This is a genomic window from Pseudomonas sp. SDO5271_S396 (assembly GCF_054071795.1).
On sequence record NZ_JBSVWB010000014.1, the window covers coordinates 1 to 113,567 of the forward strand.

Here is a 113,567-nt window from a genome sequence, read left to right on the forward strand (position 1 = left end):
CAGTCAGCACATTCAGTGGCTGACACTCCGCATTCGCGGGCAAGCCCGCTCCCACATTTGTTTTGTGGTGTCTGGAGAGAGGGCTTATAGCTGCGCCCCAGCGCGGGGCAATCCCGCTCACCACACAGGCCCGCTCACTGGACTGTGCTCCTGCTTTTAAAGCTGCGGGTTGTCTTCCGGGGGCTTGGTCTTGTCCACACCCGGTACATGCAAGTTGCCCTCGACCACCTGGTTGCCCTCCAGTTGCGGCTGGGTCACCCAGGTCAGGATGTCGTAGTAGCGCCGGATGTTCGCCACGAAGTGCACCGGCTCGCCGCCCCGGGCGTAGCCGTAGCGGGTCTTGCTGTACCACTGCTTCTGCGACAGGCGCGGGAGCATCTTCTTCACGTCGAGCCACTTGTTCGGGTTCAGGCCCTCGCGCTTGGCCAGGGTGCGCGCGTCATCCAGGTGGCCGGTGCCGACGTTGTAGGCGGCGAGGGCGAACCAGGTGCGATCCGGTTCGGCGATGCTGTCGTCCAGTTCATCCTTGATCTTGGCCAGGTACTTGGCGCCGCCCATGATGCTTTGCCTGGCGTCCAGTCGGTTGGACACGCCCATGGCCTGGGCGGTGTTCTGGGTCAGCATCATCAGGCCGCGCACGCCGGTCTTGGAGGTGACCGCCGGTTGCCACAGGGATTCCTGGTAACCGATGGCGGCCAGCAGACGCCAGTCGACCTTTTCTTCCTTGGCATAGGCCCGAAAGTGTTTCTCGTATTTGGGCAAACGCTGCTGCAGGTGCTGGGCGAAGGTGTAGGCGCCCACATAGCCTAGGACATCGACGTGTCCGTAATAACGGTCCTTCAGACGCTGCAGGGTGCCATTCTTCTCGACCTTGTCCAGGTAGCTGTTGATCTCGTTGAGCAGGCTGTTGTCTTCGCCGGCGGCCACGGCCCAACTCTGGTTGCTGGCGTTGCCCAGGTCGAACGCCACGCGCACGTTGGCGAAGTACACCTGGTTCATCGCCACTTCGTTGGAGTCCACCAGGGTCAGGTCGATCTGGCCTTCGTCGACCATGCGCAGCAGGTCGACCACCTCAACGGCGTCGGATTCTTCGTATTCGATCGCAGGATTCTGCTTTTTAAGCGCCGCCAGTTGCTCGGCGTGGGTGCTGCCTTTGAGCACCATGATCTTCTTGCCCACCAGGTCCGCCGCGTTCGTCGGACGGGACTGACCGTTGCGATAGATGATCTGCGGTGTCACTTCCAGGTATGGATGGGAGAAGCGTACCTGCTGCTGGCGCTGCTCACTGCTGACCAGGCCGGCGGCGGCGAGGACCGGGCCGTTGGGCTTGCCCAGCTGGCCGAACAGGTCGTCGAGGTTGTCGGCTGTCTCGATTTCCAGCTTGACGCCCAGGTCGTCGGCAAACCGTTTGACCAGTTCGTACTCGAAGCCGGTTTCACCGTTGCGGTCCTGGAAATACGTGGCCGGACTGTTCCGGGTAATCACCCGCAACACGCCATCCTCCTTGATTCGCTCGAGCGTGCTGGGTTTATCAACACAGGCGCTGAGCATCAGGAAGAGTCCGGTAGCGATGAGCCATTTGGCGCACCGCGGGCGCAAAGCAGTTGGGGAGAACATCTGCGCAGTATACGCAAACGGCCCACGGCGCCATATCTCGACAGCGTGGGACTTGTCTGCTAGCGCCGCCAAAACTGTGCTGCAGCCCGCAGAAACGGGGCTTGGCGAGCGATTGTGGCGGTTAAAATAACTGCCCGGAATACCCCGGATGGCCCTCCGCGAGCGGTGTAATCCGGCCAACTGACGTCCGGCGACGGCCAGCGGTGCCGTTTCGGGTGCCGTTGGCGGCGGTTTACGCTAGAATGCACGGCCTCAAAGCACACCCCCTTCCCGAGGCTGTCCCGAAGATGTTGATCCTGCGCGGCGCTCCTGCCCTTTCTGCCTTTCGCCACAGCAAACTCCTTGAGCAACTGAGCCAGAAGGTTCCAGCTGTTACAGGCCTGTACGCTGAATTTGCTCACTTCGCCGACGTTACCGGCGCATTGACCGCTGATGAGCAGCAAGTGCTGGCACGCCTTCTGAAGTACGGTCCCAGCGTTCCTGTTCAAGAGCCGACTGGCCGGCTGTTTCTGGTTCTGCCACGGTTCGGCACCATCTCGCCCTGGTCGAGCAAGGCCAGCGACATCGCCCGTAACTGCGGCCTGGAAAAAATCCAGCGTCTGGAGCGCGGTATCGCCTTCTATGTCGCTGGCCAGTTCAGCGATGCCGAGGCCGAACTGATCGCCAGCAGCCTGCATGACCGCATGACCCAGATCATCGTCGGCCAGCTGGAACAGGCTGCCGGCCTGTTCAGCCACGCCGAACCCAAGCCGCTCACCGCCATCGACGTGCTGGGCGGTGGCCGCGCCGCCCTCGATAAGGCCAACACCGAACTGGGCCTGGCCCTGGCCGAAGACGAGATCGACTACCTGGTCAACGCTTTCAACGGCCTCAAGCGCAACCCGCACGACATCGAACTGATGATGTTCGCCCAGGCCAACTCCGAGCACTGCCGTCACAAGATCTTCAACGCCAGCTGGGACATCGACGGCGAAAGCCAGGAAAAAAGCCTGTTCGGCATGATCAAGAACACCTACGTGATGCACAGCGAAGGTGTTCTGTCGGCTTATAAAGACAACGCCTCGGTGATCGTCGGCAACGTCGCCGGCCGTTTCTTCCCGGACCCCGAAACCCGCCAGTACGGCGCGGTGCAGGAGCCGGTGCACATCCTGATGAAGGTCGAGACCCACAACCACCCGACCGCGATTGCTCCGTTCCCGGGTGCCGCCACCGGTTCCGGCGGCGAAATCCGTGACGAAGGTGCCACCGGCCGTGGCGCCAAGCCAAAGGCGGGCCTCACCGGTTTCACCGTGTCCAACCTGCAGATCCCGGGCTTCGAACAGCCTTGGGAAGTGCCGTACGGCAAGCCTGAGCGCATCGTGACTGCGCTGGACATCATGATCGAAGGCCCGCTGGGCGGCGCCGCGTTCAACAACGAATTCGGGCGTCCGGCCCTCACCGGCTATTTCCGTACTTTCGAACAGTCCATCACCACCCCCCGTGGCGATGAAGTGCGCGGCTACCACAAGCCGATCATGCTGGCCGGCGGCATGGGCAACATCCGTGAAGAACACGTCAAGAAAGGCGAGATCCTGGTCGGTTCCAAGCTGATCGTGCTCGGCGGCCCGGCGATGTTGATCGGTCTGGGCGGCGGTGCGGCTTCCTCCATGGCCACCGGCACCAGCTCGGCGGACCTGGACTTCGCTTCCGTACAGCGCGAAAACCCGGAAATGGAGCGTCGCTGCCAGGAAGTCATCGACCGTTGCTGGCAACTGGGTGACAAGAACCCGATCAGCTTTATCCACGACGTCGGCGCTGGTGGCCTGTCCAACGCCTTCCCGGAACTGGTCAACGATGGCGACCGCGGTGGCCGTTTCGAACTGCGCAACATTCCAAACGACGAGCCGGGCATGGCCCCGCACGAAATCTGGAGCAACGAATCCCAGGAACGCTACGTTCTGGCCGTGGGCCCTGAAGACTTCGCACGTTTCCAGGCCATCTGCGAACGCGAGCGCTGCCCGTTCGCCGTGGTCGGCGAAGCCACTGCCGAGCCGCAACTGACGGTCACGGACAGCCACTTCGGCAACAGCCCGGTGGACATGCCGCTGGAAGTGCTGCTGGGCAAGGCACCGCGCATGCACCGTTCGGCCAAGCGTGAAGCCGAGCTGGGTGATGATTTCGACCCAAGCCAGCTGGAACTGGCCGACAGCATCGAGCGCGTGCTGCACCACCCGGCCGTGGCGAGCAAAAGCTTCCTGATCACCATCGGCGACCGCACCATCACCGGCCTGGTGGCCCGTGACCAAATGGTGGGGCCATGGCAAGTACCGGTGGCCGACGTTGCCGTCACCGCCACCAGCTTCGATGTGTACACCGGTGAAGCCATGGCCATGGGCGAGCGTACGCCGCTGGCTCTGCTGGACGCTCCGGCGTCGGGCCGCATGGCCATCGGTGAAACCCTCACCAACCTGGCCGCATCGCGCATTGGCAAACTGTCCGACATCAAACTGTCGGCCAACTGGATGTCCGCCGCCGGTCACCCGGGTGAAGACGCCCGTCTGTACGACACCGTGAAAGCGGTCGGCATGGAACTGTGCCCTGAGCTGGGCCTGACCATCCCCGTGGGCAAGGACTCCATGTCCATGGCCACCCGCTGGAAAGAAGACGGTTCGGACAAGAACGTCACCTCGCCGCTGTCGCTGATCGTCACCGGTTTCGCACCGGTCACCGACATCCGCCAGACCCTCACCCCGCAACTGCGCATGGACAAGGGCACCACCGATCTGATCCTGATCGACCTGGGCCGTGGCCAGAACCGCATGGGCGCGTCCATCCTGGCGCAAACCCATGGCAAGCTCGGCAAGCAAGCGCCGGACGTCGATGACGCCGAAGACCTGAAAGCCTTCTTCGCCGTGATCCAGGGCCTCAATGCCGACGGCCATTTGCTGGCTTACCACGACCGTTCCGACGGTGGTCTGCTGACTAGCGTGGTCGAAATGGCCTTCGCCGGTCACTGCGGCCTGAACATCGTGCTCGACAGCGTTGCCGAGGATGCTGCCGAGATCAACGGCATCCTGTTCAACGAAGAACTGGGCGCGGTGATTCAGGTTCGCCAGGACGCCACCCCGGATGTGCTGGCACAATTCAGCGCCGCTGGCCTGGGTGACTGCGTAGCGGTGATCGGCCAGCCGATCAACAACGGTGAAATCAACATCGTGTTCAACGGCGACACCGTGTTCGAAGGCCAGCGCCGTCTGCTGCAACGCCAGTGGGCCGAGACCAGCTACCAGATCCAGCGCCTGCGTGACAACGCCGACTGCGCCGAGCAGGAGTTCGACGTGATCCTGGAGGAAGACAACCCGGGCCTGAGCACCAAGCTCAGCTTCGACGTCAACCAGGACATCGCCGCGCCCTACATCAAGAAAGGCATTCGCCCACAGGTTGCCGTGCTGCGTGAGCAGGGCGTCAACGGCCAGGTGGAAATGGCGGCGGCGTTCGACCGTGCCGGTTTTAATGCGATTGACGTGCACATGAGCGACATCCTCGCCGGTCGCGTTGACCTCAACGAATTCAAAGGCCTGGTGGCCTGTGGTGGTTTCTCCTACGGCGACGTGCTGGGTGCCGGTGAAGGCTGGGCCAAATCGGCCCTGTTCAACAGCCGTGCCCGCGACGCGTTCCAGGGCTTCTTCGAGCGCAACGACAGCTTCACCCTGGGGGTGTGCAACGGTTGCCAGATGATGTCCAACCTTCACGAGCTGATCCCGGGCAGCGAGTTCTGGCCGCACTTCGTGCGCAACCGGTCCGAGCAGTTCGAAGCCCGAGTCGCCATGGTGCAGGTGCAGGAGTCCAACTCGATCTTCCTGCAAGGCATGGCCGGTTCGCGCATGCCGATCGCCATCGCCCATGGTGAAGGCCATGCCGAGTTCGAAAGCGAAGAAGCGTTGCTGGAAGCCGACCTGTCCGGCTGCGTGGCCATGCGTTTCGTCGACAACCACGGCAAGGTCACCGAGACCTACCCGGCCAACCCGAACGGCTCGCCGCGCGGGATCACTGGCCTCACCAGCCGCGACGGTCGCGTCACCATCATGATGCCGCACCCGGAGCGCGTATTTCGCGCCGTGCAGAACTCGTGGCGTCCGGAAGAGTGGAACGAAGACGGCGCCTGGATGCGCATGTTCCGCAACGCCCGCGTGTGGGTGAACTAAGACGGTGTACAAGCTCGCCTTCTTCGTACCCGACAGCCATGTGGAGGCGGTGAAAACCGCCGTCTTCGCTGCTGGCGGCGGCCGCATCGGCAATTACGACAGCTGCGCCTGGCAAGTGCTGGGCCAGGGCCAATTCCGCGCGATGGACGGCAGCCAGCCGTTTCTCGGGCAGGTGGGCCAGGTTGAAGTGGTTGAAGAGTGGAAGGTGGAGTTGGTGGTGGCGGATGAGTTGATCGTGGCTGTTGTGGCTGCGCTCAAACTCAGTCACCCGTACGAGACACCGGCGTATGAGGTGTGGCAGTTGGCGGATTTTTGATTCGACGGCTGTGAAAACAGGAAACCCGCTGGGCCAGTTTGGTCAGCGGGTTTTTTGTTGCCTGCGAGGGCCTCATCGCAGGCAAGCCAGCTCCCACATTTTGAATGCATTCACAGGTCAAAAATGTCGGAGCCGGGCTTGCCCGCGATGGCGTCAGCCCAGGCACCTCAGATCTTTCCCACATGCCTTTCAGGTTGTCCCTCGGAACTTGCCTCACTAACCTTCGCCAGTCGCTGCCAATTCAGCGACCGGGACTGCAAGCCTGCCGAAATCATGTTGGGAGCTAAGAAGCGCCGCTATAATCGTGGCGTTTTTCATGGTCATCATTTTGTGGTGGCTGTGCGTGGGAGACCTTCGGGTCTGCCGAGCTGCTCCTGACTCGGTCTTGCAGACCCGCGCACAGCTGCCTCCCATCATCTGCAAGTGATGTAGACAGCTCCTATTTTTTTCAGGAGTTTTACCATGATCAAAGACAGCCCAGATCCCCCATTCAACTCTCTTCCCACCGACCAACTCTTCAGCGTACGACTCAGCCTCGACAGCGAAACCCTGCTCGCTAATGCCGCCCAGGATATTGCGTCAGTACAGGCGCTGACGGGCCATTTGGCCTTTGAGGTCGACGGTGCCCAGCGAGATATCGCGCTGGCAGTTCACCGGATGCTCGAAGGTATCCAATTGATGGTGGATCGGGTGTTGAACTTGAATGAGAGTCCTGGTCTCAACACTCCAGTCGCCATTTAAGGCCGGCTCCTGCAGTTTGGCTGCCTCCCTCCTGATCAGCTTTGACTGTTCATCCAAGGACTGCCCGCACCTGTTAAATCTGACAGTTACGCGAAAGGCTTGCGCGGTTTCTACTGACAGCTCATTCATCGCAACGGAGAGCAATCATGGCACTTACTATCGATAGAGTGGTTGGTGGGGGGGTAGAGATCTCGAATCCTGGTGACACAACAGCGGACCGGGTCTTTGTCTATGGAAAAGCGCTGTTTCCCGACCAGCCTTTGATTTTTCATAGTGATCGTGCGTCCCAGGAACATATAACAGCAGATGACCAGGGCTCATGGAGTTATGTTGTAGCTCTATCGGAACCGCAATCCTATACGTTCCATGTGACTACGCGAGATGGGCAGAACTCGTCCAACAGGTGGCAAGTCAATAAAGTTTGACGGCCTTTAATGATCGTTCCCACTCTGTGGCGAGGGAGCAAGCTCCCTCGCCACAGAGGTCAGGCGTTGATCGGGCGAGCGACTAACCGTTCCAGCGCCTCACCCAACCCCGACGCCTTGTCACCAATCAGCAAGTGCCAAACACCGCTGTCCAGTTGGCTCACACCTTGGCAACCCAGTGCAGTCAGATCTGCTTCGGACAATACCGAATCATCCCCCAGTTCTACCCGCAACCGAGTCATCGCCACGGCTTCCAGCCGGCGTACATTTTCCCGGCCACCCAAGGCATCCAGCCATTTCTCGGCTTCCTGTGCGTTCACCGCGACCGGTTTATCCACAGGCGCGAACGCTGCGGGCGTATCAGCAACAAACGAAGGCATTGCCAAGCGAATCTCATCGGCAATGCTATCGGCCATCGGCCCGACCACCACCTGCAAGCTCCCGCCATTCCCGGGCCGCACGACCGCCATGGCGCCCAGCGCTTTCAGTTCGGCATCCACGGCTTTGTTGCGATCCACCATGTCCAACCGCAGGCGCGTGGTGCAGGCACCGACGCTCAGCAAGTTCGCCGCACCACCCAGGGCCTGGATGTAGGCCGTGGCGCGCTGGTTATCCGACATCACCTCAGCCTGCACCACCTGTATGTCTTCACGGCCTGGCGTCTTCAAGTTGAAGCGCCGAATGCAATAGTTGAACACGCTGTAGTAGACCACCGCATACGCCAAGCCCACCGGGAACACCAGCCAGCCGTTGGTGGACTTGCCCCAACCCAGCACCATGTCGATAAAACCGCCGGAGAAGGTAAAGCCCAGGTGGATATTCAGCAGGTTGGTCACGGCCATCGAAAAGCCGGTCAACACCGCGTGGATCAGGTACAGGAACGGCGCGAGGAACATGAACGCGAACTCGATCGGCTCGGTCACCCCGGTCAGGAACGAAGTCAGCGCCATGGACAGGAAAATCCCGCCCATCACCTTGCGGCGTTCCGGCAGTGCGTTGCGGTACATCGCCAGGCACGCTGCGGGCAGGCCGAACAGCATCACCGGGAACATGCCGGTCATGAACTGGCCGCCTTGCGGATCACCGGCGAAGTAGCGGGTCAGGTCGCCGGTCACGACCGCGCCGGTCACCGGGTCGGTAAAGCTGCCAAACACGAACCACGCCATGTTGTTGAGGATGTGGTGCAAGCCGGTGACGATCAGCAAGCGGTTGAACACGCCGAACACGAACGCGCCCAGGCTGCCGCTTTCCATCAGCAGCACGCCGAAGCTGTTGATGCCATGCTGGATCGGCGGCCAGATCAGGCCGAAGATCACGCCCAGGGCGACCGCCGAAAAACCGGTGACAATCGGCACAAAGCGTCGCCCGCCGAAGAACGCCAGGTATTCCGGCAGCTTGATGTCCTTGAAGCGGTTGTACAGTGCGCCGGCCATCAAACCGCTGGCGATCCCGGCGAGCATGCCCATGTTGATGGTCGAGTCCATCACCTTGAGGGTGGAGATCATCACCAGGTAACCAATCGCCCCGGCCAGGCCGGCGGTGCCGTTATTGTCGCGGGCGAATCCCACGGCAATGCCGATGGCGAAGATCAGCGCCAGGTTGGCGAAGATCGCTTGCCCGGCGTCGTGCATCACGGCGATGTTCAAAAGATCCGTATCACCCAGGCGCAGCAGAAGGCCGGCGATCGGCAGGATCGCGATCGGCAGCATCAGTGCACGGCCCAGGCGTTGCAGGCCTTCGATGAAATGTTGGTACATGGCGAGTCTCCCTTTTCTTGTTGTTGTCAGCTCAGCGGCCAGTGGTGTTGACAGGCTTGGCGAACGGCCTTGGCGCTGCTCAGGTCGAGCAAGCCTTGGCTGATTTGCCGGCATTGCGCCGCGTCCAGGTGGCGGACGCGGTCCTTGATTTCTCCGATCTGCGGCGGACTCACCGACAGCTCGCTGACCCCCAGGCCCACCAATACCGGCGTGGCCAGCGGGTCGGAGGCGAGGGCGCCGCACACGCCAACCCAGCGTCCGTGTTTAGCCGCGCCGGCACAGGTCTGGGCGATCAGCCGCAACAACGCCGGGTGCAGTGCATCGACGCGGGCGGCGAGGCCGGCGTGGTCGCGGTCCATGGCCAGGGTGTACTGGGACAGGTCGTTGGTGCCGATGGACAAAAAGTCCGCATGCCTGGCCAACTGCTCGGCCATCAGCGCGGCGGCGGGTACCTCGATCATCACCCCCAGTTCGGGACGCTGGGTCAGTTCCAGCTCGGCGCACAGTTCATCCAGGCGTTGGCGGATCTGCAGCAGTTCATCCACTTCGCTGACCATGGGCAGCAGGATGCGGCAGCGTTCCAGCGGGCTCACTTGCAGCAGCGCGCGTAGTTGCTGGTCGAGCAGTTCCGGGCGCACGTGCGCCATGCGAATGCCGCGCAGGCCCAACACCGGGTTGGCCTCGACCGGCAGTGGCAGATAGTCGAGCTGTTTGTCGCCGCCCACATCGATGGTGCGAATGATCACCGACTTGTCGCCCATGGCATCCAGCACGGCCTGGTAGGCCTGGCGCTGTTCCTGTTCATCCGGCGCGGTACGGCGGTCGACGAAGAGGAATTCGGTGCGTAGCAGGCCGACGCCATCGGCGCCGTTTTCAAACGCCACTTGGGCTTCGGCGCTGGAAGCGACGTTGGCGGCGACTTCGACGAGCAATCCGTCTGTCGTCTGCGCCGGTTGCCGGGCCTGGACCTGTTGCTGCCGGCGTCGCTGTTTCTGCGCGTCGCGAATCTGGTGCACTTCGGCGTGACGCGCTGCGCTGGGGGCCAGTTCCAGACGGCCATTGGCGGCGTCGAGCACCACGCGCTGGCCTTGGGGCACCTCCAGCACTTCGCTACCCAATGCGACCACACAGGGCAAGCCTTTGCCCCGTGCCAGGATCGCCACGTGGGAGGTCGCGCCGCCTTCGGCCATGCAGATGCCGGCAGCCTGTTGCGCGCTCAGTTGCAGCAGGTCGGAAGGGGTCAGTTCGTGGGCGCTGACGATGGCGCCAGCGGGCAGTTCGAAGTGCCAGGCCTCGCCCAGCAAGGCACGCAGCACACGTTGTTGCAGGTCGCGCAGGTCATTGGAACGCTCGGCGAACAGCGGTTTGCCGAGGGCTTGCAACACGGCGCACTGTGCCTGGATGGCGTCGCGCCAGGCGTGCGTGGCGGCGCTGCCGTGTTCGATGGCACCGGTCGCGGCGTCCAGCAGGGCGGGGTCGTCCAGCAGGGCGAGGTGGGCGGCGAAGATATCTTCTTCTTCCACAGCCTTGCGTTGCTGTGCCTGTTTCAAGGTGCTGCGGATTTCACCACGTACCTGTTCCAGGGCAGCGTCCAGGCGTTGCAGTTGCTCATCGGCGGCGTGGTTGCCGGTGTCTTCCGGCAGCTCGATGCCGGTAAGGCGCAGCAGCGGCCCGCAGACCAGCCCCGGTGCGGCGCAGACGCCTTGCAGCACGTTGGCTTCGGTGTTGACCCGGCGTGGGGCAACGGCCACGGGGGCGTGGTGTTCTTCCTTGATCGTGGCTGACAAGGCGGCAACCACGGCCGGTAACGCCGCTTCGGCGTCTTTGCCGCGACAGGTCACTCTGACCTCGTCGCCTTCGCCAATGCCCAGGCCCATCAGGCCGATCAAGCTGTCGCAGGTTGCCGATTTACCGTCGAAGTGCAGCGTGGTCTGGCTGCTGAAACCCTGCGCCGCGTTGCGGACCAGGGCAGCAGGCCGCGCATGCAAACCGCCGCGATGGGTGATCTGTACAACGGCGCTGGCCTCGGTGACCGCGTTATCCACCGCGGTCTGAACCGTGGCTGCCGAGCGCGGCATCACCTGCAGCAACGGCTCACCCACCTTCACCGCAGGCCCGGCCACCGGACGCAGATCAAAACGTTCGCCATTGGTGAGAATGATCAGGCTGACCAGGCTTTTGCACTGGCGCGCAATGCGGTCCAGGTCAAATTGCACCAGCGCCTGGCCCTTGCTGACCCGTGCGCCGTCCTTGACCAGCAGCGCGAAGCCTTCGCCATTGAGCTCCACGGTGTCGATGCCCACGTGCATCAGCAGTTCGGCGCCGTTGTCGGCCCGAATCGTCAAGGCATGACCGGTGCGGGCGACGTGGATGATCACGCCGTCGCAGGGCGCATGCAGGCAATCGTTCAGCGGGTCGATGGCAATGCCGTCGCCCATGGCGTGACTGGCGAACACTTCGTCGGGAACGTCGCCCAGGGCCAGCACCGGTCCGCTTAAGGGGGCGCTGAGGGTCACTGCATTATTGTTGTTGGACATGGGCACGGTACTCATCAGGAAAACGTGGTCATCGACTCAGTGAGTGCGAGTGACTTTGCTCAGGTGGCGTGGCTGGTCGGGGTTCATGCCCCGGGCAACCGCCAGGCCAGCGGCCATCACATAGAAACTCTGGATGGCCAGGATCGGGTCCAGGGTCGGGTGTTCGGCGCGGTTCAGGGTCAGGTCGCGTTCGGCGATATCGTCCGGCGCCGCCAGCAACACACGGGCGCCGCGTTGGCGCATGTCGCCGGCCAGGCTCAGCAGGCCGGCCTGCTCGGCGCCGCGTGGGGCGAACACCAGCAAGGGGTAGTCGTGGTCGATCAAGGCCATCGGCCCGTGGCGCACTTCGGCGCTGCTGAAGGCTTCGGCCTGGATCGCCGAGGTTTCCTTGAGTTTGAGCGCGGCTTCCTGAGCGATGGCAAAGCCGGCGCCACGGCCGATCACCATCAAACGCTGGCAGTCGCGCAGTGCGTCGATGGCTGGGCTCCAATCCTGCCGCGCAGCTTCGCGCAGGTCATCGGGGAGGGCGTGGCAGGCGTGCAGCAACTCGGCTTCCTGGTTCCAGTGGCCGATCAGCTGCGCGCTGGCGCTGAGGGTGGCGATAAAGCTCTTGGTGGCCGCGACGCTTTGTTCCGGCCCCGCGCACAGTGGCACATGGAATTCGCAGGCGGCCTCCAGCGGCGAGTCTTCGGCGTTGACCATCGAAATGCTCAAGGCCCCGCGTTTGCGCAGCAGGCGCAGGCTGTTGACCAGGTCCGGGCTTTGCCCCGATTGCGAGAAACCGAAGGCAACCTGACCGCTGACTTTCAATGGCGCTTGCAGCAGCGTCACCACGGACATCGGCAACGACGCCACCGGAATGCCCACGTGTTGCATGGCCACATAGGCAAAGTAGCTGGCGGCGTGGTCCGAACTGCCCCGGGCGATGGTCATCGCCACTTGCGGCGGTTGGCGGCGCAGGCGGCCGGCGATTTCTTCCAGCAGCGGGTCCAGGCGTTGCAGTTGTGCCGCGACGGCGTCGCCGGAGGCCAGGGCCTCTTCAAGCATTTTTGAAGTCAATGGTTTCTCCTTCGACCATTACGTCGGTGAGTGTCAGGGAGCGGTCCAGGCGCACGCAGTCGGCATAGCTGCCGGGTTGCAGGCGGCCGCGTTCTTCCAGGCCCAGGTAATCCGCCGGGAATTGCGACAGGCGTTGCGAGGCTTCGCTGAGGGGCAGGCCGATTTTCACCAGGTTGCGCAGCGCCTGGTCCATGGTCAGCGTGCTGCCGGCCAGGGTGCCGTCGGCCAGGCGCACACCGCCCAGGCATTTGGTGACGGTGTGGCTGCCCAGCTTGTATTCGCCGTCGGGCATGCCGGCGGCGGCGGTGGAATCGGTGACGCAATACAGGCATGGGATCGAGCGCAAGGCCACGCGCATGGCGCCGGGGTGCACGTGCAGCAAGTCCGGGATCAGCTCCGCGAATTGGGCATGGGCCAGGGCCGCGCCGACGATGCCGGGTTCGCGGTGATGCAGCGGGCTCATGGCGTTGTAGAGGTGGGTGAAACTGGTGGCGCCGGCGGCGAGTGCGGCGACGCCTTCTTCGTAGCTGCCCAGGGTGTGGCCGATCTGCATGCGCACGCCGCGTTGGCTCAGGGCGCGGATCAGGCCCTCGTGCCCGGCGATTTCCGGGGCAATGGTGATCACCCGGATCGGAGCCAGGCGCAGGTAGGCTTCCACCTCGGCCATCAGCGCGGTGTGGGCGAAGTTGGGTTGGGCGCCGAGCTTGCCGGGGTTGATGTAGGGGCCTTCCAGGTGCACGCCGAGTACGCGGGCGCTGCCGGCGGGGCGCTGTTCGCAGAAGCGGCCGAGCTGGCCCAGCACGCTGGAGATTTCTTCCACCGGCGCGGTCATGGTGGTGGCCAGCAACGAGGTGGTGCCGAAGCGCACATGGGTGCGGGTGATGGTCTCGAAGGCTTCGCTGCCTTCCATGATGTCCTTGCCGCCACCGCCGTGCACATGCAGGTCGATAAAGCCGGGCAGTACATAGGGCAGGTCATTGTCGGCCGGGTCGCACGGTGTGCCTTCGATGGCGATCACCTTGCCGTGCTCATGCACCAGGCGGCCGCGAATCCAGCCGTGGGGCGTGAGGATGTTGTCTTCGGACATGGGCAGTTCTCTAAATTCGCAGTTCAGCGGAGTAGTCATAGCGGCGCAGCTCTGCGACGAAGTCGTAGTAGTCGTTGCGGCAGTAGGTGTCGGTGATTTCGATGGGCGTGTTGTCGGCGGTGTAGCCGACCCGGGACATCAGCAGCATGGCGGTACCGGGCGCGATGCCCACCAGCGCGGCGAACTCGTCCGACGCATTGATCGCCTGCACATGCTGCAAGGCGCGGACGATGGGCTTGCCGATGCTCTCCAGGTATTCGTACAGCGAATTACCCAATGCCTGGGGCTGGGGGAGGATCGAGGCCGGGATGGTGGTGGTTTCAATCGCCATCACCGTGTCATCGGCTTTGCGCAAACGCTTGAGGCGCGCGACTTTGTCGGTGGGCGACAGAGCCAGGCGGATCAGTTCTTCGTGGGTCGGCGGGGTCAGGTCGCGTTCCAGCCACTGCGAACTGGGCACAAAGCCCTTGAGGCGCAGCATCTCGCTGAAGCCCGACAGGCGTGACAGCGGTTGTTCCAAACGGGGCGTGATGAAGGTGCCGGAACCTTGGCTGCGGCGGATCAGGCCTTGGGCGAACAAGACCTCCAGGGCCTTGCGCGCGGTGACTCGAGAGATGTTCAACTGCTCGCTGAGTACACGTTCCGAGGGCAGGGCCTGCTCGGATTTCCACTCGCCGGCATGGATGGCCGCTTCCAGGTTACGGGCCAGTTGCAGGTAGAGCGGCGTGGACTGTTTGTCGTCGGGGCGCAGGGCCAGGATAGGGTTCATCGTGATGGTTTCCGATGCGGTTATTGGAGTGTTGTCGCCCGGTAGTGGCCGGAAATTAATACCACTTAAATACCATGTCAATGCAACCAAAACCGTGCAAATGCGGGTTTCAGGGCCCTGGAGTGGCAAGTGGTATCAAGTGGTATTAGAGAGGTCTTTTCTTGCGCGCAGCACGACGCAGCCCGCGCAGTGAACTGGTATTCACCGGCAGGCGCTGCGCAGGGCAGGAAATATTTTTGAATTAATTTACCAACGGTCGGTGATCAGGGACGAATCTCGATCATGGTGCCGTCCTTGACCAGGTTCCAGACTTCACGCATGTCCACGTTGCGCATGCCGATGCAGCCGTCGGTCCAGTCCAGGGTATGGAACCACTGCTCCGGGTAGTCTTCGCTGTCCGGCGTGCCGTGGATCATGATCATGCTGCCGGGCTTTACGCCTTCGCGGCGGGCACGGGCAGCGTCGCTGATATTGGGATAGGAAATGTGCATGGCCAGGTTGAAACGGTCGCTGGTCTTGCGCCAGTCGATCCAGTAGAAGCCTTCGGGCGTGCGGCGGTCGCCTTCGATCAGTTTGGTGCCCTTGGGGTTTTTGCCCAGGGAAATGCGGTAGGTCTTGAACGGTTTGCCGTCGTGGATCAGTTGCAACTGATGGGCGGCCTTGAGCACCAGGATTTTCTCGACGGGCCTGCCGCCGATGGTTTCCACCGTGGAGGCGCAAGACAGGGCAGCGAACGACAAACAGATAAGAGCAAGCAACCAACGCATTAAAACGGTATCCCTGTGTGCCGGGTTCTTATTGGGTGGGCTTGCCCATGGGCGCAACGGCTTCGCTGCGTACGGGGTACGCCTGCTGCCGACGGTCGGCGAAAAAGTATTCTAGGGTACGTCCGACCGTACGGAAAGCCAGCTCGGACCAAGGGATGTCCGCCTCGTCGAACAGCTTCACCTCAAGGCTTTCGGGGCCGGCGGCGAAATCCAGGTCCACCAGTTCGGCGCGGTAGAAGATATGCACCTGGTTGATGTGCGGTACATCGATCAGGGTGTAGATATTCAGGTTGCGCACGCGGGCGCAGGCTTCTTCCAGGGTTTCTCGGGCGGCCGCCTGTTCCACGGTCTCACCGTTCTCCATGAAGCCGGCGGGCAGGGTCCAGTAGCCCAGGCGCGGCTCGATGGCGCGGCGGCACAGCAGCACCTTGTCGCCCCATAACGGCAAGGTGCCGGCAACGATGTTGGGGTTCTGGTAGTGAATGGTCTGACAATGGTCACAGACAAAACGCAGGCGACCGTCGCCTTCGGGAATGCGTTGGGTGACCGGTTTACCGCACTGGCTGCAGAAATTCATGCTGGGGTTCCTGGGGACTGCGCCTATCTTGGCGTGGCGGCTGCCGTGCCCGCAAGTTGTGTTTGGGGTTGGGCGCCCGCACGCTTTGGTGCATGATGCGGGGTAGCCAACAGATCGAGATGCCTCATGCTGGACGAGCTACTTCGCCGGGTACGCAATCATACGCCACGCACGCTGGAAACCGACGATCGTTTCCCGGAAGCGGCGGTGTTGGTGCCGATCACCCGCAGTGACGAACCCGAGCTGATCCTGACCCTGCGTGCCAGCGGCCTGTCGACCCATGGCGGCGAAGTGGCCTTTCCCGGTGGGCGCCGCGACCCCGAAGACCCGGACCTGGTGTTCACGGCGTTGCGCGAGGCCGAAGAAGAAGTCGGCTTGCCCCCCGGCCTGGTGGAGGTCATCGGCCCGTTGAGTCCGCTGATCTCCAAGCACGGCATTCGTGTCACGCCTTATGTCGGCGTTATCCCCGACTATGTGGAATACCTGGCCAACGATGCGGAAATCGCCGCCGTTTTCAGCGTCCCCCTGGAGTTCTTCCGCCAGGATCCGCGCGAGCATACCCACCGTATCGACTACCAGGGCCGCAGTTGGTACGTGCCCAGTTATCGCTTTGGCGAATACAAGATCTGGGGGCTGACGGCGATCATGATCGTCGAGCTGATCAACCTGCTCTATGACGATTCCAACATCAGCCTGCACCAGCCGCCCAAGAGCTTCATCAATATCTAAGCCATCACCTAAATGGCCTGCCGTGAGGAAACACCATGAAATATCGCCTGGGCGATGCCCGCGTCGAGACGCATCCGAACAGCTGGGTGGCGCCGAATGCCACGCTGGTGGGCAAGGTCAAGCTGGAGGAGGGCGCCAACGTCTGGTTCAACGCGGTGTTGCGTGGCGACAATGAATTGATCCTGATCGGCAAGAACAGCAACGTGCAGGACGGCAGCGTGATGCACACCGACATGGGCTATCCGCTGACCCTGGGCACCGGCGTGACCATCGGCCACAACGCCATGCTGCACGGCTGCACCGTCGACGATTACAGCTTGATTGGCATCAACGCGGTGATCCTCAACGGCGCGAAGATCGGCAAGCACTGCATCATCGGCGCCAATTCGCTGATCGGCGAAGGCAAGGAAATCCCTGACGGTTCGCTGGTGATGGGCTCGCCGGGCAAAGTGGTGCGTGAGCTGACGGATGCGCAAAAACGCATGCTGGAAGCGAGCGCCGCGCACTATGTGCATAACGCGCAGCGGTATGCGCGCGACTTGGTTGAGCAGCAAGGATGAACCCGACTGAACGCCCCGTCGCCTCGCCGTGCGTGAGCATTTGCGCCTTGGATGACGACGACATTTGCACCGGCTGCCAGCGCACCGTGGATGAGATCACGCGCTGGAGCCGCATGGACAACGCCGAGCGCCGGGTGGTGTTGGGGTTGTGTCATGAGCGGGCGAAGGCGAGTGGGTTGGTGTGGATGATTTCGGGGAAATCGGGCGCCTGATAGATCGCTTTCGCGGGCAAGCCCGCTCCCACAATTTGACCGCATTCCTACAGGATAAACGCGGTCGAATGTGGGAGCTGGCTTGTCGGGCCGCCGCATCGCTGCGATGAGGCCCGCCCGGACGACATATTTCCAAATGTGAAGTACCCTGTGTGGCATTACCCACAGGTCCATCCCTTCATGCTCTTCCTGATCGCCTACATCAGCAGTGTCGTGCTGATCAACTTCGCTTTCTCCACCGCCCCACACCTGGATGTCATCTGGTCCGCCTGGGGCGGCCTGGTTTTTATCCTGCGCGACATGGTGCAGACCCGCTTCGGCCACGGCGCGATCATCGCGATGCTGGCGGCGCTGGTGCTGTCGTATGTCACGTCCGATCCGGCCATTGCGCTGGCCAGCGCCACGGCGTTCGCGGTGTCCGAATGCATCGACTGGCTGGTGTTCAGCATCACCAAGCGCCCGCTCCACGACCGCCTGTGGATAAGTTCGGCACTGAGCATTCCCCTCGACACCTTTATCTTCTTCGGCCTGATTGGCGCGCTGACACCCGCCGTGGCGGGCACGGCGCTGGTCTCCAAGTTCGCCGGGGTGACGGTGGTGTGGCTGATCATGGCCTGGCGCCTGCGCAAACGGGCTGTCGCCAACTGAGGCCAATTCTTGCGGTTCATGTAAAATGCCGGCCTTTCTCCCTATGATCCGCTCCCCTGAGGACCTGAGATGACCCGAATCGGAACTCCATTGTCGCCAACCGCGACCCGCGTTTTGCTGTGTGGCTGCGGTGAGCTGGGCAAGGAAGTGGTAATCGAACTGCAGCGCCTGGGCGTTGAAGTGATTGCCGTGGATCGCTACGCGAACGCACCGGCCATGCAGGTTGCCCATCGCAGCCATGTCATCAACATGCTCGACGGCGCCGCCCTGCGTGCGGTGATCGAGGCCGAGAAGCCGCATTTCATCGTGCCGGAAATCGAAGCCATCGCCACTGCCACCCTGGTGGAACTGGAGGCCGAAGGCTTCACCGTGATCCCGACCGCGCGCGCCACCTCGCTGACCATGAACCGTGAAGGCATCCGTCGCCTGGCCGCCGAAGAGCTGGACCTGCCGACCTCGCCGTACCACTTCGCCGACACCTTCGAAGACTACAGCCAGGCTGTCCAGGACCTGGGCTTCCCGTGCGTGGTCAAGCCGGTGATGAGCTCGTCGGGCAAGGGCCAGAGCCTGCTGCGCAGCGCGGATGACGTGCAGAAAGCCTGGGACTACGCCCAGGAAGGCGGGCGTGCCGGCAAGGGCCGTGTGATCATTGAAGGCTTCATCGACTTCGACTACGAAATCACCCTGCTGACCGTGCGTCACGTGGGGGGCACCACGTTCTGTGCTCCCGTCGGTCACCGTCAGGAGAAGGGCGACTACCAAGAGTCCTGGCAGCCGCAGACCATGAGCCCGGTCGCGTTGGCCGAGTCCGAGCGCGTGGCCAAGGCCGTGACCGAAGCCCTGGGTGGGCGTGGTCTGTTTGGCGTGGAGTTGTTCATCAAGGGTGACCAGGTGTGGTTCAGCGAAGTGTCGCCGCGTCCCCATGACACCGGCTTGGTGACCCTGATTTCCCAGGACCTGTCGCAGTTTGCCTTGCACGCGCGTGCGATTCTCGGCCTGCCGATCCCTCTGATCCGTCAGTTCGGGCCTTCGGCGTCGGCGGTGATTCTGGTGGAAGGGCAGTCGACCCAGACCGCGTTTGCCAACCTGGGCGCGGCCTTGAGCGAGCCTGACACGGCGTTGCGCCTGTTTGGCAAGCCGGAAGTGAATGGCCAGCGTCGGATGGGTGTGGCGCTGGCGCGCGACGAGTCGATCGAAGCGGCCCGGGCCAAGGCCACGCGGGCTTCCAAGGCTGTTGTGGTAGAGCTGTAACCCCGTAAAGCTCGTTCCCACGCTCCGCGTGGGAGCGCAGCCCAGGACGCTCTGCGTCCCAAAGCGTGACGCAGAGCGTCACAAGAGGCATTCCCACGCAGAGCGTGGGAACGATCATCTATCAGGCGACGCGATTCAAATCATTGTCCCGCGTCTCTTTCAGGCACAGCACAGCGATCAGGCTGAGCACCGCTGCCGCCGACACATACCCGCCGACATAACTCAGGCCGCCCATCGCCACCAGCTTGGTCGCGAAGAACGGTGCCGCCGAGGCGCCCACGATCCCGCCCAGGTTATACGCCGCCGAAGCACCGGTATAACGCACACGGGTCGGGAACAGTTCCGGCAGCATGGCGCCCATCGGTGCGAACGTCACGCCCATCAGGAACAGCTCCAGCGCCAGGAACAGTGCCACCGTCCAGGTCGAACCATGGGTCAGCAACGGCTCCATGGTAAAGCCCGACAGAATGGTGAGGATCGCGCCGACGATCAGCACCGGTTTGCGTCCGAAACGGTCGCTGGCCCAGGCGGCTATTGGCGTGGCCAGGCCCATGAACAGCACAGCGAAACACAGCAGACCGAGGAAGGTTTCCCGGCTGTAGCCCAGTGTCGAGACGCCGTAGCTCAGGGAAAACGCAGTGGTGATGTAGAACAAGGCGTAGCACACCACCATTGAGGCGGCGCCCAGCAATACCGGCACCCAGTGCTGGCTGAACAGCTCTACCAGCGGCACTTTCACCGGGGCTTGTTTGGCCACGGCATTGGCGAACACCGGCGTTTCGTGCAGTTTCAAGCGTGCATACAGGCCGACCATCACCAGCGCAGCGCTGAGGATGAACGGAATGCGCCAACCCCAACTGCGAAATTGCTCGTCACTCAGGCCCATGGCCAGGATCAGGAACAAACCGTTCGCCGCAAGGAACCCGATGGAAGGGCCCAGCTGGGGGAACATGCCGAACCAGGCGCGCTTGCCCTTGGGTGCATTCTCGGTGGCCAACAAGGCGGCTCCACCCCATTCCCCGCCAAGGCCCAGGCCCTGGCCGAAACGCAGTACGCACAACAGGATCGGCGCCCAGGCGCCAATGCTGTCATAGCCCGGCAGCAGGCCGATCAAGGTGGTGCACACGCCCATCAGCAGCAGCGAGGCCACTAGGGTCGACTTGCGACCGATACGGTCCCCAAAGTGCCCGAACAGCGCCGAACCCAGCGGTCGGGCGATAAAGGCGATCCCGAAAGTCAGGAACGACGCCAGCATCTGCGCGGTGCCCGAGGTCTGCGGGAAGAACACCGGCCCGATCACCAGAGCGGCGGCGGTGGCGTAGATATAGAAGTCGTAGAACTCGATGGCGGTGCCGATGATGCTCGCGGTGGCAACCCGACTTGTCGAGTTGCTCGGCGGCGCGGCGGCGGCCTCGGTGTAGGTGGTGCTCATGGAGAAATCCCTGACGGTCGTTGCGCGTGTGAACGCGAAATGGTTGTGGGGCCGAACACCCATGGGTCATGGGCAATGCACGGGGAGGGCTCGGGGATAAGAGCGCACGCCGGTCAGGCAGGGTAAAGCAGTGCCGGGACTCGTGGAGTGCGGGTAGCACGCGGTCGGGCGAAGCTTGGGTAAGCCGCAGGGATTATAGGAAGGGAGCTAAGTATTCAACAAGAGGGGAAAACGGCGAATTTTAGCGAGAAATGGGATCCATCTTGCGGGCTGCGGCCTTTGTTGGGCTTCGCGTTGCGCAAATGCAACCCTGGAGCGGTAATTTATGTCGCGGCAGGTATGTGGCTGGTGTGCCAGAGCAGCACCTTGCTTACGCGGTTGTCCTCGGTCTCGAGAATCTCCAGGCGATAGCGACCGATCTTCAGGCATACCGCGCAATCGGGGATGGTTTCCAGCGCTTCGGTCACCAGGCCGTTGAGGGTCTTCGGGCCGTCGCTGGGCAGGTGCCAACCCAGGCTTTTGTTCAGTTCGCGCAGGGAGGCGGCGCCGTCGATGATGTAACGGCCATCCGGCTGCGCTTCGACATGCGGGTTGTCCGCATTCTGTTCGCTTTCGAACTCACCGACGATTTCTTCGAGGATATCTTCCAGGGTCACGATGCCCAGCACTTCGCCGTATTCGTCCACCACCATGCCCAGCCGGCGCTGCTGTTTATGGAAGTTCAGCAATTGCAGTTGCAGGGGTGTGCTTTCCGGGACGAAGTAGGGCTCGTGGCAGGCCGCGAGCAAAGCCTCCTTGGTAAGGCTGGCATCGGGCAGCAGGTGTTGGATCTGCCGAGTGTTGAGCACGGCTTCGACCTGATTGATATCGCTGTGAAACACCGGCAAGCGGGTGCGCTGGGACGTGCGCAACTGTTCGATGATGTCTTCGACCGAGTCATCCAGGTTGATCCCGTCCACCTCGCTGCGAGGGACCAGGATGTCGTTGACCGTGATGTTGTCCAGGGCGTGGATGCCGGGCATGCCCGGGGTACGGCCTTCGTCGGCTTCAGGCTCGGATTCATCGCCCTGTTCCGGCAAGGGTTCGTCGCTGTTTTTCACGACCCCGGCCTTGCGCGCGAACGGGCGCAGTAACAACAGGCTGGCGCCATTGAGCAGCCAGGCGAAGGGGTACAGGATTTTCAGGGGGACGCCCAGCAGCGCGTTGCCAAAACCCAACACCGCCTGTGGGTAGCGAGTGGCCAGGGTGCGGGGCAGGTAATCGGCCAGGACCAGCAGGATCGTGGAGGAAATCAGCCAGCCCAGCCAGGGGCCGTTTTGCGCCCAGGCATAGATCGCCAGCAGGGTGCAGAGAATCACCACCACCCCGCGGCACAGGGTGTTGCACAGAATCAGGCTGTTACGCGGAAAGTTCAGGCGGGCGGCAGCCTTGTCACCCTGACGTGTGCCGGGGCGCAGGGCCAGCAGGTGCTGCTGGGCCGCTTCGATGGCGGTGAACAGCGCCGCCCACAACACCAGCAGGGCAATTACCGCGAGCATCGGCCCCAGGGGCAGGTTGTCCATGTTCGCCGCCCGTCAGATATGCAGGATGTATTCGCGGACCAGCTTGCTGCCGAAATAGGCCAGCATCAGCAGGCAGAAACCGGCCAGGGTCCAGCGGATCGCCTTGTGCCCGCGCCAGCCCAGGCGGTTGCGGCCCCACAGCAGCACGCTGAACACCACCCAGGCCAGGCACGCCAGCAAGGTTTTGTGTACCAGGTGCTGGGCGAAGAGGTTCTCGACGAACAGCCAGCCGGAAATCAGCGACAGCGACAGCAACGTCCAGCCGGCCCAGAGGAAACCGAACAACAGGCTTTCCATGGTTTGCAGGGGCGGGAAGTTCTTGATCAGCCCGGACGGGTGCTTGTGCTTGAGCTGGTGGTCCTGCAGCAGCAGGAGCAAGGCCTGAAACACTGCGATGGTGAACATGCCGTAGGCGAGGATCGACAGCAGGATGTGGGCAAGGATGCCTGGCTCTTCATCGATGACCTGCACGGTGCCCGTGGGGGCGAACTGTGCCAGCAGCACTGTCAGCATGCCCAGCGGGAACAGCAGCACCAGCAGGTTCTCGACAGGAATCCGGTAGCAGGCCAGCAACGTGAGGGCGATGACCGCCGCCGCGATCAGGCTGGCGGCGCTGAAAAAGTCCAGGCCCAGGCCGACCGGTGTCAGCAGGTGGGTGAACAGGCTGGCTGCATGGGCCAGCAGGGCCAGCACGCCAAGGCCCACGAGCAGGCGTTTGTCCGCCTTGGCGCCTTTGGCCAGACGAGTGCCCTGATAGAGGGTCGCAGCGGCATACAAAATGGCGGCGGCGAGGCTGGGTAGCAAACTGGGTGACAAGGGGACCATAAATCCTGATAGACAAGCCCGAAAGGCGCTGAGTTTGGCATACCCCCGCGTTCCACGAAAGACTCCCGGGCCAGACAGCGGGTGTGCACGGCGGCAGTCTTCGCTATAATCCGCGACCTGCCCATGCCGCAGGCTCGCCGAGCGCTGTTTTTAACAGCGATTGATTACAGCCTGGGCCGCCATTACCTCGGTCTACCAATGCACTTCGCTGATTAGGGCCTGAAAGGATCGCGCATGTTTGAAAACTTGACTGACCGTCTCTCGCAGACGCTGCGCCACGTTACCGGCAAGGCCAAGCTGACCGAGGACAATATCAAAGACACCCTGCGCGAAGTGCGCATGGCGCTGCTGGAAGCCGACGTCGCCTTGCCGGTGGTGAAGGACTTCGTCAATTCGGTCAAAGAGCGTGCGGTGGGCACCGAGGTGTCCCGCAGCCTGACGCCGGGCCAAGCCTTTGTGAAGATCGTCCAGGCCGAGCTCGAAAGCCTGATGGGCGCGGCCAACGAAGACCTGAACCTCAGCGCCGTACCGCCGGCCGTCGTATTGATGGCGGGTTTGCAGGGTGCGGGTAAAACCACCACCGCCGGCAAGCTGGCGCGCCTGCTGAAAGAACGCAAGAAGAAGTCGGTGATGGTTGTATCCGCCGACGTCTATCGCCCGGCGGCGATCAAGCAGCTCGAAACACTGGCCAACGACATCGGCGTGACGTTCTTCCCGTCCGACCTCAGCCAGAAGCCGGTGGACATCGCCACCGCTGCTATTAAGGAAGCCAGGCTCAAGTTCATCGATGTGGTGATCGTCGACACCGCTGGTCGCCTGCACATCGATGACGAGATGATGCACGAGATCAAGGCGCTGCACGCCGCGATCAACCCGGTCGAAACCCTGTTCGTGGTCGACGCCATGACCGGCCAGGACGCCGCCAACACCGCCAAGGCGTTTGGCGATGCCTTGCCGCTGACCGGCGTGATCCTGACCAAGGTCGACGGCGACGCCCGTGGCGGTGCTGCATTGTCGGTGCGCGCCATTACCGGCAAGCCGATCAAGTTCATCGGTATGGGCGAGAAGAGCGAAGCGCTCGAACCGTTCCATCCTGAACGGATCGCCTCGCGCATCCTCGGCATGGGTGACGTGCTCAGCTTGATCGAGCAGGCCGAAGCCACGCTCGACAAGGACAAGGCCGACAAACTGGCCAAAAAGCTGAAGAAGGGCAAGGGCTTCGACCTCGAAGACTTCCGCGACCAACTGCAACAAATGAAGAACATGGGGGGGCTGGGCGGCCTGATGGACAAGCTGCCGAATATCGGCGGTGTGAACCTGGCGCAAATGGGCAACGCCCAGGGTGCGGCAGAGAAGCAGTTCAAGCAGATGGAAGCCATCATCAACTCCATGACCCCGGCCGAGCGTCGTGACCCGGAGCTGATCAGCGGTTCGCGCAAGCGCCGTATCGCCTTGGGTTCCGGTACCCAGGTGCAGGACATCGGTCGCTTGATCAAGCAGCACAAGCAGATGCAGAAGATGATGAAGAAGTTTTCCGCCAAGGGCGGCATGGCCAAGATGATGCGCGGCATGGGCGGTATGTTGCCCGGCGGCGGCATGCCCAAAATATAGTGACCTGTTTCGAGGATAGCTGCTCAATTATGGCGGCGTCTGTTGTCCTCATGCTGCGTTGCCGCTCCTCCCCATAGCCAGCTATGAGTCGTCGCGGCGCCTTGCCTGAGAACAACAGCCACTCGCCAAAATCGAGCGCTATCCACGAAACAGGCCACAAGAATTCGAGCGCAAGCCCGCTTGTGCTCCGACCCACAGGGATGTGGGATCTCCAGCAAACCCGCCATTGGCGGGCGCTGACTCGCCGTTTTAACCGACGGCTCTATAGCAGATCTGAATGGCACGCCGATAGGCGCCAGAAAAAGGCATTTGCAAAAGTCCGGATATTCCTTAGAATATGCGGCCTTTCGGGCACCCATGCCCGCTGTGCATTTAGATTTGCAGCACCGACTACAGGAACGATGTTCACATGCTAACAATCCGTCTTGCCCTTGGCGGCTCCAAAAAGCGCCCGTTTTACCACTTGACCGTAACTGACAGCCGCAACCCACGTGACGGCTCTCACAAGGAACAAGTTGGCTTCTTCAACCCGATCGCTCGTGGTCAAGAAGTTCGTCTGTCCGTGAACCAAGAGCGCGTAGCCTACTGGCTGAGCGTTGGTGCACAACCATCTGAGCGTGTTGCTCAGCTGTTGAAGGACGCTTCTAAGGCTGCGGCCTGAGCGATATGAACGCGACGCCAGCTGTTGCTGATGATTTGATCGTTATCGGCAAGATTTACTCTGTTCATGGCGTTCGCGGCGAAGTGAAGGTGTATTCCTTTACGGATCCGACTGAAAACCTGTTGCAGTACAAAACCTGGACGCTCAAGCGCGAAGGTAGTGTGAAACAGGTCGAGCTGGTCAGTGGACGCGGGAGCGACAAGTTCCTGGTCGCAAAGCTCAAGGGTCTCGATGATCGTGATGAAGCTCGTCTTCTGGCCGGTTATGAGATCTGCGTGCCGCGCAACCTGTTCCCTGAATTGACCGACGGCGAGTACTACTGGTACCAGCTGGAAGGTCTGAAGGTTGTTGATCAACTCGGGCAATTGCTCGGGAAAATCGATCATCTTCTGGAAACCGGCGCCAATGATGTAATGGTGGTCAAGCCTTGCGCTGGCAGCCTGGATGATCGCGAACGCCTGTTGCCCTATACGGAGCAATGCGTGTTGGCCGTTGACCTGGCAGCGGGCGAGATGAAGGTGGAATGGGACGCGGACTTCTAAGCGTGGCTAATTTGCGCATTGAAGTGATCAGTTTGTTTCCCGAGATGTTCTCCGCCATCAGCGAATACGGCATCACCAGTCGGGCGGTGAAACAGGGGCTGTTGCAGCTCACCTGTTGGAACCCGCGAGACTACACGACGGATCGACATCACACTGTGGATGATCGCCCATTTGGCGGTGGTCCGGGCATGGTGATGAAGATCAAGCCCCTGGAAGACGCGTTGGTTCAGGCCAAGGCAGTCGCCGGGGAGAAGGCGAAGGTTATTTACCTGTCCCCTCAAGGCCGTCAGCTGAAACAGGCGGCGGTACGCGAACTGGCGAATGAGGAAGCATTGATCCTGATTGCCGGTCGCTATGAAGGCATTGACGAGCGTTTTATTGATGCTCATGTCGATGAAGAGTGGTCGATTGGGGACTATGTCCTGTCTGGCGGTGAGCTGCCGGCGATGGTCCTGATAGATGCGGTTACACGGCTGCTGCCTGGAGCTTTAGGGCATGCGGACTCCGCGGAGGAAGATTCCTTCACGGATGGTTTGCTGGATTGCCCGCACTACACCCGTCCGGAGGTGTATGCGGATCAGCGTGTTCCCGACGTATTGCTAAGTGGCAATCACGCACACATCCGGCGTTGGCGTTTACAGCAGTCCCTTGGTCGGACCTATGAACGACGCGCCGATCTTCTGGAAAGCCGCTCGCTTTCTGGAGAAGAGAAGAAGCTGCTCGAGGAATACATCCTCGCGCGGGACGATAGTTAACAACGTATCGATGGTAGGTCCATTGACTTACCTTAGGAGCACAGCATGACTAACAAAATCATCCTTGCACTCGAAGCAGAGCAGATGACCAAAGAGATCCCTACCTTTGCCCCGGGCGACACCATCGTCGTTCAGGTGAAAGTGAAGGAAGGCGACCGTTCGCGTCTGCAAGCGTTCGAAGGCGTGGTAATTGCCAAGCGTAACCGTGGTGTGAACAGTGCTTTCACTGTTCGTAAAATCTCCAACGGTGTTGGCGTAGAGCGTACTTTCCAGACCTACAGCCCGCAAATCGACAGCATGGCCGTCAAGCGTCGCGGTGACGTACGTAAAGCCAAGCTGTACTACCTGCGTGACCTGTCCGGTAAAGCAGCTCGCATCAAGGAAAAGCTGGCTTAAGTCCAGCGTTCCGATGCAGAAAAAAGCAGCCTACGGGCTGCTTTTTTGTGCCTGTGATTTAAGGTCCGGGATAGGATCTGCCCGATGCCACCTTTTTTGCCTGAGTGCCTATGCCCGCCATCGACCATCCCCTGATTGACCGCTTCCTCGACGCCCTGTGGCTGGAGAAAGGCTTGTCGGACAACACGCGACAGGCCTATCGCAGCGACCTGGCGTTGTTCAATGGCTGGTTGCAAGAGAAAAACCTCGAACTGGTCAACGCAGGCCGCGAGTTGATCCTCGATCACCTGGCCTGGCGTCTGGAGCAGAATTACAAGCCACGCTCCACGGCGCGATTTCTCTCAGGTGTGCGGGGTTTTTACCGCTACTTGCTGCGGGAAAAGCTGATCGCTCTCGATCCGACTTTGCAAGTCGACATGCCACAACTTGGCAGGCCGCTGCCCAAATCCCTGTCGGAAGCCGATGTTGAGGCGTTGCTTGCGGCTCCCGACCTGAGTGAGCCCATCGGCCAGCGTGATCGCGCGATGCTGGAAGTGTTGTATGCCTGCGGCCTGCGGGTGACCGAGTTGATCAGTCTGACCCTGGAGCAGGTCAACCTGCGTCAGGGCGTGTTGCGTGTGATGGGCAAGGGTAGCAAGGAGCGTCTGGTGCCGATGGGGGAGGAGGCGATCGTGTGGGTCGAGCGCTATATGCGTGATGCCCGCAGCGAATTGCTCGGTGGGCGACCCAGTGATGTGCTGTTTCCCAGTCTGCGCGGCGAGCAGATGACGCGCCAGACTTTCTGGCACCGAATCAAGCATCAGGCCAAGGTGGCCGGGATCGGCAAAGCGCTCTCGCCACACACGTTGCGTCATGCGTTTGCCACGCATTTGCTCAATCACGGGGCAGATTTGCGTGTCGTCCAGATGCTGCTGGGCCACAGTGATTTATCCACCACCCAGATCTATACCCACGTAGCACGCGCACGTTTGCAGGACATGCACGCCAAACATCACCCGCGCGGCTGAAAATATACCCTTCAACACGGCCAATTTGCCCGCCACGGGCTGCCCTTGCGCCCAACTGTGGTAGGCTTTGCCGGTTAGCAAAGGGGACGGCCCATGCCCGGGTTTCCGCATCGGTGCGACTGCTTCCGTCCCTGCATCTGCCTTCAGGAGTTCCCATGCGCTTGACCCAGATTATTGCCGCCGCAGCCATTGCGTTGGTTTCCACCTTTGTCTTTGCCGATGACGCGGCTGAGCAGACCATCCGCAAGAGCCTGGCCAACCTGCAACTGGACACGCCGATCGAAAGCATCAGCGCGAGCCCCATGGCCGGTCTGTACGAGGTCAAGCTCAAGGGCAGTCGCGTGCTGTACGCCAGTGCGGACGGCCAGTACATCGTCCAGGGCTACCTGTTCCAATTGAAGGACGGCAAGCCGGTCAACCTGACCGAGAAAGCCGAGCGGCTGGGTGTTTCCAAGCTGATCAATGGCATCCCGGTCGCTGAAACCGTGGTTTATCCGGCTATTGGCGAGACCAAGACCCACATCACCGTGTTTACCGACACCACCTGCCCGTACTGCCATAAGCTGCATGCCGAAGTGCCGGCGCTGAACAAACTGGGTGTGGAAGTACGCTACGTCGCGTTCCCGCGCCAGGGCCTGGGTTCGCCAGGTGACGAGCAACTGCAAGCCGTGTGGTGCTCCGCCGACAAGAAAGCGGCCATGGACAAGATGGTCGATGGCAAGGAAATCAAGGCGGCCAAATGTGCCAACCCGGTTTCCAAGCAATTTGCCTTGGGGCAGTCCATTGGCGTCAACGGTACCCCGGCCATCGTTTTGGCTGACGGCCAGGTAATTCCGGGCTACCAGCCGGCCCCGCAAGTTGCCAAACTGGCGCTGAGTGCCAAGTAAACCCGTATCGAATCAAAGCCTGTCGACCCGTCGACGGGTGGTTAATTGAAAGCCGCAGTCGTGCGGCTGTTTTCCACGGCCGACCTAGTGTCGGCCGTTTCATGGGGAGTTCTGCAGTGAAACCGGTCAAAGTAGGCATCTGTGGTTTAGGGACCGTCGGTGGCGGCACCTTCAACGTACTTCAGCGTAACGCAGAGGAAATTTCCCGCCGCGCAGGCCGTGGGATTGAAGTGGCGCAAATTGCCACGCGTTCGCCAAAACCCCAGTTCCAGACGACCGGTATTGCGATTACCAACGATGTCTTCGCCGTAGCGACCAACCCTGAAATCGATATCGTGATCGAGCTGGTCGGCGGCTACACCGTGGCCCGCGAGCTGGTGCTCAAGGCCATCGAGAATGGCAAGCACGTGGTCACGGCCAACAAGGCACTGATCGCCGTGCACGGCAACGAGATCTTCGCCAAGGCTCGCGAGAAGGGCGTGATCGTGGCGTTCGAAGCCGCCGTCGCTGGTGGTATCCCGGTGATCAAGGCCATCCGCGAAGGTCTGTCCGCCAACCGCATCAACTGGGTGGCCGGCATCATCAACGGCACCGGCAACTTCATCCTTACCGAAATGCGCGAGAAGGGCCGTACCTTCGAAGACGTGCTGGCCGAAGCCCAGGCTCTGGGTTACGCCGAAGCCGACCCGACGTTCGACGTGGAAGGCATCGACGCCGCCCACAAGCTGACCATCCTGGCATCCATCGCCTTTGGTATCCCGCTGCAGTTCGACAAGGCCTACACCGAAGGCATCACCCAGCTGACCACCGCTGACGTGAACTACGCCGAAGCCCTGGGCTACCGCATCAAACACCTGGGCGTGGCGCGCAGCACTCCGACCGGTATCGAGTTGCGCGTGCACCCGACGCTGATCCCGGCGGATCGTCTGATCGCCAACGTCAATGGCGTGATGAACGCAGTGATGGTCAACGGTGATGCCGCCGGTTCGACGTTGTTCTACGGCGCCGGGGCCGGCATGGAGCCAACTGCCTCGTCGGTGATCGCCGACCTGGTGGACGTGGTTCGCGCCATGACCAGCGACCCGGAAAACCGCGTGCCGCACCTGGCCTTTCAGCCGGACTCGCTGTCGGCCCACCCGATCCTGCCGATCGAAGCCTGCGAAAGCGCCTACTACCTGCGGATCCAGGCCAAGGATCATCCGGGCGTCCTGGCCCAGGTGGCCAGCATCCTGTCGGAGCGCGGCATCAACATCGAATCGATCATGCAGAAGGAAGTCGAGGAGCAAAACGGCCAGGTGCCGATGATCCTGCTGACCCACCGCGTGCTCGAGCAGCACATCAACGATGCTATCCGGGCCCTGGAAGCGCTTCAGGGCGTCGTTGGGCCGGTAGTCCGTATTCGCGTCGAACATTTGAATTAATTCAGCTGCAAGCGCCAAGCTGCAAGCTTCAAGCAGAAGCAGATCCGCTTTAACTTGAAGCTTGTCACTTGAAGCTTGAGCCCAAACCGAAGGTTTGCCCCCATGCGTTATATCAGCACCCGCGGCCAGGCACCGGCCCTGAATTTCGAAGACGTCCTGCTGGCGGGCCTCGCCACTGACGGCGGCCTGTACGTGCCGGAAAACCTGCCCCGCTTCACCCAGGAAGAAATCGCCTCATGGGCCGGCCTGCCGTACCACGAGCTGGCGTTCCGGGTGATGCGCCCGTTCGTCACCGGGAGCATTCCGGATGCGGACTTCAAGAAGATCCTGGAAGAGACGTACGGCGTGTTTTCCCACAACGCCATTGCTCCATTGCGTCAGTTGAACAGCAATGAATGGGTACTGGAGCTGTTTCACGGCCCGACCCTGGCATTCAAGGACTTCGCCCTGCAACTGCTCGGCCGGCTGTTGGACTACGTGCTGGAGAAGCGCGGCGAGCGCGTGGTGATCATCGGTGCGACTTCCGGGGATACCGGCTCGGCGGCCATCGAAGGCTGCAAGCACTGCGAAAACGTCGACATCTTCATCCTGCACCCGCACAACCGCGTATCGGAAGTGCAGCGACGCCAGATGACCACCATTTTCGGTGAGAACATCCACAACATCGCCATCGAAGGCAACTTCGATGACTGCCAGGAAATGGTCAAGGCCAGCTTTGCCGACCAAAGCTTCCTGAAGGGCACGCGGCTGGTGGCGGTGAACTCGATCAACTGGGCGCGGATCATGGCCCAGATCGTCTATTACTTCCATGCGTCCCTGCAGTTGGGCGGCCCGGCGCGTTCGGTCTCGTTCTCGGTGCCGACCGGCAACTTCGGCGACATCTTCGCCGGTTACCTGGCGCGCAACATGGGGTTGCCGATCAACCAGTTGATCGTCGCCACCAACCGCAATGACATCCTGCACCGCTTCATGAGCGGCAACCAGTACGTCAAGGAAACCCTGCACGCTACCTTGTCGCCATCGATGGACATCATGGTCTCGTCGAACTTCGAGCGTTTGCTGTTCGACATGCATGGTCGCAACGGCGCGGCGATTGCCGGCTTGATGGACACCTTCAAGCGTGGCGGCGGCTTCAGCGTGGATGAAGAGCGATGGACCGAAACCCGCAAGCTGTTCGACTCCCTGGCCGTGGACGACGCGCAGACCTGCGAAACCATCGCTGAAGTCTACGCCCAGACCGGCGAGCTGCTGGACCCGCACACCGCCATCGGCGTGAAAGCCGCTCGGGAATGCCGTCGCAGCCTGGATACGCCGATGGTGATCCTCGGGACTGCGCATCCGGTGAAATTCCCGGAGGCGGTGGTAAAGGCAGGCATTGGCAAGGCGCTGGAACTGCCGGTGCATTTGGTCGATTTGTTGGAGCGCGAAGAGCGTTGCACCGTGTTGGCCAATGACCTGAAGGCGGTGCAGGGGTTTGTGAGCCAGCATGGCAACCGGGGCAAGCCGTTGTAAGGCAAGCCGCGTAGACAAGAACGCCGCTGTCCCTTCCTTGGGGCAGCGGCGTTTTTTGTTTCAGGCAGGCCCGGCTTGGCGTGAGCGGCTACGTTAGAAGTTTCTGCACGATTGCCAATACGGTGCTGAACGCCGTAAACATGGCCATTACCACCCCCAGGGGGTACCAGAAATTTTCACGGGTTATCTTGTGTGTTTCAGCAGTGAGTTTGCGTTGCTCCGCATAGATGCGTGATATGTCGGCGTGAATCTTCTCTAACGCCGCTTGCTCTTTGTCGTGTTCCAGCATTGTCTTCATCCTTCGCAATAAGGGCCTTTTGACATGCGCTTTTATCTGCCTGGCAGCACTGCCCGCGCTCACCGAGTATAGGATTCACCTTCTGCCGCATCCGCCGGCAACCCCCAAAACACCCATCCATTGCGTAAGCAGTTATGTGCGCCCGTTTTTTGCCTGTCATGTTGCAAGCGCATGCTGGATCAAGTCACTCCCTGACGCCCCCATAGCGACGATAAAGCGAACTTTCCTACGTCACAAACAGTCACTTAGGATAGAAGCTGCCCCCGTTGAAACGATTGTTCCCGAACTATTGAGTGGTGATCGAGATGGAAAGTATCAGCCTATTGCTCGAAGAAGCGCTGAGCCCTTATCAGGTTACGTTGACCACCTGCGGTGTGCAGGGCGAGCGCCTGGTAACCGTGAAAAGTCCTGCCGGTGCCATCGTGGTCGAGCGTGAAGTCGACCAGGCGCAATTGCTCGACAAGCGTGCGTTGGTGGATGTAGTGGACTGCCTGCTGCGCGATCTGAAAATCGCCGAGGGGCGTCTGGAGCCTTCCGTGATTGCCGCGTTGCGCAATGCCGCCCAGACCCGCGGCGCCGCATTGGCATGAAGAATTATTTTTCTTCGGAACCTTCCTACGTGGTGGTCGGTCAGATTTCGTAACAGCAAGAGCAAACATTGTGCTCCGGTGTTTGTGGCTTGTTGTACTGGTCTTTGTGGACCACGTTTAACCCCGAGTTGTCTCCCCACTGCTCGGGGTTTCTTTTTGCCCGCGATTTGTCAGGGTTGCGGGTCCTGGAAAAAGCTTGGGTTATCCCGCAGATACTCTTCCCGCATAGTCGGATCCAGCCACGACGCGTAGGATTGTTGTACCTGTTCCTGTGGAATTTCCCGGATCACCTGGTCGATCCGTTGAATTGCCTCGCGTCCCTGAAGGGTGTCCGAACATCCGATGTGCGTGCGCTGGTAGGGCGCCGAGCCCTTGATGGGGTAGAAACTCAGGTCATCCGTCGCGATCCCCTGCTGCATCGCGTGATAGCGGATTTCCGGCCAGTAGCCCAGCACGGCTTCCAGTCTTCCCAGACGTTGCATCTGCAGCAGGCTGCCCAAGGCATCATTCCCGTAATGAAGCGCCAGTTTGTGCGGATCGGCCTGCTTGAGCCGCTCATCGATGATCGGTCCATAACTGCGTTCCGCGATGGCGCCTACGCGTGATTTGCGGCCCTCGAGAAAGGCCTGCAAGTCGAACTGCCCCTCGTCGATGAACGGCGCCAGTTCGCTCAGATGGCTGCGCCGAAGGGTGACGCCGTTGCTGGCGACCACAAAGGCCTGGCTGGAAAAAACGATGTACCGGGCCCGCTCCGAGGTCCACAGCAGCGACGGATCACAGGTGAAACTCGGTTCGCGCAGCATTTGCATGCCCCGTGCGCGGTTGACGTGCAGCACCTGGTGCCGATATTCCGGCAGGCGTTCGATCAGCATCGGCAGTAGCTGGTCAAGCGCCCCCTGACCCTTGCGCGGGCCTTCGAAGATGGTCAAAGGGGGGAGGTCGCGCAATAGCCAGATCAAGGTGTCCCCGGCCTGTGCCGGCAGCGAACACCCGCTCGACAGCAGGCCGGCGATGCACAAGCGAGGCAGCCAGTGCGCGCGGCGGTAACGGACCATCAAATGGCGCCATCCTCGCGCAGACGGGTGATGGCAGCACTGTCATAGCCCAATGTCGCCAGCACCTGGGCGTTGTGCTCACCCAACTGCGGCCCGACCCATTTACAGCTGCCGGGAGTGTCCGACAGCTTGGGCACGATGCCTGGCATCTTGAAGTCCTTGCCGCCCGGCAATTGCGCCTTGAGGAACATCTCCCTGGCCAGGAATTGCGGGTCGCCCAGCATGTCTTCGGCGCTGTAGATGCGGCTGGCGGGCACATCGGCCTGGTTGAGCTGTTCCACCACCTGCTCCAGCGGTAGCGAGTTGACCCAGCGATCGATCACGCCATACAACTCATCGCGACGGCTGTCGCGCCCATCGTTGCTGGCCAGTTGCGGATCGTTGGCCAGGTCATCACGACCAATGGCCGACATGAAGCGCTTGAAGATTGCATCGCCGTTGGCGCCGATCTGCACGTGTTTGCCGTCGGCGCTGGTGTGAATCGAAGAGGGTGTGATGCCGGGCATGATGTTACCGGTGCGCTCACGGATAAACCCGAATACATCGAACTCCGGGATCATACTTTCCATCATTGCGAAAATGGCTTCGTACAGCGCCACATCCACCACCTGGCCCAGTCCGCCGTTGACCTCGCGGTGACGCAGCGCCATCAGCGCGCCGATCACCGCCCACAGGGCCGCGATGGAGTCACCGATGGAAATCCCGGTGCGCACCGGGGGGCGATCCTCGAACCCGGTGATATAGCGCAGCCCGCCCATGGACTCGCCTACCGCGCCAAATCCAGGCTGGTCTTTCATCGGTCCGGTCTGGCCGAAACCCGAGAGGCGCACCATCACCAGTTTTGGATTGAGCGCATGCAGGGTTTCCCAGCTCAGGCCGAGTTTTTCCAGTACGCCGGGGCGGAAGTTTTCGATCAGGATGTCGGCGTCCGCCAGCAATTGCTTGAGGATCGCCAGGCCGTCGGGGTGCTTGAGGTTCAGGGTCAGCGACTGCTTGTTGCGCGCCTGCACGAACCACCACAGCGAAGTGCCCTCATACAGCTTGCGCCATTTGCGCAGCGGGTCGCCGCCGTCCGGCGATTCCACCTTGATCACCTCGGCGCCAAACTCCGCGCAGATGCGTGAGGCGAACGGGCCGGCGATCAGCGTACCGAGTTCGATGACTTTCAGGCCGGCAAGCGGTTTGGCATTAAACGACATGGGGATCCTTGTCTGCGCAGGGCTGGAGTGTGAAGCCTTTTAACATAGGTGCACGCCCCCTAGAAGAAGGATGCCGTTCAGTATTCGTTGAATGCCCTCGCCATCGGTTAGACTGACCGCCTTTTCCTGTCTCTAGAAGCCCGTTCATGGCCCAGCCGTCCACGACTTACAAATTCGAACTCAACCTCACCGACCTTGATCGCTCGGTGTACGAGAACGTCAAACAGACCATCGCCCGCCATCCTTCGGAAACCGAAGAGCGCATGACCGTGCGCCTGTTGGCCTACGCCCTCTGGTACAACGAGCAACTTTCGTTCGGGCGCGGCCTGTCGGATGTGGACGAACCAGCCCTGTGGGAAAAAAGCCTGGATGACCGAGTGTTGCACTGGATCGAAGTGGGCCAGCCCGACGCTGACCGCCTGACCTGGTGTTCGCGTCGCACCGAGCGTACCAGCCTGCTGGCCTACGGCAGCTTGCGCGTGTGGGAGGGCAAGGTGGTCCCGGTGGCAAACAACCTGAAAAACGTGCACATCGCCGCCGTGCCGCAGGAAGTCCTCGAGACCCTCGCCCAGGACATGCCCCGTGTGATCAAGTGGGACGTGATGATCAGCGAAGGCACAATGTTCGTCACCGATGACCGTGGCCAGCATGAAGTGCAGTTGCAATGGCTGGTCGGTGAGCGCGGCTGACTCTGCCGAAACAGGCTTATGTGGGAGCCGACAAGCCCGCTCCCACATTTGATTCAGGTTGTTTTCAGCAACGTTGTTTAACCGTTGTAATAGAAGAGAAGTTTCCGTCACCCCATGCGTATCGATCCTCGCCCATTACCTGCTGTTCTGCCCTTTCTCGGTGAAATGCCTCCACTGCTGACCCGACTCTACGCCGCACGCGGGGTGCAGTCCGAGGCGGAACTGGACAAGAGCCTGGCGCGGTTGATCCCTTATCAACAGCTCAAGGGCATCGATGCGGCCGTCGACCTGTTGGTGACGGCTTTGGAGCAGCGTCAGCGCATCCTGATCGTGGGTGACTTCGATGCGGACGGTGCCACCGCCAGCACCGTGGGTACCCTGGGCCTGCGCTTGCTGGGTGCGGCCCATGTCGATTACCTGGTGCCCAATCGCTTCGAGTACGGTTATGGCTTGACCCCGGAGATCGTCGCGGTAGCCCTGCAGCGCGAACCGCAGTTGCTGATCACCGTGGACAATGGCATTTCCAGCGTCGAAGGCGTGGCGGCGGCCAAGGCGGCGGGTTTGCGGGTGCTGGTCACTGACCACCACTTGCCGGGTGACGCGCTGCCGGCGGCGGACGCGATCGTCAACCCGAACCAGCCAGGCTGTGACTTTCCCAGCAAGGCCCTGGCCGGTGTGGGTGTGATCTTTTACGTGCTGATGGCGTTACGCGCGCGCTTGCGCAGTTTGGGCTGGTACGAAAACAAACCGCAGCCGAACATCGGCGAATTGCTTGATCTGGTGGCACTGGGCAGCGTCGCCGACGTGGTGCCCCTGGACGCCAACAACCGCATCCTGGTGCATCAGGGGCTGGAGCGTATTCGCGCCGGGCGCGCGCGGCCGGGGATCAAGGCGATTCTCGAAGTGGCCAAGCGCGACGCTGCGCGTATCACCTCCACGGACCTGGGGTTTATCCTCGGGCCACGCTTGAACGCCGCCGGTCGTCTCGATGACATGAGCCTGGGCATCGAATGCCTGCTCACGACCGATTTTGCGGCAGCGCGGGAAATGGCCGCACAACTGGACGGCATGAACCAGGACCGTAAATCCATTGAACAAGGTATGCAGCGCGAGGCCCTGGCCCAGCTCAAGGACTTGCCGGTGGAATCGATGCCATACGGTCTGTGCCTGTTCGACCCCGAGTGGCACCAGGGCGTGATCGGCATTCTGGCGTCGCGCATGAAAGAGCGGTACTTCCGGCCGACCATCGCCTTCGCCGATGCCGGTGATGGCCTGCTCAAGGGCTCAGGACGCTCTGTGCAGGGTTTTCATATCCGTGACGCCCTGGCGGTGGTCGCCAGCCAGCATCCCAATCTGATCGCCAAATACGGCGGTCACGCCATGGCGGCGGGCCTGACCCTGCCCGAGGCGAATTTTCCGCTGTTTGCCGAAGCCTTTGATGCCGAAGTGCGTCGGCAATTGCGGGAGGAAGATCTCACCGGGCGCCTGCTGTCCGACGGCACCCTGGCGGTGGAAGAGTTTCACCTGGAACTGGCCCGCGCGCTACGGCATGCAGGCCCGTGGGGGCAGCACTTCCCCGAGCCGGTGTTTCACGGTGTGTTCCAGTTGGTGGAGCAGCGGGTGGTGGGGGAGCGGCACCTCAAGGTGGTGCTCAAGACCGAATGCGGATCGGTGAAGCTGGACGGGATCGCTTTTGGCGTGGACCGCGAGGTTTGGCCGAACCCGACGGTGAAGTGGGTAGAGTTGGCCTACAAGCTGGATGTGAACGAGTTTCGCGGGAACGAGACGGTGCAGTTGATGATTGCCCACATCGAACCGCGCTAGATCTTACTGACACCGCAAAACAAATGTGGGAGCTGGCAAGCCAGCTCCCACATTTTGGTTTGTGTACAGCCAGGGGTTATTCGGCTTTGTCTTTGGCCTGGTGCTTTACGATGATATCCACCAATCGCTTGGCCAGCGCCGGGTAGTTCTCATCGAAGTGATGCCCGCCTGGCAGCTTCACGGTTTCGCCCACTGCGGTCTTGTCGGTGCAACCGCTCTCGTCGACTTCTTCGGCGCCATAGATGCACACCACTTTGTCAGCCGGCAGCTTGGCCATTTCCGGGCCGGTAGCGGCTTCCTTGCCGGCGTTGCCCAGCCAGCCTTCCACTTCGATTTCAAAGCTGCCGGTGCGGGCGAAGGCCAGCAGGATGATTGCGTCCACACGCTGCTGCTCGTTTTCCGGCAGGCGATTGTAGATGGCCGGGAGTACGTCGGCGCCGAACGAGTAGCCGGTCAGCACGAAGCGCTTGGTGCCCCATTTCTGCCGGTAGTGCTGCATCAGCTCCGTGAGGTCCTTGGCGCTCTGTTCCGGGGTCTTGTGCTGCCAGTAGTAGCGCAGGGTGTCGATACCGACCACCGGGTAGCCGATCTTGGCCATTTCGCCGGCTACGTCCCGGTCCAGGTCGCGCCAGCCGCCGTCACCGGAAAGGAACAGGGTCACGGTGTCCTTCGCCTGACCGGCCGGCACTTCGACCACCGGGATCGCCAGGCCGCCGTTGTCCGAGCCCACCAATTGCTTGCGCAGTTCGTTGTTCAGCACTTGCGGGTAATGAATGTCGTAGTCGCTGATGCTGGTGGTGGCGCGCGGTGTATCGCGTACGAAACTGGCGGCATCATCGTCAGGGTTGTCGTTCCATGCCACCAACCAGTTGCCGTGTGCCGAGGTTTTCGGCAACGGATCGTTGCAACCTTCCTGGGTCATGGCGAAGCCGACGGAAATGGCGTTGGCCTTGTCGTCGTTCTGTGCGGCGAGCCAGCGCCATGCGAGCGCAGCACCCGGGCCGATGCCGCTGACCAGTGTCGCCGGGCCCTTGAGCTGGCCAAGCGCGGTTTGCAGCGCTTGTTCCTGAAGCTTGCAGTCGTCCTTGGGCAGGATCACTTGAACGATCTGCGCCTTGCCGCCCTGGCTCAGGGCGATCAACTGGCTGTCGCTCAGGGTGGCGTCGGCCAGCACGGCCACGGCTACCCGGGCTTTCGGTGTGCCGGCAGGCGTCACGCGGGTCATGACCGAGCCGTCGGCCTGGGGCAGTTGCTCCAGGGTCGGCTGCGGGGCAGGGCGGTTCCAATACCAATAGCCACCGCCCAGGATCAGGGCGAGCAGCACAACAAAGGCCAATACATACCGCCAGGAGCGTCGAATCATCAGCGTTTCACCAATCCAGTCAAGCCGCCCGCGATCAGGGCGGCGGTATCGGCCAATGCCACCAGCGGATCAAGTCCTGCGGGCACGGCCATGTAACGGGGTTCCCAGTCGGGCTGGAATTTGTCTTTGAAGCGGCGCAAACCTTGGAAGTTATACAGTTGCTCGCCACGGCGGAACACCATCGAGCCCAGGCGTTGGGTCAGCGGAGCGCCACGTCGTGGTTGCAGGCCCGACAACGGCACCATGCCGAGGCTGAAGCGGGCGTAGCCATGACTCTTATAGTGTTGAATCAGGCCGACCATCATGAACTCCATGGTCAGCTTGGGCGCGTCCGGGTGGGCGCGCATCAGGTCGAGACTGGCCAGGTCATGGTTGTAGGTCTCGAGCAGGTTGGCGAAGGCCACCGGGCGCCCCTCGAAGCGAATGATCGCCATGCGAAAGTGCTTGAGGTAGTCATCGCTGAAACGTCCCAGGGAAAAGCCCTTTTCCCGTACGTTCTTGCCGGTCAGCCAGGCGTCGGAGATGACCTTGAGTTCTTCCATCGGCGCCATGCCCGGCTCATGGATCTCCAGGGAAAGGCCGTCCCGGGTGCCACGGTTCCAGGTATAGCGCAGGTCTTTCATCTCCTTGCCCTTGGCTTCCAGATCGAAGCGCTTCAGGTCGACCCGGGCTTCCTCGCCGAGCTTGATCGCCGTCAGGCCGATGTCCATGTAGTACGGCAGGTTCTCCGCCCGCACTTGGTAAAACACCGGGCGTGCATGGTGGATGTCACACAGGTCGCGGAACTGCCAGATCATCTCCGCCCGGGGCTGGGTCGGGCCGATAGGGTCATACAGCGCGACCAGGCTGCGCCCGCGGCGGGCGTACATCAGGAAGGCTTCATCGTTGGGATGGAACAGCAGCGCCTTGTCGCCGGTCAGTGCCAGGCCGCCATCGGGCTGGGACGAGGCCATCAGGATCTTGCTGGCGCGTTCCAGCTCATCCGCGGTCGGCAGGTGGATCACCGGACGAGCGGTGCGCAGCAGCCAGGTCAGCGAGACGACCACCAGCACCACGGCGGCGCCCAGCAGCGAGCGCAGGCCACGCGGGGCGTTGGCGTCGAGGGTGAACTGCCACCACAGCTGGTGGCTGTAGGGCACGTCTTGATAGGCGAACAGCAGCAGCCAGATCGAGGCGCCCAGCACACAAACGCTGGCCACCAGGTACAGCGGCGAAAACGGCAGCTCGGTCAGGCGGCTGGCGCGGTAGAACGAGCGACGGAAGATCGCCAGCAGGATCGCGGTCATGGTCATCAGGCTGGCTTCTTCCCAGTCGAAACCCTTGAGCAGCGAGAGCAGGGCGCCCACCAGCAGCAGGACCATGGTCAGCATCCAGGCAGCCGACAAGCGACGACGCAGGCCTTGGGCGAGCAACAGGCACAACACGCCGATCAGGCTGGCGCCGAAGTGGGAGGCGTCAATCAGGCGGTGGGGAATCAGGAAGCCGATGTTTTCCAGGCGTGAGTCGATTTCGGGCGTGGCGCCGGAAAACAGCAGGACCACGCCGGACAAAAAAACCAGTACGGCCAATACCGGCGCCGCCAGCCCTGATGCGACCCGCAGGCTTTGCTGGGTCTGGAACAGGCGCTGGGCTTCGTTGACCAGCAGGAACACGCAGGCAATCAACAGCGGCAGTACCACGTAGATCATGCGGTACAGCAACAGGGCCGCGGCCAGGGGCGCGGCACCGAGTTTGTCGGCGAAAGCGGCCAGCAGGATCGCTTCGAACACCCCGACACCGCCGGGTACATGGCTGAGCACGCCAGCGGCCAGGGCCAGCAGGTACACCAGCAGGAACGGGCCAAAGGGCGGCGCTTCCGGCAGCAGCATATAAAGGACGGTGGCGGCGGCAGCGACGTCCAGTGCGGTGATGATCAACTGCAGGAACGTCAGGCGCCGGCCGGGCAGGCGCAAGGTACGGCGTCCGGCCTTGACCAGCAGATTGTCCGGGTAGGGTTGTTCCGGCAGACGTCGACGGTAGATGCCGATGCACAGTATCGCCGACAGCAGCAGTACGGCACCGGCAATGCCACCCAGCAGGCCCTGGGGCAGGTTCAGTGCGAGGGAGGCAGCGGGCAGATTGCTCAGGGTCGCCAGTGCGGCGAGCGGTGGTAGCGCACAGCCCAGGGCCAGACTGGCGAACACGGTCATATGGGCCACTTCTGACGCCCCGATGCCGTGGCGCGCATAGAGACGGTAACGCACCGAGCCGCCCGAGAGCATCGACAGGCCAATGGCATTGCCGATGGCAAAGGCGGTGAAGCCCCCGAGGGCCAGGGTCTTGGCAGGCAGTTTTACCCCGGCATAGCGCGCGCCGGAAAACTCATAGCCCAGCAGAATGATGAAACCTGCAACAGAGGCTGCCAGTGCGCCGAGCAGGGCGGGCTTGGGCACTTCCAGGATGGAGTCGTGGAGGGCATAGAGGTCCAGCTCCAGCAACAGGTGTCGGCAGGCAACCAAGGCGATTGCAAACAGCAACAGGGTGACGGCCAGCCCGATGGGCTGACGGTATTTGCTCAACAGATCCAGCCAGCGCAAACGGGTGGGAGTGATCGGTTGTTCTGCTGTAACGGTGTCTTGTGGTTCAGACGAGTCGGCGCGCATCAATCACCTCGTGGATTGTGCGCGACAGGATGGAGGTATCCAGCCAAGTTACCAATCCCTATGGACAAAATAATTGCAAATATTAACGCGTATCACCGGGGGCGGCGACAGCGGCCATTGGTCGTAGAGGGTCGTGCCTGAGTACTGAGCATAGCCTGCAATGAGATGGACTCTACAAACCGTGTGCGGTTTCATGAAAGATGCCATGTCATTGTTTCAGAAGAACTTTTTCGACGGATACAAAAAAGGCCACTCTTTCGAGTGACCTTTTTTGATGTTTGGTTGCGGGAGCCGGATTTGAACCGACGACCTTCGGGTTATGAGCCCGACGAGCTACCAGGCTGCTCCATCCCGCGTCTGTGAGGCGGCATTCTACAGAGGAACGCAGGGGTGTCAACCGTTTATTTATGGAAAAGCGCTTCTGGTTCAATCGGTTAGCACCTGACGGCCTGCCGTTGAATCCCCACGGACCCAGACAGAGCAAGGGTTTCAGCTCTATCGCTGAGGCAAACTCGATTGAAAAAATGAATTCATCTACGAATTTTCCTACCGTTCAGACGGAAGATTCAAACTACTGGTGCTATATACAGGGGTGAGTGCGATACTGGCCACCCGTTGAACTGCACCCTTTATATGACGCAGCGCAAAATCATCCACGTCGACTGTGATTGCTTCTACGCCGCCATCGAGATGCGCGATGACCCGAGCCTGGCGCAGAAGCCTTTGGCGGTGGGCGGCTCGGCGGATCGCCGTGGGGTGATCGCCACTTGCAACTACGAGGCACGGGCGTACGGGGTGCGTTCGGCCATGTCGTCACGGCATGCCTTGAAGCTGTGCCCGGACCTGACCATCGTCAAACCGCGCATGGACGCTTATAAGGAAGCGTCGAAGGAAATCCAGACGATCTTTCGTGACTACACCGACCTGATCGAGCCGTTGTCGCTGGACGAGGCCTATCTGGATGTTTCCGACAGCCCGCACTTCGGCGGCAGCGCCACACGCATCGCCCAGGACATTCGTCGCCGGGTTTCCAACCAACTGCATATCACCGTGTCTGCGGGCGTGGCACCGAACAAGTTTCTGGCCAAGATCGCCAGCGACTGGAAAAAGCCCAATGGCCTGTTCGTGATCACGCCGGACCAGGTGGAGGATTTTGTTTCGATGCTGCCAGTGAGCAAGCTGCACGGCGTGGGCAAGGTCACCGCCGACAAGTTGGCGCGCCTGGGAATTGAAGACTGCCTGCAATTGCGTGAATGGAACAAGTTGGCGCTGGTGCGGGAGTTCGGCAGCTTTGGCGAACGGCTCTGGAGCCTTGCCCGTGGGATCGATGAGCGCCTGGTACACAACGACAGTCGACGGCAGTCCATCAGCGTGGAAAACACCTACGACGTGGATTTGCCGGACCTCTCAAGCTGCCTGGCAAAACTACCCGAACTGATGGAAACCCTCGCCGGACGTATGGCGCGCATCGACAGCAGTTATCGCGCAGGCAAACCGTTCGTCAAAGTGAAGTTTCATGACTTTACCCAAACGACGCTGGAGCAGGCGGGGGCCGGGCGGGATCTGGAGAGTTATCAACAGTTGCTGACGCAGGCGTTCAATCGGGGTGGGAAGCCGGTGAGATTGCTGGGCATTGGCGTGCGCTTGCTCGATCTCAGCAGCGGCAACGAACAACTCGAGTTCTCCTGGTAGAAACCGTATAAAAATGTGGGAGCTGGCAAGCCAGCTCCCACATTTGACCAGCAACGTTTCTGAGGTTTCAGCGAGCGCCCGGATCTGCCACCAGCCGACCCGCATCCTTGGTCAATGCCTGCAGAAATTCCTGCTGCAACTCGGGATCGTTGCGCGTCAGCTCGATCAGGCTTTGTTCCAACTCGCTGGCTTCTTCTTCCAGGCCCAGCTCCGACAGGCGTTTGACCCGGTGCACCCACTGGTTCACCTCGTCATCTTCCAGGTCGTCGTAGATCAGGCCATGGGCCTCCAGCAGCTTGCCGCGCAGGGTGCTGCTGATGGCCAGGGACGAGTCCGAATGCACGTCGTCCTGCCCGTCTTCGACGCTGATCTTCAAGGTGGTGACGCGGTTCAGGTCCTGCTCTGCGAAGGGGCTGTCCAACAGGTTCAGGCGCAGCACGCCGTTGCGGTCGGTGGTCAGCTCATGGATCTGCTTGCCGGCGGTGACCTGTACCGGCCGTTCGCTCCAGGGCAGGCTTGAGTACTCCACGCGTTTGTCACGCTGGACTTCATCGATACCGGCCAGATTCTGTTGCGCACGGCCATGGGATTGCACGTTCATGAACGGGTTGATGCCGTCCACGCCGTAGGAGAGCCAGTCACGCGTCATGCTGGTGGGCAGGTTGCCGAGGGCGAAGATATTCGCCACGTTGGCGCCCGCGCCCGCCACCAGGGCAACCACCCCCAGGGGCATCTCATAGAGTTTGCGCCAGGGTTGGTAAGGGGTGTAGCGATCGTAGCGACGAGTGACTTCGAACTCGGTGACCTCGAAGGTCTTCTGTTCGTGGATGCGAACCCGGCGTTGCGGCAGTTCCAGCACTTTGGGCTCGCCTACATCGATCTGCAGGCTGTGGTCGAGCAACTTGCGCTCGACCCGCTCCTCGTGTTCGCTGCGTTGCGACATCTGGTTGGCACAGCCGCTGACCAGCAGGGCGCCGCACAAGGCGGCGCCCCCCAGGGCTTTGGTGTTTCGCTTGAACATGACTTCTCTTGATCTGGTTTTCAGCGACGAATACGCGCCTGAAGGAAAGACAGCACGTCAGCCACCGGCAACGGTTGGGCTTCGGCTTCGGTCCGGCTCTTGTATTCCAGATTGCCATCGGCCAGGCCGCGGTCACTGACCACGATACGGTGAGGGATACCAATCAGTTCCATGTCGGCGAACTTGATGCCCGGGCTGGTTTTCTTGTCCCGGTCGTCCAGCAGCACTTCAAAACCGGCTGCCGTCAGTTCGGCATACAGTTTGTCGGTGGCTTCGCGCACTTGCTCGTTGTCGTAGCGCAGCGGTACCAGGGCGATCTGGAACGGCGCCAGGGCGTCGCTCCAGATGATGCCTTTCTCGTCGTTGTTCTGCTCGATGGCAGCCGCGACCACGCGGGACACGCCAATGCCGTAGCAACCCATTTGCAGGGTGATCGGCTTGCCGTTTTCGCCCAGTACTTCGCACTTCATCGCCTGGCTGTACTTGTCGCCCAGCTGGAAGATGTGCCCGACTTCGATGCCGCGCTTGATTTCCAGCGTGCCCTTGCCGTCCGGGCTTGGGTCACCGGCCACGACGTTACGCAGGTCGGCGACGGTCGGAACCGGCAGGTCGCGCTCCCAGTTGACGCCAAAGTAGTGCTTGTCGTCGATGTTCGCGCCGATACCGAAGTCGCTCATCAGTTCGACCGAACGGTCGATGATGATCGGCAGCGGCAGGTTCAGTGGACCGAGCGAACCGGCACCGGCACCAATGGCGTCGCGCAGTTCGGCATCGGTGGCCATGACCAGCGGGCTGGCCACGCCAGGTTGCTGGGCAGCCTTGATTTCGTTGAGCTCGTGGTCGCCACGGATCACCAGGGCGATCAGCTTGCCTTCTTCTTCGGCGCGCACGATCAGGGTCTTGATGGTCTTTTCAATCGGCAGATTGAACTTCTCCACCAGGGCCGCGATGGTTTTGGTGTCCGGGGTGTCCACCAGGCGCAGCTCTTCGGCAGGTGCCGCGCGGGAGGTTTCCCGTGGCACGGCTTCGGCTTTCTCGATGTTCGCCGCGTAGTCGGAGCCGTTGCTGAAGACGATATCGTCTTCGCCGGATTCGGCCAGCACATGGAACTCGTGGGAGCCGGCGCCGCCGATGGAGCCGTTGTCCGCTTCAACCGGGCGGAATTTCAGGCCCAGGCGCGTGAACACGTTGCAGTAGGCGGTGTGCATGCGGTCGTAGGTGACCTGCAGGGACGCCTGGTCGGCGTGGAACGAGTAAGCGTCCTTCATGATGAATTCGCGGCCGCGCATCAAGCCGAAGCGTGGGCGAATTTCGTCACGGAACTTGGTCTGGATCTGATACAGGTTCAGCGGCAGCTGCTTGTAGCTGCTCAGCTCGTTGCGCATCAGGTCGGTGATCACTTCTTCGTGGGTCGGGCCGGCGCAGAAGTCGCGGCCATGACGGTCCTTGAAGCGCAGCAATTCAGGGCCGTACTCTTCCCAGCGCCCGGATTCCTGCCACAGTTCAGCCGGTTGGGTGCTCGGCATCAACACTTCCAGAGAGCCGGCAGCGTTCATTTCTTCACGAACGATGGCTTCGACCTTACGCATTACCTTGAGGCCCATGGGCAGCCAGGTGTACAGGCCGGAGGCCAGTTTGCGGATCATGCCGGCGCGCAGCATCAACTGATGGCTGATCACGACCGCGTCGGAAGGCGTTTCTTTCTGTGTGGCGAGCAAATATTGACTGGTACGCATGGTAGGCCGTTGTCGGTTGCTTGGACTTGAAATGACTTGGGATTGTACGGGCGGTTGCCGTCGGAGTACAGGCGTGAGGTCGTGGGGTGTTTTTGTGGGAGCTGGCTTGCCTGCGATGGGGTCACCGTGGTGTTTCAGATACACCACGTCGTCTGCATCGCAGGCAAGCCAGCTCCCACATTGATCGAGGCGTGTCAGTCAACCTGGGGCGGATTCAACTTCGCCCGCCGATGCTCCTGAAACCAATGCAGTGCAATCAGGAACAACGTCGGCACACCCAGCAGGCAGGTGATCAGGAAGAAGTTGTGATAGCCGAACTTTTCCACCATGACCCCCGAATATCCGCCGATCAGGCGCGGCAGCAACAGCATGATCGAACTGAGCAGGGCGTATTGGGTGGCGGAGAACTTGAGGTTGGTCAGGCTTGAGAGGTAAGCCACGAAGGCCGAGGTGGCCAGGCCCGAGCTGAAGTTGTCCAGGGAAATGGTGAAGATCAGCATCTGCAGATCCGGGCCCATGTCGGCGAGCATCACGAACAGCAGGTTGGTGCCGGCTGAGGCCACGCCGCCGATGAACAGGATCGGCAGGATGCCGAAGCGCACGATCAGCAGGCCGCCCATGCCGGCGCCGAGCAGGGTCATGATCAGGCCGAAGATCTTGCTGACCCCGGCGATCTGGTCCTTGGTAAAACCCTGGTCGATGTAAAACACGTTGGCCATCACGCCCATGACCGTGTCGGACATGCGGTAGCTCGCGATCAGTCCCAGCAGCAGCAGCGCCTGCCAGCGATAGCGCAGGATAAAATCGTTGACCGGCGTGAGCACCGGCGCCAGCCCGCGACGGCCCATGGCCGACAGGCACAGGCTGGTGAGGGTGATGTAGAGAATGGCGCGCAGGAAGGCGCGGTCTTCCATCAGCAGTTCCCACAGGCTGACGCCGTGGAACAACACGCTGGCGAAATCGGTGTTGTACAGCTGGGTAAAGGTCGCCGGTACCGACACCAGCAGCACGATCAGCACGAAGACCGAGACCAATTGGTGGAGGAAGCTGTAGCGCCCTGCCTGCAACTGGGTGCGCAGCGGCACATTGGGTTCACGCATGAACAGGGTGGTCAGCAGGGCTGGCACCATGAGTACGCCGAACAGCACGTAGGTGCCGGTCCAGGCCGAGTGTTTATAGTTGAAACCGGTGGAACCGAAACCCTCGGCGAAAAACAGCGCACCGGCGGTAGCCAGCAGGGCTGCGATGCGATAACCGGACATATAGCTGGCGGCGAGGGCGGCCTGGCGGCTGTCATCGGCGATTTCCAGGCGGTAGGCGTCGACGGCGATGTCCTGGGTAGCGGACGCGAAGGCGACGATAACGGCAATGGCGATCAGCCAGGAGAGGTGTTTCTGCGGGTCGCAGAAGCCCATGCCGATCAACCCGAGAATCACAAGCGACTGGGCGAGCACCAACCAGGAGCGGCGACGCCCAAGTTTACCGAGCAGCGGCAGGCGCCATTGGTCGAGCAGCGGCGACCAGACCCACTTGAAGGCATATGCCAGGCCAATCAGGCTGGCATAACCGATGGTTTCGCGGGCCACACCCGCCTCGCGCAACCACACCGAAAGCGTCGAGAACACCAACATATAAGGCAGGCCGGCGGCAAAGCCGAGCAACAACAGCACTAACGTCGAGGGGCTGGCATAAGCGGCGAGCGCGGCGCGCCAGGTTTTACGGGGCATGGGCTGGAGTCTGCCTCAGATTTACGGAAACAAAGCGCGCACTCTAACCGCTGTGCTCTACCGGGCGCCAGCCATGACGCCGAATATCCACACGATTGTTCCGTACTGTCACGCCTTCACTGCGCAAGCGCGCGCGTTGCTCGTCCCCCGAAACCGTGCCCACGGGCAGGCTTATCCGACCGCCGGCACCCAGCACCCGGTGCCAGGGCAGTCGGGTGTCCTCGGGCAACTGGCTCAAGGTACGTCCCACCCAGCGCGCCGCGCGGCCCAGACCGGCAAGTTGGGCCAGCTCGCCATAACTCACCACGCACCCCTCGGGCACTTGGGCCAATGTCAGGTACAACGCCGTGCGGCGCATCTCGGCGGGGCTTTGCGGGGTTTCTGCTGATGGGTTCACTGTGGGGCATCCGTCTGAAACGTCGGCATTTTTGTAAGAAACGTCTGTAAGCATCGTAATGAAAGGGGAACTCAACCCTAATCCTTGAGTCAGTCCTTCCTGAGGCGCCATCTAACACGATAATGCCTTCTTTTTTGTCAAACTCGAGCCCCGAATCTGCTTATGTTGTCCAGAACCCTGCTGTGCTTCGCTGTGTTCAGCGCCTCCACGCCCTTGCTTGCCGATACCGTCTGGTTGAAGAACGGTGACCGCCTGACCGGCAAGATCAAGGTCTTCGACGGCGGCAAGCTGTTGGTCCAGACCGACTACGCGGGTGCCATTCCCATCGACTGGAAGCAGGTGAAAACGTTGGAAAGCGACCAGGAACTGCTGGTCAAGCAGGATGCGTACACGGGCGAGAAGGCCAAGTCCCTCAAAGCCGCGGAGGATGGCAAGGTGGTGCTGGCCAATGGCGAGGCGCCCAAGACCGTCGAGCTGGCGAGCATCCAGCAGATCATCAAGCCAAAACCGGTGATCGAAGACCTGGTATGGAAGGGTAACGTCGACCTGGCGCTGGACTATAAACGCGCCGAAAAAGACACCAACGACTACGACATCGACTTCAAGACCACCGCCCGTCATGGCCAATGGCGTCACACTGGCCAGGGTGAATACAACCGTGAGTTCCAGGACGATGTCACCACCACCGACAACTGGGCCCTGGAATACGACCTGGACCGGTTCCTCACCGAACACTGGTTCTGGCAGGGCCGCTTGACCTACAAACGCGACAAGGTGGAAGACCTGTCACGTCAGCGCACCGTGGGTACCGGTCCCGGCTACCAGTTCTGGGATGATGAGCTGGGCGCGTTCTCCCTCGGTTCGCTGGTCAACCGTACCGATTACGAATACTCCGACGGCGGCAAGGAAAACTTCTACTCCGTAGCCATGAAGTGGAACTACAACCGCTACCTGGTGGGCAAGACCGTCGAGTTCTTCACCACCGGTGAACTGGGCAAACCCATTGGCGGCTCCGTCGACTATTCCCTCGATGCGGAGATGGGCCTGCGCTACAAAGTCACCGAATGGGCCTCGCTCAACCTCAAGGCCGAGCGCGACATTATCAGTGGCGACTCGGACAGCAGCTTGAGCAAGACCCGTTACACCGCGGGCTTTGGCGTGGCCTGGTAACCAGGCCGGATAAAACGCGCTTGGCAACCCTCACCGATATTGATTACCTTGTGTTGAGATCCATTCCCATATGCCATGGGCGGCTGAACACCCGAGGAGTCACAGGTTGAGCACACAGGTTGCCAAGAACGCCCGAGAGCTGTTGCTCAAGGAATACCGTGGGGCGCTGTCCACATTGTCCAAAGCCATGCCCGGCTTTCCTTTCGGCTCGGTCGTGCCCTATTGCCTGGACGATCAAGGCCGCCCTCTGATTCTGATCAGCCGCATTGCCCAGCACACCCATAACCTGCTGAAAGACCCCAAGTGTTCACTGCTGGTGGGGGAGCGCGAGGCGGATGATGTGCAGGCGGTGGGGCGGCTGACCTACCTGGCCGAGGCCGAAAAGCTGGAAGAAGCGGCAGCCATCGAGGCGGCCGCCGAGCGCTATTACCGTTATTTCCCGGAGTCGGCCAACTACCACAAGGCCCACGATTTTGATTTCTGGGTGCTCAAGCCGGTGCGCCACCGTTATATCGGCGGGTTTGGAGCGATCCATTGGGTCGACCAACTGACCCTGGCCAACCCCTTCGCCGGCAAGGCCGAGCTGAGCATGGTCGAGCACATGAACAGCGACCACGCCAAGGCCATCGCCCATTACGTCGACCTGGCCGGCCTGCCAACCCGCGAGGCGGCACAACTGGCGGGCATTGACAGTGAAGGCATGCACCTGCGTATTGGCCAGGCGCTGCACTGGCTACCGTTTGCAGAGCCTTGCAACACGCCGACACAAGTGCGCGAAGCCCTGGTTTCATTGGCCCGCGCCGAGGTCTGGCCGAAAAAAGCGTCTGCCGACGCTTGAATTCACGAAACGGCGACGTCATCTAAGGTGGACTGGCAAGGCATTCTTGCGTTGAGGAACCATTTGATGCGCCCTTTTTTGTTGCTCTTTCTGCTGTTCCCGGTGTTGGAGCTGTTCGTATTCGTTCAAGTCAGCGGTGCGATCGGGTTTTTCCCGGCCCTGTTGCTGATCATTCTCGGCTCGATGCTCGGCGTGCTGGTGCTGCGCGTCGCCGGCCTGGCCACGGCGCTGCGAGCCCGTGAGAGCCTGAACCGCGGCGAATTGCCCGCACAGACCATGCTTGAAGGCCTGATGATGGCCCTGGCCGGCGGCTTGCTGATCTTGCCGGGCTTCATCAGCGATGTGGTCGGCCTGGTCATGCTGCTGCCGTTCACCCGCAAACTGCTGGCCGGCAAGATGCGCCAACGCGCCGAAGAGGCCGCTATCCGTCAGCGCGCGTTCGCCGACGACCTGCAACCCCGGGGTGGCCCGGCTCCGCGCCAGCCCCTGGAGCGCGAAGGCGATGTGATCGAAGGCGAGTTCGAACACCGCGACAGCAAATAATCGCTGCATTGGCACGGCACCTCGAGGTGCCGTGTTGCTTTTACCCCCATACGCTACAAAAAAATCTGCCGGGCCCCCTTGTAATAAGCTTATGCGCCCTTATGTATCGGTCACCGCAAGGTTTCTGGTGGCGACACCGAACAGACTTCCGCGTTTCGCTCGGCGAACCGCGACCGGCACAGCCGGATAACAACCCGCCGGTAATGACTCCGGCCGATGAAAAACACAATTAGGAGAGATCGACAATGAGCAAGCTTCGTCCTCTGCACGACCGCGTCGTTATCAAGCGCAGCGAAGAAGAAAAGAAAACCGCCGGCGGGATCGTTCTGCCAGGTTCGGCTGCTGAAAAAGCCAACCACGGTGTGATCGTCGCTGCCGGCCCGGGCAAAACCCTGAAAAACGGTGAAGTGCGTGCTCTGGCCGTCAAAGTCGGTGACAAGGTTGTATTCGGCCCTTACTCCGGCAGCAACACCGTGAAAGTTGACGGCGAAGACCTGCTGGTCATGGCTGAGAACGAGATTCTCGCTGTACTGGAAGGCTGATTTCCCCGCTCATTTTGCCGTTACTCCAAAGTATTTAAGGATTATCGATCATGGCTGCTAAAGACGTTAAATTCGGCGATTCCGCCCGCAAGAAAATGCTCGTTGGTGTCAACGTTCTGGCTGACGCAGTAAAAGCGACCCTGGGCCCGAAAGGCCGTAACGTGATCATCGAGAAGAGCTTCGGCGCTCCGACCATCACCAAGGACGGCGTTTCCGTCGCCAAAGAAATCGAACTGGAAGACCGTTTCGAAAACATGGGCGCGCAGCTGGTCAAAGACGTTGCCTCCCGTGCCAACGATGACGCCGGCGACGGTACCACCACCGCCACCGTTCTGGCCCAGTCGATCGTCAACGAAGGCCTGAAAGCCGTCGCTGCCGGCATGAACCCGATGGACCTCAAGCGCGGCATCGACAAGGCCACCCTGGCCATCGTCAAAGAGCTGAAAAACCTGTCCAAGCCTTGCGCTGACAGCAAGGCCATCGCGCAGGTCGGCACCATTTCCGCCAACTCCGACAACTCCATCGGCGACATCATTGCCGAAGCCATGGAAAAAGTCGGCAAGGAAGGCGTGATCACCGTTGAAGAAGGCACTGGCCTGGAAAACGAACTGTCGGTCGTTGAAGGCATGCAGTTCGACCGTGGCTACCTGTCCCCGTACTTCGTCAACAAGCCAGACACCATGGTTGCCGAGCTGGACAGCCCGCTGATCCTGCTGGTCGACAAAAAGATCTCCAACATCCGCGAAATGCTGCCTGTGCTGGAAGCGGTTGCCAAAGCTGGCCGCCCACTGCTGATCGTCGCTGAAGACGTTGAAGGCGAAGCCCTGGCAACGCTGGTTGTGAACAACATGCGTGGCATCGTCAAAGTTGCCGCCGTCAAGGCCCCAGGCTTCGGCGACCGTCGCAAGGCCATGCTGCAGGACATCGCCGTTCTGACCGGCGGTACCGTCATCTCCGAAGAGATCGGCCTGAGCCTGGAAAGCGCTACCCTGGAAAACCTGGGCAGCGCCAAGCGTGTAACCCTGTCCAAGGAAAACACCATCATCGTTGACGGTGCTGGCGTTCAAGTCGACATCGAAGGCCGTATCGCTCAGATCCGTGCCCAGGTTGCCGAGACTTCCTCGGACTACGACCGTGAAAAACTGCAAGAGCGTCTGGCCAAGCTGTCCGGCGGCGTTGCAGTGATCAAGGTGGGTGCGGGTTCCGAAGTTGAAATGAAAGAGAAGAAAGCCCGCGTTGAAGACGCCCTGCACGCTACCCGTGCAGCCGTTGAAGAAGGCGTGGTGCCTGGCGGTGGCGTTGCGCTGATCCGTGCTCTGTCTTCCATCAAGGAACTGAAAGGCGACAACGCCGATCAGAACGTCGGTATCGCTGTGCTGCGTCGCGCTGTTGAAGCACCGCTGCGTCAGATCGCTGCCAACAGTGGCGACGAGCCAAGCGTTGTCGTCAACGAAGTCAAGAACGGCCAAGGTAACTTCGGTTACAACGCCGCGACCGGCGAATACGGCGACATGATCGAAATGGGCATCCTGGACCCAACCAAGGTGACCCGTTCTGCACTGCAGGCAGCTGCTTCGGTTGCCAGCTTGCTGATCACCTCCGAAGTCGGAATCGTTGAAGCACCGAAGAAAGATGCTCCAGCTGGCGGCGGCATGCCAGACATGGGCGGCATGGGTGGCATGGGCGGCATGATGTAAGCCAGCCTTACCCCTGTACTGAAAAACCCCGCCTGCAGCGATGCAGGCGGGGTTTTTTTATGCGCCTTGAACCGTTCAGCCGAGCGGCCCACGCCGCAGCAGCTTCTTGAAAGTCATACCGCGAGCCAGCATCAGTGGGGTGGTGGTGCGAGCCCAATGATTGAATGTGGTCAGGGTGTGCAGGGCCCTGGTGTCCCCGTACATCAGGTAATCCAGGCCGATGCGCCAAGGGTAGCGGGCGGCATTCCACGCGTAGTCACCATCATGTTTGTCTTCCAGCAGTTCGGCGCGTGCAGGCGTGGGGCCAGTGGCGAGGAGGCTGATGAAGTCCGGTACCAGTGCGCTGTCGGGCGTGTAGCGCTGGGTGAAGGTATCGATGATCGAATAGGTTTTGTCGCGCACCGCTCGCCAGCGCTTGTCGCCGGTCATTTCATAAAAGCTGTAGAGGTGCGATTGCATGAAGTCCGAAGTGCGTGTGGTGTATTCCAGCTCAAGGTCACCGTCCATTCCCGCCCAGTCGCCGAGCATCAAGTGATGGGTGCGTGGGTGCACTTCGTGTTTGAGGATGGCGGCCAGCACACTGTTGGCATGGCGTCGATAGTCGATCGCGCCGTCGCTGCCCCAGGTCTTGTCCGCCAGCAACAAGGCGTAAGCGATGTCCAGATCGGCGTCCGTGGCACTGGCTTCGCCACGGAAGCGGCCCGTGGCGTTGGTGCACCCTTTTACCTGGTTCCAGGCCATCAACCCCGGGTCTGACTTGGCCGGGTGATCCTCGAAGTAGCGCACCATGCCATCGAAGACTTTCCGGGCGTCGGGGTCTTCGCCCGCCATCATCACGCTGAGCAACATGCCGTAGCCATGGGCTTCGGAAACGGTGATGGTTTCGGGGGCGCTGCCCCCGCCGACTGGCTTGCCATCGGCGTTGACTTTGACGAAATATCGGCCGTCGCCGCATTCGGTGGACAGGTAAAGCGCCTTCCATGCGCGATAAAACATGAGCAGTTGATGGTCCATGATCACCTGGGAAAGGTGATTGGGCCTGATCGAACCAGGGTAATACGGCGTGGCCTGGCTAAACGCCGAAGCCGGGCCTGCGAGTAATGCGCCGGCAGCGATGCTCAGCGACAGTACCAGCCCTGACAAAGGCTGCTTCGAGGGACGCATGGGTGGGCTCTCCAACCTGAAATTCAGCTGGGGAGGTTACGAGCAGCTCAGGCGCCTGGCTGTCACAGGCTGTAACACGCAGCCTAGGAGGGGCGCAGCGGCAGGACCAGGCTCATGCGTGCGCCGCCCAGGGGGCTGCGGCTGACCGACAGTTCGCCACGGTGCCACTGGGTGGCGCGTTTGGCCAACGCCAAGCCCAGGCCGAAGCCGCCGGGCTCGTCGCCACCCTGGGAGAGTCGCACAAAGGGCTCGAAGATTTTTTCGCGGTTCTCTGCCAGCACCCCGGGGCCGTCGTCGTCCACATGCAGCACCAGATGCTGTTCACCCTGATAACTGGCGCTGACGCACACCTGATCGCGGGCGTAGGTGATGGCATTGCTCAGCAAGTTACGCACAATCAGGTGAAGCAGCGCGCGGTCGCCGATCAGTTCCAGGTGCGCGGGTTCGGTGTCCAGGCTCAGCCGTCGATGATGCCCGTCCAGCAGGGCAAACTCCTGATACAGCCAGTCGCGCAGGTTGATCGGTTCGTGGTGCAGGTCGGCAGGCGCACTGGCCAGCCGTGCAAAGGCCAGGCTGGCGCGCACCAGGGCTTCAAGTTCTTCGACGTCGGTTTGCAGGCGCTCCTGCAAGCGGGTGCGAGTGGCCAGATCCTCGCTTTTTCCCAATAGCGTCAGGGCAAAACGCATGCGTGCCAGGGGCGTGCGCAGTTCGTGGGACACTGCCTGGGAGACTTCTCGATGGCGATCGTTCATGGCGCTGATCGCCTGGGCATGCTGTTGCAAGGTCACCAGCAACGGCGTCCATTCCTTGTCCAAGGGCGGTAGCAAAGCATTGGGCGCGTGCGCCAGGGTCGCCAGGCATTGGTTGAGCGCCGCGAGATCGGTGCGCCGTTTGAGATGTGAGCGTGCGGCGGCCCACATCAGCATCACCAGGGGCAGGCTTGCCACGGCTGCCGTCACCCAATAGACAGGCAGTTGCACCAGGTCCTTGGCGGTGGCCGTACTCCACATCGGGCCGAACTGGATCAAGGTTTCATCGTCCAGCGGAAAATAGGTGGTGTCTTCATCGCTGTTCTGCGCCGGCTGCTGGTGCTTGAGCATCACCAACGCTTCCGGTGGCAGCTCGAGGTCTTCCATCGCCACCAGCGTCAACGGGTACTGGAAGCGCGTACGCAGCGCTTCCATGTGGGTTTCGCGTTCCTCGGGCGGCAGGTCCCTGATCTCCTGCGCCACCAGATATGCCGGCCCGGCCATCAAGCGCAAAAAGCTGTAGTCGCCGATATACACCGCCGCGTTGGCGCACAGCCACAGCAGATAAAACGTCACACCCGCCCAGGCAACACCTGTCACGCCGGCCATCCATGGGCGCACCTTACTCAACATGTGCGGCTCCCTGGGGGATTTCGACGAACAGGTAGCCTTGGGCAGTGATGGTCTGGATGGTCACCGGGCATGCCAGGCTCATCAGTTTTTTGCGCAGGCGTGACACGCGCATATCGATGGAGCGGTTGAGCCCGTCGTAGGCCAGGCCGCGCAGACTTTGCAGGAGTTTTTCCCGGGTGAGCAGTACACCCCGGTGGCGGGCGAAGATCGCCAGCAGTTCGAACTCGGCAACCGAGAACTGCAACGGGGTTTCGTCGAGCCAGGCCAGATGGCTGTCGAGTTCCAGCTTGAAGCCGCCCCACTGATACACCGTTCGCGGTGCCTGCGGGTGGCGGCGCAACAACGAACGGATCCGTGCCAGCAACAGCAATGGGTCGACGGGTTTGACCACGTAGTCGTCGGCCCCGAGGTTGAACCCGGTGAGCTGTTCGGCGTTTTCATCCAGCGCCGTCATCATCAGGATCAACCCGGGGTAGCTGTCGCGAATCTGCCGGCACAGGGTGAAACCGTCGATGCCCGGCAGCATCACATCCAGGATCAGCAGCGCCGGCTGTTCGTCGCGGATACGCTGGGCGGCGCGATCACCACGGTGCTCCACCGCAACGGTAAAACCTTCGGCACGCAGGAACTCGGCCGTCAGCGCGGCCAAAGGGCGGTCATCTTCAATCAGTAGCAGGGTTTCAGGCATGAACGAAGCGTCGTTGCCGGAGGAAGGGCGCAAGTGTCACGCGCTTGCCCGGGGCGAGGCAAGCGCCGTGTGTTTGGAGTGAATGTTCGCGCGTGCGCTGTCGTCAGGGTGTGAAGCTATAGTGAAAATCTCGTCAATTTCGAAAGTTGGTTGAAAATACTTATCGGCAAGCCGCACAGGTCTATCCCTGAGCCACACTTGCCCTTAAGCTGCGCGAGCCATCACAGCCGTTACTGCGTACGGAGACAATGCCCATGCGAATTCTATTGGTTGAAGACAACCGCGATATTCTGGCCAACCTGGCGGATTACCTGGGGCTCAAAGGCTACACCGTGGACTGTGCGCAGGACGGTTTGTCGGGCTTGCACCTGGCGGCGACCGAGCATTACGACTTGATCGTACTCGACATCATGCTGCCCGGTATCGATGGTTACACCCTGTGCAAGCGTCTGCGCGAAGACGCACGCCGTGACACGCCAGTGATCATGCTTACCGCCCGTGACCAGTTGGATGACCGGCTGCAGGGCTTCAAGTCCGGCGCCGATGACTACCTGCTCAAGCCGTTTGCCTTGTCGGAGCTGGCCGCGCGCATCGAAGCGGTGCTGCGTCGTGCCCAGGGCGGTGGGCGCCGCACGTTGCAGGTGGCCGACCTGAGTTATGACCTGGACACCCTGGAAGTCACCCGCGAAGGGCGACTGCTCAGGCTCAACCCGGTGGGGCTGAAGTTGCTGGCGGTGCTGATGCAAAAGAGTCCTCATGTGCTGCGCCGCGAAATCCTTGAAGAGGCCCTGTGGGGCGATGATTGCCCGGACAGTGACAGCCTGCGCAGCCACGTTCACCAATTGCGCCAAGTGATCGACAAGCCATTCGCCAAACCGTTGCTGCACACGGTGCACGGCGTGGGTTATCGCCTGGCCGAGGGCCGCGATGGAGTTTAAGCAAAGCCTTGCCCAGCGGATCATCATCGCCTTTGCGCTGATGAGTGCGCTGGTGGCCGGGGCCTTCGCGATGGGGATCGTCGCGACGGTGCACCTGGTGGAAGAAAAACTGATTTCCGCAGGCCTGGGCGGCGACCTGCAACGCTTGCTGCTGATGGACAGCGTGGAGGACTGGAGCCACCGACCCGAGCCGGACCAGTTGTTCTACTTCAGCGGTGGCCGTGGGGATTTCGAATTGCCCAAGGACCTGCGGCACCTGGAGCCGGGGTTTCATGAGGTGTTTCGCGAAGCGCTGTCGTACCACGCCATGGTCGAAGTAGTGGATGGCCGCCGCTATGTGCTGCTGCAAGACCAGAGCGATTTCGAGGAACGCGAGCGCGTGCTGTTTGCCGTGGTGCTGGTGGGCTTCGTGCTCAGCCTGGCGCTGGCGGTGTTCCTCGGTTGGGTATTGGCGCGCAAGGTGATGGCGCCGGTGGTGCGTCTGGCCCGCCAGGTGCGTCATCGCGATCAGTTGCTGGGTCTGGCGCCGCCCCTGGCGCCCGACTATGCGGCGGATGAGGTGGGCGAGCTGGCTGTGGCGTTTGACGCTACCCTGGGTCGGTTGCGGCAGGCGCTGTCCCGCGAACAGCTGTTTACCAGCGATGTGAGCCATGAGTTGCGCACCCCCCTGATGGTGCTGGCCAGTTCCTGTGAGCTGCTGCTGGAAAACCCGGCCATCGATCAGCGCGGGCGCAAACAGGTGGAGCGGATCGCCCGTGCCAGCGAGGAAATGCGCGAACTGGTGCAAACCTTCCTCATGCTGGCCCGTGCCGAGCATGATGACGGCACCATGTCGCCGCAGGTCAGCCTCGTGCAGGTGGCCGACGATTTGCTCGGCATCTGGCGGGACCCCATCGAGCGCAAGGGGCTTGAGTTGATCTATCAGCCGGGCACCCCGCTGGATACGCGTTACAACGCCACCTTCCTGCATGCCGTAATGGGCAACCTGCTGCGCAACGCCTTGCACTACACCGAGCAGGGGTTTATCCGCCTCACCCTGGAACCGAGTGGTTTTGTGGTCGAGGACAGCGGCGTAGGCATCCCCGAAGACAAGCGCGAAGCCATGTTCGAACCCTTCGTGCGAGGCAATGAGAAGCGCGGCGAGGGCTTGGGCCTGGGCCTGTCCCTGGTTCAGCGCATCTGCGAAAACCAGGGCTGGAGCGTCAGTCTCAGTACCATGGAGCCCAATGGTTGCCGCTTTCATGTCGAGTTGAGTCAGGTCAACGCCTGACCGGTCTGCCTGCCGCTATCCTGCGGCAGATCCCCCGCTTTTCGGCGAAGATGGCCCCAGGCCACTGCTTGTATCTGTAAAGTCTTGAAATGTATGGGATTGGACAGGACAAGATTTTCACAACTGGTTGACCTGTTGATCACAGTTCGAAATTTAAGGTGGTAGGCATCAGCAACTGGAGATCCGTTGATGTCTACCCCGACCAAGCTCGAATTTTCCGAAAAGTACGACGATCAGCACGCGCAAAAATATTTGCTCAAACATCAGGACAATCTGGCACGCCGGTTGTCCCACAAACGCGACGAGCAATTGGCGCGCGGCGCGCTGGCCATGGCCGGCGAGCCTGGCCTGGTGCTGGACTTGCCCTGCGGGGCCGGACGTTTCTGGCCGCTGCTGGCCGAAAAGCCCAACCGCATGATCATCGGCGCCGACAATTCGGAGTCGATGCTCAAGGTCGCCACGGCCGCCCAACCGGCGGAAGTGGTGAAACGGGTACGGCCCTTGCACACGTCAGCCTTTGATATCAACTTGCCGGATAACTCGGTCGACAGCATTTTCTGCATGCGCCTGATGCACCACATTGGTGACCCAGCGCACCGGCTGGCGATTCTGCGGGAGTTTCAGCGTGTCACCCGCGACAGTGTGATCCTTTCGTTGTGGGTGGACGGCAATTTCAAGGCCTGGAAACGCAAGCGCGCCGAGGCGCGTCGTCGCGAAAAAGGTGAGCAGGAAGGTTACCAAAACCGGTTTGTGTTACCGGCTGCTACTGTTGAGGCAGAGTTCGAGCAAGCCGGTTTCCGTGTTCAGGAATCCCTGGACTTCATACCGCTCTACGCCATGTGGCGAGTGTATGTATTGCGTAAGAGGTAACAGGATGGCATTTGAAGGCGTAGCAGGCAGTCACGTAGCTCCTGAAGAACGATTCGATTATTTCTGGCGTCAGCAGGGTGAATGGGTCGAGGAGCCCAACCGCCGACGCGGTGGCGAGAGTGGGGTACAGCGGGTGAAGGGCCCCAATGGCCGCCTGCTCTACAGCAAGCGCCAGACCGGACACATCTACCGCAGTTGGCTCCACCCTTTCGGTCGCCCCACCGTTCTGCGCGAACGAGATGCCTTGAGGGGCTTGCGTTTGCTGGACGTGCGGGTGCCGGAACTGGTGTTCTGCGAGGCCCGCCGCGACCCGCAGCATCAGTGGAAGGCGTTGCTGGTCACGGCCGCGCTGGACGGTTTCGACGAAATCGAAAACTGGTACGCCGCCGGTGGCCGTGAACAGTATGGCGAACAGGTGCACGAGCGCTTGCTCAAGGAGTTGGCTTCGACCCTGGCGCGCATGCACCGAGGGCGCTGGCAGCACGGTTGCCTGTACATCAAGCATATCTTTGTGCGGGTGACCGGCGAGGGCGATTCGGCCAATGTGGAAGTGGCGCTGCTGGATTTTGAAAAGTGCCGCCAACGCTTGACCGCTTATCGGGCCGCTTCCCACGACATGCTGCAACTGCGTCGCCATTCGTCGTGGAACGACACTGACTGGAAAAAACTCAGCTACTTTTACGAGACGGCGTTTGGCAGCGCTATCAAGGGTTTAACCAGATGAAGCTAGAAATAGCACGAGGTTTGTTCCTGCTGGGGGCTTTGGGCGTTGCCGCCCTGAGCCTGGCGGCATGGGAACTGCCTCGCACCCAAGTGCTCAGCGCGGCGCAAGGTAGCGGGCAATGCCTGCTGCCACGCGTGGCCAAGGTTGGTGTGGCGGCCAAGCCCGATCACGAGCTGTTGCTGTTCATGTTTGGAATGTCTCAAGGGTTGAGGCCGCAAAGTTGAAACTATTGAAACCCCCAGAAAAGGGCCTTGCGATGCAAGGCCCTTTTTTCGCGTGGGTGTCTCAAACGGCGGCTGGTTTGTCCGGCTTGGCCAGCAAGGTATAGACGCAAGGCAAGACAAACAGCGTAAACAGTGTGCCGATGGACATTCCCGTCGCGATCACCGTACCGATATCGAACCGACTGACGGCGCCGGCGCCGCTGGCGAGAATCAGCGGCACCATGCCGAATACCATCGCGGCGGTGGTCATCAATACCGGACGCAGACGAATCGCCGCCGCTTCTTCAACCGCCTGCCGGGGTGACAGGCCCTTGTCCTTGCGCAACTGGTTGGCAAATTCGACGATCAGGATCCCGTGCTTGCTGATCAACCCGATCAGTGTCACCAGCCCCACCTGGGTGTAGATATTCATCGTTGACCAGCCCAGGAACAGCGGGATCAGTGCGCCGCAGATCGACAGCGGGACCGTTACCAGGATCACCAGCGGGTCGCGGAAGCTCTCGAACTGTGCAGCCAGCACCAGGAAGATAATCGCCAGTGCCAGCCCGAACGTCACCCAAAGCGCGCTGCCCTCCTGGATATATTGCCGGGACGAGGCGCTGTAATCGTAGGCGTAGCCCGGGGGCGCTTCTTCGTCGGCAATCTGGCGTACGGTGCTGATCGCCTCACCCATGCTCACCAGCGGAACGCCGGAGATCAGCGCGGAGTTCAGTTGCTGGAACTGGTTCAACTGCCGGGGGCGTGCGCGGTCGCTGAGGGTGATCAGGGTCGACAACGGCAGCAGTTCGCCCTTGGCATTTTTCACGTAGTAGTTGTTCAGCCAGTCGGGATTGTCGCGGTAGGCGCGCTCGACCTGGGCGATGACCTTGTAGCTGCGTCCGTCGAGGGTAAAACGGTTGATTTCCGCTTCCGCCAGCAGCGTCGCCAGGGTGCTGCCGAGGTCCGGCATCGACACGCCCATCTGCGCGGCCTTGGCGCGGTCGATATCCACCACCACTTCGGGTTTGTCGAACGCCAGGTCAATGTCGAGGAATGCGAACTTGCCCGACTCCATGGTGCGTTTCTTCACACGGTTGGCCACGTCCAGCAACGACTCATAGTCGTTGGCGGTGTTGATTACAAAGCCGAATGGCAAGCCTTCACCGGTACCCGGCAGGGACGGCAGGTTGAAGCCGAACACTTGCAGGCCGGGAATCTGCTCCAGGCGGTTTTGCACCTGGGGCAGGATCTGCATTTGAGTGCGACTGCGCTCGTTCCACGGCTTGAGCAGGAAACCGCCGATGCCCGACTGAACACCGTTGAAACCGTTGATCTGGAACGACGAGTAGTACTCGGGGAACTCCTTGAAGATCTTGATGAACTCGTCGGTGTAGGTGTTGAGGTATTCCAGGTTGGCGGGCTGCGGGGCGCTGGCCATCATGAAGATGATGCCCTGGTCTTCGTCCGGTGCGAGCTGTGACTGGGTGAACTTGAGGAACACCGGGATCAGGCACAGCACGATCAGGGCGAACACGATCACCACCGGGCGGGTGTTCAACGTGCCGTGCAGCATGCTTTGGTAGCGGCGCTTGAGGCTGTCGAAAATCAGGTCCAGGCGGTGGGCCAGCCCCGATGGGTTCTCGTCATGGCGCAACAGCAGTGCACACATCATCGGCGACAACGTCAGGGCCACGATGCCGGAAATGATCACCGCCCCGGCCAGGGTCAGGGCGAACTCCTTGAACAGCGCTCCGGTGAGACCTTCGAGAAAACCGATGGGCGCATACACCGCCGCCAGGGTGATGGTCATCGACACCACCGGCAGGGCGATTTCCCGGGCACCTTCCAGTGCGGCATCCAGCGGTGTCTTACCTTCTTCGATGTGGCGATGGATGTTCTCCACCACCACGATCGCATCGTCCACCACCAGACCGATGGCCAGCACCATCGCGAGCAGGGTCAGCAAGTTGATGGAGTAGCCCATCAGTTGCATGAAAAACAGCACGCCGATCATCGACAGCGGGATGGTGATCACCGGGATCACCACCGAGCGCAGGGCGCCGAGGAACAGGAACACCACCACGATCACGATCAGCACGGCTTCGAACAGTGTCTTGACCACCTCGTTGATGGACGCCTGGATAAACAGCGTGGCGTCGTAGGCAATTTCCGCCTTGAGGTTGGGCGGCAACTGGGACTCCAGCTCCGGCATGATCTTGCGCACTTCCTTGATCACGTCCAGCGGGTTGGCGCTGGGCGTGGCCTTGATGCCGATGTACACCGACGGCGTGCCGCCAAACGAGCTGATTGCGTTGTAGTTCTCCGCGCCCATTTCCACCCGTGCCACATCCCGCAGCAACACGCGGCTGTCGCCATCGGTCTTGACCGTGATCGCACCAAAGGCTTCGGCCGACTTGAGGTCGGTGTTGGCATTGATACTGGTGACCACCAGTTCGCCCTTCAGCTCACCGGCGGCGGAGAGGAAGTTGTAGCGACGTACCGCATCGCTGATATCGCTGGCGCTCAAGCCGAAACCGGCGAGCTTGACCGGGTCCAGCCAGATACGCATGGCGAATACCTGATTGCCCAGGATTTCCGCTTCGGCCATGCCGGGCAGGGTCGCAAGCTTGGGCTGGATGACCCGTGACAGGTAGTCGGTGATCTGCGGGTTGTTCAGTTCCTGGCTGGAGAAGCTGATGTACATCAGTGCCGAGGCGTCGGCGGCTTCCTTGCTCAGCACCGGGTCTTCGGCGTCCTGGGGCAGCTTGTTCTTGACCTCGTTGGCCTTGGCCAGCAACTCGGTGAACAGCCGGTCGCTGTTGGAGCCGATGCGCGCATAGATGGAAATCACCGAGAAATTCTGGCGACTCACCGAGGTCATGTAGTCGATCCCTTCGGCGCTGGCCAGGCTCTGTTGCAACGGCTGGGTGATATAGCCCTGGATGGTCTCGGCGTTGGCGCCGGGGTAGGCGGTGGTCACCGTGATCAGGGCGTTTTCCATGTTCGGGTACTGGCGCAGCGGCAACTTGCTGTAGGCCTGGAAACCCAGCAGTACGATGAGCAGGCTGACCACCATGGCCAATACGGGGCGGCGGATAAAAACGTCTGTGAACTTCATGGCTCAGTGCCCTGCCGGCAGGTTTTTGTCCGGGCTGATGGCAATCGGGGTGCCGTTGTCCAGTTTGAGCTGACCGGCGCTGACCACCTGCTCACCGGCTTTCAAGCCCTTGCTCACCAGTACCAGGCCGCCCCGACGTTCGCCGGTTTCCACAAAACGCCGTTCGGCGATCAGTACGGGCTGGCCATGGGCGTCTTTTTCCACGTCGCCATTCGCGGTTTTTTTCTGGGCCACGGCGTATACCGAGTTGCCGTAAAGGGTGTAGGTCATGGCGCCTTCAGGCACCACGATCTGCGCGGTCGGGTTGGGCAGCAGCACTTCAAGGCTGGTGAACATGCCGGGCAGCAGCTTGCCGTCCGGATTGGCCAGGGTGGCGCGGACCAGCACATTGCGCGTGGTGCTCTCCACCTTGGGGTTGATCGCGCTGACAGTGCCGGGGAACTGCTGGCCCGGGTAGGCCGAGACTTCCACCTGTACGGCCTGGCCGAGGGCGACCTTGGGCACCGAATGCTCGGGGATAAAGAAGTCGACGTAGAGGCTGCTGATGTCTTGCAGGGTGGCGATCACCGTGCCGCTGGCCAGGTAGTCGCCCACGTCCACCTGGCGAATGCCGATGGTGCCGCTGAATGGCGCGACAATGTGTTTTTTCGCCAGGGAGGCCTTGAGTTGGTTGACCGTGGCCTTGTTCTTCTGCAGTTGCGCGGAGAGGCGGTCGAACTCGCCTTTGGAGATCGCCTGGCTGCCCACCAGTTGGCTGCCGCGACCGTAATCCAGTTGGGCCAGGCCCAGGTCGGCCTGGGCGGTTTCGAGCAAGGCGCTTTCCACGGCGCTGTCCAGTTGCACCAGGGGTTGCCCGGCCTTGACCTTCTGCCCTGAAGCGAACTGCACGTCCTTGACCGTCCCTGCGATCTCCAGGCTCAGGTTGACCCCCTGCAAAGCCTTGAGCGTACCCACCGACGGCAAGCGTTGCTGCCAGGGCTGCTCGGTCGCCACGGCGACGGCCACGCTCACGGGGGGCTTGGGTTTGGAGAAGCCCTGAATCTGCTGATAGATGGAAAAGGCCTTGTAGCCCCCCAGCAGCAGGACGATTAACAGGACAACACCCAACATGATCAGCATGCGACGGCGCAGCATATTCCGTTTCCTTGGAAAACCTGAGACAGAGGGGGGGCCGACAAGCTCGGAACATTACTCCGAGTATGGAGGGGTTTCCACCCGGTAGTGTTGACAGATAAAACACTGGCAGGGGCCGGCAACCGGCTCCTGCCAGACGAGCATTTCAGATCAGGTGGAGATGGTTGTCCCAGAGCCCTGCCGGCAATTCCAGCGGTTTTGCAACCAACTGTTTCTGACGGCAATCGTAGAAACGGCAACGGCCCTGGCCCGACGTCACGACAAACCCGTCCGCCACCGCGCCCACGCCGGCACAGTCCTGCAGCGGCCCGTCCAGGCGCAGCTCAAAGCTGTCCATGTCCCAGATAAAGAAGCGGTTGCCTCGCGGAGCGGTCAGCGCCACCAGGCGCAGTTCGCTGTGCACCGCAACGCTGGCGGTGTAGTGCCCCATGGCGTGCAGTTGCTCGTCGGCCACCGGGAAAGCCACGAAAGGTTGCCCCGGGCGTTTGATCGCGAGCAGTTCGGAACGCTCCTGAGACGGCCCCATGAACTGCTGCCCGGTGAGGATGGTCCCGTCGCTGGCGATACCCATGTGGCGCACGCTGTTCATCTGCTGGCCCAGAGCTTCCTTGCTGATCAACGTGCCATCGCGGTGCATCAGCACCAGGCTCGGTTCCATGGCGTCGAGGTTCATCTCCACGCGGCTTTCGGCTTCGGTGCGAATGCCGCCGTTGGCCACTACCAGGGTTTCGCCGTCGGGCATCCACGACACCTGGTGCGGGCCGATGCCGTGGGTGGAAATCTCGCCCCTGTGCACCAGCCGCTCACCTTCGAACTGATACACGCCGAGCAACCCGCGACCCGGGTCGGACGTGTCGTTTTCTGTCGCGTACAGCCAGTCGCCGCTGTTGTGGATGACCGCATGACCATAGAAATGGCGATGGGGCTGGGAGGTGATGGTTTGCAACAGCGCGCCATCACGCAGGTCGATCAGGTAACTCTCGGTACCCGGGCGACGGGCGACGAACAGTGCGATCGGCAGTGTCGGGTGGTTGATGATGTCGTGGCAGCGCTGGCCGACCTGGGTGACGAACACCGGCTTGCCATCCAGCCGATAGCCGACGGCATAGTGGTTGCCGTCCGCATCATCGCGCGCCGACAGCAGCAGCGGGCCCTTGCCCTTTTGCTTGAACAGCGTCCAACCGCCCAGGGTGAGGGCACTGAGCAGTACGCTGCCAACGGCCAAAGCCTGTCGCCTGAGCATCATCAGTCACCGTCGTTGGCATTGAAGCCCAATTGAATGCCCAGCGCCTTGGCCAGCTCGCCTTCGTGCAGGCGGTGGACGACGTTGAGGCTGTCATAGATGTCGTTGAGTTGCTGGCGCCCGGCGTCGTCATTCAACAGCTCGTTGAGGCTGCGCTGGTTGCTGGCGAAGAGTTTCAGGGACGCGGCATAGGCGGCATCGATCTTGTCGGCCAAGGCTTTCTGATCCGCCGGCAACAGGCCACGCAGGCCCTTGTTGTCGACGCCGACCCAGACCGTTTGCGCGGCGGCAAGGCTGGCTTCCAGGCTTTGCAGGGACGACTGACTGCGCCACGCGTCAGCCTGGAACGGTTGCGGGATGCCTTTGGTCTGGCGGCCCATGGGCGTGCCGAGTTTTTTCTTGAGGGTGTCCAGTGCGGTCACCTGCACGCGCAGCAGATCGGCGATGGCCTCGTGGGAATCGGCGTAACGCTGGTTCGGAAACTTGGTCATCTGCGCGAGCATGCCGTCGGTGCTGTTCCAACTGGCCAGGATCTCTTCGGCCAGGGTTTTCTGGCGTTCGCCGATGGCGACCAGCAGCGGGCAATAACGGGCTTTTTGCGCGTCGTCGGCGATATCGGTCTTGGCGTCGTAGAGGATGTATTCGTAGGCCGACAGGCCCTGCACCACCACGCTGGACTTGGCCAGGGCGGCACCGTCGATCTGCGGTTGGGCGGCGACCAGTTGCTCGACCTGACGACCCACCAGGTTCTTTTTGTCCGGCCAGAACTGCACCTGCCACGAGCGGTTGCCTTCAGCCAGCGGGCCGATCAGCAGCGGTTGCAGCTCGGCCCAGGCTTTTTGTGCGTGGAGGAAATCGGCGCGCGCGGTCTCCAGGCTCTCCTTGCCCTGGCAGTAGGCCAGGGCGCTGACGGCCAGCTGGCGGTCGGCTTCGACCCAACGGCTGTAGGTCGGCAGGATCACCTGCTTGGCGATGGCCGCCGAGGTCACGGCTTGCGGGTCCTGGGGTGAACAGGCGCCGAGGGCGAGGGCGGCCAGGCTGGTGAACAACAACTTGGGACGGAACATGTCGAGCTCCCTTCTGTCAGTGGGGCAAAGCTTATAAAGAATTCAGGAACGCCAGCAACGCGGCACGCTGCTCGGCATTGAAGGACAACACATGTTGCTGCGCCGCCTGGGCTTCGCCGCCGTGCCAGAGCACGGCTTCCAGCAGGTTGCGGGCGCGGCCGTCATGCAGAAACTGGGTATGACCGCTCACGGTTTGCGTCAGGCCGATGCCCCACAACGGCGGCGTGCGCCAGTCGCGGCCACCGGCCTTGAATTCGCTGCGCTGGTCGGCCAGGCCCGGTCCCATGTCGTGCAGCAACAGGTCGCTGTAGGGGCGAATCACTTGGTTGGCCAATTCAGGTTCGGCGGCAGTGGCCGCCGTGGTGAACGAGGGCTTGTGACAACCCTGGCAACCGGCCTGGTAGAACAGGTTCTTGCCGGCCAGCACCTGAGGCGTATTGGCGCCCCGGCGTGCCGGAACCGCCAGGTTGCGGGTGTAGAACAACACCAGGCGCAGAATATTGTCGCTGACTTCGGGCTCGCCATCGGGGCCGTTGCCATTGGGCGCCTGTTTGCAGGCGACTTGGGCGTCGGTGCAGTCATCAAAGGGTCTCAGGGACGTGGTGAGGCCCATATCACCAGAAAACGCGTGAACATTTTGTTGATTGAGGTTGGGTTGCCCGGCTTTCCAGCCAAAACGTCCGAGGACGGTTTTGTGTTGGGCGTCATCCCACACCCAATTCGCGCGGCCGACAATGGCTTCCTTGTCGGCGGTGCTGGGGTTGGTGTTGCGCAGGATATCGGCGTCGCTGATGGCTTCGAGCAGGCCCAGGCCAATCATCGGCGGGGCGATGCGTGCGGAGAACAGGGTATCCGGATGCATCGGGCCGTAGCCAAGTTGGGTGATTTGCAGGTCGGGCTTGCGCAGTTCGACCACGGTGCCGTCCTTGAATGTGACCGGGACGGGCGTGTAGTCGACCCGCACCTTGCCTTCCGGCTCGACGCCCGGCACGGCCATGTCTTGCAACTGCCCGCCGTAGACCGGCTCGGGCACCACACCGATTTGCTCGATGAGCCGGGCATGGGACGCAGCATCGGGAATCGACAGGCGCACCAGCATCGATACCGCATTGGGCGCGTCCGGCAATGGCGGATGACCGCGCCCGTCTTTTATATGGCAGTTCTGGCAGGCATTGGTATTGAACAGCGGGCCCAGGCCATCACGGGCGGTGGTGGTCGAGGGCGCGATCACCCAGGGGCTGCGAAAGAAACTGTTGCCGACGCTGAAATCCAGGCGGCGGGTGGGGGCCAGGTTGGCCGAGGGCAGGGAGAACGCGTTCTGGTCGCGCTTGTTCACCGTGGTCGCGCCGCCGGACTTCGATTCACCCGGCTCAGCCTTGGTGAAACGAGGGGCGTCATCGCAGGCGGTCAGGCTCAAGGCCAGCAACGCTGCGCACAGGCGAAAAAACGGACGGAGCATCGAGTTTCCTGAACCAGGGCTGAAAATGAGGTCGCAAAGTCTAACAGGGCGGGGCTCAATGAATAAGAGCAATTATCGTTTGGTGGATTGCGCGCCAATCCCGCTAGAATGGCCGCACATTTTTTTCTGGAGGTGGCCCATGCAGGCTCTCGACGCTTTGCTCAATCGTGTTTCCGTGCCGCGTCTGCTGGAACCGGCGCCGACCCAGGAGCAACGCGATGTGCTGTTCGCCGCGGCCATGCGGGCTCCCGACCACGGTCAGTTGCGGCCTTGGCGCTTCCTGACGGTGGAAGGCGCCGCCCGCGAGAAGATGGGCACGCTGCTGGCCGAGGCTGCGCGCCTGCAAGACGCCGACGCCCCGCAAGCCGCCATCGACAAGGCCCAGAACGGCCCGCTGCGCGCGCCGCTGGTGGTGGTGGTGATTGCCTGCCTGCAAGAGCACTTCAAGGTGCCGAAGTCCGAGCAGCGGCTGGCGGCAGCCTGCGCGGCGCACGGTATCCTGCTGGCGGCTTACGCTCAGGAAATCGGTGCTGTGTGGCGTACGGGTGAGTTGTCCTACTCGGCCCACGTTGCCAAGGGCCTGGGGCTGACGGCGGACGAAGAAGTGATTGGCTTCCTGTACCTGGGTACGCCGCAGAACCCGCCGCGTACGGCGCCTAAAGAAGATGTGGCCGCGTTCGTTCAAGCCTGGCCCGGGCGTTAATTTGCAGGTGATCCAAATGTGGGAGCTGGCTTGCCTGCGATGGCGGTGTGTCAGTCAATATAGTTATTGCTGACCCACCGCCATCGCGGGCAAGCCCGGCTCCCACAGGGTTTTTCATGGGGTTCGAGTAAGCGTCTACACCTTGAACTGATCCATCAACTTCATTTGCTGCGTCGCCAGCGCATTGAGTTGGCTGCTGATCGCTGCCGATTCAGTCGCTTGCCCCGTGAGGGTTTCGGTCACGGTGCGGATCGCCGAGACGTTGCGGTTGACCTCTTCGGCCACTGCGCTTTGTTGTTCGGCGGCGCTGGCGATTTGCAGGTTCATGTCGCTGATCACGGTGACCGCATCGCTGATCTTGCCCAGTGCCTGTACTGCGTGATGAATTTGCCCGGCATTGCTCTGGGCCTGATGCTGGCTGGAATGCATGGTCGCGACCACGCCACGGGTGCCGCTCTGGATGCGTTCGATGACCAGGCGAATTTCCTCGACCGAATCCTGGGTGCGCTTGGCCAGGTTGCGCACTTCGTCGGCCACCACCGCAAAACCACGGCCGCTTTCCCCGGCGCGTGCCGCTTCGATGGCCGCGTTGAGGGCCAGCAGGTTGGTCTGCTCGGCAATGCTGCGGATCACTTCCAGTACCTGGCCGATCTGCTCACTGTTGACGGCCAGGGCCTCCACTTCATGCACCGCCTTGCTGACTTCTTCGGCCAGGGTGGTGATGTCGCGGGTGCTCTGTTCGATGATCGACATGCCTTCGCGCGCCGACTGGTCCGCGCCGCGTGCCGCGCTGGCGGCGTTGGATGCGCTGTTGGCGACATCATGGGCGGTGGCGCTCATTTCATTGGAGGCCGTGGCCACCTGGTCGATTTCACGGAACTGCACCTGCATGCCTTCGCTGGTCTGGCGGGCGATGGCGGATGACTGGTCAGCGGTGACCCGCGCTTCGGTGATGCTTTGCTTGATCTGGGCGATGGTCGGTTGCAGCTTGTCGAGGAAACGGTTGAACCAGTTCACCAGGGCGCCCAGTTCGTCGTTTTTGGCGTAGGTCAGGCGCTGGGTGAGGTCGCCTTCACCGCTGGCGATGTCCTTGAGCATGGTGGCCACGCTGTTGATCGGTCGGGTCACGCCGGTGGCGGTCAGCCAGATCAGCAGCAGGCCGAGCAGGGCGGCCGCGGCACCTACCAGCAGGGCCTTGAGCATGCCCGCCGCCTGGGCTTTGTCGAGTACACCTTGCAGCTTCAAATTGTCGGCGAGCATCACGCTCTTGGGCAGTTTGATCACCACCCCCCAGGCTTTGGCGTCGGCAATTGGCTTGACCGGGTAAACGGCGCGAATGGTGTCGTCCTGTTCGCGGATCATACGGGTGTCGCTGGCGAGCAACTGCACGATTTCCTTGCCTTCGGTGCCGAGGGTGTCGATCAGGTTTTTGCCGACCTTGTCGGGCTGGCCACTGTAGGCGGCGATCAGGCCGGTGGCGGAGAGGATTTCCAGGTGCGCCGCGCCGTCGAACAGCTCTTTCTGAGCCACGTCGGTGGTCGCTTGCAGGGTGTTGAGCGCAAGGTCGACCCCGACCACGCCGATGACCTTTCCATCCACCAGCAGCGGCAGGGCAATGGTGGTCATGAGCATGGTTTTGCCCGCCACTTCATCGGCGTACGGGTCCAGCAGGCAGACATTGCGCGTGTCCCGTGGGCAGGTGTACCAGATGTTGTAGGGCGTGCCGCTGAGGTTGGCGGTGGTCTTGGTCAGGTCGTCTTCGACCATGATCGTGTTCAAACCTTCGCCGCCGGCCCGGCTCCAGTAGCTGGAGAAGCGGCCTTTCTCGTTGGAGACCCGCGCTTTGTCGTCGATGAACTCACTGTCTTTGCCATCCAGGCCATTGGGTTCGAACGACAGCCAGATGCCCAGCACTTTGCTGTTGCGCTCGAAGGTGGTTTTGAGGCGCTGGTTGAGTTCTTCACGCAGCGCCCCGGCCTCCAGCCCGCGCCTGGTCGCCGTCGCGCGCAGGTCTTTGACCTGGTCGGCCAGTGCCGTGATGACGGTCAGGCTTTCGCCGAAGGTTTTCTGCAACTGCACGGCTTGCTCTGCGGCCTTGGCCTGCAACAGGTTCTGCACGCTCTGGGTGAGCATTCGCGAGCTCGAATCGCTGATCAACTGGTCGTTCTGGTTGGTCTCGTAGAGGTTGATGCTGATGATCAACGCAATCACGCCCAGCAGGCACAGCCCGGACAGCAGCACGATTTTCAAGCGGATGGAGAGGGTATTGAACATAGGTTCACTCGCGAATGGACTTGTTGGAATGCAAGCTGGGCGAGCCAAGTCCGTTCGGCGCCATGTCTGTGGCATCGGCGCGGGCGAGGGTTTCATGAGGAGCAGGCGATGAGTGGTAGGAAAACCCTGGAGGCGGCGTTATACGGGCTGTGCAAGCCGCTCGGGGCGTGACCAGATCCACAGGTTGCCCAGGCCCATGCCGGCAATCGCCAGGTAGACGGGCCAGCCGTGATCGAGCATCACCAGCATCAAGCCGGCGCACAACAGCATGCTGACCGTGGCGCTGATCTTGGCCCGGCGGGCGATGATCTTGCCGTTGCGCCAGTTGAACAGGATCGGCCCGAACAAGCGGTGGTTTTCCAGCCAGGCACTCAGGCGCGGCGAGCTTTTGGTGGCGGCCCAGGCGGCCAGCAGGATGAATTCGGTAGTGGGCAAGCCCGGCACGACAATCGCCACCAACCCGATGCCCAGGCTGACGTAGGCCAGCAGACCGAACAGGAGCTGCGCGATTTTCGACGGGGGTTGGGGTTTGCCGGTCATGGTGAAGCTTATCTGGAGGATTCTTGGAGTTGAAATGCAATCGAGTGTGGGAGCTGGCTTGCCTGCGACAGCGGTCTGTCAGCTATACATGTATAGCCTGATATGCCCCTATCGCAGGCAAGCCAGCTCCCACAATGAGGAGCGTTACGCGAGTTCAGGAGCGCCAGCGTACGCCTGTTCCAGCAACACCGTGAAGCGTACGAATGCGTCAATCGCGCCTTTTTCCGCCGCCGCTTCTTCTTCGGCGCTGAACGTCAGGCTGTCGAGGGTGCGGGTGAAGGTTTTCCAGCCTTCGGCGCGACCACCAGCCGGCTCGCCCAGGTGACGGGCACCGAAGGTTTCGCTCAGGCCCAGGCCCACGGCGCGCTTGATCAGGAACGCGGCACCGAGCTTGGAGCCCTCTGACACGAACAGCCAGCCGAGGGCTTCGGCTTTGCTCGGGTTTTTCACCGCGCCGGCGACCGGTGCCGGCACTTCGGTCTCCAGGTCGCCCAGGTCCAGCTTGGCGGCTTCGGCACGGCAGCGCTCGGCCAGGTCAGGGACGATCTTGATCAGCTCGGGGTCGTTGTACAGGGCTACCAGTTCCGACTGGAACAGATATTGCGCCACCACGAAGCGGGCGAAGTTGGCCTGGGTTTCAAACGGGGCATGGGCCTTGACCAGTGCGTCGAGCTTGGTATGTGGCTCGTGGGTGATCTGGTTCAGGCGCTGGGAGCGCAGGCTTGGGCGTTCTGCGGTAGGAGAAGCGGTCATCGGAAAAAGTCCTTGAGAAGGGATGCGCCGTGTGGCTCTAAAGAGAGCGGTTATCAACTAGACGAACAGGAAGACGCGGCACAGTAAAAAATCCTCACCTGGCCGGTGAGAAAAACCGGCCAGGTGAGCGCAGAGGTCAGATGTCCCAGACCACGTTGATTGCAAAGTGGCGGCCGGGCTGGGTCAGGCGGTCCAGGTTGGCGGGGGAGGTCACGCCAGCTTCGCCGACGCCGTCGTAACTGCGCACGTCATCCCAGTTCCAGTATTTTTTGTCGGCCAGGTTGTACAGGCCGCCATTGACGGTGACGTCCTGGGTGACCTTGTAGAAACCCGTCAGGTCGAGCACGCCGAAACCCGGGGTTTTGAAGGGGCCTGTGGTGCTGCCGTCAGGCGCGTGGAAGGTGGTGCTGTCGACGCGGTTCTGTTTTTTGACCAAGGTCCAGCTCAGCAGGCCGCCGTAGTTGTCCTGGTCGTAGCCCAGGCCGAATACGCCCTTGAGCGGGTTGACGCTGTTGAGCGCTTCGCCGTTGTCGTCGTTGCGGCCATAGGTGTAGCCCACCGAGCCCTGGGTGTACAGGCCGTGCGGTGCGCCGAACGCGTCGAGGTTCAGGCGCCCTTTGGCTTCGATCCCCTTGATGGTGGCGTGCTTGATGTTATTGGCTTCGAACTGCTGCGCGGTACCGCCGGCGATGGACGCGTCCTCGTCGATGAAGTTGCGGTATTTGTTGTAGAACACGGCGATATCGAAGGACCCCGCATCGAAGTTGCCGCGAATCCCGGTTTCCACACCTTTGCTGCTTTCCGGCTTGAGGTCCGGGTTGGGCTCGACGGTATAGCCCTGTTGCAGGTTTTCAAAGCGCCCGTACAAGGCTTTGGCGGACGGAGTGCGGAAGCCTTCGGCGTACTGGCCAAACCAGGTGTACTGGTCGGTCAGCGCATAGGTCAGGCCGAATTTGGGCGTGACACGGTGCCAGGTTTTTTCCTTGTCACTGTGGGCGTAGATCCGCGTCGGGTCGACGGTGTTGAGGAACTCTTCCGTCAGCTTGGGCTTGAGTTGGGTGTAGTCGTAGCGCAGGGCGGGCAGGAAGGTCCATTTGTCCCAGGCGATCTGGTCCTGCACGAACAGCGAGTAGGTGTTGATGGTCGGGTCCGGGAAATCGCTGGCCTTCTTCACGCTGTCGCTGGCGGTCGGGCTGGGTGCACCGATGGCTGTGCAACCACCGCCGACGGCCAGGCAGGTGGCTGCGCCTTCGCGCGAGCCGGTGACTTTCTGCTGCTTGAGGGTGGTGCCGTATGTGACCTGGTGATCGGTGTCGCCGAGGCTGAAGGCCTTGTCCAGCTGGGCATCGAAAACCCACTGCTTTTCTTCGTACAGGGTGTCGCGGGTGCGCAGGACACGGCGGGATGGCTGGTAGATTTCGGCGGTGGACTGGTCGGTCTTGGCGATCTGGTAATTGAGGCTGGTCTTGATCTGATCGGCAATCGGCGAGTCCAGGGCGAAGCGGTTTTCGATGCCAAAACGTTCGCGGGTGATGGTGTCGTTACCGGAACGCGCCCGATAGAAGTTGAAACCGCGACCGCCGGTGAACGGACCGCCCACGGCGCTCTTGAGGTTGACGTCGCGATCGTCCTTGTACTTCTCGTAGGTCAGGCCCAGGCGATTGTCATCGCCATAGTTCCAACCCAGTTTGGCCAGCACGTTGGTCGTGCGCGCGTCTTCGGGGTTGGCGCCGGTGCGGGCCAGGCCGGTGGCGTTGTTGCCGTCGTAGGACTCCATTTCATGGCCATTGCGTTGGCTCAGGTGCAGCAGGCCGTCGAAGTCCTGCACGCGACCGGCCACGGTGCCGGAGGTCAACCAGCTCTCATCGTCGGAGCTGTAGCCGGTTTTCAGGCGGGCGCCGAAGTCCTGGCCGGGCTTGATGATGTCATCGGGGTCGAGGGTGAAGTAGCTCACGGCGCCGCCAATCGCGCTGCTGCCGTACAGGGCCGACGCCGGGCCGCGAAGGATTTCCACGCGCTTGACGATTTCCGGGTCGACGTAGTTGCGGCGGGTCTTGGCGTAGGGGCCGTTGAAGAAGTTGTCCGGGACTTCCACGCCGTCCACCTGGGTGAGGATGCGGTCGCCGTCGATGCCGCGAATGTTGTAGCCCGAATTGCTCGAACGACCGCCGGCCCCGCCGACGGAAACGTTGGGTTCGTAACGCACCAGTTCGCGGATGGTGTTGACGTTCTGGCGGTCCAGGTCCTCGCGTTCCTGAACGGTTACGGTGCTCGGTACGCTGCTGATGTCCTGCGCGTTACGCGTGGCGCTGATGGTCACCTGTTGCAGGTTGAGGGTGCCGCCGGACGTGCGTTTTTCCAGGACGATGTTGTTGTTGCCCAGTTTGCGGTAGCTCAGGTTGGTCCCCACCAACAGTCGGTCCAGGGCTTTTTCCGGCGACAACGCACCCTGCACGCCAGGGGACGACACACCCTGGCCGAGCTCGGCGGGCAGGCCGACTTGCCAGCCGGTCACGGCGGTGAAGGCGTTCAGTGCCGAGACCAGCGGTTGCTGTTCGATGCTGAAGCTGTAGTTGCCGTGGCTGCGTGGGGTGGGTTCGACGGCGGATGCCGCCATGGCCGGTGCACCGGCCAGCAGAATGGCGGCGGTCAGCAGGGACAGGACGGGCGAAGAGGACCGGCGGTTGAAACGAGAGGACATCGAGAGCGCTCCGGGGGTACGAATCTTATAGTTGCGAACCGAGACAAATAGGAATCAGTTGCATTGGCTATGACGAGACGTACCACCGTCAGCTATCGAGTAAAAATAATTCTCATCTAGTTCAGGATGACCAGCGCCGGGTATTCCGACAGCTTGGCCGAGGTGATGTGGGCCAGGGAACGCACCACGTCCAGCGGTTGGTCGAGGCGATAGTTGCCGGTGACGGCGGTGCTGGCGAGCTTGTCGTTGGTGTTGACGATCCAGCCCGGGTAATAGCGGCGCAGCTCGGCGAGCACTTCACTCATCGGGCAGTTTTCGAAAATCAGCCGGCCCTGAACCCAGGCCAGGTCCTTGTTCACATCGAGCTTGCCGGGGGCGCCGAAGCCCTTGGGCCCGATGCGGATGCTTTCACCGGCGCTCAGGCGTACGCGGGCATCGTCGAAGGTGTTGCTCAGGTCGACATCGCCGCGCTGCACTTGTACCTGGGCTTCGCCGTTCAGGTAGCGCACGGCAAATGCGGTATCTCGTACGCGGGCGCGCACGGGGCCGGCATCGATCTCTAGCGGCAGGCCACGGCTGGGCATTACTTCGAAAAACGCTTCGCCCTGGTAGAGGCGGGCGATGCGCTGATGGTCCTTGATGCTGCTGGAGAACGCCGAATTGGTGTTCAGCAGCACTTTCGAACCGTCGTCCAATTGCACGCGCTGGCGTTCGCCGACCACAGTGAGGTGATCGGCCTGCAGGCGCACGGGCAGATTGCTGAAGCTGAACAGGCCCAACAGCAACACGGCGGCAGTGGCCAAGGGTTTCCAGTGGGGTTTGATGCGGCGCCAGGCGCTGGGTTTGCGCGGCGCGGCCAGGGCCACGGCGGCGCTGTGCACCGGCGCGCCGCCCCAGGCGGCCTGGGCCTTGCCAAAGGCGTGGACATGGGCCGGGTCACGGGCCAGCCAGGCTTCGAACTCGGCCTGCTGCCCGGGCTGTGGGCACTGCAATGCGATCAGCCAGTCGAGGGCCTGGTCCATAGCCGTGTCTTGCAACACCTCATGAGCCAGCTCATGGGGTCGCAGTTTATTCGGGTCCGTCACGGTGTGCCTCGGGTCTTCGCCACGTTTTATTCATTTTCCTACAGCCTGGATCGACCGTTCTGTCGGATGAAGCTTAAGGCTGATCCATGCGTTCGGCCACACCTACACAGATGGCCATGATCAATTTCAGTTCCTTTTGCACCGTGCTCAAGGACACTTCCAGTTGATCGGCAATTTCCTGGTAACTGCAACCGTGGAGGCGGCTGAGGATGAAGATCCGTTGCTGGCGGGCGCTCAACTGACCCAGGCTGACGCTCAGGTGCTCGAGCAATTGCTCGGCCTGCATGGCGTCTTCGGGCGTGCTGATGGGGGCTGCGACACTTTGCAGGACATCCATCGGGACATCTTCCTGCAGCGTGCGGGCCTGGATCCTGCGCGAACGCAGGTGATCGAGCGCCAGGTTGCGTGCGGTCTGGTACACGAAGGGTTCGAGATGATCGATGGGTCGCTCACTCAGGGCCCGGGTGACGCGCAGGTAGGTTTCCTGCAACAGGTCCTCGGCGGTGCTGTGGTTATTCACCATTCGCTGCAAGGTACGAAGCAGGATCACCCGTTGGGTGAGGAAGACGTGATTGAAGCGAGATAGGCTCACAGCGACACCAGACCGATTTGCAGTTAATGATAATGCTTATCATCAACTGAAATGGCAAGTGGCACTTTGAGCGGATTTGCGCAGGCTACATGTGGGAGCGGGCTTGCCCGCGAATGCGATACATCAGTCACACCTGTATTAACTGATACACCGTATTCGCGAGCCAGCCCGCTCCCACAAAAGCCCGCCCTGCCGGGTTATTCGGCGTTGCACAGCGCCAGGCAGTTATCCAGCATGCGGTTGGAGAAACCCCACTCGTTGTCATACCAGGCGAGAACTTTGAGCAACTTGCCGCTGACCTTGGTGTGATTGGCATCGAAAATCGACGACAGCGGGTTGTGGTTGAAGTCGCTCGAAACCAGCGGCAGGGTGTTGTAACCGAGGATTTTCGAGTGCTGGCTGGCTTCTTTCAGCAGCGCGTTGACTTCCTCGGCGGTGGCGTCTTTTTTCAGGGTGACGGTGAGGTCCACCAGCGACACGTTGATCACCGGTACCCGCACGGCCATGCCGGTGAGCTTGCCGGCCAGTTCCGGCAGTACCAGGCCGACGGCTTCGGCGGCGCCGGTCTTGCTCGGGATCATGTTCTGCGTGGCCGAACGCGCGCGGTACGGGTCGGTGTGGTAAACATCGGTCAGGTTCTGGTCGTTGGTGTAGGCATGAATGGTGGTCATCAGGCCGCTTTCGATGCCCAGTTCGCGATGCAGCACCTGGGCGACCGGCGCCAGGCAGTTGGTGGTGCACGACGCGTTGGAGATGATCTGGTGGGATTGGCGCAGAATGTCGTGGTTCACGCCGTAGACCACGGTGGCGTCCGCGCCTTTGGCCGGTGCCGAAATGATCACCTTGCGCGCGCCGGCGCTGATATGGGCAGCCGCCTTGGCACGGTCGGTGAACAGGCCGGTGCATTCGAAGACCACATCGATCTTCAGCGCGGCCCAGGGCAGTTCGGCCGGATTGCGAATGGCACTGACGGCAATCCGGTCACCATTGACGGTCAGGCTTTCCTGATCGTGGGCGACCTCTGCGTCGAAAGTGCCATGCACGGTATCGAATTTGAGCAGGTGGGCATTGATCGAGCTGTCGCCCAGATCGTTGATGGCGACGATCTGCAAATCCTGGCGGTAGCCTTGGGTATACAGTGCGCGCAGGACATTACGGCCGATACGGCCAAAACCATTGATTGCGATACGAAGAGTCATTGGAAGGTGCCTGTCGTCGATTTGTTGTAAGAATTACAAGATTATTCGCATAAAAATAGAAAACAAGCCTTTTTAGTGGCAATATTTTGTTCAATCTACAACGAGTGACCTGAATCAACTGGTCCGATTGGTCAAGTAACACCCTGCCAACCTCTTCACGGCGGGCGTTTGACCAGCATAGGAACGAGGGTCACCACATCCGTTAGCCTGGAGTTCTATACATGCATCCCCGCGTTCTTGAGGTCACCGAACGGCTTATCGCCCGCAGCCGCGCCACCCGCGAGGCCTACCTTGCGCTCATTCGCGGCGCGGCCAGCGACGGTCCGATGCGCGGCAAGCTGCAATGCGCCAACTTTGCCCACGGCGTCGCCGGCTGCGGTACTGAAGATAAAAATAGTCTGCGCATGATGAATGCCGCCAACGTGGCAATTGTTTCGTCATATAACGACATGCTGTCGGCGCATCAGCCGTACGAACATTTCCCCGAACAGATCAAGAAAGCCCTGCGCGAGGTCGGCTCGGTCGGCCAGTTCGCCGGTGGCACCCCCGCCATGTGCGACGGTGTGACTCAAGGCGAGCCGGGCATGGAACTGAGCCTGCTCAGCCGTGAAGTCATTGCCATGTCCACGGCGGTAGCGCTGTCCCACAACATGTTCGATGCCGCGTTGATGCTGGGCATCTGCGACAAGATCGTCCCCGGCCTGATGATGGGTGCGCTGCGTTACGGCCATTTGCCGATGATCTTCGTCCCGGGCGGCCCGATGCCGTCAGGTATCTCCAACAAACAGAAGGCCGACGTGCGCCAGCGCTACGCCGAAGGCAAGGCCACCCGCGAAGAGCTGCTGGAATCGGAGATGAAGTCCTACCACAGCCCCGGCACCTGCACCTTCTACGGCACCGCCAACACCAACCAGTTGCTGATGGAGGTCATGGGCCTGCACCTGCCGGGCGCCTCGTTCGTCAACCCGTACACGCCGCTGCGTGACGCGCTGACCCGCGAAGCCGCGCACCAGGTCACGCGCCTGACCAAGGCCAACGGCAGCTTCACGCCGATCGGCGAGATCGTCGACGAGAAATCCATCGTCAACTCCATCGTCGCCCTCAACGCCACCGGCGGTTCCACCAACCACACCCTGCACATGCCGGCCATCGCCATGTCGGCGGGCATCATCCTCACCTGGCAGGACATGGCCGACCTCTCCGAGGTGGTGCCGACCCTGTCCCACGTGTATCCGAACGGCAAGGCCGACATCAACCACTTCCAGGCGGCGGGCGGCATGTCGTTCCTGATCCGTGAACTGCTCGAAGCCGGCCTGCTCCATGAAGACGTCAACACTGTGGCCGGCAAGGGCCTGAGCCGTTATACCCAGGAGCCGTTCCTGGTGGACGGCGAACTCATCTGGCGCGATGGTCCCATCGAAAGCCTCGACGAAAGCATCCTGCGCCCCGTGGCCCGGGCGTTTTCGCCGGAAGGTGGCCTGCGTGTGATGGAAGGCAACCTGGGACGTGGCGTGATGAAAGTCTCGGCCGTCGCCCTCGAACATCAGATCGTCGAAGCGCCAGCGGTGGTATTCCAGGACCAGCAGGACTTGGCCGATGCGTTCAAGGCCGGCCAGCTGGAAAAAGACTTCGTCGCCGTGATGCGTTTCCAGGGTCCGCGCTCCAACGGCATGCCCGAATTGCACAAGATGACCCCGTTCCTCGGCGTATTGCAGGACCGTGGCTTCAAAGTGGCCCTCGTAACAGACGGGCGTATGTCCGGCGCGTCGGGTAAGATTCCCGCCGCGATCCACGTCAACCCCGAAGCCCAGAGCGGCGGGCCACTGGCGCGGGTGCGCGATGGCGATATCATTCGCGTCGATGGCGTCACCGGCACCCTGGAGCTTAAGGTGGACGCTGAAGAATTTGCAGCGCGTACGCCTGCCACGGGCCTGTTGGGCAACAATGTGGGGGCCGGTCGCGAGCTGTTTGCATTCATGCGCTTGGCCGCAAGCTCCGCAGAGCAAGGCGCCAGCGCCTTTACCGCTGCCTTGGAGACGCTTAAGTGAAGCTTGCGCTGGTCGGTGACATCGGGGGCACCAACGCCCGTTTTGCGTTGTGGCGGGATCAGGAACTGCATTCGATCCGTGTGCATGCCACCGCGGATTACCCGAGCCCTGAGGACGCCATCAAGGTGTACCTCAAGGAGGAAGGCCTGGAAATCGGCGACATTGGCGCGGTGTGCCTGTCGGTAGCGGGCCCGGTGAGCGGGGATGAATTTAAATTCACCAACAATCACTGGCGGCTGAGCAAGACTGCGTTCTGCAAAACCTTGCAGGTGGACGAACTGCTGCTGGTCAATGATTTCTCGGCCATGGCCCTGGGCATGACGCGCCTCAAGCCCGACGAGTTCCGCGTGGTCTGCGAAGGCACGCCGGAGCCGTTGCGCCCGGCGGTGGTGATCGGCCCGGGCACCGGCCTTGGCGTCGGCACTCTGCTGGATCTCGGCGCTGGCCGTTTTGCGGCGTTGCCGGGGGAGGGCGGCCACGTCGACCTGCCGCTGAGCAGCCCGCGTGAAACCCAGTTGTGGCAGCACATCTACACTGAGATCGGCCATGTCAGTGCCGAAACTGCCTTGAGTGGAGGCGGTTTACCGCGTGTGTACCGCGCGATCTGTGCGGTCGATGGTCACGAGCCGGTGCTGGACACGCCCGAAGCCATTACGGCAGCGGGCCTGGCGGGCGACCCGGTGGCGATGGAAGTATTGAACCAGTTCAGCATCTGGCTGGGCCGGGTAGCCGGTAACAACGTACTGACCACCGGTGGACGGGGTGGCGTGTATATCGTGGGCGGGGTGATTCCGAGGTTTGCCGACTTCTTTATCAACAGCGGCTTTGCCAAGAGCTTCGGTGACAAGGGCTGCATGAGTGACTACTTCAAAGGTATTCCGGTGTGGTTGGTGACCGCGCCTTACTCCGGGTTGACCGGGGCAGGAGTGGCACTTGAGCAGGCATTTGCGTAGGGGCTGACGGCCTCATCGCAGGCAAGCCAGCGCCCACGGTTGATCGAGTTCCAAACTTGGAATGCAGTCAAGTGTGGGAGCTGGCTTGCCTGCGATAGGGCCTCAAGGGCAACAAATGACTTAAGCTTGGCCATAACAACAAGGAGGACCCCGTGAGCGTAATCAGTAAATCGATTCTCCTCGTCGACGACGACGAAGAAATCCGCGAGTTGCTGCAAACCTACCTCAGCCGCGCCGGTTTCCAGGTGCGTGGGGTGCCGAATGGCGCGGGGTTTCGCCAGGCGATGAACGAGGCGCCCTGCGACCTGGTCATCCTCGATGTGATGTTGCCGGATGAAGACGGTTTCAGCCTCTGCCGCTGGATTCGCCAGCACCCGCGCCAGGCGCAGGTGCCGATCATCATGCTCACCGCCAGTTCCGACGAAGCCGACCGCGTGATCGGCCTGGAGCTGGGTGCCGATGACTACATTGGCAAGCCGTTCAGCCCACGCGAGTTGCAGGCGCGGATCAAGGCGTTGTTGCGCCGCTGCCAGTTCGGCCAGGAGCGCAGTGCCAGCAGCGATGTGCTGGTGTTCGATGAATGGCGTCTGGACATGATCAGCCATCGCCTGTTCCATGTGGATGGCGAGGAAGTGATCCTCTCCGGTGCCGACTTTGCCTTGCTCAAATTGTTTCTCGACCATCCCCAACAGATTCTCGACCGCGACACCATCGGCAACGCCACCCGTGGCCGCGATCTGATGCCGCTGGACCGTATCGTCGACATGGCCGTCAGCCGCCTGCGCCAGCGCCTGCGCGACACCGAAAAGCCACCCAGGCTGATTCGCACCGTGCGCGGCAGCGGTTACCAACTGGCAGCCAGCGTGGTTGCCGGCAATGCCCACTGAACATCTGACCGAGCGCCACCGGCGCTTTCCGGTGCCGCGCTCGCTGTTGGGGCGCATGCTGCTGCTGACCCTGCTGGCGGTGCTGTTCGCCCAGGCGCTGTCCAGCGTGATCTGGGTTTCACAGTTGCGCGCCACCCAGCTCGAAGGCCTGGTCACCAGCGCCCGCAGCCTGGCGCATTCGATGACGGCCAGCGTGAGTTACTTCCGCTCATTGCCGGTGGCCTATCGTCCCCTGGTCCTTGACCAATTGCGCAGCATGGGCGGCACCCGTTTTGTGGTGACGCTCAACGACCGCCCCCTGGACATGGCCGTTCTACCCCAGACCCCCCGCAAGCAGGCGGTGTTGGTGGCGGTGGATGACGTGCTGCGCCAGACCCTGGGTGCCGATGTGCATATCTCGGTGGAGTTTGTCAGCGCCGAAGACCTGCGCATTTTCAATGCCGGCCTGAAACTCGATGAATTGCCGCGCTCCTGGGCGCATTACGCCTTGACCCTGGAACCGGTGAACCCGCCCGTGCTGGTGACCCAGATCCAACTGGCCGCCGGCGAATGGCTGTACATCGCCTCGCTGCTGCCCGAGCCTTACACCAGCCTTGAAGAACAAGGCCTGCCGTCGCAGCAAGTGTGGTTCATCGTGCTGACCAGCGGCTTCCTGCTGTTGTTCATCGGGCTGCTGGTGCACTGGCAGAGCCGACCCCTCAAGCGTCTGGCGCGGGCCGCGCGGGACATGTCGCTGGGCGCCGACGTGGAGCCGGTGGCCGAAGGCGGCGGCAGTGAGGTGGTGGAAGTGGGGCGCGCCTTCAACGCCATGCGTGAGCGTATCAGCCGTTACCTTACTGAGCGCAGCCAATTGTTCAGCGCGATTTCCCATGATTTGCGCACACCCATCACGCGCCTGCGCCTGCGTGTGGAGTTGCTGGAAGACGAAAACCTGCAAACCAAGTTTGGCCGTGACCTGGATGAGCTGGAATTGCTGGTGAAGGGCGCGCTGCAATGCGTGAAAGACACCGACATCCATGAAAACATCGAGGCTGTCGACCTCAACCATGTGCTCGACTGTCTGGTGGAGCCGTACCTGGCGCCCAATGGCAATGGTCGGGTCACCCAGCACGGTCGCGCTCTTGTCACCTACCCGGGCAAACCTCTGGCACTCAAGCGGTGTATCGGCAACCTGATCGACAACGCCCTCAAGTACGGACAGAACGCCCATCTGCATATCGAGGACGATGGCACCGAGTTCATCCTGCACGTCGACGACGAAGGCCCGGGTGTGCCGGAACAGCGTCTGGAGCAAGTCTTCGAGCCGCACTTTCGGTTGGCCGGGCAACAGCAGGGCTATGGCCTGGGGTTGGGGATTGCGCGCAACATCGCCCACAGCCATGGTGGCGAAGTGAGTTTGCAGAATCTGCGCGAGGGCGGGTTGCGGGTGACCTTGCAACTACCGCGCGGTCTGGACTGAGTACACACCAAACCCTGTGGGAGCTGGCTTGCCTGCGATGGAATCACTGCGGTGTAACTGACATACCGGGGTGTCTGCATCGCGGGCAAGCCCGGCTCCCACACAAGCCAGCTCACCCACTGATCTGCGTTGAGTCAGAGGCTCTGGCGTAGCCGGGCCAGATCCCTCAGGGGCGGCGCGCCAAACAACCGGCTGTATTCCCGACTGAACTGCGACGGGCTTTCATACCCTACGCGATAGCCGGCTGCCGAGGCTTCCAGGCCCTCGGCAATCATCAGTCGCCGAGCCTCCTGCAAGCGCAATTGTTTCTGATACTGCAACGGGCTCATGGCGGTGATCGCCTTGAAGCGATGGTGCAGGGTCGACACGCTCAGGTTCACTTCCTTGGCCAGGTCATCGATACGCAGCGGTTGTTCATAGTTGCCGTTCAACCAGGTGATCGCCTGGCTGACCCGATGGCTCTGGCTGTTGGCCACGGCGATTTCATACAAGCGATATCCCTGCGGCCCACGCAACAGACGGTAGAGAATTTCCCGATTGATCAGCGGCGCCAGCATCGCGATGTCTTTGGGTGTATCCAGCAGGCGGACCAGGCGCAGCACGGCGTCGAGCAACTGGCCGTCGATACGGTCCACATACATGCCGCGGGAGGTCGGACGCGACGGCACACCCATCGGGCCGGCTTCGGCAATCAACGCGGTGAGCTGGTTGGGGTCGATGTTGATCCGTATCGACAGGTTCGGGTCTTCCGGCGTGGCTACGATGATCCGGCCTGCCACCGGCATCGCCACCGAGAACACCAGGTAGTTGAGCGGGTCGTAGGCAAAGATCTCGTCGGCCAGGCGCACTTCCTTGCTGCCGCTGGCCAAAATGCACAGGGCAGGTTCCGCCAGTACCGGCATGAAATCCCGGGGCGCGTTGTGGCGGTTGAGAAACAGTGTCGTCACCGCCGTACCGTAGGAGCCATCTTCCCAGGTATGACGGCGCACGATGCTGGCCAGTTCGGCGCGCTGCTTTTCCATCTCGGCATCGAGGGGAAGGGGTTTGTGTTCCGACGACGACATGGGATGCCCTCTGTGGCTTCTACGATGGATAAAGCTTATAGGCGGCTTTTCAAAGCGTGCTACGTCGATTCTGCACAATCCTTGCCTGATCCTGCGACAGAACGTGAATCGGGCAAGCCCGGGGCCTGTCATCTGCCTGAAACATGGGGGATGGGCAGGGCATGAACCCTGGTGGATAAACAGCCTGTCTACGCTTCTCGCAGGATTGTGCAATAAGCCGGCAGGAATTGACTAACCGCGTCCCCCCTCGCGCCGTTATCTTTGATCCTGTGGCAACACGCCCTCACCGTGTTTGCCGAGCATCACTTCTCAACGGGAGAGTCGAATATGTCCACCCCCATTCCCGCAAGCCATATGGCCTTTATCCGCGCACGCAGCGGGTGCAGCACCGAACTCGGTGCACGCTTGAGCAGTTTGATCGAACCGGGCCGCCAGGCTCAGGGTTGCCTGCAATTTTCGTTGCAGCATTCCCAGACCGACCCCGATGTGTGGCTGATCTCGGGTTTCTGGAGCAGCGAGCAGGCCATGAGCGCCTACTTCAACTCTCCAGCCTTGATGATCTTTACCGAGCTGTTGAACGACATGGTGGTCCGCAGCATGGACTTCCAGACCTTCACCGATGCATCCGCTGCACACGCCTACGGCGAGTACCTGCAACTCGCCGGCTGAGGGTTACAATGGCCGACTTTTCATTGGCCAGGACCTGCAACATGGCACGTAAACAATTTGCCCATCACGAAGCCGTTTCCGCCGTAGTACCGGGTGAAGGTGGCTATAGCGCCGCCGTCGCCGTCAAGGCACTGGATGGCATGGGCGCCCCGAAGTTTCACAAGATCCTTGATGGGCAGACGTTCAAGACCGCGTCCGATGCCGACGATGCTGCGACGGTGCAATTGGAGCGATTGGTCGATGTCGACGAAGAAGGTCAACTGAGCTGGGCGACTGTCGCAAGCTAAAGCCGGACGCGTTTTACTGCCCAACAAAGAACAAATGTGGGAGCCGGGCTTGCCCGCGATGAGGGCATGACAGCCGACTCATTGGGTGGCTGACACGCCGCTATCGCGGGCAAGCCCGGCTCCCACACTGTTTTGTTGTGTTTGTTGAAAAGTGATCAATCAGCGGGGTCGATGCATCTTGAACAGGGCCTCCGGCCCCAACTGGAAGTAGTCCGCCGGGCCGCCGCCGCGCAGGATAGGCTCGGCGGCGGCGGTGTCGTAGATCCCGTCCTTGAGCAGCCATTTGGCGATGTGCACCGCAACGACCTCGCCCAGCACCAGCCAGCTTGGTACCAAGGCCTGGTCGGCGCGTTGCAGCTGAATGATCTGCGTCACCTTGCATTCGAACGACACCGGGCTTTCGCCGACTCGAGGCACGCCGACGATTTTCGATGCCACCGGCGTCAGGCCGGACAACTCGAATTCGTTGACCTCGGGTGAAACGGCGGAGCAACTCAGGTTCATCTGCTCGGCCAACGGGCGGGTGGCCAGGTTCCAGACAAACTCACCGGTCTGTTCGATATTGTTCAGGCTGTCTTTGCGCCCGACACTGGAAAAGCCAATGATCGGCGGAATGTAATTGAACGCATTGAAGAAACTGTAGGGCGCGAGGTTCAGGTGCCCTTCGCGGTCGTGGGACGAGATCCAGCCGATGGGTCGTGGGCCGACGATGGCATTGAACGGATCATGGGGCAGGCCGTGGCCGTTGGCGGGTTCGTAGAAATGGATATCGTCGGACATGGCCTGTTCTGCTCTCGGTTTCGGAGCAGACATCATAACCAATGTGGGCGTGTGGTTGTGTGGGAGCCGGGCAAGCCAGCCCCCACACAAGCCCACAGTTTTTACCGCGACAGACAGTTAGTCAGTGGTGATGCGCGAGTGCTTGCGCGTGTCCTTCATGGTCACGTAGACCACCAGCGATACCGCGATGCACGCGGTCACGTACCAGTAGTAACCGGTTTCCATGCCAATGCTCTTGAACCACAGCGCGATGTATTCAGCGGTACCGCCGAAGATCGATACGGTCAGTGCGTAGGGCAAGCCCACGCCCAGGGCGCGGATTTCGGTCGGGAACAGCTCGGCTTTCACCACCGCGTTGATCGAGGTGTAGCCGCTGACGATGATCAGCGCCGCCATGATCAGGAAGAACGCGCCCCACCAGGTCTGGATAGTGTGCAGGGTGCTGAGGATCGGCACGGTGAACAGGGTGCCGAGGATACCGAAGGCGATCAGGATCGGCCGACGGCCCACCTTGTCCGACAGCCCACCGACGATGGGTTGCAGGCACATGAACAGAAACAGCGTCGCCGCCGAGATGGTGGTGGAGTCGGAGATGCTCATGCCGACGGTGTTAACCAGGTATTTCTGCATGTAGGTGGTGTAGGTGTAGAAGGCCAGGGTACCGCCCATGGTCAGGCCGACCACGGTCATCAGCTCCTTGGGGTGGCGCATCAAGGTGCGCATGGTGCTTTCCTTGGCTTTTTCCTTCTTGGTGAACGACTCGGTTTCTTCCATGCCGCGACGCAGATACAACGCGACCACGGCGCACAGCGCACCGATGGCGAACGGGATACGCCAGCCCCAGTCATACAGTTGCTCGGTGGTGAGGATCTGTTGCAGCACGATCAGCACCGCCAGCGCGATGAGTTGGCCCGAGATCAGGGTCACGTACTGGAAGCTGGAGTAGAAACCGCGACGTTCCTTGGTGGCCATCTCGCTGAGGTAAGTGGCGGAGGTGCCGTATTCGCCGCCGACAGACAGGCCCTGCAGCAGACGGGCAAATACCAGCAGGATCGGCGCACCGATGCCGATGATTTCATAGCCCGGGCTCAGGGCAATCAGCAGCGAGCCAAAGCACATCAGGTAGACCGAGGCCATCAGGGCTTTTTTACGCCCCACCTTGTCGGCGTACAGGCCCATCAGCCAGCCGCCGATCGGGCGCATCAGGAAGCCCACGGCGAAAATCGCGGCGGTGTTGAGCAGTTGGGCGGTGGTGTCGCCTTTCGGGAAAAAGGTCTTGGCGAAGTACAGCGAGAAGGCGGCGTACACGTACCAGTCGTACCATTCGACCATGTTGCCGACGGAACCACTGAAAATCGATTTGATTCGGCTGGAGGTAGTGCGTGCTTGCGCCGGCGCAGCCGCCGACCCCAGAGGCAAGGCGTTGGAGTTATCCATTGAAGGATCCTTCATCTAGTTGTTTTTATGGAGCGTGCCGAAGCACAGCCTGGCTCGGGCTATAGCAGGAGCTGTGCCAGGTAGATGAGGGCCCGGAATAGACGGGTTTGCGTTTTTTTTTGAGCGGAAAGTCGCTGATAAATCTTGGGTGATAAGCGGAAATCCGCTTATCACCGCTGGCCTCTTCGCAGGCAAGCCAGCTCCCACATTCGACCGCATTCATCCAGTTGGAATGGGATCAAGTGTGGGAGCGGGCTTGCCCGCGAAGGCGGCCTGAAGGCCAATACGAGAAACAGGTCAGAGAAACGAGTCCCGCACCAACCCATGCCGCTGCATCTTTTCATTGAAGGTCCGACGCGGCAGTTGCAGTTCCGCCAGCACCGCCTTGATATCGCCCTTGTGCCGTGTCAGCGCCGCTTTCAAGCAATGCGCCTCGAAGGCTTCCTGTTGCGCCGCCAGGGATTGCCCGGCTTCGATGCCTTCCGGTTCCGGCTCTCCCAGGCCGAGTACCTGGCGTTCAGCCACATTGGCCAGTTCGCGCACGTTGCCCGGCCAGTCATGGCTGAGCAGGCGCCCCAGTTGCGCGCCGCTCAGCGGCTCGACGTTGCGACCCAGGCGTTCGGCGGCGCCTCGGGCAAAGTGATCGAACAGCAGCGGAATGTCTTCGCGCCGTTCGCGCAGGGGCGGCAGGCGCAGTTGCGCGACGTTCAGGCGATAGGCCAGGTCTTCGCGAAAACGCCCGGCCCGCGCCTCCTCCAGCAAGTCAGGCTTGGTGGCGGCGATGATGCGCAGGTCCACCGGGATGCTCTGATTGGAGCCTAGCCGCTCCAGCTTCTGCTCCTGCAACACCCGCAGCAGCTTCACTTGCTGCGCCAGTGGCATGCTTTCGATCTCGTCGAGGAACAGCGTGCCACCGTGGGCGTACTCCAGCTTGCCGATGCGCTTGCCCTGGGCGCCGGTGAAGGCGCCGCTCTCGTGACCGAACAGCTCGGCCTCGAACAGCTGTTCGGGGATCGCCGCACAGTTGAGCGCCACGAAGGCTTTCTTGGCCCGAGGGCCGAAATCATGCAGGCAGCGGGCGACCATCTCTTTGCCGCTGCCGGTCTCGCCACGAATCAGCACATTGACCGGCAGGCTCGCCAGGTCCAGCACCTGGCGACGCAGATTCTGCAAGCCCCGGGAAACCCCCAGCAGGGTGGTTTCCAACTGCGCCCGATGGTCGGCCTGTTGATGCAGGCGACGGTTTTCCAGGATCAGTCCACGCTTATCGAGCGCGCGACGCAGGCTGTTGAGCAGGGCGTCCGGGCTGAAGGGCTTTTCCAGAAAGTCGTAGGCACCGTCGCGCATGGCTTCCACGGCCATCGGCACGTCGCCATGGCCGGTGAGCAATATCACCGGCAGGTCCTTGTCGCGGCGCTGTACCTCGGCCAGCAGTTCCAGGCCGCTGAGCCCCGGCATGCGCACATCGCTCAGGATCACTCCGGGAAAGTCCCTGGGTAACTGTGCCAGGCATTCCTCGGCGCGGCTGAACAGCTGCACGTCAAACCCGGACAGGCTCAACCACTGCTCCACGGCCGTGCGAATGCTGGCTTCGTCATCGACCACAATCACCGCGTTCAGCATAGGTCCGGGGTCTCCAGCGCGATGGGCAGGGTGAGGGTGAACACTGCGCCATCGTCGCGATTGCCGGCGACCAGGCGTCCGCCGAGTTCGTGCACGATAGCGTAGGACACCGCCAGCCCCAAGCCCAGCCCGTCACCGACCGGCTTGGTGGTGAAGAATGGGTCGAACACGCTGTTGAGGTGTTCGTCGGCGATCCCGCCGCCGCTGTCGCTGACGGTCAGTCGCCACAATTGCTGATCGGCGTGCAGGCGGATTTCCAGGCGTTTGCGCGGTTTGTCGGCCATGGCGTCCAGGGCGTTGCGCAGCAGGTTGATCAGCACCTGTTCCAGGCGAATCGCGTCGCCACGAACCCACGCCGGGCGAGTGAGGTCCAGCACGACGCCGATGCTTTCATCGCGCAGGCGAGCGTCCAGCAAGTGCAGCGATTGGTCGACCACCGTGGCCAGGTCCAGGCGTTCGCGCAGGCCGCTGGGGCTTTTGCGCGCGAAGGTCTTGAGATGGCCGGTGAGTGCAGCCATGCGCGTGAGCATGTCGTCCAGCGGCGTGAGTGCCTGGTAGGCGTCGTCGACCCGACCGTGATCCAGCAACAGGCGCAGGGTGGCCAGTTGCATGCGCTGGGCGGTCAGCGGCTGATTGATTTCATGGGCGAGGGCGGCGGACATCTGCCCCAGCGCCGCCAGCTTGGCTGACTGCACCAGGCCATCCTGGGCGGTGCGCAGGGCCTGGGTGCGCTCCTCCACCAATTGTTCCAGCTCTTCACGGCTGCGCTGGCGCAAACGGGCCAGGCGCCAGCGCTGGCTGAGGAACAGCACGAGAAACACCAGGGCCAGCCAGGAACCGGCGGCGGCCAGGCCTGCATTGCGTTGGTCTTCGAAGGCGAACTGCGGTTTGCGCAGCAGGTGCAGGGTCCAGCCCTCGGCCTTCAGCGGCAGGGATTCCCAGATGTAATTGGCGCTGCCGTCAGGGCCGTTGACGCGCATCAAGTGGCTGTTGTCGTCGAAGCGTTGCAGGGTCTGGGTCTCCAGCGGCTGCAGTTGCTTCTTGTCGTATTGACGGGTGGCCTTGAGCTCCGCGAGGTCGTGTTCCGACAGCGGTCGCAAATTGCGGTAGCGCCAGCCCGCCTGGTTGGCGATGAACACAATGCCCCGTGCGTCGCTGACCAGCAGCAGGTCATTGCCTTGTGCCCACTCGCGTTCCAGTTCGGGAAACTCCAGTTTTACCACCATGGCACCGAGGAACTGCTCATGTTCGTCCAGCACTGCGCTGGAGAGGAAATAACCGGGGATGCCGGTGGTCACCCCCACCGCATAAAACCGCCCGGTGCCCTGGCTCAAGGTCTGGCTGAAGTAGGGGCGAAACGCATAGTTGTGTCCGACGTAGCTGCTCGGCAGGTTCCAGTTGCTGGCGGCCACGGCCAGGCCGGTGCGGTCCATCAACTCCAGGGTGGAGGATTGGGCGGCACCGTTGATGCGCTCCAGCTTGCGGTTGAGCACGTCCTGGGTGCTGGCATCCAGAGGGCCTTTCAAGGCGTGGATCATTTCCGAGTCCAGCGCCAGCACGGCGGGCAGGGCTCGGTAGCGTTCGATCAGGGTGTGCAGGGAGTTGGCGTACAGCGCCAGCTGCTGATTGGCACGGGCGGCATCGTCCACCAGGGCCTGACGTTCGGCATGGCGTGTTGCCACGGCGGCGGCCAGCACCGCACCGGCAATGATCAGCAGCGAATAGAAGGTCAGGCGCAGGGGGCGGGGGATCACGATCATACGGTGAGGGGCAGGCGCAATAAGGAGAGTGCACCATACCATGGGCCATCGGATCTGTAGTGAGCGGGCCGTTGTGGGAGCGGGCTGCATCCGGCCTGACAAAAGTGTCAGGCATGAAAAAGGCGACTGGGCGGTGGAGCCGCAGTCGCCTTCATTCAAACGGTCAGGTGCTTACTGCACTTCTACCGCCAGGCTTTCACTGATCTTTTTCTGCCAGATGGCAGGACCGGTGATGTGCACCGATTCACCTTTGCTGTCCACCGCGACGGTGACCGGCATGTCCTTGACCTCGAACTCGTAGATCGCTTCCATCCCCAGTTCGGCGAACGCCAGCACTTTGGATTTCTTGATCGCTTGCGCCACCAGGTAGGCGGCGCCGCCGACGGCCATCAGGTACACCGCCTTGTTGTCCTTGATCGCGTCGATCGCAGTCGGGCCGCGCTCGGACTTGCCGATCATGCCCAGCAGGCCGGTTTGTTCGAGGATCTGGCGGGTGAACTTATCCATCCGCGTGGCGGTGGTCGGACCGGCCGGGCCCACGACTTCGTCGCCAACCGGATCAACCGGGCCGACGTAGTAGATGAAGCGACCCTTGAGGTCCACCGGCAGGGTTTCGCCCTTGTTCAGCATCTCGACCATGCGCTTGTGCGCGGCGTCGCGACCGGTGAGCATCTTGCCGTTGAGCAGCACGGTTTCGCCCGGCTTCCAGCTCTGCACGTCTTCCGGGGTCAGGGTGTCGAGGTTGACGCGGCGGGCCGACGGGCCGGCTTCCCAGACGATCTCCGGGTAGGCGTCCAGCGGTGGCGCTTCCAGCGCTGCCGGGCCCGAGCCGTCGAGCACGAAGTGCGCGTGGCGCGTGGCGGCGCAGTTGGGGATCATGCACACCGGCAGGGAGGCGGCGTGGGTCGGGTAGTCCATGATCTTCACGTCGAGCACGGTGGTCAGGCCGCCCAGGCCCTGGGCGCCAATGCCCAACTGGTTGACCTTCTCGAACAGCTCCAGGCGCATCTCTTCGATGCGGTTCTGCGGGCCACGGGCTTTCAGCTCGTGGATGTCGATGGATTCCATCAACACTTCCTTGGCCATCACCGCGGCTTTCTCTGCGGTGCCGCCGATGCCGATACCCAGCATGCCCGGTGGGCACCAGCCGGCGCCCATGGTCGGAACGGTCTTCAGAACCCAGTCGACGATCGAGTCGGACGGGTTGAGCATGGCCATTTTCGACTTGTTTTCGGAACCGCCGCCCTTGGCCGCCACGTCTACTTCCACGGTGTTGCCCGGGACGATGGAGTAGTGGATGACCGCCGGGGTGTTGTCCTTGGTGTTCTTACGCGCGCCCGCCGGGTCGGCGAGGATGGAAGCACGCAGGACGTTTTCCGGCAGGTTGTAGGCGCGGCGCACGCCTTCGTTGATCATGTCGTCCAGGCCCATGGTGGCGCCGTCCCAACGCACGTCCATGCCCACGCGCACGAACACGGTGACGATACCGGTGTCCTGGCAGATCGGGCGATGGCCGGTGGCGCACATGCGCGAGTTGATCAGGATCTGGGCCATGGAGTCACGGGCTGCCGGCGATTCTTCGCGCAGGTAGGCCTCGTGCATCGCCTGGATGAAATCAACGGGGTGGTAGTAGGAAATGAATTGCAGGGCGTCGGCAACGCTCTGAATCAGGTCGTCTTGCTTGATCACGGTCATGAGTCGCGCTCCTCTATAAGGGAACATTCAATAAAGGTGGCTTCAGTGGGGTGCATCGGTCGGCTGAGGCCACCTTTCCAAGACACGCCGGTGTGGAGCTGGCGCGACGCTAAAAAGGCGCGGCAGTATAACCCGGCTCGGTGGCCGATACACCCGACTATGGTCAAACTCTGCCGGGCATGATTCCCTGTGCGCACCCTATGTGATTGAGACCTTATATGCCTGAACTGTATGTCGGTGAGCGCCACTGGTCGGTATCCGCCGGCAGCAACCTGCTGGACGCCTTGAACCAGGCGGGCGTGGCCGTGCCCTACAGTTGCCGCGCGGGCAGTTGCCATGCCTGCCTGGTGCGCTGCCGGGGCGATGTCATCGACAAGCAACCGGACGCCTTGAACCCGGACCGGCGTCAGGCAGGCTGGCGTCTCGCGTGTCAGTGTTCGGTGGCTGGCGACGTGCAGGTCGAGGTGTTTGACCCGCTGAGCGATGGCTTGCCCGCACAGGTGCTGCGCGCCGACTGGCTCAATGCATCGGTGTTGCGCCTGCGTTTGCAGCCCGAACGCGGGTTTCGCTACCGCGCCGGGCAGCATGTGGTGCTGTGGACGGGTAACGTGGCACGGCCTTATTCGCTGGCGAGTCTGCCCCAAGTCGACCCGTATCTGGAGTTTCACCTCGATTGCCGATTGCCGGGTGAATTCAGCGATGCCGCCCGTGCACTCAAGGCGGGTGACAGCCTGCGCCTGGGTGAATTGCGCGGTGGGGCCTTGCAATACGATCCCGACTGGCACGCGCGCCCGCTCTGGCTGATGGGCAGCGGTACCGGGCTTGCGCCGTTGTGGGGCATATTGCGCGAAGCCTTGCGCCAGGAGCATCGGGGTGCGATCCGGGTGATCCACCTGGCCCACGATGACAATGGGCATTACCTGGCCGAGCCACTGGCTGCATTGGCCGCCAGCCATGCCAACCTCAGTGTCGAGCTGTGGACCCAGGCTCAGTTGACCGAGGTTTTGGCGCAACTGCGGCTTGTTTCCCGGCAAACACTGGCTTTACTCTGCGGGCACCCTGCCAATGTCGAGGCCTTCTCCAAGCGCCTGTTCCTGGCGGGGCTGCCGCGTAACCAACTGCTGGCTGACGTGTTCCTGCCCCGTGGTTGAGCGCTGAATCTTTCCGCCGCGAGAGTTGCCATGACCGATGCCATCCAATCGTCGCGCGAACAAGGGCTGCTGATCCTGCAGCTCAATCGCCCAGACAAAAAAAACGCCCTGACCCGCGCCATGTACAGCCAGTTGGGCGACGCCCTGGAACAGGCGGATGCCGATGCGAGCATCAACGCGGTGCTGATCCAGGGCAGCGCGGAATGTTTTACTGCCGGGAACGACCTCGTCGATTTTCTCGAAGAGCCTCCCGCCAGCCTCGACAGCCCGGTCTTCAACTTCATGAAAAGCCTGCTCAACTGCCGAAAACCGGTAATTGCAGGTGTGGCCGGGGTGGCGGTGGGCATCGGTACCACGTTGTTGCTGCATTGCGATCTGGTTTATGTCAGCCGGGACGCGCGTCTGCGCATGCCGTTCGTCAACCTGGGGTTGTGCCCCGAGTTTGGCTCCAGCCTGATTCTTCCGCGATTGCTCGGGCACGCGAAGGCCGCCGAACTGTTGTTGTTGGGCGAAGGCTTTACCGGAGAGCAGGCGGCGGCCTGGGGCATTGCCACCGAGGCGCTCAGCAGTGGCGAGGCCGCACTGGCCAAGGCGCGCGAGGTTGCCGGGCGTTTCGAGACGCTGGCGACGGGGGCCGTGCAGGTCAGCAAGCACCTGATGAAAAGCGTCGACCGTGAACAGTTGCGGCAGGTGATCGAGGAGGAAGGCGCGCTGTTTATCCAGCGGTTGAAGTCACCGGAAGCGATTGCGGCGTTGTCGGCGTTTATCACCAAACGCTGATGACGCTATCGCAGGCAAGCCAGCTCCCACATCGGAATGCAGTTAACTGTGGGAGCCGGGCTTGCCCGCGATGAGGCCGAACGGACAACATAAAATCTTCAGGCATAAAAAAGCCCCGAACCAGTCGGGGCTTTCGCATCTAACGCTCACTCAGACCTGTGGGTCGCCCACGTGCAGGATCTTCATGCCGTTGGTGCCACCGGTGGTGTGGTAGCTGTCACCCTTGGTCAAAATGACCCAGTCGCCCTTCTCCACGACACCGCGCTTGACCAACTCGTCGATTGCCTTCTGGCTGACTTCGTTCGGCGCCAGCGAAGCCGGATCGAACGGAACGGTGTACACGCCACGGAACATTGCCGTGCGAGCCTGGGCTTCACGGTGTGGGGTGAATGCGTAGATCGGCACCGAAGAACGGATGCGCGACATGATCAACGGCGTGTAGCCACTTTCGGTCAGTGCGATGATCGCCTTCACGCCCGGGAAGTGGTTGGCGGTGTACATGGCCGCCAGGGCGATACTCTGGTCGCAGCTTTCGAACTCTTTGCCGATGCGGTGGCTGGAGGTCTTGCTGGTTGGGTGCTTTTCAGCGCCGAGGCAGATACGCGCCATGGCTTGCACCGCTTCCAGCGGGTACGGGCCGGCGGCACTTTCTGCCGAGAGCATCACGGCGTCGGTGTAGTCGAGCACGGCGTTGGCCACGTCGGACACTTCGGCACGGGTCGGCATCGGGTTCTGGATCATCGACTCCATCATCTGGGTCGCCACGATCACCGCTTTGTTGTGGCGGCGAGCGTGCAGGATGATCTTCTTCTGGATACCGATCAGCTCGGCATCGCCGATTTCCACGCCCAAGTCGCCACGGGCAACCATCACGGCGTCGGAAGCCTCAATCAGGTCGTCGAGGGTTTCGTCGTCGGCCACGGCTTCGGCGCGTTCGATCTTGGCGACCAGCCAAGCGGTACCGCCGGCTTCGTCGCGCAACTGACGGGCATATTTCATGTCAGCGGCGTCGCGCGGGAAGGATACCGCGAGGTAGTCCACTTCCATTTCGGCAGCGAGCTTGATGTCGGCCTTGTCTTTTTCAGTCAGGGCCGGTGCCGTCAGGCCGCCGCCACGACGGTTGATGCCTTTGTGGTCCGACAGCGGACCGCCGATGATCACGACGCAGTTCAGTTCGGTCTCGGTCGCGGTCTCGACGCGCATGACCACGCGGCCGTCATCCAGCAGCAGTTCGTCACCGACACCGCAGTCCTTGACCAGGTCCGGGTAGTCGATACCCACGACTTGCTGGTTGCCTTCGGTCAGCGGGTGGCTGGTGGAGAAGGTGAATTTGTCACCGATTTTCAGCTCGATCCGCTTGTTGGCGAATTTGGCGATACGAATCTTGGGGCCTTGCAGGTCACCCAGCAGTGCAACGAAGCGACCGTGCTTGGCAGCCAGGTCACGCACCAGTTTGGCGCGAGCCTTGTGCTCGTCCGGGGTGCCGTGGGAGAAGTTCAGACGGGCGACGTCCAAACCAGCCAGAATCAGCTGTTCGAGGACTTCCGGCGAGTTACTGGCCGGGCCAAGGGTGGCGACGATTTTGGTACGACGGACGGACATGCACAGACTCCTGAGTTCAAGCGCTGGGGAAGGCTACTATGCTCTTTCGTTGTAGTCATTGTTCGTTTGCACTACTTATCGACGATTCGCTTGTTTTTGCTTCGGATGAATCCATGAACAACCTTGAAGATTTTCGACTAGGGGTCGATACACTGCTCAAGACAGGAGAACCCTCATGCGAATTTTGCTCATTGCTGCCCTGGCCGTCAGTGTCGTCGGCTGTACCCGCTGGTCGATGGACCATCATTTGAACAACGCGTATCGCGCCTACAAGGTAGGTGATTGCGAACGCGTCACCCTGGAGTTGTCCCAGGTCGACCGTGAGAGCCGCACCCGGCGCTATGTGCAACCGGAGGTCTCGATGTTGCGCGGGCAGTGCCTGGAGCGGCAGAAATTGTTTGTCGATGCGGTTCAGACCTACCAGTTCATCATCAATCAGTACCCTTCGAGCGAGTATGCCTACCGTGCCCGTGCAAGGCTCGATACCCTGCAGCAACTGGGGCATTACCCCGGTGCAAGCGTGGCTCAGCCGCGTCCGGCGCCATTGTAATGATGTTTGTCATTTCATAGCTGGCCTGCTGCCAGTCTTGGGCTATTCTTCGGAGACTGGTTTGTACAAGATTCCGTATAACCCAAGGCAAAACCCGGATTCGGCAGTTGTAAGGTGACAAAAGTGGTCGGTTGTCACACCGAGATCCAGGGAGAGCGAGTTGTGATACTCGTTCCGAATCACTGGCACGGCCACGAACATGGCCACTGGATGGCGATCTCACCATGTTTACCGAACGACGGATCGAGCGGCATCAGCTGCCTTGTTTTCTGCAAGTGTTCAACCGCCTGACTGACAAACCCATCGGGTTTCTGGGCAATGCGTCCGAGGATGGACTCATGTTGATCAGCCAGTTGCCCATGATGGTGGATGTGGATTTCGAGTTGCGGTTGAAGGTACCCGGCCCTCAAGGCACCCTTCATGCCATCGACCTGACGGCAACCTGCCTGTGGAGCCATGAAGACATCAACCCGCAGCATTACGATTCCGGGTTCATCGTACTTGAGGCATCCGAAGAGTACGGGCAGCTCATCACTGCCTTGGTACAGTATTTCAGCTTCGATCCCTTGCAGGCATCCGCTTAGAAGTGGGCGCCTGGGTTACAGCACGCCCGCCTTTTTCCAGCCCAGGTAGCGTGTTACCAGCGCGGGGCCCAATGCAGAAGGCAGGATGTCCAAGACCGACAGACCTTGTGCTACCAGGCGTTCATGCAGTTCGTTGCGTGTGTTGAGGTAGTCGACGGTGCCGCTGTAGGCCAGGGCTTCAGTTAACGTCTGTACGGGCGCGTTGCGCAACTGGTCCAATACTTCTTCCCGCAGGCTGGCCACCAGTACCCGATGCTGACGGCTGATGCGCTTGACCGCTGTCATGAACGCTTCGTCATCCTCATCCCGCAGGTTGGTCACCATGATCACCAGCGAGCGGCGTTTTTGCCGGGCCAGTAACTGGCTGGCGGCTGCTGGGTAATCGGCGGTGCGTCGCGTGGTGTCCAGGTCATATACCGCGTTGAGCAGCCGGTTCAACTGACCGCTGCCCTTGACGGGCGCCAGGTACCGAGGCTGATCTGCGGCGAAGGTGCAGAGCCCGACTGCATCGCCCTGGCGCAAGGCGACATAACTGAGCAGCAGGCAGGCATTGAGCGCATGGTCGAAGTGAGCCAGTTCGTCATCCTGGCTGCGCATGCGGCGGCCACAATCGAGCATGAATACGATCTGCTGGTCGCGCTCATCCTGATACTCCCGGGCTATCGGCGTGCGTTGCCGTGCGGTTGCCTTCCAGTCGATCTGACGCAGGCTGTCGCCCTCGCGAAACTCGCGCAATTGATGGAATTCCTGCCCCAGTCCCCGCCGCTGACGCTGGCGAACCCCCAGTTGGCTCAACCAGTTATTCACATCCAACAGTTGTGCGCCGTACAGCCGTGCGAAATCGGGGTAGACGCGTGTGGCGTCATGGGTGTCGATAAAGCGACGTGCCGACCACAGCCCCAGGGGGCTGGGCAGGTAGATTTCGCACCGATTGAAACTGAAGTGCCCCCGTCGCAGCGGGCGTAACCGGTATCCCAGTTCGCTGCGCTCGCCAGGGCGGAGTTCGATGGACTGGGGCATGTTCTCTGCGCTCAGGCCATCTGGCACATGATCGAATAGCTGTGCTTTCAAGGGCTGCGGGTAATCATGTTCCAGCGTCAGGCGTACCTCGCCCCAGCGTCCCAGTGCCAGGCTGCCAGGCATCTGTCGGTACACCCGTGGGGACGGACGACGACGCAATCGCAAGGCGTCCAGCAGTGCCAGCAGCAACAGTGCTAGGAACAAGCCCCAGAGTATGGCGTACAGGGTGTCGGGCACCTTGAGTTGCAAGGCTGTTGCCGTGCCCAGCACAAGGCTCAGGCCCAGCAGTATGCCCAGCCAGATCAACAGCAGACGAGTGGGCTTCATGGACGCGTCATTGCCGGGGTGCCGGAATCTGGTCGAGCATCTGTGTGAGCACCTGGTCCACCTCCAGACCATCGATGTCCAGTTCGGGAGCGATGCGCACTCTATGGCGCAAGACCGCCAGGGCACAGCCCTTGATATCGTCCGGCGTGACAAACTCACCGCCGCGCAACAAGGCCCGTGCCCGCGCGCCACGGACCAGAGCAATCGAGGCGCGGGGTCCGGCCCCGATGGTCAGCCCTGGCCAGCTTCGAGTAGCTCGCGCCAGGCGCACGGCATAATCGAGTACTTGCTCGTCGAGGGCCAGACCACTGGCGATCTGCTGTAGCTGCAGCACATCTTCGGCCGTCAGTACGGTGCGCAGAGGCTGTACATCCAGCATGTCGGCGCGGGACGAGCGCGTCACTTCGCGCACCATATCCAGCTCTTGCCGGGCGTCGGGGTAATCCATGCGGACCTTGAGCATGAAGCGATCCAGCTCGGCCTCGGGCAGCGGGTATGTGCCTTCCTGTTCGATGGGGTTCTGGGTCGCCAGCACCATGAAGGGCTGACCAATGGGCAGTGCCTCGCCTTCAAGGGTGACCTGGCGCTCCTGCATGGCCTCGAGCAGCGCGGCCTGTGTCTTGGCCGGCGCGCGGTTGATTTCGTCGGCCAGCAGCAGGTGGGTGAAGAGTGGGCCTTTGCGCAACTTGAACTGTTCGGTGTGCAGGTCGTACACGGCATGGCCGGTGACATCGCTGGGCATCAGGTCGGGCGTGAACTGGATGCGCGCGAAGTCGCCGCCGAAGCAGCGGGCCAGGGCGCGGACCAGCAAGGTTTTGCCCAGCCCGGGGACGCCTTCGAGCAACACATGGCCGCCGGCGATCAGTGCGGTGAGTACATCGTCGATCACCGGGTCCTGGCCTATCACGGCCTTGCGCAACTCGACCCGCAGGGCCTGGGCTTGCTGGCTGGCGTGTAGCAGGGTTGCGTCGGGCACGGGGGGAGTGGCCGGAAATTCGCTCATAGGGCGTTCCTGAGGTTTTGCAGGCATGCCACCTGACGGCTGAAGTCGGCACTGGAAAGCCGTTTCACCGGGAGTGGGCCGAGGGCCTGGCTGATGACGTGGGAGGGTTGGCGCGTCAGGTGTTCAAGGGCCTGCCACTGTTCTGTTGTGTCGAGATGTTCAAAGCCTGGGTGGCGATGCCTGGCGGCACGCAGCACATCGCGCTGCAAGGCCAGCAGCAGGGTGCCCTGGCCGCTGCGTCGCAGCAGGAAGTCGGCGCTGGCTTTCAGATGTTCCTGCAATTGTCGACGAGCCCTTGGCGCAGGTGCCTGGATTGGGCCCTGACGCATGCCCGCGTGCCAAAGCGCCAGGGCAATTAATGCCGCCAACGCTGTCAGTGCCTGGGGAAAGTAGCGCAACAGCAGCGTGAACAGATCGTCTACGTCTGTGTTGAACAGCAACGTGACATCGGTGCCCTGGTTCAGGTACCACAGCAGCCAGGCATTGTCGTGCCGACCGATGGCAGGGGTCTTCCATAGGTCGCTGTCGGTCACCACAGTGACACGACCTTGTCCGAGGTTGAGCTGCATCAGGTGGCTGGATTTGGCGCTGTTGGCGGAAAACTGTGCGAGATGCCTCGGGTCGATGAGGTTGAAGTCGGTGTCAAAGCTGAAATAGGCAGGCGCGGTTTCATTGTCCACGTAGAGCTTGGTGAGGTCCGGTGCTTTTTTCTTGCGCGGCAGGGCGGGTTCGTCAAACTCCTCGCTGAAGGCTTGATGCAGTTGCAGGCGGTCGAGCAGCAGGTCGCCACTTTTACCGGTTTCTTCATCCCACAGGGCCTCGGCCACGATCAGCAGGTGCCCCCCGGATTTCACCCAGGCCAGCAGTTGCTCCACTTGCCTTGGCGCCATGCTGCCGCGTTCGCCCAAGAGCAGCAGGCTGTTGCCCTGAGCTGGCAGGCTGGCCAGTCGCTCGAGGTTATTGGCATGCTCAATCGCCAGGCCCTGTTGGCGCAGGAAGTGTTCTGCCGCCAGATAAGGGTTGGTCAAGGCTTCCGGGGAGGGGCCACGATCGACGACTTCGTCATAAGGGATTGCGTGGTGCCAAAGGTAAAAACCTCCCGCTCCCAGCACGCCTGCCAGCAATAACCCGAGCCACAGCCACCACCGGTTCATTGGGCGTCCCCCGGGCTGAATAGCGCACGCCATTCATTGCACAGTTTTTCCCGAGCCGAGACCGGCGGGAGGCGGTGGCCGTAGGCAAGGTTCTGCCAGTGTTGCGTCAGTTCATCGCTGAAGGTCAGCAGTTGCGGTTTATGCAAGTGGTGAATGTGCTCCAGCACCTGTCCTTCGGTGTCGGCGTTTTTCAGCGGCAGATTGAAGTCGTGCAGCAACCGATTCAGCAGACCGCGATACAGCAGGCCAAGGGCTTCCCGTGGTTGGCTGACCCACAGTTGCTCTGCGGTGCCGGCGATGTCTTCGGGCAAGGTTTCGGTGCCCAACTCAAGGCCGAACAATTGCGTGGGGATCGCTCGGGAAATCTTCGTTTTGCGAGGCCTGCGTTTGCTGACGAACGTGCGCAGCCAATCACGGTAGCGCCACACCAACAGCGCCACGGCAGCAGCCAGCAAGCTCCATAGCAACACCTCCAGACCTTGGGCGAAGTGCTTGAAAGTATTGCTGTTGAAGTTGTCCAGCAATGTTTGTAGCCAAACCGGCAGCTTGCCGTCCCTGTGGGATGTATTCCTGTCGGCGGTTTTTTCTTCGCCAAAGCGGTAGCGGGTGACCGTCTCGGGATTTTTGAAGGGCGGCTGTTCCAGTAGCGACTTGATCGATTGGCTCGCCGACTGGGTACTTACGGGTTTGGCGGGCGTTGGGGCATCTGCCAGGGCGGGACGATGGACGGGCAGCAGGCACAATCCGATCACCAGAGCCACCAGCGGTGCCACAGTACTCAGGCGTTGGCGCAGGCGACGGAACACCAGTTCCAGGTCCCAGGCCTCCAGTACCGTACGGCGGTTGAGGTACAGGCTGAAACCGCAGGCTACGTAGATCGGTTCCCAGAACACCAGGATCAGGGCATAGAAAAAATTGCCCAGGTGCTCCAGCCACAGTCCTTCCGGGCTTGTCGCCGTTGCCAGCCGTTGCCAGTCCCAGTCCAGTTCGACTTGTTGAGGAATGAATAGATAGAAGAGCGCCATGCAGCCGAACCAGAGACCGATTTCGAGGTGCACCCCCAGGGTGGTCAGCCAGCGGGCCGCACCAGCATTGCGTTGTTGCAGGACGCCCAGGCGTTGTTGACGTGCCTGGCCATCCAGACCTTCGAGCTGACTGACCGGCATCAGGAAGCTGCGGCTCAGGCTGAATCTGCGCCAGGTCAGGCTGGCCAGCAGTTGGCCCTTGAGCAGTCGTGGCCACTGGCGGACGGCTTGCCTGCCAGTGGGTGTTTCGCCAAACAGGGCTTTGGACAGTATGTACAGCGGCAACCGATCGAATGCCGGCTTGAGCCACCAGAACAGGAACATGGCGGTGGACGGGTAATCCCACAGCAGCACCGTGAGCAGTGCAAACACGGGCAGGCTGATCAGTGCCCAACTGCTCATCAGCAGTGCGCGATGCTCACCGGCCATGAGCACGCCAAGGTCCATGGCTTCCCAGGCGGTGCGGGGGCGGATCGCTACGCTGGCATCACTCAGGCGCATGGTGAGTCCGCCCGGCAAGTGTCAAGTAGGCGATCACGCTGGTCCAGAGCGTTGCACCGACCAGGTATTTGATCCAGGGGGCGATCACGGTGGTGGAGGACCAGTAGGCCTCGATAAAGGCTGCGATCAGCAGGAACAGCATTACGCCACAAAGCATCTGCACGCTTTTGCGCGCAGCCATACGCAGGGATTCGCCGCGTGTCAGTTGACCGGGCGCGATCAGCGACCATCCCAGTTGCAAGCCTGCCGCTCCCGCCAGGACGATGGCCGTGAGTTCAAAGGCGCCATGGCCAATGACAAATGACCAGAAGGTCTGGCCATAGCCGATTTCGGTGAGGTGGCCTGAAATTGCACCAATGATCATGCCGTTGAAGAACAGGAAGAACATGCTGCCAAGGCCGAACAGCAAGCCGGCGGCAAAGGTCTGGAAGGCGATGCCGATGTTGTGCATCACGTAGTAGCCGAACATCATCCAGTCCTCGCTGGAGGCGCGTTCGGCGGCTCGCCCCAGACGGCTTGCTTCGGGGTTGTACATGTCCTGCATCTCGGCCACCTGTTGGGGGCCGACGATGCTGTAAATGAGGTCGGGGAACAGGTAGACCAGCAGGGCAATCCCCAGCAGGCTGCCCAGGAACAACAGGCCGGCGACCAGGACGAAACGCCATTCCTCACGTACCAGTCGGGGGAAACCGGCCAGCAAAAATCCCAGCGCATTGGCTGAAAGCTGGCTGCGATGTCGATACAGCTGTTGATGCCCGCGCAAGGCCAATTGCTGCAGCGGGTCCACCAGGTAGCTGCTGTAGCCGCGCTCCTGGGCCAGGGCCAGGTGTTGGCAAAGACGTCGGTACTGATAGGGGAAGTTGCCCATGTCGGCTGTCTTGGCCTTGCCTTGTTCCAGGGCTTTCAGGCTGTCCTCGAATGCCTGCCATTGGGGTTGGTGACGGCTTTCGAAAAGGCTCTGCTTCATGTTGGCCCCAGCAGGCCGCGGGCCACGCCATTCAATTGTTCGGTGGCGCGAGCCGGAGATACCTGCAGAGGTGTTGCCAGGATGGACGCCAGCTCGTGAACCCGTTCCGGGGAGAGTTCGCCCTGGCGTTCGGCGAAGCCAAGAATGGCCCGCTGCTCAGTCAGGTCCAGGGCAAACGGCAGGCGCAGTGCCATGCCTTGCGGCACTTTGGGGCGGTTGAGGGGCTGTTCACGGTAGATCACCAGCGTGCCAGCAGCGAGGTCACCCAGCCGTTTGAAGTGTGGGTGTTGCAGGCAACTGATCGCACCCAGGAAGTAACCGAAGGGCAGCATGTCGACAAAACGCAGCAGATTACGGATCAGGGAAGCGGACCAGCCGATAGGTGTGCCATCGTCATGTATCACGCGTAATCCCATGACCTGCTTGCCCGGGGTGTGGCCCTGATTGAGCACTTCAAACAGCACCATGTACCACCAACTGACCAAGAACAACAGCAATGAGCCCAGTCCGATGCCAATGTTGCCGAGCAGGGACAGCGGCAGCAGCATGACGCCCATGATAATCCCGCGGATGCCCAGGTCGAAGGCAAAGGCCAGTGAGCGTGGCAGCAGGCCTGCCGGGCGCAATGGCAGGTCGATACCCTCCGGGGTCTCGATCTGGTAGCGGGTGTCCAGGGGAGCTGATGGCATCGCGATCCTTGGCAGTGCAAAGCGGTTTGGAGACACGGATGCTAGCAGTGTCGACGGTGGAAGCAACCACTCAAGGCTTTGCTGGATATTTGTACAGTTCAGGTATCGCTGGCCCTGGAGGCTGTCCAGCACCTAGACTTTGCGGATCTTCAGTACAGGAATAGCCCGTGACCACTCTTTTCTGGTACGACTATGAAACCACCGGCATCAGCCCGCGCAGCGATCGTCCGCTTCAGGTCGCCGGCATTCGTACCGACCTTGAACTCAATGAGGTCGGGCCGCCGGTCAATCTTTATTGTCTGCCCAGTGATGACATCCTGCCTCATCCGGCGGCCTGTGCGATAACCGGGATTACCCCGGGGATACTGGCCGAAAAGGGGTTGGCCGAGGCCGACTTCATGACCCGCGTGCATGCCGAATTGGCCGCGCCGGGCACGTGTGGCGCCGGCTACAACACATTGCGATTTGACGATGAAGTGACGCGTTACAGCCTCTATCGCAATTTTTTCGACCCGTACGCGCGGGAGTGGCAGGGCGGCAACAGCCGCTGGGATTTGATCGATGTGGTGCGCACGGCTTATGCGTTGCGGCCAGAGGGCATTGTCTGGCCCGAGCAGGAGGGGCGAGTCACGCTCAAGCTGGAGCGTCTGACGCACGCCAACGGTATCGATCATGGCCAGGCGCACGATGCCTTGTCGGACGTACGCGCCACTATTGCCCTGGCGCGGCTGATTCGCGAGAAACAGCCCAGGCTCTACGACTGGCTGTTTCAGTTGCGCAGCAAACAGCGGGTCATGGACCAGGTGCGATTGCTGCAACCCATGGTGCATATCTCCGGACGGTTTTCCGCCGAGCGTCATTATCTGGGGGTCGTACTGCCGTTGGCCTGGCACCCGCGCAATCGCAATGCGTTGATCGTCTGCGACCTGGGCCTGGATCCCCGGGGGCTGCTGGAACTGGATGCCGATACGCTGCGCCGCCGTCTTTATACCCGTCGCGATGACCTCGCCGAAGGCGAGCTGCCTGTACCGCTCAAGCTGGTGCATATCAACCGCTGCCCGGTGGTTGCGCCATTGAGCGTGCTGCGGGCTGAAGATCGTGAGCGCCTGCAACTGGATATGGCGATTTGTCAGGAGCGCACGCTGCGACTAACTGACGCACAGAAAGTTTGGGGCGACAAGTTGGCGGCGATTTATGCCGAGGAGGATTTTGCACCGAGCGCAGATCCGGAGCAGCAGCTCTACGATGGTTTTATTGGTGATCGAGATCGCCGCTTATGTGAGCAAGTACGGAGCGCAGAGCCTGCACAATTAGCCCATCAGCAATGGCCGTTTGATGATCATCGTTTGCCTGAATTGCTGTTTCGCTACCGTGCTCGCAACTTTCCCGGCACCTTGAGCGAGGAAGAACAAGAGCGCTGGCGGCTTTTTTGCCAGCAACGTTTGTCGACCCCTGAATGGGGGGCACCGAACACCCTTGGAGCATTTAAGCAGGCGCGGCAGGAGTTGCTCGGTAGTGCTACACCGTTTCAGCGTCAGGTATTGGATCAATGGCAGGAGTATGCAGATTCTTTGGCGCTTCGCCTGGGACTGTAATCGAGTAACCGAGAGTATTCGGAAAATAAAAAAACGCCAGCAAGCTGGCGTTTTTTATTAGGGCGGACTCAAGTGCAAGCTCTGTTGTGCTTAGCCCAGCAGGGTAGCCCAGCCTTCCACCACGTCGCCGCCCCACTTGGCTTTCCACTCTTTCAGGGTTTTGTGGTTGCCACCTTTGGTTTCAATCACTTCGCCGTTGTGCGGGTTTTTGTATTGCTTGACCTTGCGAGCACGTTTGGTGCCGGTAGTTTTTACAGCGCCACGCGGTGCTTTAACTTTCGACTCCGGATCCAGCAGCGCAATGATATCGCGCAGGGATTTGGAGTACTCACCCATCAGGGCGCGCAGTTTGCCTTCGAATTCCAGCTCGGTTTGCAGTTTGTCGTCTTGGGACAGGTTCTTCAAACGGGCTTGCAGCTCTTTGATCGCTTCTTCGGTGGCACGGTATTCGTTGATCAGAGACATGTGGATATACCTTGTGTAAAGCGCTGATTGGCAGGGAAGTGGCCTAATAATAGTCAGGCAATTTCTGCAAGTAAACATGTAAGAGTGTATTTATGTGAATTGCTTTGATTGTTTTGGAAATGCCCTGCAATCGAATTAATTAGTAGGTCGTATGCCCGAAGATAATTTTCTTAAACCCTGGGATATTGCTCGAGTCACTGCGGGCGCTTCATATAGCGGTGGTAAAACCATACGCTATTAAGGGGCGTAGCCAGGTCGAGACACCAGAATAAGCGCCAAGGAATACTGCAGTTTTTCTGCGTAATCGCTAGAATGACCGCCTTTGCGAAGTTCTGGAGTTTTCCCCTAATGCGCACTTTTCGGCTGGTGATCGCTTGCCCGGACCGGGTTGGCATCGTTGCCAAAGTCAGTAACTTTCTGGCCGCCCACAATGGCTGGATCACCGAGGCGAGCCATCACTCGGACAATCTCAGCGGTTGGTTCTTCATGCGTCACGAAATTCGTGCCGATTCGCTGCCCTTCGGTCTTGAGGCCTTCCGCGAGGCCTTCGCGCCGATTGCCGAAGAGTTTTCGATGACCTGGCAGATCACCGACACCGAGCAGAAAAAACGCGTGGTGTTGATGGCCAGCCGTGAATCCCATTGCCTGGCCGACCTGTTGCACCGCTGGCACAGTGATGAACTGGACTGCGAGATCGCTTGCGTGATCTCCAACCACGACGACCTGCGCAGCATGGTCGAATGGCACGGCATCCCGTACTACCACGTACCGGTCAATCCTCAGGACAAGGAGCCGGCCTTCGCCGAAGTCTCGCGGCTGGTCAAGCAGCACGCAGCCGATGTGGTGGTGCTGGCGCGCTACATGCAAATCCTGCCGCCGGAACTGTGCCGTGAATACGCCGGCAAGGTGATCAATATCCACCACAGCTTCCTGCCGTCGTTCGTGGGCGCCAAGCCTTACCACCAAGCCTCTCTGCGCGGTGTGAAGCTGATTGGTGCAACTTGCCACTATGTGACCGAAGAGCTGGATGCCGGTCCGATCATCGAGCAGGACGTGGTACGCGTCAGCCACAGCGACAGTATCGAAGACATGGTGCGTTTTGGCCGGGATGTCGAGAAGATGGTCCTGGCCCGTGGCCTGCGTTACCACTTGGAAGACCGCGTGCTGGTGCACGGCAACAAGACCGTCGTGTTCTGATCGGCGGTTTTGATTGAAGAACACAGGGCCTGGGCGTTAAATCGTCCCAGGCCCTTTTTCTTTGCCCCCAGAGGACTGATCGATGAGTGATCCATTGGACAAAGCCACCTCAAAGGCCCCGGCGACGTTGGGAGAGGGTTGTTTGAGCCGATTCGACCCGGACGAGCTGGACAGTGAGGATGGCACCGATTTTCCCGGTGCCGCCGAGTTGTGGGAACGGGAGCAGCGCAAGCGTAAGACTGAAGAAGAATGACAGCCCGCCGCCGAGTGAGCGGCGGGCTGCTGGATCAGATGCGGAAACTGCCCACCAATTGTTTCAGGCGTGCGGCCTGTTGTTCCAGGTCGGTGCAGGCTCGCAGGGTGGCTTGCAACGCCTCGATCACCGTTTCGCTGTCTGGCAGCGCAGATTTTTGTTCAACGCCTGTAGCGTCCGCTAAGGTCTTTATATCCAAGGCGCGATCTTGTGGAAGCGCGCCAATTCGCACTAAAGATTAACCATGGGTGACGAAATGCCTGACTCCACGCAACTCCTTATCGGTGCCGACCTTGGCGGTCAGCCCATCGGCCAGTCCATGCGCCTGGCCAACCGTCACGGGCTCATCGCGGGCGCCACGGGCACGGGCAAGACCGTTACGTTGCAGCGTCTGGCCGAGGCCTTCAGCGATGCAGGCGTTGCGGTATTCGCAGCAGATATCAAGGGCGACCTGTGCGGCCTCGGTGCGGCGGCCACGCCCCAGGGCAAGGTGGCTGAGCGCATCGCCGGAATGCCTTTCCTGAACTACACGGCCAAGGCTTACCCCGTCACGTTGTGGGATGTGCACGGGCAGTCCGGTCATCCCTTGCGCACCACCCTCAGCGAAATGGGGCCGTTGTTGCTCGGCAGTCTGCTGGAACTGACTGACAGCCAGCAGTCGGCCCTGTACGCCGCCTTTAAAGTGGCAGACCGCGAAGGCCTCTTGTTGCTGGACCTCAAGGACCTCAAGGCACTGCTCAACCATTTGCGCTATCACCCGGAGTTGCTGGGTGAAGATGCTGCGCTAATGACCACCGGCTCCAGTCAGGCGCTGTTGCGGCGCCTGGCGGTGCTGGAGCAGCAGGGCGCCGAAGCCCTGTTCGGCGAACCGGCCCTGCAGCTTGAAGATATTCTGCACCCCGCCGCCGACGGTCGCGGGCGCATTCACTTGCTGGATGCCAGCCGCCTGGTGCATGAAGCGCCCAAGGTGTATGCAACGTTTCTGTTATGGCTGCTGGCGGAGTTATTCGAGCAATTGCCTGAGCGGGGCGATGCTGACAAGCCGCTGCTGGCATTGTTCTTCGATGAAGCTCACTTGTTGTTTGCCGATACGCCCAAGGCGTTGCAAGACCGTTTGGAACAAGTGGTGCGTTTGATTCGTTCCAAAGGTGTCGGGGTGTATTTCGTCACCCAGTCCCCGGGCGACTTGCCTGACACCGTGCTGGCGCAGCTGGGGTTGCGGATCCAGCATGGTTTGCGGGCGTTCACCGCCAAAGAGCAGAAGTCCTTGAGGGCAGTGGCGGATGGTTTTCGGCCCAACCCCGAGTTTGATGCCTTGTCGGTGCTGACCGAGCTGGGGACGGGTGAGGCGCTGGTGGGCACCTTGCAGGAAAAGGGCACGCCGGAGGTGGTACGGCGCGTGCTGGTGGCGCCGCCGCAATCGCGAATCGGGCCGCTCAGTGATGCCGAGCGTGCGGCGCTGGTCGCCAGTTCGCCCTTGCAGGGGCGTTACGACAAACCGATCGACCGGGAGTCGGCCTACGAAGTGTTGATGGCACGCAAGGAATTGGGGCCGACCGAGGAGGCCAAGCCGGCCGGCGAGGAACCGAGCTTTACCGACAAGGCTGGCGCCTTCCTGGGCACCACCGCCGGCAAGGCGCTGAAATCGGCGATGCAACAGGCCGCCAATCAGATGGGACGGCAACTGGTGCGTGGCTTGCTGGGCTCGTTGCTGGGTGGCAGCAAGCGCAAATAACGTTCAGGGTTTGGGCTTGGCGTGGGCGGCCAGCCGCTCCAGCGCCGCGCGCAAACCCGGATCGCTGATGCCGCTGGCGGTTTCCTGCAGGGTTTCGGCGGCGTTCGTGGACAGGTCCGGCGCGTGCCCGGCCGGCACCGGCGGGGTCGTGGGGGGCTGTACGCGGAACTGGATGCGCCGCAGGTTGGCGAACTCATCGAACACCATCAGCTGGCGCAGCAGGCGTTTTTGCTGATAGCGCAGGCGGGTCGCCCAATGACCGTCGGTGACGATCAACAGCAAGTCACCTTCGCGCAAAGAGGCCACATGGCAGTGTTCCCGGGCAGCGGGTTGCAGTTGGCTGTCAAGCAGGCGTTGCAGGCGGCCCAGGCGTTGGGCATGCCCGAAAATGGCTTTTAACGGTCTGGCTTCGCGAAGCAACACGGCGGGTGCGCGGGCTGTGATAGGGCGAAATGCCATTGTTGGACACCTTAAGTAACAGAGCTGCCATCTTAGCAGAAAGCGCTCGTATTCCCCGTTGGGACACGTCCCGACAGGACTTTGCCGGTGAAATCAATCGGTAACTTCTGCGCCGCATGGGTTGAAGTTCCGGCAAAAGCCCTTATTTTAAACAAGCCCTCTCACAGCACCATGCCAGCATCGGGGAACAACGCCACTTTCCTCACCCACGAATCCGGGTAGAATGCGCGTTCGCATGCGGCCGTGAGGGCTGCTCGGGCCACTGACGGTGCGCCCTCCATCCCTATGTGTGGAAGAACCTGCCGATATGTTTGCGCCTTTGTTAAAGAAACTTTTTGGAAGCAAGAATGAGCGCGAAGTCAAACGCATGCTCAAGACGGTGCAGCTGGTCAATGGCCTCGAAGAGCAGATGGTTGCTCTGTCGGATGAGCAATTGCGCGCCAAGACCCAAGAGTTCAAGGCCCGCATAGCCAAAGGTGAAACCCTCGACAAGCTGCTGCCCGAAGCCTTTGCGGTTGCCCGTGAAGCCGGCAAGCGTGTCATGGGCATGCGCCACTTCGACGTCCAGTTGATCGGCGGCATGACCTTGCATGAAGGCATGATTGCCGAAATGCGTACCGGTGAAGGCAAGACCCTGGTGGCGACCCTGGGCGTTTACCTCAACGCACTGTCCGGCAAGGGCGTGCACGTTGTGACGGTGAACGACTACCTGGCCCGCCGTGACGCCAACTGGATGCGCCCGCTCTATGAATACCTCGGCCTGACCGTCGGTGTGGTGACGCCATTCCAGCCGCCCGAAGAGAAGCGCGCCGCCTACGCCGCCGACATCACCTACGGCACCAACAACGAATTCGGTTTCGACTACCTGCGCGACAACATGGCGTTCAGCATGGAAGAAAAATTCCAGCGCGAACTCAACTTTGCCGTGATCGACGAAGTCGACTCCATCCTGATCGACGAAGCCCGTACTCCGCTGATCATCTCCGGCCAGGCCGAAGACAGCTCGCGCCTGTACACCGAAATCAACAAGCTGATCCCGCGCCTGACCCAGCACGTCGAGGAAGTGGAAGGCGTGGTGACCAAAGAAGGTCACTTCACCATCGACGAGAAGACCCGTCAGGTCGAGCTCAACGAGTCGGGCCACCAGTACGTCGAAGACATGCTGACCCAGATCGGCTTGCTCGCAGAAGGCGAAAGCCTGTACTCGGCGCACAACCTGGGCCTGCTGACCCACGTGTATGCCGGCCTGCGCGCCCACAAGCTGTTCCACCGCAACGTCGAGTACATCGTCCAGGACGGCCAGGTCGTGCTGGTCGACGAACACACCGGTCGTACCATGCCGGGTCGCCGTCTGTCCGAAGGCCTGCACCAGGCCATCGAAGCCAAGGAAAACCTCAACATCCAGGCCGAAAGCCAGACGTTGGCGTCCACCACCTTCCAGAACTACTTCCGTCTGTACAACAAGCTGTCCGGCATGACCGGTACGGCGGACACCGAAGCGTTCGAGTTCCATCAGATCTACAACCTGGCCGTGATGGTCATTCCGCCGAACAAGCCGTTGGCGCGTAAAGACTTCAACGACCTGGTATTCCTGACCGCCGAAGAGAAATACGCGGCGATCATCAACGACATTAAAGAAGGCATGGCCCAGGGGCGTCCGATCCTGGTGGGTACCGCAACCATCGAGACCTCCGAGCACGTATCGAACCTGCTCAACAAGGAAGGTATCGAGCACAAGGTCCTCAACGCCAAGTTCCACGAAAAAGAAGCCGAGATCATCGCCCAGGCCGGTCGCCCAGGCGCGCTGACCATCGCCACCAACATGGCCGGTCGTGGTACCGACATTCTGTTGGGCGGTAACTGGGAAGTGGAAGTGGCCTCCCTGGAAAGCCCGACCCCCGAGCAGATCGCCCAGATCAAGGCTGACTGGCAGAAGCGCCACCAAGCCGTGCTGGAATCCGGTGGCTTGCAGGTGATCGCGTCTGAACGTCACGAGTCGCGCCGTATCGACAACCAGTTGCGTGGTCGTGCCGGTCGTCAGGGTGATGCCGGTTCGAGCCGCTTCTACCTGTCCCTGGAAGACAGCCTGATGCGCATCTTCGCCTCGGACCGGGTGAAGAACTTCATGAAGGCCCTGGGCATGCAGTCCGGCGAGGCGATCGAGCACCGGATGGTGACCAACGCCATCGAGAAGGCCCAGCGCAAGGTTGAAGGCCGCAACTTCGACATCCGCAAACAATTGCTCGAGTTCGATGACGTCAACAACGAACAGCGTAAAGTGATCTATCACATGCGTAACACGTTGCTGGCGGCCACCAACATTGGCGAAACCATTGAAGACTTCCGTCAGGATGTATTGAGCGCTACCGTCAGCGCGCACATTCCGCCGCAGTCCCTGCCTGAACAGTGGGATATTGCCGGCCTGGAAGCGTCGTTGAAGAGCGACTTCGGCGTCGACTTGCCGGTTCAGCAATGGCTGGACGAAGACGACCACCTGTACGAAGAAACCCTGCGCGAAAAACTGCTGGCCGCCCTGCTGGTCGCGTACAACGAGAAAGAAGAGCAGGCGAGCGCCGAAGCGCTGCGCACCTTCGAGAAGCAAATCGTACTGCGTGTGCTGGACGATCTGTGGAAAGACCATCTGTCGACCATGGACCACCTGCGTCACGGTATCCACTTGCGTGGCTATGCCCAGAAGAACCCGAAGCAGGAGTACAAGCGCGAGTCGTTCACGCTGTTCTCCGAATTGCTGGACTCGATCAAGCGCGATTCGATTCGCGTGCTGTCCCACGTCCAGGTGCGTCGCGAAGACCCGGCCGAGGAAGAAGCCCGTTTGCGTCAAGAGGCCGAGGCGCTGGCCGCGCGCATGCAGTTCCAGCATGACGAAGCCCCGGGCCTCGAGCAGCCGGAAGTGTTGGGCGAAGAGGTCGACGTGGCCCTGGCCCAAACTCCGGTGCGCAACGATCAGAAGCTGGGCCGCAACGAACTGTGCTGGTGCGGTTCGGGCAAGAAGTTCAAACACTGCCACGGCGAAATCAACTAAGATTTTTGCCTGACACTGCAATACCTTGCGCCGCGACTGGCCTTTGCCGTCGCGGCGTTTTGCCATTAATTTCACCGTCGAGTACGACGGCACAGACATCACCACATTTTAAGGAGCGCATTCATGGCTGTTGGTCTTGGTCCTTTGCCCACATTGCACCCGGTTGCCGGTTTTGAACTCGGTATCGCTTCGGCCGGCATCAAGCGTCCGGGGCGAAAGGACGTGGTGGTGATGCGCTGTGCCGAAGGTTCGACCGTTGCCGGTGTGTTCACCCTCAACGCCTTTTGCGCTGCGCCGGTGATCCTGGCCAAGCAGCGTGTGGCCGGCAACATCCGTTACCTGCTGACCAACACCGGCAACGCCAACGCCGGTACTGGCGAGCCTGGCCTGGTGGCCGCCGCGCGCACCTGCGCCAAGCTGGCCCAACTGGCCGGTGTGGATGCCAGCCAGGTGCTGCCGTACTCCACCGGTGTGATCGGTGAGCCGCTGCCGGTGGAAAAGATCGAAGGTGCGCTGCAAGCCGCGCTGGACGACCTGTCTGTGGATAACTGGGCGGCCGCGGCCACCGGCATCATGACCACCGACACCCTGCCGAAAGGTGCGAGCCGCCAGTTCGTGCACGACGGCGTGACCGTCACCGTCACCGGTATCAGCAAGGGCGCGGGCATGATCCGTCCGAACATGGCCACTATGCTCGGTTACATCGCCACTGACGCCAAAGTCTCTCGCGACGTGCTGCACAGCCTGATCCTGGACGGCGCCAACAAGTCGTTCAACCGCATCACCATCGACGGCGATACATCGACCAACGATTGCTGCATGCTGATC

99 protein-coding genes, 1 tRNA gene and 1 pseudogene (1 of these 101 running past the window's edge) are annotated in these 113,567 nt (G+C 61.3%); 48 read left to right on the top strand and 53 right to left on the bottom strand.

What is annotated here, in order from left to right; genetic code table 11:
• Window positions 1-156 precede the first annotated feature (156 nt).
• A complete protein-coding gene (mltF, locus tag ACW9IN_RS12315) occupies window positions 157-1,617 on the bottom strand; it encodes a membrane-bound lytic murein transglycosylase MltF (RefSeq protein WP_457366126.1) in 1,461 nt (486 codons plus the stop codon).
• A gap of 287 nt (window positions 1,618-1,904) precedes the next feature.
• On the opposite strand from mltF, the gene purL reads away from it, so the two are divergent.
• The 3 genes from purL (at window position 1,905) to ACW9IN_RS12330 (ending at window position 6,858) form a co-directional block, all read left to right on the top strand.
• The gene (gene purL, locus ACW9IN_RS12320; RefSeq protein ID WP_457366127.1) at window positions 1,905-5,801 is read left to right on the top strand and encodes a phosphoribosylformylglycinamidine synthase; all 3,897 of its coding nucleotides are present in this window, start codon (window positions 1,905-1,907) and stop codon (window positions 5,799-5,801) included.
• Window positions 5,802-5,805: 4 nt separating this feature from the next.
• Complete coding sequence (locus ACW9IN_RS12325; RefSeq protein ID WP_457366128.1) at window positions 5,806-6,117, top strand: NGG1p interacting factor NIF3; 312 nt, start codon at window positions 5,806-5,808, stop codon at window positions 6,115-6,117.
• 462 nt (window positions 6,118-6,579) lie between these two features.
• The gene (locus ACW9IN_RS12330) at window positions 6,580-6,858 is read left to right on the top strand and encodes a DUF6124 family protein (protein WP_457366129.1); all 279 of its coding nucleotides are present in this window, start codon (window positions 6,580-6,582) and stop codon (window positions 6,856-6,858) included.
• A gap of 484 nt (window positions 6,859-7,342) precedes the next feature.
• On the opposite strand, the gene nagE is transcribed toward ACW9IN_RS12330, so the two are convergent.
• The 7 genes from nagE to ACW9IN_RS12365 all read right to left on the bottom strand — a co-directional run bounded on the left by nagE (window position 7,343) and on the right by ACW9IN_RS12365 (window position 15,836).
• On the bottom strand, window positions 7,343-9,040 hold the full coding sequence (gene nagE / locus ACW9IN_RS12335; RefSeq protein WP_457366130.1) for an N-acetylglucosamine-specific PTS transporter subunit IIBC: 1,698 nt from the start codon (window positions 9,038-9,040) through the stop codon (window positions 7,343-7,345).
• Between the two features lie 26 nt (window positions 9,041-9,066).
• A complete protein-coding gene (gene ptsP, locus ACW9IN_RS12340; RefSeq protein WP_457366131.1) occupies window positions 9,067-11,577 on the bottom strand; it encodes a phosphoenolpyruvate--protein phosphotransferase in 2,511 nt (836 codons plus the stop codon).
• A 36-nt stretch (window positions 11,578-11,613) separates the two neighbouring features.
• Entirely contained in the window at window positions 11,614-12,636 is a 1,023-nt protein-coding gene (locus ACW9IN_RS12345; protein ID WP_457366132.1) for an SIS domain-containing protein, read from the bottom strand.
• Window positions 12,617-13,723: an N-acetylglucosamine-6-phosphate deacetylase gene (gene nagA, locus ACW9IN_RS12350; protein WP_457366133.1), complete on the bottom strand. Its 1,107-nt coding sequence runs from the start codon at window positions 13,721-13,723 to the stop codon at window positions 12,617-12,619. The genes ACW9IN_RS12345 and nagA overlap by 20 nt, the downstream gene beginning before the upstream one ends.
• Before the next feature lie 10 nt (window positions 13,724-13,733).
• A complete protein-coding gene (locus tag ACW9IN_RS12355; RefSeq protein WP_457366134.1) occupies window positions 13,734-14,492 on the bottom strand; it encodes a GntR family transcriptional regulator in 759 nt (252 codons plus the stop codon).
• 263 nt (window positions 14,493-14,755) lie between these two features.
• A complete protein-coding gene (locus tag ACW9IN_RS12360; RefSeq protein ID WP_457366135.1) occupies window positions 14,756-15,259 on the bottom strand; it encodes a L,D-transpeptidase family protein in 504 nt (167 codons plus the stop codon).
• A gap of 28 nt (window positions 15,260-15,287) precedes the next feature.
• Window positions 15,288-15,836: an NUDIX hydrolase gene (locus ACW9IN_RS12365; protein WP_457366136.1), complete on the bottom strand. Its 549-nt coding sequence runs from the start codon at window positions 15,834-15,836 to the stop codon at window positions 15,288-15,290.
• 126 nt (window positions 15,837-15,962) lie between these two features.
• On the opposite strand from ACW9IN_RS12365, the gene ACW9IN_RS12370 reads away from it, so the two are divergent.
• From ACW9IN_RS12370 to purT, 5 genes are all read left to right on the top strand, one after another.
• Window positions 15,963-16,565 (top strand): CoA pyrophosphatase, encoded by a 603-nt coding sequence (locus ACW9IN_RS12370; RefSeq protein ID WP_457366137.1) that lies wholly within the window; start codon window positions 15,963-15,965, stop codon window positions 16,563-16,565.
• A gap of 35 nt (window positions 16,566-16,600) precedes the next feature.
• Window positions 16,601-17,125: a gamma carbonic anhydrase family protein gene (locus ACW9IN_RS12375; protein WP_457366138.1), complete on the top strand. Its 525-nt coding sequence runs from the start codon at window positions 16,601-16,603 to the stop codon at window positions 17,123-17,125.
• Window positions 17,122-17,337 carry a DUF1289 domain-containing protein gene (locus ACW9IN_RS12380; RefSeq protein WP_457366139.1) on the top strand — a complete coding sequence of 72 codons (216 nt, stop codon included), beginning with the start codon at window positions 17,122-17,124 and terminating at the stop codon, window positions 17,335-17,337. Before ACW9IN_RS12375 ends, ACW9IN_RS12380 begins: the two co-directional genes overlap by 4 nt.
• A gap of 180 nt (window positions 17,338-17,517) precedes the next feature.
• The gene (locus ACW9IN_RS12385) at window positions 17,518-17,985 is read left to right on the top strand and encodes a VUT family protein (protein WP_016971941.1); all 468 of its coding nucleotides are present in this window, start codon (window positions 17,518-17,520) and stop codon (window positions 17,983-17,985) included.
• Between the two features lie 69 nt (window positions 17,986-18,054).
• A complete protein-coding gene (gene purT / locus ACW9IN_RS12390; protein WP_457366140.1) occupies window positions 18,055-19,236 on the top strand; it encodes a formate-dependent phosphoribosylglycinamide formyltransferase in 1,182 nt (393 codons plus the stop codon).
• Between the two features lie 121 nt (window positions 19,237-19,357).
• Here the strand turns inward: purT and ACW9IN_RS12395 are convergent, their stop codons facing one another.
• The 3 genes from ACW9IN_RS12395 to ACW9IN_RS12405 form a co-directional block, all read right to left on the bottom strand.
• On the bottom strand, window positions 19,358-20,668 hold the full coding sequence (locus tag ACW9IN_RS12395; protein ID WP_457366141.1) for an MFS transporter: 1,311 nt from the start codon (window positions 20,666-20,668) through the stop codon (window positions 19,358-19,360).
• Between the two features lie 323 nt (window positions 20,669-20,991).
• Window positions 20,992-22,230, bottom strand: coding sequence for a transporter associated domain-containing protein (locus ACW9IN_RS12400; protein WP_457366142.1), 1,239 nt, complete (start codon window positions 22,228-22,230; stop codon window positions 20,992-20,994).
• 12 nt (window positions 22,231-22,242) lie between these two features.
• On the bottom strand, window positions 22,243-23,055 hold the full coding sequence (locus ACW9IN_RS12405; RefSeq protein WP_457366143.1) for a cytochrome C assembly family protein: 813 nt from the start codon (window positions 23,053-23,055) through the stop codon (window positions 22,243-22,245).
• A 234-nt stretch (window positions 23,056-23,289) separates the two neighbouring features.
• Here ACW9IN_RS12405 and ffh point away from each other — a divergent pair, with 234 nt between their 5' ends.
• From ffh to thrC, 9 genes are all read left to right on the top strand, one after another.
• A complete protein-coding gene (gene ffh, locus ACW9IN_RS12410; protein ID WP_457366144.1) occupies window positions 23,290-24,666 on the top strand; it encodes a signal recognition particle protein in 1,377 nt (458 codons plus the stop codon).
• 409 nt (window positions 24,667-25,075) lie between these two features.
• Window positions 25,076-25,327, top strand: coding sequence for a 30S ribosomal protein S16 (rpsP, locus tag ACW9IN_RS12415; protein ID WP_003209587.1), 252 nt, complete (start codon window positions 25,076-25,078; stop codon window positions 25,325-25,327).
• A gap of 5 nt (window positions 25,328-25,332) precedes the next feature.
• The gene (gene rimM / locus ACW9IN_RS12420; protein WP_457366145.1) at window positions 25,333-25,869 is read left to right on the top strand and encodes a ribosome maturation factor RimM; all 537 of its coding nucleotides are present in this window, start codon (window positions 25,333-25,335) and stop codon (window positions 25,867-25,869) included.
• Window positions 25,851-26,624: a tRNA (guanosine(37)-N1)-methyltransferase TrmD gene (trmD, locus tag ACW9IN_RS12425; RefSeq protein ID WP_457366146.1), complete on the top strand. Its 774-nt coding sequence runs from the start codon at window positions 25,851-25,853 to the stop codon at window positions 26,622-26,624. Before rimM ends, trmD begins: the two co-directional genes overlap by 19 nt.
• Window positions 26,625-26,669: 45 nt before the next feature.
• On the top strand, window positions 26,670-27,020 hold the full coding sequence (gene rplS, locus ACW9IN_RS12430; protein WP_003175895.1) for a 50S ribosomal protein L19: 351 nt from the start codon (window positions 26,670-26,672) through the stop codon (window positions 27,018-27,020).
• A 110-nt stretch (window positions 27,021-27,130) separates the two neighbouring features.
• Window positions 27,131-28,027, top strand: a complete 897-nt coding sequence (xerD, locus tag ACW9IN_RS12435) for a site-specific tyrosine recombinase XerD (protein WP_457366147.1) — start codon at window positions 27,131-27,133, stop codon at window positions 28,025-28,027.
• 155 nt (window positions 28,028-28,182) lie between these two features.
• Window positions 28,183-28,914, top strand: a complete 732-nt coding sequence (locus tag ACW9IN_RS12440) for a thioredoxin fold domain-containing protein (RefSeq protein WP_457366148.1) — start codon at window positions 28,183-28,185, stop codon at window positions 28,912-28,914.
• Between the two features lie 116 nt (window positions 28,915-29,030).
• On the top strand, window positions 29,031-30,335 hold the full coding sequence (locus tag ACW9IN_RS12445) for a homoserine dehydrogenase (protein ID WP_457366149.1): 1,305 nt from the start codon (window positions 29,031-29,033) through the stop codon (window positions 30,333-30,335).
• Between the two features lie 102 nt (window positions 30,336-30,437).
• Window positions 30,438-31,847 (top strand): threonine synthase, encoded by a 1,410-nt coding sequence (thrC, locus tag ACW9IN_RS12450; protein WP_457366150.1) that lies wholly within the window; start codon window positions 30,438-30,440, stop codon window positions 31,845-31,847.
• 88 nt (window positions 31,848-31,935) lie between these two features.
• On the opposite strand, the gene ACW9IN_RS12455 is transcribed toward thrC, so the two are convergent.
• On the bottom strand, window positions 31,936-32,136 hold the full coding sequence (locus tag ACW9IN_RS12455; RefSeq protein ID WP_043205840.1) for a hypothetical protein: 201 nt from the start codon (window positions 32,134-32,136) through the stop codon (window positions 31,936-31,938).
• A gap of 314 nt (window positions 32,137-32,450) precedes the next feature.
• Here ACW9IN_RS12455 and ACW9IN_RS12460 point away from each other — a divergent pair, with 314 nt between their 5' ends.
• Entirely contained in the window at window positions 32,451-32,735 is a 285-nt protein-coding gene (locus ACW9IN_RS12460) for a DUF3509 domain-containing protein (protein ID WP_457366151.1), read from the top strand.
• 170 nt (window positions 32,736-32,905) lie between these two features.
• Here the strand turns inward: ACW9IN_RS12460 and ACW9IN_RS12465 are convergent, their stop codons facing one another.
• Entirely contained in the window at window positions 32,906-33,790 is an 885-nt protein-coding gene (locus tag ACW9IN_RS12465) for a TIGR02285 family protein (protein ID WP_457366152.1), read from the bottom strand.
• On the bottom strand, window positions 33,790-34,989 hold the full coding sequence (locus ACW9IN_RS12470; RefSeq protein ID WP_457366153.1) for a CaiB/BaiF CoA transferase family protein: 1,200 nt from the start codon (window positions 34,987-34,989) through the stop codon (window positions 33,790-33,792). Before ACW9IN_RS12470 ends, ACW9IN_RS12465 begins: the two co-directional genes overlap by 1 nt.
• A gap of 146 nt (window positions 34,990-35,135) precedes the next feature.
• On the opposite strand from ACW9IN_RS12470, the gene ACW9IN_RS12475 reads away from it, so the two are divergent.
• On the top strand, window positions 35,136-35,678 hold the full coding sequence (locus tag ACW9IN_RS12475) for a YaeQ family protein (protein WP_457366154.1): 543 nt from the start codon (window positions 35,136-35,138) through the stop codon (window positions 35,676-35,678).
• A 114-nt stretch (window positions 35,679-35,792) separates the two neighbouring features.
• A complete protein-coding gene (gene recJ, locus ACW9IN_RS12480; RefSeq protein ID WP_457366155.1) occupies window positions 35,793-37,502 on the top strand; it encodes a single-stranded-DNA-specific exonuclease RecJ in 1,710 nt (569 codons plus the stop codon).
• A 76-nt stretch (window positions 37,503-37,578) separates the two neighbouring features.
• On the opposite strand, the gene ACW9IN_RS12485 is transcribed toward recJ, so the two are convergent.
• The 3 genes from ACW9IN_RS12485 to ACW9IN_RS12495 all read right to left on the bottom strand — a co-directional run bounded on the left by ACW9IN_RS12485 (window position 37,579) and on the right by ACW9IN_RS12495 (window position 41,863).
• Window positions 37,579-38,865: a virulence factor family protein gene (locus ACW9IN_RS12485; protein ID WP_457366156.1), complete on the bottom strand. Its 1,287-nt coding sequence runs from the start codon at window positions 38,863-38,865 to the stop codon at window positions 37,579-37,581.
• Window positions 38,865-41,507 carry a bifunctional lysylphosphatidylglycerol flippase/synthetase MprF gene (mprF, locus tag ACW9IN_RS12490; protein ID WP_457366157.1) on the bottom strand — a complete coding sequence of 881 codons (2,643 nt, stop codon included), beginning with the start codon at window positions 41,505-41,507 and terminating at the stop codon, window positions 38,865-38,867. The genes ACW9IN_RS12485 and mprF overlap by 1 nt, the downstream gene beginning before the upstream one ends.
• A gap of 279 nt (window positions 41,508-41,786) precedes the next feature.
• Window positions 41,787-41,863: transfer RNA gene (locus tag ACW9IN_RS12495), tRNA-Met, on the bottom strand.
• Window positions 41,864-42,140: 277 nt separating this feature from the next.
• Here ACW9IN_RS12495 and dinB point away from each other — a divergent pair.
• Window positions 42,141-43,199, top strand: a complete 1,059-nt coding sequence (gene dinB, locus ACW9IN_RS12500; RefSeq protein ID WP_457366158.1) for a DNA polymerase IV — start codon at window positions 42,141-42,143, stop codon at window positions 43,197-43,199.
• 67 nt (window positions 43,200-43,266) lie between these two features.
• On the opposite strand, the gene ACW9IN_RS12505 is transcribed toward dinB, so the two are convergent.
• The 4 genes from ACW9IN_RS12505 to ACW9IN_RS12520 form a co-directional block, all read right to left on the bottom strand.
• Window positions 43,267-44,220 (bottom strand): hypothetical protein, encoded by a 954-nt coding sequence (locus tag ACW9IN_RS12505; protein ID WP_457366159.1) that lies wholly within the window; start codon window positions 44,218-44,220, stop codon window positions 43,267-43,269.
• Between the two features lie 20 nt (window positions 44,221-44,240).
• Window positions 44,241-45,956: a proline--tRNA ligase gene (locus ACW9IN_RS12510; RefSeq protein WP_457366160.1), complete on the bottom strand. Its 1,716-nt coding sequence runs from the start codon at window positions 45,954-45,956 to the stop codon at window positions 44,241-44,243.
• 194 nt (window positions 45,957-46,150) lie between these two features.
• A complete protein-coding gene (locus ACW9IN_RS12515) occupies window positions 46,151-47,683 on the bottom strand; it encodes an AmpG family muropeptide MFS transporter (RefSeq protein WP_457366161.1) in 1,533 nt (510 codons plus the stop codon).
• 43 nt (window positions 47,684-47,726) lie between these two features.
• A complete protein-coding gene (locus tag ACW9IN_RS12520; protein ID WP_457366213.1) occupies window positions 47,727-48,041 on the bottom strand; it encodes an MGMT family protein in 315 nt (104 codons plus the stop codon).
• A gap of 201 nt (window positions 48,042-48,242) precedes the next feature.
• Here ACW9IN_RS12520 and ACW9IN_RS12525 point away from each other — a divergent pair, with 201 nt between their 5' ends.
• The 5 genes from ACW9IN_RS12525 to groL all read left to right on the top strand — a co-directional run bounded on the left by ACW9IN_RS12525 (window position 48,243) and on the right by groL (window position 52,870).
• Window positions 48,243-49,250 (top strand): DUF481 domain-containing protein, encoded by a 1,008-nt coding sequence (locus tag ACW9IN_RS12525; RefSeq protein ID WP_457366162.1) that lies wholly within the window; start codon window positions 48,243-48,245, stop codon window positions 49,248-49,250.
• A 106-nt stretch (window positions 49,251-49,356) separates the two neighbouring features.
• Window positions 49,357-50,088, top strand: coding sequence for a HugZ family pyridoxamine 5'-phosphate oxidase (locus ACW9IN_RS12530; protein WP_457366163.1), 732 nt, complete (start codon window positions 49,357-49,359; stop codon window positions 50,086-50,088).
• A 66-nt stretch (window positions 50,089-50,154) separates the two neighbouring features.
• On the top strand, window positions 50,155-50,631 hold the full coding sequence (locus ACW9IN_RS12535) for an FxsA family protein (protein WP_457366164.1): 477 nt from the start codon (window positions 50,155-50,157) through the stop codon (window positions 50,629-50,631).
• A 245-nt stretch (window positions 50,632-50,876) separates the two neighbouring features.
• Window positions 50,877-51,173, top strand: a complete 297-nt coding sequence (locus tag ACW9IN_RS12540) for a co-chaperone GroES (RefSeq protein WP_457366165.1) — start codon at window positions 50,877-50,879, stop codon at window positions 51,171-51,173.
• A gap of 50 nt (window positions 51,174-51,223) precedes the next feature.
• The gene (gene groL / locus ACW9IN_RS12545; protein ID WP_457366166.1) at window positions 51,224-52,870 is read left to right on the top strand and encodes a chaperonin GroEL; all 1,647 of its coding nucleotides are present in this window, start codon (window positions 51,224-51,226) and stop codon (window positions 52,868-52,870) included.
• 75 nt (window positions 52,871-52,945) lie between these two features.
• On the opposite strand, the gene ACW9IN_RS12550 is transcribed toward groL, so the two are convergent.
• The 3 genes from ACW9IN_RS12550 to ACW9IN_RS12560 all read right to left on the bottom strand — a co-directional run bounded on the left by ACW9IN_RS12550 (window position 52,946) and on the right by ACW9IN_RS12560 (window position 56,104).
• Entirely contained in the window at window positions 52,946-54,034 is a 1,089-nt protein-coding gene (locus ACW9IN_RS12550) for a glycosyl hydrolase family 8 (protein WP_457366167.1), read from the bottom strand.
• 83 nt (window positions 54,035-54,117) lie between these two features.
• Window positions 54,118-55,416, bottom strand: coding sequence for a sensor histidine kinase (locus ACW9IN_RS12555; RefSeq protein ID WP_457366168.1), 1,299 nt, complete (start codon window positions 55,414-55,416; stop codon window positions 54,118-54,120).
• Window positions 55,406-56,104, bottom strand: a complete 699-nt coding sequence (locus ACW9IN_RS12560) for a response regulator transcription factor (protein ID WP_457366214.1) — start codon at window positions 56,102-56,104, stop codon at window positions 55,406-55,408. The genes ACW9IN_RS12555 and ACW9IN_RS12560 overlap by 11 nt, the downstream gene beginning before the upstream one ends.
• 254 nt (window positions 56,105-56,358) lie before the next feature.
• On the opposite strand from ACW9IN_RS12560, the gene colR reads away from it, so the two are divergent.
• The 5 genes from colR (at window position 56,359) to ACW9IN_RS12585 (ending at window position 60,130) form a co-directional block, all read left to right on the top strand.
• Window positions 56,359-57,042 carry a two-component system response regulator ColR gene (colR, locus tag ACW9IN_RS12565; protein ID WP_457366169.1) on the top strand — a complete coding sequence of 228 codons (684 nt, stop codon included), beginning with the start codon at window positions 56,359-56,361 and terminating at the stop codon, window positions 57,040-57,042.
• Window positions 57,032-58,312: a sensor histidine kinase gene (locus ACW9IN_RS12570; protein WP_457366170.1), complete on the top strand. Its 1,281-nt coding sequence runs from the start codon at window positions 57,032-57,034 to the stop codon at window positions 58,310-58,312. The genes colR and ACW9IN_RS12570 overlap by 11 nt, the downstream gene beginning before the upstream one ends.
• A 189-nt stretch (window positions 58,313-58,501) precedes the next feature.
• Window positions 58,502-59,182, top strand: coding sequence for a class I SAM-dependent methyltransferase (locus ACW9IN_RS12575; RefSeq protein ID WP_457366171.1), 681 nt, complete (start codon window positions 58,502-58,504; stop codon window positions 59,180-59,182).
• A 4-nt stretch (window positions 59,183-59,186) separates the two neighbouring features.
• Window positions 59,187-59,906 carry a lipopolysaccharide kinase InaA family protein gene (locus ACW9IN_RS12580; RefSeq protein ID WP_457366172.1) on the top strand — a complete coding sequence of 240 codons (720 nt, stop codon included), beginning with the start codon at window positions 59,187-59,189 and terminating at the stop codon, window positions 59,904-59,906.
• Window positions 59,903-60,130, top strand: a complete 228-nt coding sequence (locus tag ACW9IN_RS12585; protein WP_457366173.1) for a hypothetical protein — start codon at window positions 59,903-59,905, stop codon at window positions 60,128-60,130. The genes ACW9IN_RS12580 and ACW9IN_RS12585 overlap by 4 nt, the downstream gene beginning before the upstream one ends.
• A gap of 61 nt (window positions 60,131-60,191) precedes the next feature.
• Here ACW9IN_RS12585 and ACW9IN_RS12590 read toward each other — a convergent pair whose 3' ends face one another.
• From ACW9IN_RS12590 to ACW9IN_RS12610, 5 genes are all read right to left on the bottom strand, one after another.
• Entirely contained in the window at window positions 60,192-63,227 is a 3,036-nt protein-coding gene (locus tag ACW9IN_RS12590) for a multidrug efflux RND transporter permease subunit (RefSeq protein WP_457366174.1), read from the bottom strand.
• A 3-nt stretch (window positions 63,228-63,230) separates the two neighbouring features.
• Window positions 63,231-64,361 (bottom strand): efflux RND transporter periplasmic adaptor subunit, encoded by a 1,131-nt coding sequence (locus ACW9IN_RS12595; RefSeq protein WP_457366175.1) that lies wholly within the window; start codon window positions 64,359-64,361, stop codon window positions 63,231-63,233.
• Between the two features lie 145 nt (window positions 64,362-64,506).
• The gene (locus tag ACW9IN_RS12600; RefSeq protein WP_457366215.1) at window positions 64,507-65,604 is read right to left on the bottom strand and encodes a DUF1513 domain-containing protein; all 1,098 of its coding nucleotides are present in this window, start codon (window positions 65,602-65,604) and stop codon (window positions 64,507-64,509) included.
• A 2-nt stretch (window positions 65,605-65,606) separates the two neighbouring features.
• Complete coding sequence (locus tag ACW9IN_RS12605; RefSeq protein ID WP_457366176.1) at window positions 65,607-66,671, bottom strand: imelysin family protein; 1,065 nt, start codon at window positions 66,669-66,671, stop codon at window positions 65,607-65,609.
• A gap of 31 nt (window positions 66,672-66,702) precedes the next feature.
• Window positions 66,703-68,130 (bottom strand): di-heme oxidoreductase family protein, encoded by a 1,428-nt coding sequence (locus ACW9IN_RS12610; protein ID WP_457366177.1) that lies wholly within the window; start codon window positions 68,128-68,130, stop codon window positions 66,703-66,705.
• A gap of 139 nt (window positions 68,131-68,269) precedes the next feature.
• Between ACW9IN_RS12610 and ACW9IN_RS12615 the strand changes: the two genes are divergently transcribed.
• On the top strand, window positions 68,270-68,833 hold the full coding sequence (locus ACW9IN_RS12615; RefSeq protein ID WP_457366178.1) for a nitroreductase family protein: 564 nt from the start codon (window positions 68,270-68,272) through the stop codon (window positions 68,831-68,833).
• 135 nt (window positions 68,834-68,968) lie between these two features.
• Here the strand turns inward: ACW9IN_RS12615 and ACW9IN_RS12620 are convergent, their stop codons facing one another.
• From ACW9IN_RS12620 to gap, 8 genes and pseudogenes are all read right to left on the bottom strand, one after another.
• Entirely contained in the window at window positions 68,969-69,724 is a 756-nt protein-coding gene (locus ACW9IN_RS12620) for a methyl-accepting chemotaxis protein (protein ID WP_457366216.1), read from the bottom strand.
• Window positions 69,725-69,826: 102 nt separating this feature from the next.
• Window positions 69,827-71,203: pseudogene (locus ACW9IN_RS12625) on the bottom strand (PDC sensor domain-containing protein); the annotation flags it as partial.
• Between the two features lie 42 nt (window positions 71,204-71,245).
• Window positions 71,246-71,647, bottom strand: coding sequence for a YbaN family protein (locus ACW9IN_RS12630; RefSeq protein ID WP_457366179.1), 402 nt, complete (start codon window positions 71,645-71,647; stop codon window positions 71,246-71,248).
• Window positions 71,648-71,791: 144 nt separating this feature from the next.
• The gene (locus ACW9IN_RS12635) at window positions 71,792-72,400 is read right to left on the bottom strand and encodes a biliverdin-producing heme oxygenase (RefSeq protein ID WP_457366180.1); all 609 of its coding nucleotides are present in this window, start codon (window positions 72,398-72,400) and stop codon (window positions 71,792-71,794) included.
• A 136-nt stretch (window positions 72,401-72,536) separates the two neighbouring features.
• Window positions 72,537-75,101 carry a TonB-dependent receptor gene (locus ACW9IN_RS12640; RefSeq protein ID WP_457366181.1) on the bottom strand — a complete coding sequence of 855 codons (2,565 nt, stop codon included), beginning with the start codon at window positions 75,099-75,101 and terminating at the stop codon, window positions 72,537-72,539.
• A gap of 116 nt (window positions 75,102-75,217) precedes the next feature.
• The gene (locus ACW9IN_RS12645) at window positions 75,218-76,186 is read right to left on the bottom strand and encodes a FecR family protein (protein ID WP_457366182.1); all 969 of its coding nucleotides are present in this window, start codon (window positions 76,184-76,186) and stop codon (window positions 75,218-75,220) included.
• A 73-nt stretch (window positions 76,187-76,259) separates the two neighbouring features.
• Window positions 76,260-76,778 carry an RNA polymerase sigma factor gene (locus tag ACW9IN_RS12650; RefSeq protein WP_457366183.1) on the bottom strand — a complete coding sequence of 173 codons (519 nt, stop codon included), beginning with the start codon at window positions 76,776-76,778 and terminating at the stop codon, window positions 76,260-76,262.
• A gap of 197 nt (window positions 76,779-76,975) precedes the next feature.
• On the bottom strand, window positions 76,976-77,977 hold the full coding sequence (gene gap, locus ACW9IN_RS12655) for a type I glyceraldehyde-3-phosphate dehydrogenase (RefSeq protein WP_457366184.1): 1,002 nt from the start codon (window positions 77,975-77,977) through the stop codon (window positions 76,976-76,978).
• 221 nt (window positions 77,978-78,198) lie between these two features.
• Here gap and edd point away from each other — a divergent pair, with 221 nt between their 5' ends.
• The 4 genes from edd (at window position 78,199) to ACW9IN_RS12675 (ending at window position 83,324) form a co-directional block, all read left to right on the top strand.
• Window positions 78,199-80,025, top strand: coding sequence for a phosphogluconate dehydratase (gene edd, locus ACW9IN_RS12660; RefSeq protein WP_457366185.1), 1,827 nt, complete (start codon window positions 78,199-78,201; stop codon window positions 80,023-80,025).
• Window positions 80,022-80,978, top strand: coding sequence for a glucokinase (locus tag ACW9IN_RS12665; protein WP_457366186.1), 957 nt, complete (start codon window positions 80,022-80,024; stop codon window positions 80,976-80,978). The genes edd and ACW9IN_RS12665 overlap by 4 nt, the downstream gene beginning before the upstream one ends.
• Before the next feature lie 152 nt (window positions 80,979-81,130).
• A complete protein-coding gene (locus ACW9IN_RS12670) occupies window positions 81,131-81,865 on the top strand; it encodes a response regulator (protein ID WP_457366187.1) in 735 nt (244 codons plus the stop codon).
• A 31-nt stretch (window positions 81,866-81,896) separates the two neighbouring features.
• On the top strand, window positions 81,897-83,324 hold the full coding sequence (locus ACW9IN_RS12675; protein WP_457366217.1) for an ATP-binding protein: 1,428 nt from the start codon (window positions 81,897-81,899) through the stop codon (window positions 83,322-83,324).
• Between the two features lie 134 nt (window positions 83,325-83,458).
• On the opposite strand, the gene ACW9IN_RS12680 is transcribed toward ACW9IN_RS12675, so the two are convergent.
• The gene (locus ACW9IN_RS12680) at window positions 83,459-84,388 is read right to left on the bottom strand and encodes an AraC family transcriptional regulator (protein ID WP_457366188.1); all 930 of its coding nucleotides are present in this window, start codon (window positions 84,386-84,388) and stop codon (window positions 83,459-83,461) included.
• 327 nt (window positions 84,389-84,715) lie between these two features.
• Here ACW9IN_RS12680 and ACW9IN_RS12685 point away from each other — a divergent pair, with 327 nt between their 5' ends.
• Together ACW9IN_RS12685 and ACW9IN_RS12690 are read left to right on the top strand one after the other, a co-directional pair.
• Entirely contained in the window at window positions 84,716-85,057 is a 342-nt protein-coding gene (locus tag ACW9IN_RS12685) for an antibiotic biosynthesis monooxygenase family protein (protein ID WP_457366189.1), read from the top strand.
• Between the two features lie 41 nt (window positions 85,058-85,098).
• Window positions 85,099-85,344: a hypothetical protein gene (locus ACW9IN_RS12690; protein WP_457366190.1), complete on the top strand. Its 246-nt coding sequence runs from the start codon at window positions 85,099-85,101 to the stop codon at window positions 85,342-85,344.
• 159 nt (window positions 85,345-85,503) lie between these two features.
• Here ACW9IN_RS12690 and ACW9IN_RS12695 read toward each other — a convergent pair whose 3' ends face one another.
• The 5 genes from ACW9IN_RS12695 to ACW9IN_RS12715 all read right to left on the bottom strand — a co-directional run bounded on the left by ACW9IN_RS12695 (window position 85,504) and on the right by ACW9IN_RS12715 (window position 92,639).
• Complete coding sequence (locus ACW9IN_RS12695; protein ID WP_457366191.1) at window positions 85,504-86,124, bottom strand: flavin reductase family protein; 621 nt, start codon at window positions 86,122-86,124, stop codon at window positions 85,504-85,506.
• Window positions 86,125-86,241: 117 nt separating this feature from the next.
• Window positions 86,242-87,561, bottom strand: a complete 1,320-nt coding sequence (locus ACW9IN_RS12700; RefSeq protein ID WP_457366192.1) for an MFS transporter — start codon at window positions 87,559-87,561, stop codon at window positions 86,242-86,244.
• A 297-nt stretch (window positions 87,562-87,858) separates the two neighbouring features.
• Complete coding sequence (locus tag ACW9IN_RS12705; protein WP_457366193.1) at window positions 87,859-89,184, bottom strand: sigma-54-dependent transcriptional regulator; 1,326 nt, start codon at window positions 89,182-89,184, stop codon at window positions 87,859-87,861.
• Complete coding sequence (locus ACW9IN_RS12710; protein WP_457366194.1) at window positions 89,178-90,944, bottom strand: sensor histidine kinase; 1,767 nt, start codon at window positions 90,942-90,944, stop codon at window positions 89,178-89,180. The genes ACW9IN_RS12705 and ACW9IN_RS12710 overlap by 7 nt, the downstream gene beginning before the upstream one ends.
• A gap of 171 nt (window positions 90,945-91,115) precedes the next feature.
• Window positions 91,116-92,639, bottom strand: coding sequence for a fumarate hydratase (locus ACW9IN_RS12715; RefSeq protein WP_457366195.1), 1,524 nt, complete (start codon window positions 92,637-92,639; stop codon window positions 91,116-91,118).
• A 218-nt stretch (window positions 92,640-92,857) separates the two neighbouring features.
• Here ACW9IN_RS12715 and ACW9IN_RS12720 point away from each other — a divergent pair, with 218 nt between their 5' ends.
• Both ACW9IN_RS12720 and ACW9IN_RS12725 read left to right on the top strand, forming a co-directional pair.
• Window positions 92,858-93,790 (top strand): iron-sulfur-binding ferredoxin reductase, encoded by a 933-nt coding sequence (locus ACW9IN_RS12720; protein WP_457366196.1) that lies wholly within the window; start codon window positions 92,858-92,860, stop codon window positions 93,788-93,790.
• 30 nt (window positions 93,791-93,820) lie between these two features.
• A complete protein-coding gene (locus ACW9IN_RS12725; RefSeq protein ID WP_457366197.1) occupies window positions 93,821-94,570 on the top strand; it encodes an enoyl-CoA hydratase in 750 nt (249 codons plus the stop codon).
• A gap of 150 nt (window positions 94,571-94,720) precedes the next feature.
• Here the strand turns inward: ACW9IN_RS12725 and pyk are convergent, their stop codons facing one another.
• Complete coding sequence (pyk, locus tag ACW9IN_RS12730) at window positions 94,721-96,172, bottom strand: pyruvate kinase (RefSeq protein ID WP_457366198.1); 1,452 nt, start codon at window positions 96,170-96,172, stop codon at window positions 94,721-94,723.
• Between the two features lie 175 nt (window positions 96,173-96,347).
• On the opposite strand from pyk, the gene ACW9IN_RS12735 reads away from it, so the two are divergent.
• Window positions 96,348-96,722 (top strand): tetratricopeptide repeat protein, encoded by a 375-nt coding sequence (locus tag ACW9IN_RS12735; RefSeq protein ID WP_426216239.1) that lies wholly within the window; start codon window positions 96,348-96,350, stop codon window positions 96,720-96,722.
• 224 nt (window positions 96,723-96,946) lie between these two features.
• Window positions 96,947-97,306, top strand: coding sequence for a PilZ domain-containing protein (locus ACW9IN_RS12740; RefSeq protein WP_457366199.1), 360 nt, complete (start codon window positions 96,947-96,949; stop codon window positions 97,304-97,306).
• Between the two features lie 15 nt (window positions 97,307-97,321).
• On the opposite strand, the gene ACW9IN_RS12745 is transcribed toward ACW9IN_RS12740, so the two are convergent.
• The 6 genes from ACW9IN_RS12745 to ACW9IN_RS12770 are packed head-to-tail and all read right to left on the bottom strand — an operon-like array spanning window position 97,322 to window position 103,992.
• Window positions 97,322-98,653, bottom strand: coding sequence for a DUF58 domain-containing protein (locus tag ACW9IN_RS12745; protein ID WP_457366200.1), 1,332 nt, complete (start codon window positions 98,651-98,653; stop codon window positions 97,322-97,324).
• Window positions 98,654-98,660: 7 nt separating this feature from the next.
• A complete protein-coding gene (locus tag ACW9IN_RS12750) occupies window positions 98,661-99,656 on the bottom strand; it encodes an AAA family ATPase (protein WP_457366201.1) in 996 nt (331 codons plus the stop codon).
• Window positions 99,653-100,810 (bottom strand): DUF4350 domain-containing protein, encoded by a 1,158-nt coding sequence (locus tag ACW9IN_RS12755; protein WP_457366202.1) that lies wholly within the window; start codon window positions 100,808-100,810, stop codon window positions 99,653-99,655. Before ACW9IN_RS12755 ends, ACW9IN_RS12750 begins: the two co-directional genes overlap by 4 nt.
• Window positions 100,807-102,336 carry a DUF4129 domain-containing protein gene (locus ACW9IN_RS12760; RefSeq protein WP_457366203.1) on the bottom strand — a complete coding sequence of 510 codons (1,530 nt, stop codon included), beginning with the start codon at window positions 102,334-102,336 and terminating at the stop codon, window positions 100,807-100,809. Before ACW9IN_RS12760 ends, ACW9IN_RS12755 begins: the two co-directional genes overlap by 4 nt.
• Window positions 102,323-103,303, bottom strand: a complete 981-nt coding sequence (locus ACW9IN_RS12765) for a stage II sporulation protein M (protein WP_457366204.1) — start codon at window positions 103,301-103,303, stop codon at window positions 102,323-102,325. The genes ACW9IN_RS12760 and ACW9IN_RS12765 overlap by 14 nt, the downstream gene beginning before the upstream one ends.
• Window positions 103,300-103,992: an RDD family protein gene (locus ACW9IN_RS12770; RefSeq protein WP_457366205.1), complete on the bottom strand. Its 693-nt coding sequence runs from the start codon at window positions 103,990-103,992 to the stop codon at window positions 103,300-103,302. The genes ACW9IN_RS12765 and ACW9IN_RS12770 overlap by 4 nt, the downstream gene beginning before the upstream one ends.
• A gap of 167 nt (window positions 103,993-104,159) precedes the next feature.
• On the opposite strand from ACW9IN_RS12770, the gene sbcB reads away from it, so the two are divergent.
• Entirely contained in the window at window positions 104,160-105,587 is a 1,428-nt protein-coding gene (gene sbcB, locus ACW9IN_RS12775; RefSeq protein ID WP_457366206.1) for an exodeoxyribonuclease I, read from the top strand.
• A gap of 90 nt (window positions 105,588-105,677) precedes the next feature.
• On the opposite strand, the gene mvaT is transcribed toward sbcB, so the two are convergent.
• A complete protein-coding gene (gene mvaT / locus ACW9IN_RS12780; protein ID WP_016970296.1) occupies window positions 105,678-106,052 on the bottom strand; it encodes a histone-like nucleoid-structuring protein MvaT in 375 nt (124 codons plus the stop codon).
• A 348-nt stretch (window positions 106,053-106,400) separates the two neighbouring features.
• Here mvaT and purU point away from each other — a divergent pair, with 348 nt between their 5' ends.
• Together purU and ACW9IN_RS12790 are read left to right on the top strand one after the other, a co-directional pair.
• On the top strand, window positions 106,401-107,249 hold the full coding sequence (gene purU, locus ACW9IN_RS12785; protein ID WP_457366207.1) for a formyltetrahydrofolate deformylase: 849 nt from the start codon (window positions 106,401-106,403) through the stop codon (window positions 107,247-107,249).
• 82 nt (window positions 107,250-107,331) lie between these two features.
• On the top strand, window positions 107,332-107,502 hold the full coding sequence (locus tag ACW9IN_RS12790) for a hypothetical protein (protein WP_457366208.1): 171 nt from the start codon (window positions 107,332-107,334) through the stop codon (window positions 107,500-107,502).
• A 34-nt stretch (window positions 107,503-107,536) separates the two neighbouring features.
• Here the strand turns inward: ACW9IN_RS12790 and ACW9IN_RS12795 are convergent, their stop codons facing one another.
• Window positions 107,537-107,701: a hypothetical protein gene (locus ACW9IN_RS12795; RefSeq protein ID WP_457366219.1), complete on the bottom strand. Its 165-nt coding sequence runs from the start codon at window positions 107,699-107,701 to the stop codon at window positions 107,537-107,539.
• Between the two features lie 57 nt (window positions 107,702-107,758).
• Between ACW9IN_RS12795 and ACW9IN_RS12800 the strand changes: the two genes are divergently transcribed.
• Window positions 107,759-109,237, top strand: coding sequence for a helicase HerA-like domain-containing protein (locus tag ACW9IN_RS12800; RefSeq protein WP_457366218.1), 1,479 nt, complete (start codon window positions 107,759-107,761; stop codon window positions 109,235-109,237).
• Window positions 109,238-109,240: 3 nt separating this feature from the next.
• On the opposite strand, the gene ACW9IN_RS12805 is transcribed toward ACW9IN_RS12800, so the two are convergent.
• Window positions 109,241-109,696, bottom strand: a complete 456-nt coding sequence (locus tag ACW9IN_RS12805) for a DUF721 domain-containing protein (protein ID WP_457366209.1) — start codon at window positions 109,694-109,696, stop codon at window positions 109,241-109,243.
• A 307-nt stretch (window positions 109,697-110,003) separates the two neighbouring features.
• Here ACW9IN_RS12805 and secA point away from each other — a divergent pair, with 307 nt between their 5' ends.
• Both secA and argJ read left to right on the top strand, forming a co-directional pair.
• Window positions 110,004-112,739 carry a preprotein translocase subunit SecA gene (gene secA / locus ACW9IN_RS12810; RefSeq protein WP_457366210.1) on the top strand — a complete coding sequence of 912 codons (2,736 nt, stop codon included), beginning with the start codon at window positions 110,004-110,006 and terminating at the stop codon, window positions 112,737-112,739.
• A 123-nt stretch (window positions 112,740-112,862) separates the two neighbouring features.
• Window positions 112,863-113,567, top strand: the 5' portion of a protein-coding gene (gene argJ, locus ACW9IN_RS12815; protein ID WP_457366211.1) for a bifunctional glutamate N-acetyltransferase/amino-acid acetyltransferase ArgJ. The gene runs 513 nt beyond the window's last position; the window shows 705 of its 1,218 coding nt (coding positions 1-705); the start codon lies at window positions 112,863-112,865; its stop codon lies beyond the right edge, outside the window.

Excerpts from the sequence above, each read along its gene's own strand:
- mltF (WP_457366126.1), bottom strand. The coding sequence starts at position 1,617 with ATGTTCTCCCCAACTGCTTTGCGCCCGCGGTGCGCCAAATGGCTCATC.
- purL (WP_457366127.1), top strand. The coding sequence starts at position 1,905 with ATGTTGATCCTGCGCGGCGCTCCTGCCCTTTCTGCCTTTCGCCACAGC.
- ACW9IN_RS12330 (WP_457366129.1), top strand. The coding sequence starts at position 6,580 with ATGATCAAAGACAGCCCAGATCCCCCATTCAACTCTCTTCCCACCGAC.
- nagE (WP_457366130.1), bottom strand. The coding sequence starts at position 9,040 with ATGTACCAACATTTCATCGAAGGCCTGCAACGCCTGGGCCGTGCACTG.
- ptsP (WP_457366131.1), bottom strand. The coding sequence starts at position 11,577 with ATGTCCAACAACAATAATGCAGTGACCCTCAGCGCCCCCTTAAGCGGA.
- nagA (WP_457366133.1), bottom strand. The coding sequence starts at position 13,723 with ATGTCCGAAGACAACATCCTCACGCCCCACGGCTGGATTCGCGGCCGC.
- ACW9IN_RS12355 (WP_457366134.1), bottom strand. The coding sequence starts at position 14,492 with ATGAACCCTATCCTGGCCCTGCGCCCCGACGACAAACAGTCCACGCCG.
- ACW9IN_RS12360 (WP_457366135.1), bottom strand. The coding sequence starts at position 15,259 with ATGCGTTGGTTGCTTGCTCTTATCTGTTTGTCGTTCGCTGCCCTGTCT.
- ACW9IN_RS12365 (WP_457366136.1), bottom strand. The coding sequence starts at position 15,836 with ATGAATTTCTGCAGCCAGTGCGGTAAACCGGTCACCCAACGCATTCCC.
- ACW9IN_RS12370 (WP_457366137.1), top strand. The coding sequence starts at position 15,963 with ATGCTGGACGAGCTACTTCGCCGGGTACGCAATCATACGCCACGCACG.
- ACW9IN_RS12375 (WP_457366138.1), top strand. The coding sequence starts at position 16,601 with ATGAAATATCGCCTGGGCGATGCCCGCGTCGAGACGCATCCGAACAGC.
- ACW9IN_RS12380 (WP_457366139.1), top strand. The coding sequence starts at position 17,122 with ATGAACCCGACTGAACGCCCCGTCGCCTCGCCGTGCGTGAGCATTTGC.
- ACW9IN_RS12385 (WP_016971941.1), top strand. The coding sequence starts at position 17,518 with ATGCTCTTCCTGATCGCCTACATCAGCAGTGTCGTGCTGATCAACTTC.
- purT (WP_457366140.1), top strand. The coding sequence starts at position 18,055 with ATGACCCGAATCGGAACTCCATTGTCGCCAACCGCGACCCGCGTTTTG.
- ACW9IN_RS12395 (WP_457366141.1), bottom strand. The coding sequence starts at position 20,668 with ATGAGCACCACCTACACCGAGGCCGCCGCCGCGCCGCCGAGCAACTCG.
- ACW9IN_RS12400 (WP_457366142.1), bottom strand. The coding sequence starts at position 22,230 with ATGGACAACCTGCCCCTGGGGCCGATGCTCGCGGTAATTGCCCTGCTG.
- ACW9IN_RS12405 (WP_457366143.1), bottom strand. The coding sequence starts at position 23,055 with ATGGTCCCCTTGTCACCCAGTTTGCTACCCAGCCTCGCCGCCGCCATT.
- ffh (WP_457366144.1), top strand. The coding sequence starts at position 23,290 with ATGTTTGAAAACTTGACTGACCGTCTCTCGCAGACGCTGCGCCACGTT.
- rpsP (WP_003209587.1), top strand. The coding sequence starts at position 25,076 with ATGCTAACAATCCGTCTTGCCCTTGGCGGCTCCAAAAAGCGCCCGTTT.
- rimM (WP_457366145.1), top strand. The coding sequence starts at position 25,333 with ATGAACGCGACGCCAGCTGTTGCTGATGATTTGATCGTTATCGGCAAG.
- trmD (WP_457366146.1), top strand. The coding sequence starts at position 25,851 with ATGGGACGCGGACTTCTAAGCGTGGCTAATTTGCGCATTGAAGTGATC.
- rplS (WP_003175895.1), top strand. The coding sequence starts at position 26,670 with ATGACTAACAAAATCATCCTTGCACTCGAAGCAGAGCAGATGACCAAA.
- xerD (WP_457366147.1), top strand. The coding sequence starts at position 27,131 with ATGCCCGCCATCGACCATCCCCTGATTGACCGCTTCCTCGACGCCCTG.
- ACW9IN_RS12440 (WP_457366148.1), top strand. The coding sequence starts at position 28,183 with ATGCGCTTGACCCAGATTATTGCCGCCGCAGCCATTGCGTTGGTTTCC.
- thrC (WP_457366150.1), top strand. The coding sequence starts at position 30,438 with ATGCGTTATATCAGCACCCGCGGCCAGGCACCGGCCCTGAATTTCGAA.
- ACW9IN_RS12455 (WP_043205840.1), bottom strand. The coding sequence starts at position 32,136 with ATGCTGGAACACGACAAAGAGCAAGCGGCGTTAGAGAAGATTCACGCC.
- ACW9IN_RS12460 (WP_457366151.1), top strand. The coding sequence starts at position 32,451 with ATGGAAAGTATCAGCCTATTGCTCGAAGAAGCGCTGAGCCCTTATCAG.
- ACW9IN_RS12465 (WP_457366152.1), bottom strand. The coding sequence starts at position 33,790 with ATGGTCCGTTACCGCCGCGCGCACTGGCTGCCTCGCTTGTGCATCGCC.
- ACW9IN_RS12470 (WP_457366153.1), bottom strand. The coding sequence starts at position 34,989 with ATGTCGTTTAATGCCAAACCGCTTGCCGGCCTGAAAGTCATCGAACTC.
- ACW9IN_RS12475 (WP_457366154.1), top strand. The coding sequence starts at position 35,136 with ATGGCCCAGCCGTCCACGACTTACAAATTCGAACTCAACCTCACCGAC.
- recJ (WP_457366155.1), top strand. The coding sequence starts at position 35,793 with ATGCGTATCGATCCTCGCCCATTACCTGCTGTTCTGCCCTTTCTCGGT.
- ACW9IN_RS12485 (WP_457366156.1), bottom strand. The coding sequence starts at position 38,865 with ATGATTCGACGCTCCTGGCGGTATGTATTGGCCTTTGTTGTGCTGCTC.
- mprF (WP_457366157.1), bottom strand. The coding sequence starts at position 41,507 with ATGCGCGCCGACTCGTCTGAACCACAAGACACCGTTACAGCAGAACAA.
- dinB (WP_457366158.1), top strand. The coding sequence starts at position 42,141 with ATGACGCAGCGCAAAATCATCCACGTCGACTGTGATTGCTTCTACGCC.
- ACW9IN_RS12505 (WP_457366159.1), bottom strand. The coding sequence starts at position 44,220 with ATGTTCAAGCGAAACACCAAAGCCCTGGGGGGCGCCGCCTTGTGCGGC.
- ACW9IN_RS12510 (WP_457366160.1), bottom strand. The coding sequence starts at position 45,956 with ATGCGTACCAGTCAATATTTGCTCGCCACACAGAAAGAAACGCCTTCC.
- ACW9IN_RS12515 (WP_457366161.1), bottom strand. The coding sequence starts at position 47,683 with ATGCCCCGTAAAACCTGGCGCGCCGCGCTCGCCGCTTATGCCAGCCCC.
- ACW9IN_RS12520 (WP_457366213.1), bottom strand. The coding sequence starts at position 48,041 with ATGCGCCGCACGGCGTTGTACCTGACATTGGCCCAAGTGCCCGAGGGG.
- ACW9IN_RS12525 (WP_457366162.1), top strand. The coding sequence starts at position 48,243 with ATGTTGTCCAGAACCCTGCTGTGCTTCGCTGTGTTCAGCGCCTCCACG.
- ACW9IN_RS12535 (WP_457366164.1), top strand. The coding sequence starts at position 50,155 with ATGCGCCCTTTTTTGTTGCTCTTTCTGCTGTTCCCGGTGTTGGAGCTG.
- ACW9IN_RS12540 (WP_457366165.1), top strand. The coding sequence starts at position 50,877 with ATGAGCAAGCTTCGTCCTCTGCACGACCGCGTCGTTATCAAGCGCAGC.
- groL (WP_457366166.1), top strand. The coding sequence starts at position 51,224 with ATGGCTGCTAAAGACGTTAAATTCGGCGATTCCGCCCGCAAGAAAATG.
- ACW9IN_RS12550 (WP_457366167.1), bottom strand. The coding sequence starts at position 54,034 with ATGCGTCCCTCGAAGCAGCCTTTGTCAGGGCTGGTACTGTCGCTGAGC.
- ACW9IN_RS12555 (WP_457366168.1), bottom strand. The coding sequence starts at position 55,416 with ATGTTGAGTAAGGTGCGCCCATGGATGGCCGGCGTGACAGGTGTTGCC.
- ACW9IN_RS12560 (WP_457366214.1), bottom strand. The coding sequence starts at position 56,104 with ATGCCTGAAACCCTGCTACTGATTGAAGATGACCGCCCTTTGGCCGCG.
- colR (WP_457366169.1), top strand. The coding sequence starts at position 56,359 with ATGCGAATTCTATTGGTTGAAGACAACCGCGATATTCTGGCCAACCTG.
- ACW9IN_RS12570 (WP_457366170.1), top strand. The coding sequence starts at position 57,032 with ATGGAGTTTAAGCAAAGCCTTGCCCAGCGGATCATCATCGCCTTTGCG.
- ACW9IN_RS12575 (WP_457366171.1), top strand. The coding sequence starts at position 58,502 with ATGTCTACCCCGACCAAGCTCGAATTTTCCGAAAAGTACGACGATCAG.
- ACW9IN_RS12580 (WP_457366172.1), top strand. The coding sequence starts at position 59,187 with ATGGCATTTGAAGGCGTAGCAGGCAGTCACGTAGCTCCTGAAGAACGA.
- ACW9IN_RS12585 (WP_457366173.1), top strand. The coding sequence starts at position 59,903 with ATGAAGCTAGAAATAGCACGAGGTTTGTTCCTGCTGGGGGCTTTGGGC.
- ACW9IN_RS12590 (WP_457366174.1), bottom strand. The coding sequence starts at position 63,227 with ATGAAGTTCACAGACGTTTTTATCCGCCGCCCCGTATTGGCCATGGTG.
- ACW9IN_RS12595 (WP_457366175.1), bottom strand. The coding sequence starts at position 64,361 with ATGCTGCGCCGTCGCATGCTGATCATGTTGGGTGTTGTCCTGTTAATC.
- ACW9IN_RS12600 (WP_457366215.1), bottom strand. The coding sequence starts at position 65,604 with ATGCTCAGGCGACAGGCTTTGGCCGTTGGCAGCGTACTGCTCAGTGCC.
- ACW9IN_RS12605 (WP_457366176.1), bottom strand. The coding sequence starts at position 66,671 with ATGTTCCGTCCCAAGTTGTTGTTCACCAGCCTGGCCGCCCTCGCCCTC.
- ACW9IN_RS12610 (WP_457366177.1), bottom strand. The coding sequence starts at position 68,130 with ATGCTCCGTCCGTTTTTTCGCCTGTGCGCAGCGTTGCTGGCCTTGAGC.
- ACW9IN_RS12615 (WP_457366178.1), top strand. The coding sequence starts at position 68,270 with ATGCAGGCTCTCGACGCTTTGCTCAATCGTGTTTCCGTGCCGCGTCTG.
- ACW9IN_RS12620 (WP_457366216.1), bottom strand. The coding sequence starts at position 69,724 with ATGCAGGTGCAGTTCCGTGAAATCGACCAGGTGGCCACGGCCTCCAAT.
- ACW9IN_RS12630 (WP_457366179.1), bottom strand. The coding sequence starts at position 71,647 with ATGACCGGCAAACCCCAACCCCCGTCGAAAATCGCGCAGCTCCTGTTC.
- ACW9IN_RS12635 (WP_457366180.1), bottom strand. The coding sequence starts at position 72,400 with ATGACCGCTTCTCCTACCGCAGAACGCCCAAGCCTGCGCTCCCAGCGC.
- ACW9IN_RS12640 (WP_457366181.1), bottom strand. The coding sequence starts at position 75,101 with ATGTCCTCTCGTTTCAACCGCCGGTCCTCTTCGCCCGTCCTGTCCCTG.
- gap (WP_457366184.1), bottom strand. The coding sequence starts at position 77,977 with ATGACTCTTCGTATCGCAATCAATGGTTTTGGCCGTATCGGCCGTAAT.
- edd (WP_457366185.1), top strand. The coding sequence starts at position 78,199 with ATGCATCCCCGCGTTCTTGAGGTCACCGAACGGCTTATCGCCCGCAGC.
- ACW9IN_RS12680 (WP_457366188.1), bottom strand. The coding sequence starts at position 84,388 with ATGTCGTCGTCGGAACACAAACCCCTTCCCCTCGATGCCGAGATGGAA.
- ACW9IN_RS12685 (WP_457366189.1), top strand. The coding sequence starts at position 84,716 with ATGTCCACCCCCATTCCCGCAAGCCATATGGCCTTTATCCGCGCACGC.
- ACW9IN_RS12690 (WP_457366190.1), top strand. The coding sequence starts at position 85,099 with ATGGCACGTAAACAATTTGCCCATCACGAAGCCGTTTCCGCCGTAGTA.
- ACW9IN_RS12695 (WP_457366191.1), bottom strand. The coding sequence starts at position 86,124 with ATGTCCGACGATATCCATTTCTACGAACCCGCCAACGGCCACGGCCTG.
- ACW9IN_RS12700 (WP_457366192.1), bottom strand. The coding sequence starts at position 87,561 with ATGGATAACTCCAACGCCTTGCCTCTGGGGTCGGCGGCTGCGCCGGCG.
- ACW9IN_RS12705 (WP_457366193.1), bottom strand. The coding sequence starts at position 89,184 with ATGCTGAACGCGGTGATTGTGGTCGATGACGAAGCCAGCATTCGCACG.
- ACW9IN_RS12710 (WP_457366194.1), bottom strand. The coding sequence starts at position 90,944 with ATGATCGTGATCCCCCGCCCCCTGCGCCTGACCTTCTATTCGCTGCTG.
- ACW9IN_RS12715 (WP_457366195.1), bottom strand. The coding sequence starts at position 92,639 with ATGACCGTGATCAAGCAAGACGACCTGATTCAGAGCGTTGCCGACGCC.
- ACW9IN_RS12720 (WP_457366196.1), top strand. The coding sequence starts at position 92,858 with ATGCCTGAACTGTATGTCGGTGAGCGCCACTGGTCGGTATCCGCCGGC.
- ACW9IN_RS12725 (WP_457366197.1), top strand. The coding sequence starts at position 93,821 with ATGACCGATGCCATCCAATCGTCGCGCGAACAAGGGCTGCTGATCCTG.
- pyk (WP_457366198.1), bottom strand. The coding sequence starts at position 96,172 with ATGTCCGTCCGTCGTACCAAAATCGTCGCCACCCTTGGCCCGGCCAGT.
- ACW9IN_RS12735 (WP_426216239.1), top strand. The coding sequence starts at position 96,348 with ATGCGAATTTTGCTCATTGCTGCCCTGGCCGTCAGTGTCGTCGGCTGT.
- ACW9IN_RS12740 (WP_457366199.1), top strand. The coding sequence starts at position 96,947 with ATGTTTACCGAACGACGGATCGAGCGGCATCAGCTGCCTTGTTTTCTG.
- ACW9IN_RS12745 (WP_457366200.1), bottom strand. The coding sequence starts at position 98,653 with ATGAAGCCCACTCGTCTGCTGTTGATCTGGCTGGGCATACTGCTGGGC.
- ACW9IN_RS12750 (WP_457366201.1), bottom strand. The coding sequence starts at position 99,656 with ATGAGCGAATTTCCGGCCACTCCCCCCGTGCCCGACGCAACCCTGCTA.
- ACW9IN_RS12755 (WP_457366202.1), bottom strand. The coding sequence starts at position 100,810 with ATGAACCGGTGGTGGCTGTGGCTCGGGTTATTGCTGGCAGGCGTGCTG.
- ACW9IN_RS12760 (WP_457366203.1), bottom strand. The coding sequence starts at position 102,336 with ATGCGCCTGAGTGATGCCAGCGTAGCGATCCGCCCCCGCACCGCCTGG.
- ACW9IN_RS12765 (WP_457366204.1), bottom strand. The coding sequence starts at position 103,303 with ATGAAGCAGAGCCTTTTCGAAAGCCGTCACCAACCCCAATGGCAGGCA.
- ACW9IN_RS12770 (WP_457366205.1), bottom strand. The coding sequence starts at position 103,992 with ATGCCATCAGCTCCCCTGGACACCCGCTACCAGATCGAGACCCCGGAG.
- mvaT (WP_016970296.1), bottom strand. The coding sequence starts at position 106,052 with ATGTCTCTGATCAACGAATACCGTGCCACCGAAGAAGCGATCAAAGAG.
- purU (WP_457366207.1), top strand. The coding sequence starts at position 106,401 with ATGCGCACTTTTCGGCTGGTGATCGCTTGCCCGGACCGGGTTGGCATC.
- ACW9IN_RS12790 (WP_457366208.1), top strand. The coding sequence starts at position 107,332 with ATGAGTGATCCATTGGACAAAGCCACCTCAAAGGCCCCGGCGACGTTG.
- ACW9IN_RS12800 (WP_457366218.1), top strand. The coding sequence starts at position 107,759 with ATGCCTGACTCCACGCAACTCCTTATCGGTGCCGACCTTGGCGGTCAG.
- ACW9IN_RS12805 (WP_457366209.1), bottom strand. The coding sequence starts at position 109,696 with ATGGCATTTCGCCCTATCACAGCCCGCGCACCCGCCGTGTTGCTTCGC.
- secA (WP_457366210.1), top strand. The coding sequence starts at position 110,004 with ATGTTTGCGCCTTTGTTAAAGAAACTTTTTGGAAGCAAGAATGAGCGC.